This window comes from Mesorhizobium sp. P160187 (assembly GCF_057766425.1).
Genome location: NZ_JBYMDX010000002.1, coordinates 57672 through 173014 on the forward strand (window position 1 = coordinate 57672; position 115343 = coordinate 173014).

73 protein-coding genes and 36 pseudogenes (2 of these 109 cut by a window edge) are annotated in these 115343 nt (G+C 59.4%); 74 read left to right on the forward strand and 35 right to left on the reverse strand.

Annotation, left to right across the window (positions count from 1 at the left end):
* The 9 genes and pseudogenes from AC3CCE_RS01505 to AC3CCE_RS01545 form a co-directional block, all read left to right on the forward strand.
* Positions 1-161, forward strand: partial view of a ferredoxin gene (locus AC3CCE_RS01505; RefSeq protein ID WP_352461019.1) — the 3' portion only. Its footprint begins 40 nt before the window's first position; the window shows 161 of its 201 coding nt (coding positions 41-201); its start codon lies off the left edge, out of view; it ends in the stop codon at positions 159-161.
* Between the two features lie 324 nt (positions 162-485).
* Positions 486-1097, forward strand: coding sequence for a nitrogen fixation protein NifQ (locus tag AC3CCE_RS01510; RefSeq protein ID WP_023806333.1), 612 nt, complete (start codon positions 486-488; stop codon positions 1095-1097).
* Between the two features lie 1001 nt (positions 1098-2098).
* Positions 2099-2596, forward strand: a complete 498-nt coding sequence (locus tag AC3CCE_RS01515) for a hypothetical protein (RefSeq protein WP_352626880.1) — start codon at positions 2099-2101, stop codon at positions 2594-2596.
* A gap of 662 nt (positions 2597-3258) precedes the next feature.
* A pseudogene (locus AC3CCE_RS01520) lies at positions 3259-3610 on the forward strand (IS1595 family transposase); the annotation flags it as partial.
* A gap of 293 nt (positions 3611-3903) precedes the next feature.
* Positions 3904-5337: a hypothetical protein gene (locus AC3CCE_RS01525; protein ID WP_352446534.1), complete on the forward strand. Its 1434-nt coding sequence runs from the start codon at positions 3904-3906 to the stop codon at positions 5335-5337.
* On the forward strand, positions 5330-6148 hold the full coding sequence (locus tag AC3CCE_RS01530; protein ID WP_023687338.1) for a hypothetical protein: 819 nt from the start codon (positions 5330-5332) through the stop codon (positions 6146-6148). The genes AC3CCE_RS01525 and AC3CCE_RS01530 overlap by 8 nt, the downstream gene beginning before the upstream one ends.
* Positions 6148-7461 (forward strand): hypothetical protein, encoded by a 1314-nt coding sequence (locus tag AC3CCE_RS01535; protein WP_352500571.1) that lies wholly within the window; start codon positions 6148-6150, stop codon positions 7459-7461. The genes AC3CCE_RS01530 and AC3CCE_RS01535 overlap by 1 nt, the downstream gene beginning before the upstream one ends.
* Positions 7458-8498, forward strand: coding sequence for an OmpA family protein (locus tag AC3CCE_RS01540; RefSeq protein ID WP_031198812.1), 1041 nt, complete (start codon positions 7458-7460; stop codon positions 8496-8498). Before AC3CCE_RS01535 ends, AC3CCE_RS01540 begins: the two co-directional genes overlap by 4 nt.
* A 59-nt stretch (positions 8499-8557) precedes the next feature.
* Positions 8558-9883, forward strand: a complete 1326-nt coding sequence (locus AC3CCE_RS01545; protein WP_488377075.1) for a DUF4236 domain-containing protein — start codon at positions 8558-8560, stop codon at positions 9881-9883.
* On the opposite strand, the pseudogene AC3CCE_RS01550 reads toward AC3CCE_RS01545, so the two are convergent.
* Positions 9805-10635 (reverse strand): annotated as a pseudogene (locus AC3CCE_RS01550) (thermonuclease family protein); the annotation flags it as partial. The gene AC3CCE_RS01545 and the pseudogene AC3CCE_RS01550 sit on opposite strands and share 79 nt — an antisense overlap.
* Positions 10636-11111: 476 nt before the next feature.
* On the opposite strand from AC3CCE_RS01550, the gene AC3CCE_RS01555 reads away from it, so the two are divergent.
* The 3 genes from AC3CCE_RS01555 (at position 11112) to AC3CCE_RS01565 (ending at position 21498) form a co-directional block, all read left to right on the forward strand.
* The gene (locus AC3CCE_RS01555) at positions 11112-16700 is read left to right on the forward strand and encodes a DUF3320 domain-containing protein (RefSeq protein ID WP_352626876.1); all 5589 of its coding nucleotides are present in this window, start codon (positions 11112-11114) and stop codon (positions 16698-16700) included.
* A 71-nt stretch (positions 16701-16771) separates the two neighbouring features.
* A complete protein-coding gene (locus AC3CCE_RS01560; RefSeq protein ID WP_023687333.1) occupies positions 16772-18031 on the forward strand; it encodes a metallophosphoesterase family protein in 1260 nt (419 codons plus the stop codon).
* Entirely contained in the window at positions 18028-21498 is a 3471-nt protein-coding gene (locus AC3CCE_RS01565) for an ATP-binding protein (RefSeq protein WP_352626873.1), read from the forward strand. The genes AC3CCE_RS01560 and AC3CCE_RS01565 overlap by 4 nt, the downstream gene beginning before the upstream one ends.
* A 631-nt stretch (positions 21499-22129) precedes the next feature.
* On the opposite strand, the gene AC3CCE_RS01570 is transcribed toward AC3CCE_RS01565, so the two are convergent.
* From AC3CCE_RS01570 to AC3CCE_RS01585, 4 genes are all read right to left on the reverse strand, one after another.
* Entirely contained in the window at positions 22130-23347 is a 1218-nt protein-coding gene (locus AC3CCE_RS01570; protein ID WP_286456083.1) for an MFS transporter, read from the reverse strand.
* A 57-nt stretch (positions 23348-23404) separates the two neighbouring features.
* Positions 23405-24841, reverse strand: a complete 1437-nt coding sequence (rpoN, locus tag AC3CCE_RS01575; RefSeq protein WP_352626871.1) for an RNA polymerase factor sigma-54 — start codon at positions 24839-24841, stop codon at positions 23405-23407.
* A 69-nt stretch (positions 24842-24910) separates the two neighbouring features.
* Positions 24911-25444 carry a peroxiredoxin gene (locus tag AC3CCE_RS01580; RefSeq protein WP_023724551.1) on the reverse strand — a complete coding sequence of 178 codons (534 nt, stop codon included), beginning with the start codon at positions 25442-25444 and terminating at the stop codon, positions 24911-24913.
* 1201 nt (positions 25445-26645) lie between these two features.
* Positions 26646-26906 (reverse strand): hypothetical protein, encoded by a 261-nt coding sequence (locus AC3CCE_RS01585; RefSeq protein ID WP_155922504.1) that lies wholly within the window; start codon positions 26904-26906, stop codon positions 26646-26648.
* A 199-nt stretch (positions 26907-27105) separates the two neighbouring features.
* Here AC3CCE_RS01585 and AC3CCE_RS01590 point away from each other — a divergent pair, with 199 nt between their 5' ends.
* From AC3CCE_RS01590 to AC3CCE_RS01635, 10 genes and pseudogenes are all read left to right on the forward strand, one after another.
* Positions 27106-28308 carry a cytochrome P450 gene (locus AC3CCE_RS01590; RefSeq protein WP_352626868.1) on the forward strand — a complete coding sequence of 401 codons (1203 nt, stop codon included), beginning with the start codon at positions 27106-27108 and terminating at the stop codon, positions 28306-28308.
* 92 nt (positions 28309-28400) lie between these two features.
* Positions 28401-29690 (forward strand): cytochrome P450, encoded by a 1290-nt coding sequence (locus tag AC3CCE_RS01595; protein ID WP_352513575.1) that lies wholly within the window; start codon positions 28401-28403, stop codon positions 29688-29690.
* A gap of 1 nt (position 29691) precedes the next feature.
* Positions 29692-29817 (forward strand): annotated as a pseudogene (locus AC3CCE_RS01600) (ferredoxin); the annotation flags it as partial.
* 168 nt (positions 29818-29985) lie between these two features.
* Positions 29986-30828, forward strand: a complete 843-nt coding sequence (locus AC3CCE_RS01605; RefSeq protein WP_352513580.1) for an SDR family oxidoreductase — start codon at positions 29986-29988, stop codon at positions 30826-30828.
* A complete protein-coding gene (locus AC3CCE_RS01610; RefSeq protein ID WP_352626866.1) occupies positions 30828-32171 on the forward strand; it encodes a cytochrome P450 in 1344 nt (447 codons plus the stop codon). Before AC3CCE_RS01605 ends, AC3CCE_RS01610 begins: the two co-directional genes overlap by 1 nt.
* A 130-nt stretch (positions 32172-32301) precedes the next feature.
* Positions 32302-33294: a polyprenyl synthetase family protein gene (locus tag AC3CCE_RS01615; RefSeq protein WP_352513581.1), complete on the forward strand. Its 993-nt coding sequence runs from the start codon at positions 32302-32304 to the stop codon at positions 33292-33294.
* A 146-nt stretch (positions 33295-33440) separates the two neighbouring features.
* Positions 33441-34991: a prenyltransferase/squalene oxidase repeat-containing protein gene (locus AC3CCE_RS01620; protein ID WP_352626864.1), complete on the forward strand. Its 1551-nt coding sequence runs from the start codon at positions 33441-33443 to the stop codon at positions 34989-34991.
* On the forward strand, positions 34988-35890 hold the full coding sequence (locus tag AC3CCE_RS01625) for a terpene synthase family protein (protein ID WP_352513578.1): 903 nt from the start codon (positions 34988-34990) through the stop codon (positions 35888-35890). Before AC3CCE_RS01620 ends, AC3CCE_RS01625 begins: the two co-directional genes overlap by 4 nt.
* Before the next feature lie 28 nt (positions 35891-35918).
* A complete protein-coding gene (gene fni / locus AC3CCE_RS01630) occupies positions 35919-37022 on the forward strand; it encodes a type 2 isopentenyl-diphosphate Delta-isomerase (protein ID WP_488376805.1) in 1104 nt (367 codons plus the stop codon).
* A 478-nt stretch (positions 37023-37500) separates the two neighbouring features.
* Positions 37501-37950 (forward strand): annotated as a pseudogene (locus AC3CCE_RS01635) (transposase); the annotation flags it as partial.
* A gap of 13 nt (positions 37951-37963) precedes the next feature.
* On the opposite strand, the pseudogene AC3CCE_RS01640 reads toward AC3CCE_RS01635, so the two are convergent.
* Both AC3CCE_RS01640 and AC3CCE_RS01645 read right to left on the reverse strand, forming a co-directional pair.
* Positions 37964-38492, reverse strand: a pseudogene (locus tag AC3CCE_RS01640) (SOS response-associated peptidase family protein); the annotation flags it as partial.
* Positions 38493-39203 (reverse strand): toll/interleukin-1 receptor domain-containing protein, encoded by a 711-nt coding sequence (locus AC3CCE_RS01645; protein ID WP_023727169.1) that lies wholly within the window; start codon positions 39201-39203, stop codon positions 38493-38495.
* An 866-nt stretch (positions 39204-40069) separates the two neighbouring features.
* Between AC3CCE_RS01645 and AC3CCE_RS01650 the strand changes: the two are divergent.
* The 17 genes and pseudogenes from AC3CCE_RS01650 to AC3CCE_RS01730 all read left to right on the forward strand — a co-directional run.
* A pseudogene (locus AC3CCE_RS01650) lies at positions 40070-40938 on the forward strand (IS3 family transposase); the annotation flags it as partial.
* Between the two features lie 215 nt (positions 40939-41153).
* On the forward strand, positions 41154-41480 hold the full coding sequence (locus AC3CCE_RS01655) for a helix-turn-helix domain-containing protein (protein ID WP_023690557.1): 327 nt from the start codon (positions 41154-41156) through the stop codon (positions 41478-41480).
* Positions 41455-42709 (forward strand): annotated as a pseudogene (locus tag AC3CCE_RS01660) (type II toxin-antitoxin system HipA family toxin). Before AC3CCE_RS01655 ends, AC3CCE_RS01660 begins: the two are co-directional and overlap by 26 nt.
* A 474-nt stretch (positions 42710-43183) precedes the next feature.
* Positions 43184-44077, forward strand: a complete 894-nt coding sequence (gene nifH / locus AC3CCE_RS01665) for a nitrogenase iron protein (protein WP_023706403.1) — start codon at positions 43184-43186, stop codon at positions 44075-44077.
* A gap of 98 nt (positions 44078-44175) precedes the next feature.
* Positions 44176-45678, forward strand: a complete 1503-nt coding sequence (gene nifD, locus AC3CCE_RS01670) for a nitrogenase molybdenum-iron protein alpha chain (RefSeq protein WP_352513765.1) — start codon at positions 44176-44178, stop codon at positions 45676-45678.
* A 125-nt stretch (positions 45679-45803) separates the two neighbouring features.
* A complete protein-coding gene (gene nifK / locus AC3CCE_RS01675) occupies positions 45804-47345 on the forward strand; it encodes a nitrogenase molybdenum-iron protein subunit beta (RefSeq protein ID WP_352627338.1) in 1542 nt (513 codons plus the stop codon).
* A gap of 56 nt (positions 47346-47401) precedes the next feature.
* Positions 47402-48892 (forward strand): nitrogenase iron-molybdenum cofactor biosynthesis protein NifE, encoded by a 1491-nt coding sequence (gene nifE / locus AC3CCE_RS01680; RefSeq protein ID WP_352513763.1) that lies wholly within the window; start codon positions 47402-47404, stop codon positions 48890-48892.
* Between the two features lie 8 nt (positions 48893-48900).
* Positions 48901-50283: a nitrogenase iron-molybdenum cofactor biosynthesis protein NifN gene (nifN, locus tag AC3CCE_RS01685; protein WP_352627336.1), complete on the forward strand. Its 1383-nt coding sequence runs from the start codon at positions 48901-48903 to the stop codon at positions 50281-50283.
* Complete coding sequence (gene nifX, locus AC3CCE_RS01690; protein WP_352447988.1) at positions 50249-50746, forward strand: nitrogen fixation protein NifX; 498 nt, start codon at positions 50249-50251, stop codon at positions 50744-50746. The genes nifN and nifX overlap by 35 nt, the downstream gene beginning before the upstream one ends.
* A 17-nt stretch (positions 50747-50763) precedes the next feature.
* A complete protein-coding gene (locus tag AC3CCE_RS01695; protein ID WP_352627334.1) occupies positions 50764-51243 on the forward strand; it encodes a NifX-associated nitrogen fixation protein in 480 nt (159 codons plus the stop codon).
* A gap of 66 nt (positions 51244-51309) precedes the next feature.
* Positions 51310-52056 (forward strand): winged helix-turn-helix transcriptional regulator, encoded by a 747-nt coding sequence (locus AC3CCE_RS01700; protein WP_488377076.1) that lies wholly within the window; start codon positions 51310-51312, stop codon positions 52054-52056.
* 101 nt (positions 52057-52157) lie between these two features.
* On the forward strand, positions 52158-53045 hold the full coding sequence (locus tag AC3CCE_RS01705) for a universal stress protein (RefSeq protein WP_352627332.1): 888 nt from the start codon (positions 52158-52160) through the stop codon (positions 53043-53045).
* Positions 53046-54460: 1415 nt separating this feature from the next.
* Positions 54461-55813, forward strand: a complete 1353-nt coding sequence (locus tag AC3CCE_RS01710) for a TlpA disulfide reductase family protein (protein WP_352627343.1) — start codon at positions 54461-54463, stop codon at positions 55811-55813.
* 17 nt (positions 55814-55830) lie between these two features.
* A complete protein-coding gene (locus AC3CCE_RS01715) occupies positions 55831-56301 on the forward strand; it encodes a DUF269 domain-containing protein (protein WP_352447993.1) in 471 nt (156 codons plus the stop codon).
* A gap of 82 nt (positions 56302-56383) precedes the next feature.
* A complete protein-coding gene (locus tag AC3CCE_RS01720) occupies positions 56384-56527 on the forward strand; it encodes a CCE_0567 family metalloprotein (protein WP_488376803.1) in 144 nt (47 codons plus the stop codon).
* Positions 56524-56841: a ferredoxin III, nif-specific gene (fdxB, locus tag AC3CCE_RS01725; protein ID WP_352447994.1), complete on the forward strand. Its 318-nt coding sequence runs from the start codon at positions 56524-56526 to the stop codon at positions 56839-56841. The genes AC3CCE_RS01720 and fdxB overlap by 4 nt, the downstream gene beginning before the upstream one ends.
* A gap of 41 nt (positions 56842-56882) precedes the next feature.
* A complete protein-coding gene (locus tag AC3CCE_RS01730) occupies positions 56883-57194 on the forward strand; it encodes an exopolysaccharide production repressor protein (RefSeq protein ID WP_352627341.1) in 312 nt (103 codons plus the stop codon).
* 69 nt (positions 57195-57263) lie between these two features.
* On the opposite strand, the pseudogene AC3CCE_RS01735 reads toward AC3CCE_RS01730, so the two are convergent.
* From AC3CCE_RS01735 to AC3CCE_RS01770, 8 genes and pseudogenes are all read right to left on the reverse strand, one after another.
* A pseudogene (locus tag AC3CCE_RS01735) lies at positions 57264-57998 on the reverse strand (transposase).
* A 296-nt stretch (positions 57999-58294) separates the two neighbouring features.
* Complete coding sequence (locus tag AC3CCE_RS01740; protein WP_488377089.1) at positions 58295-58705, reverse strand: IS66 family transposase; 411 nt, start codon at positions 58703-58705, stop codon at positions 58295-58297.
* Positions 58706-59473: 768 nt separating this feature from the next.
* A pseudogene (locus AC3CCE_RS01745) lies at positions 59474-59755 on the reverse strand (transposase); the annotation flags it as partial.
* Positions 59756-59905: 150 nt separating this feature from the next.
* Positions 59906-60292 (reverse strand): ectoine synthase, encoded by a 387-nt coding sequence (locus tag AC3CCE_RS01750; protein WP_023707440.1) that lies wholly within the window; start codon positions 60290-60292, stop codon positions 59906-59908.
* Between the two features lie 1356 nt (positions 60293-61648).
* Positions 61649-61825, reverse strand: a pseudogene (locus tag AC3CCE_RS01755) (transposase); the annotation flags it as partial.
* Positions 61826-63023: 1198 nt separating this feature from the next.
* Positions 63024-63350 (reverse strand): hypothetical protein, encoded by a 327-nt coding sequence (locus tag AC3CCE_RS01760; protein WP_352627330.1) that lies wholly within the window; start codon positions 63348-63350, stop codon positions 63024-63026.
* Positions 63347-64449, reverse strand: a pseudogene (locus AC3CCE_RS01765) (IS5 family transposase). Before AC3CCE_RS01765 ends, AC3CCE_RS01760 begins: the two are co-directional and overlap by 4 nt.
* 75 nt (positions 64450-64524) lie before the next feature.
* A complete protein-coding gene (locus tag AC3CCE_RS01770; protein WP_352448106.1) occupies positions 64525-65418 on the reverse strand; it encodes a LysR substrate-binding domain-containing protein in 894 nt (297 codons plus the stop codon).
* A gap of 151 nt (positions 65419-65569) precedes the next feature.
* On the opposite strand from AC3CCE_RS01770, the gene AC3CCE_RS01775 reads away from it, so the two are divergent.
* Complete coding sequence (locus tag AC3CCE_RS01775; protein ID WP_023707291.1) at positions 65570-65956, forward strand: ectoine synthase; 387 nt, start codon at positions 65570-65572, stop codon at positions 65954-65956.
* A gap of 192 nt (positions 65957-66148) precedes the next feature.
* Positions 66149-67344: pseudogene (locus AC3CCE_RS01780) on the forward strand (IS256 family transposase).
* A 571-nt stretch (positions 67345-67915) separates the two neighbouring features.
* Here the strand turns inward: AC3CCE_RS01780 and AC3CCE_RS01785 are convergent.
* Positions 67916-68294: pseudogene (locus tag AC3CCE_RS01785) on the reverse strand (transposase); the annotation flags it as partial.
* A 610-nt stretch (positions 68295-68904) separates the two neighbouring features.
* Here AC3CCE_RS01785 and AC3CCE_RS01790 point away from each other — a divergent pair.
* Together AC3CCE_RS01790 and AC3CCE_RS01795 are read left to right on the forward strand one after the other, a co-directional pair.
* Positions 68905-69057 (forward strand): annotated as a pseudogene (locus AC3CCE_RS01790) (ArdC-like ssDNA-binding domain-containing protein); the annotation flags it as partial.
* Positions 69058-69294: 237 nt separating this feature from the next.
* Positions 69295-69970 (forward strand): annotated as a pseudogene (locus tag AC3CCE_RS01795) (oxygen-independent coproporphyrinogen III oxidase); the annotation flags it as partial.
* A 17-nt stretch (positions 69971-69987) separates the two neighbouring features.
* On the opposite strand, the pseudogene AC3CCE_RS01800 reads toward AC3CCE_RS01795, so the two are convergent.
* Positions 69988-70250: pseudogene (locus AC3CCE_RS01800) on the reverse strand (PIN domain-containing protein); the annotation flags it as partial.
* A gap of 625 nt (positions 70251-70875) precedes the next feature.
* Here AC3CCE_RS01800 and AC3CCE_RS01805 point away from each other — a divergent pair.
* From AC3CCE_RS01805 to AC3CCE_RS01840, 8 genes and pseudogenes are all read left to right on the forward strand, one after another.
* Positions 70876-71033: pseudogene (locus AC3CCE_RS01805) on the forward strand (isopentenyl transferase family protein); the annotation flags it as partial.
* A 359-nt stretch (positions 71034-71392) separates the two neighbouring features.
* Complete coding sequence (locus AC3CCE_RS01810; protein ID WP_352448080.1) at positions 71393-72883, forward strand: M81 family metallopeptidase; 1491 nt, start codon at positions 71393-71395, stop codon at positions 72881-72883.
* A gap of 256 nt (positions 72884-73139) precedes the next feature.
* Positions 73140-74630, forward strand: coding sequence for a M81 family metallopeptidase (locus AC3CCE_RS01815; protein WP_352627409.1), 1491 nt, complete (start codon positions 73140-73142; stop codon positions 74628-74630).
* Between the two features lie 891 nt (positions 74631-75521).
* Positions 75522-75905, forward strand: coding sequence for a hypothetical protein (locus AC3CCE_RS01820; protein ID WP_352627411.1), 384 nt, complete (start codon positions 75522-75524; stop codon positions 75903-75905).
* Between the two features lie 333 nt (positions 75906-76238).
* Positions 76239-77288 (forward strand): GHMP family kinase ATP-binding protein, encoded by a 1050-nt coding sequence (locus AC3CCE_RS01825; protein ID WP_352627413.1) that lies wholly within the window; start codon positions 76239-76241, stop codon positions 77286-77288.
* 16 nt (positions 77289-77304) lie between these two features.
* The gene (locus AC3CCE_RS01830; protein WP_352448084.1) at positions 77305-78360 is read left to right on the forward strand and encodes a cysteine synthase family protein; all 1056 of its coding nucleotides are present in this window, start codon (positions 77305-77307) and stop codon (positions 78358-78360) included.
* Positions 78360-81059: a lyase family protein gene (locus AC3CCE_RS01835; RefSeq protein WP_352627415.1), complete on the forward strand. Its 2700-nt coding sequence runs from the start codon at positions 78360-78362 to the stop codon at positions 81057-81059. The genes AC3CCE_RS01830 and AC3CCE_RS01835 overlap by 1 nt, the downstream gene beginning before the upstream one ends.
* A gap of 779 nt (positions 81060-81838) precedes the next feature.
* Positions 81839-82315, forward strand: a complete 477-nt coding sequence (locus AC3CCE_RS01840; RefSeq protein ID WP_352448086.1) for an Lrp/AsnC family transcriptional regulator — start codon at positions 81839-81841, stop codon at positions 82313-82315.
* Between the two features lie 638 nt (positions 82316-82953).
* Here the strand turns inward: AC3CCE_RS01840 and AC3CCE_RS01845 are convergent.
* Positions 82954-83244 (reverse strand): annotated as a pseudogene (locus AC3CCE_RS01845) (IS481 family transposase); the annotation flags it as partial.
* Positions 83245-83391: 147 nt separating this feature from the next.
* On the opposite strand from AC3CCE_RS01845, the pseudogene AC3CCE_RS01850 reads away from it, so the two are divergent.
* The 6 genes and pseudogenes from AC3CCE_RS01850 to AC3CCE_RS01875 form a co-directional block, all read left to right on the forward strand.
* A pseudogene (locus tag AC3CCE_RS01850) lies at positions 83392-84498 on the forward strand (aminotransferase class IV); the annotation flags it as partial.
* A gap of 13 nt (positions 84499-84511) precedes the next feature.
* Positions 84512-84967 (forward strand): annotated as a pseudogene (locus AC3CCE_RS01855) (aminotransferase class I/II-fold pyridoxal phosphate-dependent enzyme); the annotation flags it as partial.
* A gap of 1024 nt (positions 84968-85991) precedes the next feature.
* On the forward strand, positions 85992-87233 hold the full coding sequence (locus AC3CCE_RS01860) for an ATP-grasp domain-containing protein (protein ID WP_352627406.1): 1242 nt from the start codon (positions 85992-85994) through the stop codon (positions 87231-87233).
* A gap of 241 nt (positions 87234-87474) precedes the next feature.
* Complete coding sequence (locus AC3CCE_RS01865) at positions 87475-87894, forward strand: CocE/NonD family hydrolase (protein ID WP_352627404.1); 420 nt, start codon at positions 87475-87477, stop codon at positions 87892-87894.
* A 244-nt stretch (positions 87895-88138) separates the two neighbouring features.
* A pseudogene (locus AC3CCE_RS01870) lies at positions 88139-89156 on the forward strand (IS256 family transposase).
* A gap of 405 nt (positions 89157-89561) precedes the next feature.
* Complete coding sequence (locus AC3CCE_RS01875; protein ID WP_352448095.1) at positions 89562-89648, forward strand: hypothetical protein; 87 nt, start codon at positions 89562-89564, stop codon at positions 89646-89648.
* Between the two features lie 271 nt (positions 89649-89919).
* On the opposite strand, the gene AC3CCE_RS01880 is transcribed toward AC3CCE_RS01875, so the two are convergent.
* The 3 genes from AC3CCE_RS01880 to panD form a co-directional block, all read right to left on the reverse strand.
* Positions 89920-90393, reverse strand: coding sequence for a methyltransferase domain-containing protein (locus AC3CCE_RS01880; protein ID WP_352627402.1), 474 nt, complete (start codon positions 90391-90393; stop codon positions 89920-89922).
* 425 nt (positions 90394-90818) lie between these two features.
* A complete protein-coding gene (locus AC3CCE_RS01885) occupies positions 90819-91886 on the reverse strand; it encodes a D-alanine--D-alanine ligase family protein (RefSeq protein ID WP_352448090.1) in 1068 nt (355 codons plus the stop codon).
* 153 nt (positions 91887-92039) lie between these two features.
* The gene (panD, locus tag AC3CCE_RS01890) at positions 92040-92462 is read right to left on the reverse strand and encodes an aspartate 1-decarboxylase (RefSeq protein WP_352448091.1); all 423 of its coding nucleotides are present in this window, start codon (positions 92460-92462) and stop codon (positions 92040-92042) included.
* A 439-nt stretch (positions 92463-92901) separates the two neighbouring features.
* Between panD and AC3CCE_RS01895 the strand changes: the two are divergent.
* From AC3CCE_RS01895 to AC3CCE_RS01915, 5 genes and pseudogenes are all read left to right on the forward strand, one after another.
* A pseudogene (locus tag AC3CCE_RS01895) lies at positions 92902-93182 on the forward strand (transposase); the annotation flags it as partial.
* A gap of 5 nt (positions 93183-93187) precedes the next feature.
* Positions 93188-93415: pseudogene (locus tag AC3CCE_RS01900) on the forward strand (IS30 family transposase); the annotation flags it as partial.
* A pseudogene (locus AC3CCE_RS01905) lies at positions 93416-93595 on the forward strand (peptide ABC transporter ATP-binding protein); the annotation flags it as partial.
* Positions 93594-93821 (forward strand): annotated as a pseudogene (locus AC3CCE_RS01910) (oligopeptide/dipeptide ABC transporter ATP-binding protein); the annotation flags it as partial. The pseudogenes AC3CCE_RS01905 and AC3CCE_RS01910, both read left to right, overlap by 2 nt.
* 59 nt (positions 93822-93880) lie before the next feature.
* A complete protein-coding gene (locus tag AC3CCE_RS01915; protein ID WP_352448092.1) occupies positions 93881-95308 on the forward strand; it encodes a CapA family protein in 1428 nt (475 codons plus the stop codon).
* 136 nt (positions 95309-95444) lie between these two features.
* On the opposite strand, the gene AC3CCE_RS01920 is transcribed toward AC3CCE_RS01915, so the two are convergent.
* The 6 genes and pseudogenes from AC3CCE_RS01920 to AC3CCE_RS01945 all read right to left on the reverse strand — a co-directional run bounded on the left by AC3CCE_RS01920 (position 95445) and on the right by AC3CCE_RS01945 (position 99955).
* On the reverse strand, positions 95445-95975 hold the full coding sequence (locus AC3CCE_RS01920) for a hypothetical protein (protein WP_352627399.1): 531 nt from the start codon (positions 95973-95975) through the stop codon (positions 95445-95447).
* Positions 95976-96239: 264 nt separating this feature from the next.
* Positions 96240-96974, reverse strand: a complete 735-nt coding sequence (gene istB / locus AC3CCE_RS01925; protein WP_352627397.1) for an IS21-like element helper ATPase IstB — start codon at positions 96972-96974, stop codon at positions 96240-96242.
* A 203-nt stretch (positions 96975-97177) separates the two neighbouring features.
* A complete protein-coding gene (istA, locus tag AC3CCE_RS01930; protein WP_352627395.1) occupies positions 97178-98230 on the reverse strand; it encodes an IS21 family transposase in 1053 nt (350 codons plus the stop codon).
* A gap of 1 nt (position 98231) precedes the next feature.
* Positions 98232-98399, reverse strand: a pseudogene (locus AC3CCE_RS01935) (IS21 family transposase); the annotation flags it as partial.
* A 352-nt stretch (positions 98400-98751) separates the two neighbouring features.
* A pseudogene (locus tag AC3CCE_RS01940) lies at positions 98752-98931 on the reverse strand (IS5/IS1182 family transposase); the annotation flags it as partial.
* A 103-nt stretch (positions 98932-99034) separates the two neighbouring features.
* Positions 99035-99955 (reverse strand): annotated as a pseudogene (locus tag AC3CCE_RS01945) (IS481 family transposase).
* A 138-nt stretch (positions 99956-100093) separates the two neighbouring features.
* Between AC3CCE_RS01945 and AC3CCE_RS01950 the strand changes: the two are divergent.
* Positions 100094-100645, forward strand: a pseudogene (locus tag AC3CCE_RS01950) (IS110 family RNA-guided transposase); the annotation flags it as partial.
* Positions 100646-101204: 559 nt separating this feature from the next.
* Here AC3CCE_RS01950 and AC3CCE_RS01955 read toward each other — a convergent pair.
* The 3 genes and pseudogenes from AC3CCE_RS01955 to AC3CCE_RS01965 all read right to left on the reverse strand — a co-directional run.
* Positions 101205-101447 carry a hypothetical protein gene (locus AC3CCE_RS01955; protein WP_352627391.1) on the reverse strand — a complete coding sequence of 81 codons (243 nt, stop codon included), beginning with the start codon at positions 101445-101447 and terminating at the stop codon, positions 101205-101207.
* Positions 101448-101549: 102 nt separating this feature from the next.
* Positions 101550-102746 carry an IS256 family transposase gene (locus AC3CCE_RS01960; RefSeq protein ID WP_488376802.1) on the reverse strand — a complete coding sequence of 399 codons (1197 nt, stop codon included), beginning with the start codon at positions 102744-102746 and terminating at the stop codon, positions 101550-101552.
* A gap of 406 nt (positions 102747-103152) precedes the next feature.
* Positions 103153-103346 (reverse strand): annotated as a pseudogene (locus AC3CCE_RS01965) (IS110 family transposase); the annotation flags it as partial.
* Between the two features lie 48 nt (positions 103347-103394).
* Here AC3CCE_RS01965 and AC3CCE_RS01970 point away from each other — a divergent pair.
* From AC3CCE_RS01970 to AC3CCE_RS01995, 6 genes and pseudogenes are all read left to right on the forward strand, one after another.
* Positions 103395-103814, forward strand: a pseudogene (locus AC3CCE_RS01970) (transposase); the annotation flags it as partial.
* A gap of 383 nt (positions 103815-104197) precedes the next feature.
* Positions 104198-104653, forward strand: coding sequence for an Lrp/AsnC family transcriptional regulator (locus tag AC3CCE_RS01975; RefSeq protein WP_352627489.1), 456 nt, complete (start codon positions 104198-104200; stop codon positions 104651-104653).
* Between the two features lie 283 nt (positions 104654-104936).
* Positions 104937-105896 carry an aminotransferase class IV gene (locus AC3CCE_RS01980; RefSeq protein ID WP_488376801.1) on the forward strand — a complete coding sequence of 320 codons (960 nt, stop codon included), beginning with the start codon at positions 104937-104939 and terminating at the stop codon, positions 105894-105896.
* A gap of 65 nt (positions 105897-105961) precedes the next feature.
* Positions 105962-107146: a glycine C-acetyltransferase gene (locus tag AC3CCE_RS01985; RefSeq protein WP_488376800.1), complete on the forward strand. Its 1185-nt coding sequence runs from the start codon at positions 105962-105964 to the stop codon at positions 107144-107146.
* 121 nt (positions 107147-107267) lie between these two features.
* Positions 107268-107508: pseudogene (locus tag AC3CCE_RS01990) on the forward strand (IS481 family transposase); the annotation flags it as partial.
* Positions 107509-107671: 163 nt separating this feature from the next.
* On the forward strand, positions 107672-108103 hold the full coding sequence (locus AC3CCE_RS01995; protein WP_488377095.1) for a hypothetical protein: 432 nt from the start codon (positions 107672-107674) through the stop codon (positions 108101-108103).
* A 132-nt stretch (positions 108104-108235) separates the two neighbouring features.
* Here AC3CCE_RS01995 and AC3CCE_RS02000 read toward each other — a convergent pair.
* Positions 108236-108394 (reverse strand): annotated as a pseudogene (locus tag AC3CCE_RS02000) (DUF6429 family protein); the annotation flags it as partial.
* A gap of 596 nt (positions 108395-108990) precedes the next feature.
* Here AC3CCE_RS02000 and AC3CCE_RS02005 point away from each other — a divergent pair.
* The gene (locus AC3CCE_RS02005; protein WP_352627377.1) at positions 108991-110079 is read left to right on the forward strand and encodes a D-alanine--D-alanine ligase family protein; all 1089 of its coding nucleotides are present in this window, start codon (positions 108991-108993) and stop codon (positions 110077-110079) included.
* A 304-nt stretch (positions 110080-110383) separates the two neighbouring features.
* Here the strand turns inward: AC3CCE_RS02005 and AC3CCE_RS02010 are convergent, their stop codons facing one another.
* Positions 110384-110650, reverse strand: coding sequence for a hypothetical protein (locus tag AC3CCE_RS02010; protein ID WP_352627375.1), 267 nt, complete (start codon positions 110648-110650; stop codon positions 110384-110386).
* A 20-nt stretch (positions 110651-110670) separates the two neighbouring features.
* A pseudogene (locus tag AC3CCE_RS02015) lies at positions 110671-111177 on the reverse strand (transposase); the annotation flags it as partial.
* 78 nt (positions 111178-111255) lie between these two features.
* Between AC3CCE_RS02015 and AC3CCE_RS02020 the strand changes: the two are divergent.
* Positions 111256-112166 (forward strand): annotated as a pseudogene (locus AC3CCE_RS02020) (IS630 family transposase).
* A 20-nt stretch (positions 112167-112186) separates the two neighbouring features.
* Here the strand turns inward: AC3CCE_RS02020 and AC3CCE_RS02025 are convergent.
* Together AC3CCE_RS02025 and AC3CCE_RS02030 are read right to left on the reverse strand one after the other, a co-directional pair.
* Positions 112187-112779: pseudogene (locus tag AC3CCE_RS02025) on the reverse strand (transposase); the annotation flags it as partial.
* A gap of 117 nt (positions 112780-112896) precedes the next feature.
* The gene (locus AC3CCE_RS02030; RefSeq protein WP_352448103.1) at positions 112897-113178 is read right to left on the reverse strand and encodes a hypothetical protein; all 282 of its coding nucleotides are present in this window, start codon (positions 113176-113178) and stop codon (positions 112897-112899) included.
* 223 nt (positions 113179-113401) lie between these two features.
* Between AC3CCE_RS02030 and AC3CCE_RS02035 the strand changes: the two genes are divergently transcribed.
* From AC3CCE_RS02035 to AC3CCE_RS02045, 3 genes are all read left to right on the forward strand, one after another.
* The gene (locus tag AC3CCE_RS02035; protein WP_352627373.1) at positions 113402-114139 is read left to right on the forward strand and encodes a methyltransferase domain-containing protein; all 738 of its coding nucleotides are present in this window, start codon (positions 113402-113404) and stop codon (positions 114137-114139) included.
* 301 nt (positions 114140-114440) lie between these two features.
* Positions 114441-114641 carry a hypothetical protein gene (locus AC3CCE_RS02040; protein WP_352448105.1) on the forward strand — a complete coding sequence of 67 codons (201 nt, stop codon included), beginning with the start codon at positions 114441-114443 and terminating at the stop codon, positions 114639-114641.
* 218 nt (positions 114642-114859) lie between these two features.
* Positions 114860-115343 carry the 5' portion of a class I SAM-dependent methyltransferase gene (locus tag AC3CCE_RS02045; RefSeq protein ID WP_352627371.1) on the forward strand. Its footprint extends 230 nt past the window's final position, so 484 of the gene's 714 nt are visible here — the first part of the coding sequence; it begins with the start codon at positions 114860-114862; its stop codon lies off the right edge, out of view.

Here is a 115343-nt window from a genome sequence, read left to right on the forward strand (position 1 = left end):
CGCGATGCGCGGCGCAAGCGCCGGACATCTTTAAACTCGATAATGACGGTTACATCCTGCCTGGTGACATTGAAGTTGCGGAAGGGGAGGAACTGCCTGCATCACGAGGCGCGCGATCCTGTCCTGAACGTGCGCTGGAACTCACCCGCTGCGCGTTTTGAATCGGCCTCATTCAACCGTGAGTCTGGCGGCTTGAACCATGTGGCCGCACTCAGCACGCGACCTCTGTCCCGCACGGTTCACGTCCAACTCTGCAGGGGCATTTCCGGCGCCAGTGTTCCCCGTGAGGCGCAAACGGCAGGGCAGGGGTTCGCGAACAACTCTTCCAATCACACAATTTGCGTCAGAGCCGATGGACCAGACGAGAATTGCCGGACTACTCGACGCGAGGCGACCGGAGTGCCACACCGAAGAACTGCCCGACCCATGTTGCGGCAGGCCGGGTCTGTGCATGATTTGATAGGACCATAGCAGGAGAACGCACCATATTTGCCCAACATTATGCCCGGCTCAGCACCGGCCAATGGCCGCAGCTGGAGAGGAGGTTCGACCAGCATGTGCTTGCCTGTGTGCTTTCACGTGCGCTCGAGGAGATCGAGGCCGGCGAGGCGACGGCGACGGAGGCAACCGGACTTTCGCGCGCCGAGTTGCGCGATGTCCTGGTCCGCTGTTTCCCTGCTTTTCCGATCAACGCGTTTGCCTTGGAAGAGGGGAGCGAGCCCGAGCCGGATCTGGAAGAAGAACTTCTGCGCGGACTGCTGCTGGCGCATGCCCGGCCCGACGACAAGGCAGGCGCCCGCTTCGCCAAGATCATCGCCCGGCGTGCCATGCGCAATGACCACCTCTGGCAAGACCTTGGCCTCTTTAGTCGAAGCGACCTCGGCCGCCTGCTCGCCTCGCATTTTCCGACGCTGGCGGCCGGCAACACCCAAAACATGAAATGGAAAAAATACTTTTACCGAAAGCTCTGCGAGGCCGAAGGTTTTTCGCTGTGCAGCTCCCCCAGTTGCCGGGACTGTAATGATTTCGAAAGCTGCTTCGGCCCGGAGGAAGGCGAAAGCCGGCTCACACGGACCAAGGACAACGCCCAGGATTGAGAGCCGCTTGCGTCAGTCGTACAGCGTCAGAGCTCGCGCCACGCCATATGTCTGTTGTCAAATCTCGACGGAGGCCTTGGGGGATTTGAATACTGTGCGCTCGCGATGCTCGCTTCGGCGGGTCGTCGTCATGGCAGGCGCGAGTCGAATGTTTGTTAGATGCCGCCACAACCTAAGCCGGCATCATCAATCGCTACAAGCGCAAGGAGTTGAAGGACACGTTGCGCGATCTTGAGCAGGCCGGACTTGGTGACCAGCTCGTTAGGTTTTCCAATTCATGAGTGGCTAGAGCGATGGCTGTACTGGCGTTCGATCTCGTTTATTTTTCCGGCCTGACGGCAGACCAACTGCTAGGCAGCGTCATCTCACTTCTGGCGTGTTTGCTCCTTTATAACGCTCTGGCTCCGGACCGAGTTAATCGATAGGTCGGCGGCCGCTCGGCGTCACTGCTAATGCCCTGATACGATTTTAGGAAACGGGGTCTGCAGTGTTTCTTCCGCTTCGGCGCCACATAGCTTTCAACCAGGCGAAATGCTCGACGTCGACAGTTACCAGCGGCCGTAGGTTGATGGTCACCGTGTTTGGCGCTCAGGACTTCCTCCGTGCTAGTCAATGGCGAGCATCGGAAGCGATTTTGCAGGTTTTGCGCAGACGGGATTCTGGCTCTGCCCGCCGGTCGGGTTCGTCAAAAGGTGCTAATATAGCGTTGTATGTCCGATCGGCGGTAGTAGCCGCTTACTGATCGCCGGACGGTCGATCCCTGAACCTTGTTGCACCCGCACCTGGGGTGCTTAGGGAATGATATTATCTGACAAATGGAAAAATCACGTAGGAGCCAAAGTAAAATTTTATTATATCTGACTCCTGAGAATTGCCAAGTAATGATCCAAGAACGCATCTTTCGCGGGTCGTTAGCTTGTTTTTAAACTCTAGTGCGTCACTATCGGGTCCGTAGATCCCAAAAATGTCCCATCCTTTGCAGGGCAACAAGGAGGCGTACTATGGCAAGAATTTTTGAAATTCTTTTGGGCAGTCTGACTGCCGGATCTGTTCTCGCAATTCTTTGCATGCCAGCGACTGCAGCTGGAATTAATGTCGGAGGCGTCGGCTGGGTATCCGTCGGCAGCGGAGGCGCCAGCGCTAATGTGGGCGGCAACAGCGGCGCTACGGCGAGCGTATCCCTAGGCGGTTCTGGGGCAAATGCCGCAGCCTCCGTCGGCGACACTGGCGGAGCGACTGCTTCCATCGGCACTGGCAGCGCCAATGTCGGTGTCGTCACCGGGGTTGGTACCGACGTAAATGTCGGCGTTGGAACCAATCCAGCCGCCAACCCCAGCAACCCGACCGCTTCGAGCAACCCGAATCTGGCTAGCGTTGTCGGCGATATGTCGAACGCCCAGGTCACTCGGATGAAGAAGCGCTGCGTCGAAGTGCTTAGCAACGAAGACACCTATGATCGTGACCTGCGCCGGCTCTGCCTGCTGATCTCGCGCCGCTAACCAGCGACCCCTTTCCGACCTGTCGGGGCTGTCGACATGACACTCTCCAGTTCCGGCAGTGGAAGCCCGCCCGCCGAAAGGTTGGCGGGCTTTTACAGTCAGCGTTTTTCCATCCGCAGCAGCCAGGATGTTTAGGCACTTTCGCGTATGTAAACGTTGACAGTTAAGGCGCTTTCGCCTCGTAGGCAAGTTGTGTAACGCCTTGTTCTTGAACAAAAAATGTGAGAACGCCTAGTTGCTTAAGCGAAAAGCGCCTTACCGAGCGGATATCAAAAATAAACATTGTAGCGATCTTGCAACCGCCCGAGGCCGCTTTTACGCGTTCGGAGCAAGTCTAAGGCCGATAAGTCATCGTTTTGCTTATGTTTCTTCACGTCACGGCGGCGGTAGTGTAGCCGGGAATGTCCTGCAAATGGAACGTATTGCCGGGAGGCGAGTAGCGGTAGATAAATCCGAATTGGTCGGTGATCCCGTTGACGCTCGTATAAGTGATCTCGCCATAGCTGCAGGGCTAAGAGCATCGTCTGCCCCGAGCACCCGTTCAACGTCATTGATTTCTCCGGGATGGTAATGCGGAGTTGGCGGCAAGTTGCAAAGCCGGAGGCTCGCCCGAATCTCGTTTATGATGGCAGGAGTGCGTCCGAAATTCTTGATCGAGTATGGGCGAGCCTGTTTGCCGGAAATGCGGGTGCCTGGATCATTACGACATTCCGACCCGTCGCAAGTTCAAGTGCGCCGCTTGCGGGGGCGCAGTTCTCGGTTACGAGCGGCACGATCTTCGCCTTGGCGCAAGCTGTCGTTTGTCGATCTGCTCGCCGCGATCTGCCTGTTTGTTAACGGCGCGAAGGGCATGTCGGCGGTCCAGTTCTCTCGCGATCTGGACGTGCAGTACAAGACCGCCTTTGTGCTGGCTCACAAGCTGCGCGAAGCCTGTCGGCTGAAACCAAGAACGAAACCCTTGAAGGCGAGGTCGAGATTGACGGCGCTTACTTTGGTGGCGTGGTGCGCGCCGAGGGCGCGAGCTTCTGCTACTGCGCGAACGCCTCTGGAGTCGATTTTTAGCAGCTCATTGGCGTGATCTTCAGTTCCTTCGCCACAAAGCCCGGCGGAGAAGAGTATGCTGCCTGGCCTATTCATTGGCCCAAGTCCGCTTGCCACGGCAGCTATCGTTGTCATTTTTACATCAGACGATCGTCTCGTGAGCAGTGGACCGCAAAGTTGCGAAGACGCAGTTGCCCTTTGCTTCTACTGTGCATAGAAGCCATTTGTGCGGGCAGAGGTACAAAAATGGGTGCGGTGCTGTGGGAATAAAATTCGAAAAGCTTAATAAACTGCGGGAGTCTCTACTAGAGGCAAATCACGATTTCCGCGCCAGCACCCAATTGTTCAATAGCTTGGATGTCGCAAAAATTGATCGCGAAATGGATCTTGAAGGTCGTGGAACGCAGCGAGGCGAGGCTAACCAGCCCCCGAAAACGGCCAAGAATTTCGACGATATAGAGCACACAGTTATCGAGAGGGTCGAGGACGAAAAGAAGGCCGCACATCACACACTCGAAGACAGCCTACAGCTACTCTCCGGCCGATTGGCTGGCCTCGACTTTGAAGAGCAGTTTGGTCTGATCCGTCAGGCGAACGCCGCCAGTGTTTCCGATTTCAAGGCCTCGATCGCGGTGGGCCTGGACGAACTTCACGGATTGCGCAAATCGCTCAACGATGCGGAGAAAGAACACGACTGGTTCAAACAGAAGCACGGGCTTGTCCGGGCTGTGAGGGTTCAACACGGAGCGGCCCATGTTTTCCGAGTGTCCCTGCTAATCTTCCTGTTCCTCATTGAAACGGCGATGAACGGAAATTTCCTCGCAAAGGGAAATGAACAGGGATTCTTTGGCGGGCTCCTCGAAGCCGCCGCTTTCTCGTTTTTGAACATCGGCGCCGCTCTGCTGTTCGCAATATTCTGTGCACGCCTGGTGACTCACAGATCGCTTTTTGTGAAGTTGATCGGCGCGCTGTCGATAGTGGCCTATATCGGCTTGGCATTGACCATAAACCTAGCGCTTGCGCATTACCGCGAGGTTAGCGGGTCCTTTGTGGACGGAGCCGGCGTCGAGGTCGTGCGCAGCATGCTCGCCAATCCGGCTGGCCTTATGGACGTGAAATCCTGGCTTCTGTTCGGCATTGGTCTCATGTTTTCGATCTTTGCGTTTATCGACGGCTGGTTCGTTCTCGACCCATACCCGGGCTATGCGGGTGTCGAAAACAGATTGGTGGCTCGCCGGGAAGACTACATCGAGCGCAAGAGCGAGCTCATCGAGGCTCTGCAAGAGGTGCGCGATGAGCACAACGAGAAGGTGGAGGACATCGTCAAGCGGCTGGGGAGCAGACGCAGGGAGCATCGAGCGATCATCGACCATCGGTCGAGGCTGCTGACGCTCTTTGTGCAGCATCAAGACCAGCTGGAGCGAGCCTGCAACCAGCTTCTCTCAAAGTACAGGGAGGCCAATTTCCAGGCCCGCACAGAGCCAGCGCCAAAACATTTTGCCACACCCTACAAACTTGAGCGCATAAAACCCCTGATATCGTCCGACGATGAATGGAGCGAGAAGGACCTGGGCGCCTCAATTCGTGACGCGCAGGAAGAACTCAACGCTCAAGTGCGGCTCATCGGGCTGGAATGCGAGCGCGGGATCGAACAGTACCGAGATCTCGACAAGCTTCATCCGGATAGCGTGAATGGCTAGGCGGGGTCGCAGAAGAAAGAAAGGCAGTGGCGGCACAATTGTCGCAGCAGCCGGATTGGCCGTGCTGTCGGCTGTGATGCTGGCCGGTTTTGTTTGGATGTGGTCGAGATCCGGGAAGGACCAAATCGACATCAGCACGAATTGCCCACTGAACGGACCTGTGAGCCTGACAGCGGTCTTGATCGACGCCACCGACCCGATTTCGCCGATAACCATGGCGGATCTGAAGAATGAATTCCGCAAGACCATTGGGCGCGTCGAGCCTGGCGGCTATCTCAAGATATTGACGCTGGGCGCGAGGCCCGGCGACCTGACTGTGATGTTTGATGGATGCAATCCGGGCGACGGCTCGACGGTCGACAGCTGGACGAACAATCCGTCTCGGCGGCAGAAGAAATGGGAAGATGCGTTCGAGGACCCTTTGACGAACCTTCCCGACCAGATTCCCAATGGAGAATCCGCGAGCCAATCTCCGATCATGGCCGGAATTCAGAAAATCAAACTGTCGCTATTCGATAGCAGTTTGGCGAAAGAGAAGACCGCTAAGCGAATAATAGTCGCGTCAGATATGATCGAACATACGGCGCTGTACTCACAATATCGTTCGGGTCTCGATTATCAGAAGTACCTTGATAGCGCGGCTGACAGGACTTACGGGACATCGCTCGATGGCGTCGGGTTTACGATACTCTACGTCGATAGGGCGAAGAAGCCATTTGGCTCTTTCGAACATGCAGAGTTCTGGACCCGGTGGGTTCAAAGCCATCATGGTGATTTTGAGAAGCTGGTAGGGTTGGAGGGGTTAAACTAATGGCCAAGAAGCGAGGGGAGTCGTTCTTAGGACATCCGAGCCTGCCCCTTTTCGTCTTTGCGACGCTAACCCTGGGTGGCTGCGTGTTCATCGCAATAGCCAAGCTGTCGGGCGTAGACCCTATAATGGCGGCGAGCGCACCGGTGTGCCTGATGCTCATCTATCTTGCCGCGTCCGTCTTCACCGGCAAGCTACGGCTCCACGATGAGCAAACAGGCGACAATCTCTACTACATGGGTTTCCTGTTTACGTTGACGAGTCTCGGCGTATCGCTGTTTCAGTTTGGTTCCGAAGGATCCACCGACACAATCGTGAGGAACTTTGGTATCGCGGTGACGTCGACGATCACGGGCATTGCTTTGCGGATCTTTTACAATCAGATGCGCCGCGATCCTGCCGACATCGAACGGACGGTCAGGCACGAACTCGCGGATATGACGCGGCGTGTAAGAGCCGAGATGGAAAGTGTAACCAGGGAATTCGCTGACTTTCGCCGCGTAAGCAATCAGATGTTGGAGGAGGGTTTTGCCGAAATCGCCGTTCAAGCGGAGCGGAACGGAGAGCACATAAGATCGGCCCTGGATAAAATCGCGATGGAATCGATCAGACCAGTTCAAGAGGCCTCGGGAAAGCTCAGCAATGCTTTGAGCCACAATTTTGGGCAGATCGAAAGTCAGTTCTCGTCGATCGCACAGCGCGTCGAGGCGGCAGCCGATCTGCTCGACAAAGCCAACAGCTCAATGTCCTCTTCAGTTGGCAGACTGGGTGAACAGGCCGAAAGCGTAGCCACCAAGTTGGAGAAGGTTGTCGTCCCTGATGAGGTCCTTAAGAACGATCTGGCGCCGATGGTGAAACTTCTTGGCAGCGCGGTCGCTCAGTATGCTGTCAAAACAGAGACGGCTTCGCAGGAACAGCAAGCCCGCATGGCGGGCATCGTTGATGCTGTGGCTAAAGTGGCCGCAGGTGTGGAAAAGGCTGTGGCAGCCGCAGAGCAAACAGCGGAGAGCGTCCAAGCGCAACAACGCTTGACCCAGGCGCTTGCCGCAGTGGTGCAAAAGCAAAGCAAGGACACCGGAGACCTTGTCGCAACCTTGGCAGGAAGAACCCTTCACGCGCCGAGGCCTGTTCCCCCTCTCAACGCTCCTATCGCGATTGAACAGCCACTGGCAAATCTGGCCGCAAATGACACCGTCGAGAGCGCACCAATTCGGGTCGAGCGTGAGCCCCAACCAGACGCTTTCCAAACTCTGGGAAGCGAGCCTCCCGCCGAACGAACGGAACCGCCTAAGCGAACCAGTTGGTGGGGCAGGTGAGTGACGCTGGCGGGACTTCGGTCGCCTTCGAGCGCAAGGGTTTTGGCCGCGGTTTGATACTGGGCCTGACCATGGCCGAGACGATGCTGCTTTTGGTGTTCTGCCTGTTGCTAGCAGCCGGTGCTATCATCACGAAAAAGCAGAAAGAGACCGATGAGGCACTGCGAGCCACTCAATCAAACAAGGAAAACGTGCAGAGGCTCGAAGCCGAGAACAAGCGGCTTCTGGCTCAGATAAAAGCGGTGTTTCAGCCCACGAGGGGAGGAACCGTTCCCGACGAACAATGGCGCGAGCTGGTCCTGGCCAAGGATGCTGTTAAGTCGGTCAAGGAAGCAGGTATTTCTCTGGAGGAGGTCGTGCGAAATGCCCCTGTCGCGAAAGTCCTTGCGGACAACGACATAAGCGTTGATCAGACCAAGGCCATGATAGATGCGGCGAAGGTCTTGAGAGAATTTGGTTACGCCGGCACCGACAAAGGGCTGCAGGATCTGGCTGATGTGCTCAAGGAGGCTGCAGAGCCGACGCAAGCAGCAAAACCTCACGATTGGCCGCCGATCATCAGTCTCAGCGAACTGGATGGCTATAATTTCGATACCGGAAGCGCAGAGCTTTCGAATGCCTTCAAAACAAAGTTGCGCGATCTTGCGAAGACCATCGCCGGGACTGCGACCTCGTACGGTGTCGACGTGATTGAGGTAATTGGACACACGGACGAACAGGCAATGGCGGGCGAATCCTCCAACATGGACAAGGGGCTCCAACCGGTCCTGTCAGGGAAAGTGGAAATCGGCTCACTCCATCCCGCCGACAATGCCGGTCTTGGGCTGGCCCGCGCGATTTCAGTTACAAGTGTGCTCAGTGACATGCCCGCATTAAAGGGGTTTACGATTTTGCCGATGTCTGGTGGTCAGCTCATCCTGCCCGGCGATCATCTCACCGACGGAGCGCAGATTGGCGATGTACGGGCTCGAAGGCGCATCGAGATTAGGGTGAGGCAGCGATCAAAATTGGCGCCGGTTGGTGGCGCCAAGCCATGAATGGGGACGAGAGACTGGCGCCTTAGCCGGTACGGCAGTTGAGTTGGGGGGATTGGGCTATGGGGTTTTACGTTCGAAAATCGATCAGTGCGGGACCATTCCGCTTTAACTTTTCGTCCGGTGGGGTTGGCGCTTCCGTTGGCGTGAAGGGCCTCCGCATCGGCACTGGGCCAAGAGGTCACTACATCCACGCCGGCGTGGGTGGGCTCTACTATCGTGGCACTTTAGGCAAGGCCAGCGCGAAGAAGGTAGTCCAGCTCTCTCAGACCCCATCTGCGCCGCAACCCCGTCCACAATCCTCGCGCCCGGAATACGTCTCTGATGGCGTCGTGATGAGAGAAATCGAGTCCCGCGATGTGGTGGAAATGCGTGACGAGACATTCGCCAATGTGCTCGATGAAATCAATGCCAGGCAATCGCAGACGCGGCTGTCCGTAGCACTCGCGGTTTTGTTCGGGATCGCAGGTTTCCTTGCGGGGACCAAGCTCGGAGGTGCCGCACCGGTGCTGGGCATCGGTGCCTTTGTGCCGGGTATGCTCATTGGCAAATGGTTTGACAGTTACCGCCGGGTGAGCGTGCTCTATTACGATCTGGAAAAAGACGCGGAGGCCGCCTACGGGCGACTTGTCGGCGCGTTCGAAACTCTCACCGGCTGCGCAGGGAGATGGCATGTCGCTGCCGACGGCAAGATAGAGGATCTGACTGCTTGGAAGCGAAATGCCGGGGCCAGCATGCTGGTCGACAAAAAGCCCACGACACTTACAAGCTCCTTGCCGAAGGTTGTACGCAGCAACGTTACTCCTCCTTCAATCAATGTGGGTCGGCAGGTGCTCTTCTTCATGCCTGACCTAGTGCTGGTGAAGGACGGAAACCGATACGGCGCAGTCGGATATGCCGATCTGCAGACCCAATTCGCCCCGAGTAATTTTATCGAGACCGGCAAAGTTCCATCTGATGCGGAGATCGTGAGCTACACCTGGGCTCACCCAAACAAAAACGGCGGGCCTGACAAGCGCTTCAAAGACAATCGGCAGATCCCTGTATGCCGCTACGAAGCGTTGCGGTTTTCTAGCCCGTCCGGACTTAACGAGCTGGTGGAATTTTCCAAGACAAACGTCAGCCAGCCCTTTTTTGCCAGGCTCTATCGGCACTCGCGCAATTGCATCGAAGCTCCGACCGCCAATTCACAACGCGAAATGCGCACACTAGGGAGTGATGGTTGGGGATGGGCTCAAAGCGTGAGCCCAGGTCAGCAAACGCCTTCGCACGGAATCCCGTCGCTATCTCGATCCAACTTGCTCCCCCATGTGCAGTTGGCGAGATACCAACGTGCTTCTTCGCAAGAAGAAATCTGCGTGCACAACCGGCGAGGTTGGCATGAGTAGCTCTGTGCTACTTGGCGACGGCTGACAAGCCCAAAGGGGCTTTTGGTTGGGCTCGCAGATTCGGCATGTTGTTCGCGCCAATCCCAAGGGTTGTCAAACGTCCCAATCCAGATTCCAACCTTTGCGGTTTCAGCATTAGTTTGCTGTTGCGCATAGGCGCCGTGGCTATAGCGGGGCCAGTCCAAGGCTTGGCCATGTTCGACCATCCAGGACGCGACGCTGACACCGTCCGCGCGCCGACAATCGCCGACGAAGCGACGGTACCGATCCCATGAAACAAATGTGCATTGGACAGGCTGCGAAGCCGCAAGGAAATTCGCCAATGCTTCGGCCGCCCGGCGCCCGCAGGGGTATTGATGTGCGCTAGCGTCATTGCAGTATTGGCGGCTTTCGGGTGCATCGATGCCGTTGAAGCGGACGCGCTGCCCGTGGATCTCTATCGTGTCTCCATCAATCACCGATGCTATGCCTACAATCGGCGCCCGTCTCGACCCGGCCGAGTTTGCTATATCGAGACCACGTAACTGGTCACCCGAGCCTGTAAAATAGTGGGTCGCGTAAGCAGCCAAGGCCACCACGATCACCACGATCAGAGGCAAGCGCACATCTGGAGAGAAACGTCTGCGGACGATTGGTTCCGCGCCGCGCCTTGGTCGCGCGCGGCGACGATAAGAATAGCGATTGTTATTCAATTTCCGATCCTTTGCGAAACGCAAGCTGCATGATTTGTAACGTGCCTCTGCACCATTCATAGGCGCTTTTTTCGCTGGCGCTGGTTTGCCTTGTAGTTCGGCGCTTTGAACACCATGGTGCCTTCGCAGATCAGCCCGAAGTCACGACTTTGTAGTTACCTGTTCCGTAAACACGACCATCTTTCCGCGCTGGAGCCTACAAGTTTTCTCGGAATGAAATTAGGAGGCCGATTCAAAAAGAAGTCGGCTTGTGCGCCAGTTGGTCGTGGCCGGCGAGGCGGATGCCAGAGCTGCCAACACCTCGTCCACACGTATGATGGCATTTTGTCCGAAAGGGAACCTCGAGATCAAGGTGGGGATGCGAAGTGTCCGGAACATTAAACAAACATCCGCAATTTTTCCACCAAGCCGCAGTGCTCACAATACTAAACGATTGAAGTGTTGGTGGTTGCCATTCGAGGTTGAAAAACCAGCATTTTATGTTGCGGACAGCCCTTGTCTAGGCTCTATGTGTCCAGCCTATCAGGGGGGTGTGAGTGTCGGAAGTTGAAAAATCGGTCTTCCAAAGCGATCTGCCTTTAAAGGAAAAGCTCGAGCGAGCCAGGATGGAATTGCTCGACCTTTCTGCTCGCAACCGACTTTTGAATGTGCCACGGTTTTCAAAGAGCGCGAAGACGATCGATATTGTCGACGAGAGGTCGTCTGAGATCTATCGATTGCTGGTGAGCGAAGGAAAGGCTTTTACCTTCCTGGCCGGCAAGCCGGATCGGCCGAAGGCAGGCCAGGTTGAAAGCAGCCCTCCAGACGAGGAAATCGACTATTCCCCCGTTGCTCTTGCTCAGCCTGAGGACGAAGGATTCGACGATAGAGGGGTATCTGCGCGACATTCTGACACCAAGCTTCAGACGAGGATGACCCCAACGGGGCTGCAGCGCCGGCTCCTTGATCTCTACCACGATGCCCGCACACTTGAGGAAGAGCAGGGCGTCAATATCCTCTTTCTGGCCCTTGGCATGCTGAAGTGGATTGACCCGAGCAACAAAGAAAACATCCGTCAGGCTCCTCTCATTTTGGTCCCGGTACGGCTGGAGCGAGGGGCCGCTGGAGAAAAGTTTCGGCTGCGAGCTCGTACGGAAGATCTTACCGCAAACCTCTCCTTGGAACTCTATCTCGACCGCATTCACAAGCTCGCCCTGCCGCGTTTTGAAGTAGGAGACGACTTCGACGTCTCGGCCTATCTCGATGCCGTTGCCGAAGCAGTGTCGACCAAAGAGGGTTGGCAGGTGCTTGCCGATGATATGGTGCTCGGCTTCTTCTCGTTCGCTAAGTTCTTGATGTACCGTGACCTGGATCCGGATCTCTGGCCGGATGGCGCAAAGATTATCGAACAACCGAAGATCCGCTCGCTTCTTTCAGATGGTTTCGAAACACGCGAACCGCTGATGTCGGACGACATTGCGATTGATCCGCATATCGCGCCTGCCGAAATGTTGCATATCGTCGACAGTGACAGTTCTCAGACGCTGGCGATCCATGATGCAAGAAAGGGTCGCGACCTCGTTATCCAAGGTCCTCCCGGGACAGGAAAATCGCAGACGATCGCAAACATTATCGGGTCGGCCGTTGCCGATGGAAAGACCGTGCTGTTCGTTGCGGAAAAAATGGCCGCACTTGAGGTCGTGAAGCGACGGCTTGACACTGCGGGGGTGGGGGACGCCTGCCTTGAGCTCCATAGCAACAAGGCAAACAAGCGCATGATGCTGGAGGAGTTGCGGCGCACCTGGCAACTCGGATCGCCTCGCGGACAGCTTGCTTCTTCCCTTACTGAACGCCTGCTGGAGGCTAGGGACAAACTCAATGCACATGCTACAAGGATGCATGTTCCATTTGGAACGTCCGAACTCACTCCATACCAGGTTCTTGGCCAGCTAACCCGACTAAGGCAGAACGGGCAAAAGCCAGTTGACATTGAACTTGAGGATGCCACCGCTTGGACGAATGACGGTGTCTCGCAACGTCGCAAACTTCTCGATGACGTGTCTCAGCGGATCAACGAGATCGGCTTGCCGATCCACCACCCATGGCGGGGAGTTGGCCTGGATGTCGTTCTACCAACGACCATTGAGAGGCTCGTCCCACGCATTGCGTCGTCGCTGGATCAAGCAAAGGCTCTGCACGCCAAACTGGCCGATATTGCTGAGCGGATCGAGGCGAAGCCTCCGCAAATCCTCAGCGACAGCGGCGAGGTAGAAGATCGCGCTGAGCTTCTCGCGTCCGCACCTGGACTTCCTGCCGAGGCGCTAGTCTCGCCGGTTTGGGATGAGCGTCCAAAGGACATTGCATCGCTTCTCTGGACAGGAACAGATTTCAACCGCAAATCCGAGGAACTGTCGGAGCAGTTGGTGGCGACGGCTATCGATACGCCAATTGAAGGTCTCGAGACAGAGCTTGCTAAGCTTCCTTCAGACTTTCCGAAAGATGGTTTCGTTCGTGCGCGCCAGCTAACCGTGTTGCTCCCACGCTTAAGAGAAGAAGCTGAGCGGCTAAATCAAGAACTGGGGTCTACCGTTTTACCGGACACGCTTGGAGGACTCCTCAGGTTAGTGATGACCGGCGAGAGAGTTGCGGCAGCCCCCGATGCGAGCCCTGAGGCATTCGCAGCCACAGTTTGGGACTCCGGGCTGGAACAGGCTGGTGACCTTGCCGACAGCGTAGCAACGCTAGAGACTGCTAGAGCCGAGCTTCAGGGCAAAGTTGTTGATGCCGCGTGGAGTACCAACGTGGCCGCGGCGCGGCAAGCGCTCGCCGAGCACACGGGAATATTGAAAGCATTGAATGGTGACTACCGTCGTGCCACTGCACTTGTGCGGACTATTTTGGTGGCCCCTAGCGCGCCTGCGGCGGAGATAGTGGGTCTCCTCGACATTCTAATGAAGGGCCAAGCGGCCGCAGCAAAAGTGCGCGAAGGCGACGCCTTTGGCGGTTCCGCCTTCGGAGCCGATTGGCGCGGTGAGAGATCGTCTTCGGCACCACTCCAGGCCTTAGTGGAGTGGATGCGCACGCTGAGGGGACTTGGCTCGGAACCGCGAATTATAGCCGGGCGGATGGCGGAGCGCTCTGAAGCGGGCGCGCGTGCGGTGCGAGTTCGTAAGGTGATCGACATCGGTCAGCCGATTATCGAGGGGTTTTGGAACGATTTAGGCCACCTTGCGTCATCCATGCAAGGTGACGTGGCTTCCCCCGAGCGGGTCTCGCTGCAACTGATGGAAGCGAAGGCAAGCACTGTAGCTCAAGCCGATGACGCGTCACGACAGGTGCTGACTGACGTTCCAGATCTGATCAGTGAGCGGGTGGAGATACTGCGCCGACTAGGCAGACTACAAGCGCTTGATCAAGAGATCGAGGACGGGGAAAGCCTTGGCAAGTTCGCATTCGGCTCGTCGTGGCTCGGTCGAGGATCCGATTGGGCCGCGCTCGCGCAAGCCGAACTTTGGCTGAGAGAAAATGGCTCAATCCGGCATTTGGCTGCGCGGTTGCCTGAAAGAAAAGACATCGCAAACTTGGCGCGTTCAGCGCGTGAAGCGGCCCAAGCGGCAGCGCGGGAATTGAAGGCGCTTGCAGGGGATTTGAAAGCCGATGCTCCCTCCTTGTTTGGAGTAGACGATTTTCCAGACGTCGCGATAGTCGAGGTTGTTTCTCGACTGGAGGGGTGGCTCGATCATCAGGAACAGCTCTCGAAATGGGTTGCCTATGGAGAGCGATCCGAAACAGCCCGAAAGGCTGGACTGGGACAGTTGATAGACGGCCTGGCCGACGGCCAGATTACAACAGGATCGGCGCGATCAGTCTTCGATATGGCCTACTACGAACGGATGTTTCTAGCGATGGCGACCGATGAGCCGGAGCTGGCAAGGTTCGACGGGGAACTGCATTCCAGGGCTGTACGTGACTTCGCCGATCTGGACCGACAGAGGATCAAGGCCGGTGCCATCGAAGTTGTGACGGCTCATCACCGAAAAATTCCTTCAAGAGACGGCGGAGCTGGACCAGTCGGACTGCTTCGTTCTGAGATGGCGCGCAGACGGGGCCACATGCCTATCCGGCAGTTGATGCAGAAGGCAGGGCCTGCCATCCAGGCACTCAAGCCAGTGTTCATGATGAGCCCGCTTTCGGTGGCCCAATTCCTGTCGCCCGGCAGGATGTCCTTCGATCTTCTTGTGATGGACGAGGCGTCTCAGATACAGCCTGTGGACGCGCTTGGCTCGATCGCCAGGGCCAATCAGGTGGTCGTTGTTGGCGACGAACGCCAACTGCCACCCACGACATTCTTCGCGAAGGTGACAGGCTCGCAGTCTGAAGATGACGAGGGTGAGGGCGCGCAGGTCGCCGACATAGAAAGCATCCTCGGCCTGTTCACGGCCCGCGGCTTGCCGCAGCGTATGCTCCGCTGGCACTACCGTAGCCGTCACCAATCTCTGATCGCCGTATCGAACAGCCAGTTCTACGAGAACCGGCTTTTCATCGTGCCAAGCCCCTATACCCAAGAGGCAGGCATGGGGTTGCGGTTTCAGCATGTGCCAGAGGGGGTCTTCGATTCCGGTGGCACAGGAACCAATCCGGTAGAGGCGAGAGCAGTAGCCGAAGCGATCATCCGTCATGCGAAGGTGAACCCGCGAGAGACTCTAGGCGTTGCAACATTTTCGGTTAGCCAACGCCGCGCGATCCAGGATGAACTCGAAGGGCTGCGGCGACTAAATCCCGATACGGAGGAGTTCTTTCACGCGCACCCCAGCGAGCCATTCTTCGTCAAGAGCCTTGAAAATGTTCAAGGCGATGAGCGCGACGTGATCATGATCTCAGTGGGGTATGCCAAGAATGCGCAGGGGTACATGGCCATGCGTTTCGGCCCTCTTGGTGCGGAAGGCGGCGAGCGTCGGCTCAACGTCCTCATAAGCCGCGCCAAGCGCAGCTGCGAAGTATTCGCGTCCATCACAGACGAGGACATCGACCTGGAGCGTGGCAAAGGGAAAGGCATCTTCGCCTTCAAGCTCTTCTTGCACTACGCGAGAACAGGGCGAATTTCGCTTGCCCAGGCCACGGTTCGCGAAATGGATTCAATCTTTGAAGAGCAGGTAGCCAACGCGCTGATCGGAAAGGGTTACCAGGTTCATGCTCAGGTTGGCATTGCAGGCTTCTTCATCGATCTCGCGGTTGCTGATCCGGAGAGGCCAGGCCGCTATATTCTTGGCATCGAATGTGATGGCGCAGAATATCATTCATCGCGCTCGGCCCGAGATCGAGACCGGCTACGGCAGTCTGTTCTGGAAGACCATGGTTGGATAATCCATCGCATCTGGAACGCTGACTGGTTTCAGAGGCCACGCGAGCAGCTGGAGCGAACCATATTAGCGATTGAGGCTGCGAGAAAAGAGCTCGATGAGCGGGCCGAATTGGGGGTCCAGAGAAATCGTGCTGTAGCCGTGCAGGTTGTTACGGTCGACAGAGGCAACGTGACGGAAATCGGTCTCGAAAGCACAAAGGGATCCGAGATACCCAATCGAGCCTACGAAGAGGCCGAACTAAACCGACCGGGATCGTTCGAACTCCACGAGACGCCCAGCGGAATCATGGCCGGACTGGTCGAGCAGGTGGTGGCTATAGAAACACCAATCCATGTCGACGAAATAGTTTCGCGTATTCGGGGCGCGTGGGGTCTGCAGCGGGCCGGTGGCAGGATTCAGGATGCAATCGAGCGAGGGGTAGGCCTAGCGCAGAGAGGTGGTGCAGTAGCCCGTCGAGGCAGCTTCTGCTTCAAGCCAGGTGCTCCTGTTCGTCTCAGGGATCGCAGCGGCGTCGTGTCCGCTGGATTGCGCAAGCCCGAAATGATTGCGCAGGACGAAGTCGCCCAAGGCGCCATGGAAGTCGTGAAATCCAACCTCGGTGCGACGGAGGAAGAAATCGCAATAACCGTTGCGAGAATGCTGGGCTTCAAAGCCACAAGTGCACAATTGCGGCAGTTGATTTCAGCTGGGGTCGCCGATTTGATTGCCAAGGGCTTGCTGCGGCCCCAAGACGGTTTGTTGGTGGCCGGCGAGTCCGCGAGCGAGGCATTAGCTGAAGTGTGACCGGGCATTGTAGAGCCCTCGTTGCAATCTCTGTTGAAGCTCGGAACACCTCTTTTGCTGGCGGAGGCCGAATGGCATTTCGATTCGTACACACGGCCGATATTCATCTCGACTCGCCGCTGCGTTCGCTCGCGATGCGTAATCCCGATCTTGCCGGGCTCGTGGGCGACGCCAGCCGCCAGGCATTCGTTTCGATAGTGGATCTCTGCCTAGAGGAACGCGTGGATGCGTTGGTAATAGCCGGCGACCTATACGATGGTGATCAAACCTCGATGAAGACGGCGCGGTTCCTGGCAGCGCAGATGACACGCCTGCACCAGGCCGGCATCAGGGTTTTCAAGATCCGCGGCAATCATGACGCCCTGTCGCGGATTTCCAAACAGCTGGTGTTTCCTGACACCGTGACCATTTTTGGCGGTCGTGCTCAGTCGGTATTGCAGACAGCCGGCGGTGTGGACGTCGTTTTCCATGGTTTGAGCTTTGCGAACCCTAAGGCGCCGGACAGCCTGCTGCCCAAATATCCGGCTGCTCGCGAAGGAGCCGTCAATATTGGCATCATGCATACCAGTCTGGCCGGATCGCCCGGTCACGACGTTTACGCGCCCTGCAGCATCGCTGACCTGCACGCCCACGGTTTCGACTATTGGGGGCTTGGCCACATTCATCTTCGCCAAGTCCATTCCGGCGCAAGCACGGTGGTGATGCCGGGAATACCGCAGGGGAGGGATATCAACGAGGCCGGCGAGAAATCAGTCACCCTTGTGACGGTGCGAGACGACCGTTCGGTGGAGATCGAGGAAAGGCTGACCTGCGTTGCGCAGTTCGAAAGGGTCAGCGTCGACCTTACGGGAGCAGTGGAGTGGTCCGAGGCCGTCGCGCGTGTTCGAAACGCACTCGAAGAGATGCGGGCCGCCGTCCGGTCGCGTCATGCTGTGGCCCGCGTTGGCCTAACAGGAACATCACCATTGTTATGGGCGCTGATCCGCGACAGAGATCTCCTTCTTGCCGAAGCCGAACAGGCTGCGGAACAGCTAGGCCATACGTGGGTGGAGAAGCTCGAGCTTGACCTCGCGCCACCTCGGGCGGAGACGGCCGAGGATATTGCTGATCCGATTTTCGAACTCGAGCAATCCATGCGCGCCGATGCCACCTCGGATGCCTTCCGCGCCGAGGCGAGGGCGTTCGTCCAAAGGATGGTCGCCGACCTTCCGGCCGACGGACGGGATTTTGCTGGGAAGGACGAAGCCGGGCTGGAACGGTTCCTCGATCAGGTGCTTTCCAAGGGCGCAGACTTGGTGACTTCCCGCCTTAAGTCCGGTGGAGCGTCATGAGGCTGCAGCGCCTTGACCTCATTCGCTATGGAAAGTTCACCGATGGTACGATCGACTTCGGACCCAAACCGGAATCCGGACCTGATCTGCATATCGTGTTTGGCCTGAATGAGGCCGGCAAATCGACAGCGCTTTCCGCCTATCTAGATTTGCTGTTCGGCATCGAGGAACGGAGCCGCTACAACTTCCTGCATGAGTACAGCGCCATGCGCATCGGTGGGGTTCTGGAACTGGCCGGCTCCGAGCACACGTTCACGCGTACGAAACAGCGTACTAATTCGCTATTGAACGCGACGGGCCAATCGATGAGCGAGGTGGCGATCACGGCGCATCTCGCCGGACTGTCGCGTGACGCTTACACGACTATGTTTTCACTCGATGACGAGACGCTGGAAGCCGGCGGAAAATCGATCCTGGAATCGCGGGGCGACCTCGGCAAGCTCCTCTTCACGGCCAGCGCCGGTCTTGGGAACGCAAGCGATACGTTGAACGCCCTCGAGGCCGAAGCAGACGCGCTGTATCGGAAGCAGGCGCATGGCACCGAACTGGCGCTGCTGAAGAAGCGCCTTGTTGACGTGAAGTCGCGCAGGGATGCGATCGACACACTTGCATCGACCTATGAGGGACTGGAGGCCGAACGTCTCGATGCATCGCAGCAGTACGGCCGAACCATCAGCGATCGGGCCGTGCTGGTGGCCAGGCTGGATACCATTGCTCGTTACGTACGTGCTGCGCCGATGCTGGCGGATATGCGCCGCAAGATTGCCCGGCTGGATCAGCTGCCGGACATCACCTCCCCAGCCCGGACATGGACGGGAAGTGTCACCGAACTAATCGATGACGATGCCAGCCTCAGAACGCGACTGTCCGCAAACATCGATGAGGTCGAGCGGCTGTCGGCAAAAGTCACTGCGGTCGACGAGGACGAACGGATCCTGTCGATTTCCGAACGCATTCGCAGCCTGGCGGAGGGCAAGGTGCGCCATACCGCGGCTGGCTTTGACTTGCCCACTCGCAGGATGGGGCTGCAAATCCTCAACAACACCGTGGCAAGCTGCCTTGCCGCCTTGGGCCGGTCTTCCGAGCCGGATCCTGCCGCACTGCTTCTGCCTACCGTCACAGTTGGCGTCGTTCGCGCTATGGTCGAGCAGAGGTCCGGTATTGCTACGGGCGCGCGCGCCGCCCGCGACGAGGCGGCGGCAGCACTCGATGCGTTGCAGGTGGCAAGGCAGCGGGTCGGCGAGGAAAGGGCGGTGCCCGAACCCGCCAGGGCAAGGCTGGGCTCGGCTTTGTCGAAAGCGCGAGCAAGCGGACACAAGGCAGAGATCAAGACGGCTCGCGAGGCGGGAGATGCGGGAACAATCCGATGGAAGGCATCGCTGGCTCGCTTGCGCCCATGGAACGGAGATGCCCTCGCTCTCGTCAACGTTGCGGTTCCGAGCGCCGGGCAGATTGCCGCCTGGAAGACAGTAGCGTCAGTACTGGCAAGGAACACCGCGGTACTTGCCGAACGCCTCGCCGAATACGAGGGCCACCATGCAATGCTCGCCGCACGATTGGATGCCCTTCGAGCCTCGGTCGACGTTGTCGACGATGAAGCGGCTGCCGCCATCCGCCGTCTCCGCGATGATGCGTGGGCAACGCACCGCGCAGGGTTGACTGGTGACACCGCTGACGATTTCGCCGTGGCACTGACGCGCGATGACGTTGCCAGCGCAGGCCGGCTGGCCGGCGCGGCGGATCTGGCCGAGATCCGGGCAATGACGCGTGCCCTGGCCGAGGCCACGGCCAACCTGTCACGAAACGGCATCCAAAGCCAACAGCTCGTCAAGGATGCGGATACCCAATTGTTGGAAATCCGTGTGGCCGCCAGCGACCTCCTCGGAGAAGCCCTGGAACCTTCGTCTGAGCGCCTGATCGAAAGGATCGAGGATCAGATCGAGGCGCGCAGCGATGCGCTCGCTGCCTGGGAGCAGATCGAACTTGCTCGCTTGAAAGCCGAGCGAGCCGCTGACGCCGGCCAGCAGATACACTTGGAAATGAGAGCGGCGCTGGAAAGTGTCGGCATAGTATCAGAGCCCGGCGACACCCTCGAAGCAATCATGGCCATCGCGGAGCTGTTTCTGGACCGGCAGCGCAAGGTGGACGCCGAGTATGCCGAGGCGCTCAGGATGGTGAGTTCCAAAGAAGAGGATCTAGCTGCCCGACGGGTTGCGGTAGGGGTGGCGGAGCGTCGCGAGGAGGAATGGCTGGCCGGCATTACCGAAGCGCTCAAGGGAACGTGGCTCGAAAGCGGTCTGTCCGCGTCAGGCGTTGGCGCTGTGCTCGATCAATTGGCCGAACTGTCAAGAAGCCTGCAGGAGCGGGAGGATCTGCAGCTGCGTATCGACAAGATGGAGGCCGACAGGGCCAATTTTCTGGTCGAGGTCATCGCCGTTGCGGTCGAAGCCGACGAGCCGACGAAGGATGGCGAGCCGGAGCAGTTGGCCACCCGCCTTGCCGAGCGCCTGGAGCGTGCCGAGCGGACACGTGAAACGAAGGCAAGCCTCGGCAACGAGCTGAAGCGCCTCAAGGAGGCGCGCGAAATCCTCGACACCGAGATTTCGGCACACGAACGCCGCAAGAATGAAGTGCTGGGCGTCTTTGGCGTCGCCACTCTGTCCGAGGTAGTCGAACGCGACGAGCTGCTGCGTGAGCGCGACGGCTTGCGCACTACCGTCGCCGAACTTGAGGAACGGGTAGTGGCGGAACTCGCAGTCGATGGATTCGACCAGGCACGCTCGATCCTGGAAGCGATCGATTTCGACAGCCTCGCGGTCGAGAAGGCTGAGGGCGAGCAGCGGCTTCGCCAGTTCGTTGAAATCATCCAGCAACAGCTGATCCGACAGACCCGCGCGGCAGACAAGTTGGACGCCATCGGCGGTGACAGCGCGGTTGCCCGCCTGGATGCCGAACGGCGCACAACCCTGTTGGAAATCGAGGAGAAGGCCGTTCGCTACATTGAGCTGAAACTTGGTATCATGTCGGCTGGAAATGCTTTGCGGATCTACCGTGAGAACCACCGTTCGGGGATGATGGCGCGTGCATCAGACGCATTCAAGCTAATGACCCGTGGGCAGTATTCAGGCCTTACAACCCAGCCCGTCAAAGGCGAGGAGGTTCTCATCGCGGTGCAGCGCGACGGGCAATCCAAGCTCGCTGAAGCGCTTTCGAAGGGCGCGCGCTTTCAGCTCTACCTAGCACTGAGGCTCGCCGGTTATTACGAGTTCGCCCAATTCCGGCCCTCGGTTCCCTTCATCGCCGACGACATCATGGAAACCTTTGACCATATTCGCTCGGAGGAAGTTTTTAGATTGTTTGGGGAGATGGCGAACACAGGTCAGGTCATCTATCTCACGCACCACAAGCACCTATGTGAAATCGCCAAGGCTGTTGTGCCACAATCTACCATTCACCAGCTGGATTAGGCTCGATTAGAATTCGCGTCAAAACGGTTCAACTAACCAACTCGGCTGACATAGGAACCTTCGATCGAATCCATCATGACGTCCCATAGAGGCTGAGAAATGCCTATTTTGTTCTGCAATGTTGCGTGGATGAACGACTACTCCGGGCGGAGCGCGGATGACCCGCCTCTCGGTGGCGGGGCATTTCGAGTAAGCAGGGTTATTGCGCCGAAGAATGCAACTTTGTTGCAGCCAATGACGGGTACGTTTACAGCGCTTCGAGACGATTAAGGGCGAATTGGATCGGCAGGTGCGCCCACAATACGGGTTCAGTTCAAGGGGCGTAACCCGCCCAGCACTACAAGGATAAGATCAGGTCGTTCAGGGCTAGGACGCTCGCCGAAATGCATTCGTGCTGCCCCGGACGGATAGGCACCGTGTCAAAGGGTGAGTGGCCAGGCAAGCTGATGGTATGCGAACGATACGACAGATCGATCCGCCAGAGCATTCGTCAAGAGAGTAGAGGCATTATCGAAGGCGAGCCAGTCGCTCCCGTCGGGGCATCGCCCGCAAGCGGAGGATCGCGCCGCGCCGTGCATGCGATTGGACCTCTCGTCCCGCTGCGCTGCTGAGATCTCTCCTGTCAGGCGATCTAGGTTCCGCGCTTCGGGCCGAGCAGGAAAACTATGAGGGCAGCGACGAACGTGGCAACAGCGCTGTAGGCAATGGCGCTGGCGATCCCCGCATTCTCCACCAATAGCCCGCCGAAAATCGCGCCGGCTGCGATTGCCACTTGGAATGCTACGACCATCAGCACACCGGCGCTTTCGGCCTGCTCGGGAACGGCCCGCCGCACCATCCACGTCTGTAATCCTACCGGCACCGCGCCGAAGGCAAAGCCCCACGCGCCAACCGCAATCCCCGAGGCGAAGGCCGATGCTCCCGCCGTCAGTAGCGAAACAGCCGCTATCCCTATGAGCAGCGGTGCAAGGGCCGCGACTGCCTTGAGACTGTACTCGGCCAGAACCCCGCCGGCCAAATTGCCGAAGAATCCGCCGATGCCAAAAGCAAGCAACACAAGCGAGATCGTCTCGACGTCAAGCGCGGGAATCTTTTCGAGGAAGGCGCGGATATAGGTGATTCCGGCGAAGTGGCCGGAAGCGACCAGCAGGATGACAAAAAGCGCAACCTTGACCATCGGAATCTTTGCCACATCCAGCAGGCTGCGGACGCTAGTCACTCCAATCGGAGGCAGTCTCGGAATGGTTATGAGCTGCACGAGCAGTGTAGCGACACCGCCGGCTGCGGCGAGCATGAAGGCGCTTCGCCATCCCCAGATATCGCTGACATAAGCGCCGATTGGAGCTGCGCAGACGGTAGCTACGGAAACGCCGGTGAGGATGATCGACATAGCGCGAGGCAGGAGGTGGCTTGGAACGAGCCGCATCGCCAGTGCTGCCGACATCGACCAGAAGCCTCCGAGCGCTATGCCGAGCACGACGCGTGCAGTCAGGAGAACCGCCAGCGACCACGCGCCGGCCGCCAGAACGTCCGACAGGATCAGCAGCAGCGTCATGGTCCACATGACGGTCCTGCGGTCCAGGCGCTTTGTGATGATGGCCACCGTCGGCGCCGAGATCGCCCCGACGATAGCTGTCGCCGTCATCGCCTGTCCAGCCGCTCCCTCGCTGATAGCGAGATCATGCGCGAGGGGCGTGAGCAGGCTGACAGGCAGAAACTCTGCCGTGACCAGCCCGAAGGTGCCCAAGGAAAGCGAAATGATGGCACCCCATGCCGGACCAGACGGTGGGACAGGCTTTTCTGGGTCGTGCAGAACAGCGTTCATGACGCCTGCTGCGGATCGGGTCATGAACGAAGTCTCCACTTTGATGCAATGCAACGTGATGTAGGCTGCCTTGACCCAAATCTAAAAACACAAGCGCATTTCCCGGCGGCGTTGCACTGAGGAGGGGATGTTCATTGCTTCGCGATACTTTGTGACGGTGCGGCGCGCAACATCAATGCCGGTTTCCTTCAGCCGGACAGCGATGTCCTCGTCGGAAAGCACGTCGCCGGGAGATTCTGCGGCAATGATCGCTTTGATCCGATGCCGGACAGCTTCGGCGGAGTGCGCATCGCCGCCTTGGCAGGACGCGATCGCGACGGTGAAAAAATACTTCAGTTCAAAAACTCCGCGCGGGGTAAGCATGTACTTGTTCGAGGTCACCCGGCTTACCGTCGACTCGTGCACGCCGATCGCGTCAGCGACGGTTCTAAGATTGAGAGGCCGCAGGTGGGCGACGCCATGTTCCAAAAAGGCATCCTGCTGACGCACGATTTCAGCCGCAACCTTAACAATCGTCTTGGCGCGCTGATCGAGGCTGCGGATTAGCCAGTTCGCGTTTCGCAAGCATTCGTCGAGAAATGCTTGATCTTTCGAATTTTGGGCAGTCTGACGCGTGACTTCGGCATAGTAGGTTTGGTTGATCAGCAGCTTCGGCAGCGTGGCGGGATCAAGTTCGATCTGCCACCCGCCTTGCGGCGAGGGCGTGACCCAGACGTCGGGTATGATTGATTCAGACGCACCGGATTCGAATCTGTTCCCAGGCTTTGGATCGAGCGCACGAACCTCATGCATCATGTCGAGAAGGTCTTCTTCATCGACGCCGCAATGCTGCTTCAGCGCCTCAAAATCGCGTCGCGCAAGCATTTCAAGATGGGCAACCAAAGCTGCCATTGCTGGGTCGAGCCGGTTTCGCTGGCGCAACTGAATCTCGAGGCATTCTCTGAGACTTCGCGCAAAAACTCCCGGTGGATCAAATTGCTGCAAGGTTCCGAGAACCCGTTCCACAACAGCCTCATGGACATTTAGGCTCTCGGCCAGCTCCAAAAGGCTTGCCCGAAGATAGCCAGTGTCTTCCAGATCGGCGGCAAGCTGGCCAGCGATCAGCCGCTCCTGTGGTGTGAACGCAGTGAGGGCGATCTGACGAGCGACATGGTCGTGCAATGTTTCGGCGAGGGTGGCAAACTCGTCGAGGGAAGGGCCATTGCCCGGCGGGTTGTTGGTCGTGTTGCGAAGTGATTTCCATTGCCCGAGCCGTTCAGGCGACCCTGCCCCGGTCGGACCTTCAACGGCGTTTGCCCCAAAGCCGACAGGCTGATCCGCTCCCGAAATCGAAGCATCGTCAAAAGGCCCGCCATCGTTTGACGCAGATTCCAAGAGCGGGTTCTTCTCGATTTCCCCCTCCACGAACTGATGCAGTTCGGTATGCGCCAGTTGCAGCAAGCGAATCGACTCAATGAGTTGAGGCGATGCGACGATGGATTGCTTCTGGCGCTGAAACAGGCTTGCTGAAGATTGCATGGTGAGTGCGATAATCCTGTCGAGGAGCCTCTTGGGGCCTGCAATGGCGCCAGTGAGACGTTTTCTAGGTCATGCGGCGGCTTTCAGCGTTTCGAGAACGTTTTGCGGGGATGAAACGCCATACGGGTCGGCCTCGCAGTTGTCGGAGAAACCTTCCTCCTCGAACCAGTGCTCCACCACGCCATTGTTGATCAGGGCGGCGTAGCGCCATGAGCGCATCCCGAATCCGAGATTGTCCTTGGCAACCAGCATGCCCATCTTGCGTGTGAACTCGCCTGAGCCATCGGGGATGAGCTGGACCTGCTTCAGGCCCAAGGACTTTCCCCACGCATTCATGACGAAGGCATCGTTGACCGAGAGGCAGTAAATCGCGTCAATTCCCTGCTTCGCAAACTGATCATAGAGCTCTTCGAACTTGGGCAATTGGTAGGTCGAGCAGGTCGGGGTGAAGGCGCCAGGCAGCGAGAACAGGATGACCCGCTTGCCGGCAAAGTAGTCGTCAGATGTTTTTTCTTGCCAGCGATATGGATTTGGCCCCTGGACTGACTTATCGTGAACACGCGTGAGAAAGGTGACGAAGGGAACTTTCTTTCGAACTGTCATCAAGTTGCTCCTGAAGAAGACTGCGCTGAATTCTGGCAGAGGCTGGCGCAATACCGGGCAAAGGCTCGTATCCCCGGCACGGAATGAGGGCCTCGCGGCTCGCAACCTCCTTTTTTCCCTCCCGACGTATGGGAACGTCTTGGCGGTTGGTCTTGGCCACCCGAACGCAATCGATCTGAGCGAGCTGGACACCGTCGAGCCGGTTGCTTTCCACGGCTATGGCGCCGGAAGCGGGATCGGTCACTAGCGATAGTGCGTTTGGAAAAGGGATAGCGGCCGGAAGGAGCCAATATCGCAAAGCATGTGGGGGCCTGAAATGTCACTTCACGCAACAGACCCGCTTCACTGGATTCCGCGTCACTGGACTGGTTCAGCATGTTGTCGATATGTGGCAGTGACCCGCCGGCTTTGGCTTGGGTGACGACCCTTTGACAAGGCTTTTCGGCACTCAGATGCTGAACAGAACCGGCAAACCGCATTTGCGTGCGCTGCCCGTGTTGGCGTGCCGGCATCGGACCAGCCATGCGCAAAGCGGCCATCCAGAACGGACTTCCGGAGGAGACGATGCCCCGATGTTCAGCTGCAAGGGGCACCGTCTCCTCAGGCCACGGTCTGGAGCTTCGCGTGTCGGGCATGGTGCAAGTCGCTTTCATCGTGATTTGATGGTGCTCTAACCAGGAACAGCAAGCGGCGTGCCATTTGGAATAGAGGGGCTGTTGGACCGCCCCTCCTTCTCGGAGGCCGTGTCTTAGAAGATCGGGCGCGCGCTATAACCGCCTCGTCACACAGGCAACAACGATGCTGTATGGTGCGGATATTCGGCGCTTCAGCCCCGGCTGGGCAAAGACGAACCGGAAGCCGAGCCGATGCATTACCTGAGCCTGGAGGGCACTCCAGTCATTGCGTAACGTGTGGCGCTAGCGTTCATTGGTGCGCCGGCACGGCTATCGCGAACATGCGCCTGTCGCAGCGACCATGAGCGGGCGCTCTTGGGCAAGCGCCTTGGCCCCGTGAGGATCGAATTCCCCAATCGTGTCTGTTCGCCGCCTCTTATGTTCGAAACTGGACCAGAATGTCGCAAGCCCGACCTAAAGGTCGCCGAGGCGTTCTGTCCGACACTTTTCCGTCGCCTTTGTTGGCCCGCGACACCGGCCTATTTCGCCTAGCTCTTCTCTGGCCTCAGGCTAAGCCCCTAAAAGCATCACAGATTTTTTTCTTCGGTTGGCCAAATTGGCACGAGTTTTGAAGCCGCTTCGTTGCGGGCCGGGAGCCGCCGACCGACTTTCATTTCGTGGATGGCACGAATGGAACGAAGAAAGAAAAGCAAAATGTCAAATCCGCGTCGGATAGCGTCTATGGGCATGGGGTCCTCGGCGAAACCGCCCTTACCCAACAGCTCGCCGCTCTTGTCGACCCTTGCGCAGGAAATCTTGGCCGGCGGCGAGTCAAAGGCCCACCACACCGACTTTATCCTGACCTCGAAGGTACAGGATAACGTTCTGCATCTCGCCGCGCGTTTGCCTAGGCAGTTAAGCGTTAGCCGATCCTGATAATCGGTCTGCCTTCCGACGACGTCGTCTACATGCCGTCTTAGGTCTTCTCTACCGCAGCGCCCGCCGGTCACCTTCCGCCCTTCCATCGCTATAGAGTGAAGTGCCAGCATGTCCGAACAACCTTTGCCGACGCTGCCGATGTGGCGCGTCGATCACATTGAGCCCTCGCCTGAGATGTTGGCGCTACGGGCCAACGGTCCGATCCACCGCGTGCGCTTCCCGTCCGGGCACGAAGGCTGGTGGGTGACAGGCTATGACGAGGCCCGGGCGGTGTTGTCCGACGCGGCGTTCCGGCCCGCGGGAATGCCGCCGGCGGCATTCACCCCGGATTCGGTGATTCTCGGTTCGCCAGGATGGCTGGTCTCGCACGAGGGGGGCGAGCATACGCGGTTACGCACGATCGTGGGGTCGGCCTTCAGCAACGGCAGGGTGAAGCTGCTCGCGCAGCAGGTCGAGGCGATCGCCGCGCAGTTGTTCGAGACGCTGGCGGCCCAGCCCCAGCCCGCCGATCTGCGGCGCCACCTCTCCTTTCCGCTTCCCGCCATGGTCATTGGCGCGCTGATGGGCGTGCTCTACGAGGATCACGCCTTTTTCGCCGGGCTGTCCGACGAGGTGATGACGCACCAGCATGAAAGCGGCCCGCGAAGCGCGTCGCGCTTGGCCTGGGAAGAACTCCGCGCCTACATTCGCGGCAAGATGCGGGACAAGCGCCAGGATCCGGGCGACAACGTGCTGACGGATCTGCTCGCGGCGGTCGACCAGGGCAAGGCGACCGAGGAAGAGGCGATCGGCCTGGCGGCGGGCATGCTGGTGGCGGGGCACGAGAGCACCGTGGCGCAGATCGAATTCGGCCTGCTGGCCATGTTCCGCCATCCGCAACAGCGCGAACGCCTGGTCGGCGATCCATCCCTGGTGGACAAGGCGGTAGAGGAAATCCTGCGCATGTACCCGCCGGGCGCCGGCTGGGACGGCATCATGCGCTATCCGAGGACCGACGTGACCATCGCGGGCGTGCATGTTCCCGCGGAGAGCAAGGTGCTGGTCGGCCTGCCGGCGACGTCATTCGATCCGCGCCATTTCGACGACCCGGAAATCTTCGATGTCGGACGTGACGAAAACCCGCACCTGGCGTTCTCCTACGGGCCGCACAGCTGCATCGGCTTGGCGCTGGCCAGGCTGGAACTCAAAGCGGTGTTCGGTTCGATCTTCCAGCGCTTTCCCGCGCTGCGCCTGGCGGTGGCGCCCGAAGAACTGGAGTTGCGCAAGGAGATCATCACTGGCGGGTTCGTGGAGTTCCCGGTGCTCTGGTGATGCGCGGACGCCACGAGGAATCGCGATGTCCTCGAATTGGCCCGCGCGACTGCCGCGCGCCGATCAGATCAGCCAACCAACAGGTGACCAAGATGGACGTGCAAGAAACCACGGCAGCATGCCGGGACGCCTTCGCCGAACTGGCGTCGCCAGCGTGCATTCAGGACCCGTACCCATTCATGCGATGGTTGCGCGAGCACGATCCGGTACATCGCGCGGCGTCGGGCCTCTTTCTGTTGAGCCGCCACGCCGACATCTACTGGGCGCTCAAGGCCACGGGCGATGCTTTTCGGGGGCCGGCACCAGGCGAACTGGCGCGCTATTTCCCGCGTGCGGCGACCAGCCTGTCGCTAAGTCTGCTGGCGTCCACTTTGGCGATGAAGGAACCTCCAACGCATACGCGTCTGCGCCGGCTGATCTCGCGCGATTTCACCATCGGCCAGATCGACAAGCTGAGGCCGACCATCGCTCGCATTGTCGCAGCGCGCCTGGACGGCATGGCGCCCGCACTGGAGCGCGGGGAGGCAGTGGACCTGCATCAGGAATTCGCGCTGGCCTTGCCCATGCTGGTTTTCGGAGAACTGTTCGGCATGCCCCCGGACGACATTCTCGCGCTCGTCACCGGCATCAGCGCCATTCTGGAAGGCCTGAGCCCGCACGCCAGCGATCCGCAGCTCGCCGCGGGGGACGAGGCCAGCGCCAGGGTGCAGGCCTACTTCGGCGACCTCATACAGCGCAAGCGCACCGATTCCCGCCACGACATCGTGTCAATGCTGGTCGGCGCACACGACGACGACGCCGAGACGCTGTCGGATGCGGAATTGATCAGCATGCTCTGGGGCATGCTGCTGGGCGGCTTCGCCACCACTGCTGCGGCCATCGGCCATGCTGTCCTGGCGATGCTGGCGTATCCCGAACAGCGGCACTGGCTGAAGGGAGATGCCGTGGGGGTGAAGGCATTCGTCGAAGAAGCCCTACGCTACGACGCGCCCGCCATGTTCAGCTCCATTCCGCGTATCGCCCAGCGCGACATCGAAATGGGCGGCGTGGTGATCCCGAAGAACGCGGACGTGCGCGTGCTGATCGCGGCCGGCAATCGCGACCCGGACGCCTTCGCCGATCCCGATCGCTTCGATCCCGTGCGGTTCTGCGGCACCAGTCCTGGCATGTCGATCGACGGGAAGATCATGCTGACCTTCGGCCACGGCATCCACTTCTGCCTTGGTGCGCAACTGGCCCGGGTGCAGTTGGCCGAAAGCCTGCCGCGGATCCAGGCGCGCTTCCCCACGCTGGCATTGGCCGAGCAGCCGACCCGGGAGCCCTCCGCGTTCCTTAGGACGTTCCGCGCGCTGCCGGTGCGGCTGCATGGGCAGGAGGGATGAGATGCGCGTCGTGGTCGATCAGGATCTGTGCGGAACTACCGGGCAGTGCGTGCTGACGCTGCCGGGCACCTTTCGCCAGCGCGAACCGGACGGCGTGGCCGAAGTGTGCGTGGCGACGGTCCCGCCGGCGCTGCACGCCGCCGTGCGGCTTGTGGCCAACCAGTGCCCGGTCGCCGCCATTCGGGTGATCGAAAGCGACGCCGGCCATGACGAGAGCGCCAGTGCCGACCCTGCGCCTTCTCCGGCGCAGGCCGAGCGGCATGCTGCGAAAGACCAATGCAATTCAGGAGACACGATGGCAAGGTTTAAAGGCAAGGTGGCCGTGGTGACCGGCGCCGGCGCCGGCATGGGCAAGGCATGCGCTCTCGCCATCGCGCGCGGGGGCGGCAGAGTGGTGGTGGCCGACATTGATGGCTCGGCGGCCATCGCCTGCACCGCGCAGATCGCGGCCGAAGCAGGCCACGCGCTGCCCATAGCCATGGATATCGCCGATGAGCAGGCGGTGGCAGCGCTGTTCGAGACGGCGGAGCGGCACTTCGGGGGGGTCGACCTGCTGGTGAACAATGCGAGCGCCATGCATCTGACCCCGCGCGACCGCGCGATCCTCGACCTGGACCTGGCAGTCTGGGACCAGACCATGGCGACCAATCTGCGCGGCACGCTGCTCTGCTGCCGGCAGGCTATCCCACGGATGATCGCCCGCGGCGGTGGCGCGATCGTCAACATGTCGTCGTGCCAGGGCCTAAGCGGTGACACGGCGCAGACGTCCTACGCCGCGTCGAAGGCGGCGATGAACATGCTCTCGGCTTCGCTCGCCACCCAGTACGGTCATGCGCAGATCCGCTGCAACGCGGTTGCGCCGGGTCTTATCATGACCGAGCGTCTCCTCGCCAAGCTGGACGAGTGCATGCAACGCCATCTGCGCCGGCACCAGCTCCTGCAGCGCGTCGGCCGCCCCGAGGACGTGGCCGCGCTCGTGGCGTTCCTGCTCTCCGACGATGCTGCGTTCATCACCGGCCAGGTCGTGTGCATCGATGGCGGCATGCTGGCGCATGTGCCGACATACGCCGACGGTGGCAACAGCTGCGCCGCGCGCCCTGCCCGCGACACCGAATCGGCGACGGCGGCGCGCTGCTGATGGACATACTGCTCAACCCACTCAACCGTCGGCACCGGCTGCGATGCGACATCCCGGTCATGCCCGGCGCTTTCCCCCTAGTCGGGCATCTTCCCGCCATTGTCTGCGACCTGCCGCGCCTGCTGCAGCGCGCAGAACGGACGCTGGGCAGCCACTTCTGGCTGGATTTCGGCCCCGCCGGGCATCTGATGACCTGCCTGGATCCGGATGCATTCGCACTGCTCAAGCACAAGGACGTGTCCTCGGCGCTGATCGAAGAGATCGCGCCCGAATTGCTTGGCGGAACGCTGGTTGCCCTGGACGGCGGCGCGCACCGGCAGGCGCGCGATGCCATCAAGGCAGCCTTCTTGCCCAAGGGGCTGACCCAGGCCGGGATCGGCGACCTGTTCGCGCCCGTCATCCAGGCGCGGGTGCAGGCGTGGCGCGCCCGCGGCCAGGTACCCATCCTGCGCGAAACCGGCGACCTGATGCTGAAGCTCATCTTCAGCCTCATGGGAATCCCCGCGCAGGACCTGCCGGGATGGCATCGCAAGTACCGGCAATTGCTGCAGTTGATCGTCGCGCCACCGGTCGACCTGCCCGGACTGCCTTTGCGGCGCGGCCGCGCCGCCCGCGACTGGATCGACGTGCAGTTGCGCCGGTTCGTCCGCGACGCGCGCGCGCATGCCGCGCGCACCGGGTTGATCAAAGACATGGTGAGCGCCTTCGACCGCAGCGACGGTCCGCTCTCCGATGACGTCCTGGTCGCGAATATTCGCTTGCTGCTGCTTGCCGGTCACGACACCACTGCCTCGACAATGGCCTGGATTGTAATCGAGCTGGCGCGGCAGCCTGTGCTGTGGGACGCCCTGGTTGAGGAGGCGCAACGCGTGGGCGCGGTGCCGACCCGGCACGCGGACCTGGCGCAGTGTCCGGTCGCCGAGGCGCTGTTCCGCGAGACACTGCGCCTGCATCCGGCGACCACGCTCCTGCCGCGTCGCGCGCTGCAGGAATTGCAACTCGGCCAACGGCGCATTCCCGCGGGCACCCATCTGTGCATCCCGCTGCTGCATTTCTCGACCTCGGCGCTGCTGCACGAGGCGCCTGATCAGTTCCGCATGGCGCGGTGGCTGCTACGCACGGAGCCGATCCGGCCCGTGGACATGCTGCAGTTCGGTACCGGCCCACACGTCTGCATCGGCTACCACCTGGTATGGCTGGAAATGGTGCAGTTCTGCATCGCCTTGGCGCTGACCATGCACAAGGCCGGGGTGCGGCCGCAGTTGCTGAGCGACGTCGAAAAAGGCCGGCGCTATTACCCGACCGCACATCCGTCCATGGCAATCCGCATAGGCTTCTCATGAGCTGGCATCGCATGCCCCGTCTGGCAAGGCAGCGGCGCCGGCGGGGCGCGGCATTGCTGCACTCAGCGCACGCACTCGTGTGACGACTTGCGCTCGCCGTGGCCGTCTCAGCTACAAGGACATGAACAACATGCAAACCGGTTCCACAATACACGACGACCGAACTGGCGTTTCCGCATTCGGCGGGTTGGGCGCGCAGGCGCGCGGCGCATCTGGCGGGCTGCTCCCGGAGATCTGGATGCAGGACGGCGCAAAGCGGGTCGAACAGGCGCTGGCGCGTCTGCTCTGCGCCGAAGACGACGGTAAGACAGAGCTGATGGCAGCCATGCGCTACGCCACCTTGCATGGCGGGAAGCGCACCAGAGCCTTGCTCTGTCTGGCTGCCGGCGCACTGGCGGGCACGCCGGCGCACATGCTCGACGACGTCGGTGCCGCCATCGAGATGATGCACGCCTGTACCCTGGTCCACGACGACCTGCCCGCGATGGACGACGACGTGCTTCGCCGCGGCCTTCCGACCGTGCACGTAAAGTTCGGCGAAGCCACTGCGATCCTGGTCGGCGATGCGCTGCAGGCCCACGCCTTCCTGACGCTGGCGAGCCTGGATGCGCCTGGCGACAATCGTATTGCGCTCGTGCGCGAACTGGCTCAGGCGGTGTCCGCCGAGGGTGCCGCAGGCGGGCAGGCCATGGATCTGTCGCTGGTCGGAAAGCACGCTGGGCTGGACAGGATCCTGGCGATGCACCGGATGAAAACCGGAGCGCTAGTGCGCGCGTCGGTTCGCATGGGCGCGCTATACTCCATCACGGAGGATGCCGCGCACGCTGCGCTGTACTGTGCGCTCGATCGCTACACCGCCTGTTTTGGCCTGGCGTTGCAGGTGGCCGACGACATTCTCGACGCGACGGCGAATACCGCGACTCTTGGCAAGACCCCCGGCAAGGACGCGGCCGCGCAGAAGCCGACCTGCGCGTCGATCATGGGGCTGCAGGCAGCGCGCCAGTTCGCCCTGTATTTGTTGCACGACGCCGGGGAGGCCATCGCCCCTCTGGGGCCGCGTGCGGAAGGGTTGGCGCAGATGCTGCAGCGGGCCAACGTCTATCTGTCCGCGCCATACGCATGAGCGCGCATATCCGTAAGGACTCGTCGCTGTGCTGCTGCGATCCGCCGACGGGCGCTGCATGCCGCACTGTGTCCGTGTCGGCGGCGACGTGCGCGGCGTCTGCCCGTTTCTGTTCTCATTAGCCCTCTGCAGAAGGAACATCCCGCGTGAACGCGCTGTCCGAACAGATCCTTTCCGAATTGCGCCACCTGCTGAGCGAGATGAGCGACGGCGGCAGCGTCGGTCCGTCCGTATACGACACGGCGCGAGCTCTGCAGTTCGACGGCAACGTCACCGGTCGGCACGACGCATACGCGTGGCTCATCGCGCAGCAACAGGCCGATGGCGGATGGGGAAGTGCGGACTTCCCGCTGTTTCGCCATGCGCCAACGTGGGCGGCGTTGCTGGCATTGCAGCGTGCCGATGCTCTTCCCAGGGCTGCCGACGCAGTCCAGGCTGCAACCCGGTTCATCGAGCGCCAGCCCGATCCCTACGCGCATGCGGTGCCGGAGGACGCGCCCATCGGCGCGGAGCTGATCCTGCCGCAGTTGTGCGACGAGGCCGCATCCTTGCTGGGCGGCTTGTCGTTTTCGCGCCACCCGGCGCTGTTGCCGTTGCGGCAAGCACGCCTGGTCAAGCTGGGGGCTGTGGCGACGTTGCCGAGCGGCCATCCGTTGCTGCACTCCTGGGAAGCCTGGGGGACGTCGCCGGCCACCGCATGCCCGGACGACGACGGCAGCATCGGCATCAGTCCGGCGGCCACCGCCGCCTGGCGTGCGCACGCCGTGACACAGAGAAGAACGCCGCACGTCGGGCGCACGGGCGGGTATCTGCTGGCGGCATCGCGGGCGACGCGCACCGGCATCGAAGGTGTCGTTCCCAACGTCTGGCCAATCAATGTGTTCGAGCCATGCTGGTCGCTGTACACCCTGCATCTGGGCGGTCTGTTCGCGCATCCCGCGCTCGCCGAGGCGGTGCAAGTGATCATCCCGCAGCTCGACGCCCGCCTCGGCGTGCGCGGTCTAGGCCCTGCCTTGCACTTCGCGGCCGATGCGGACGACACCGCCGTTGCGTTGTGCGTCCTTCGCCTTGCAGGCCGCGACCCGGCGGCCGACGCGTTGCGCCAGTTCGAAACCGGCGAGCTCTTCGTCACCTTCCCCGGCGAGCGCAATGCCTCGGTGTCGACCAACATCCATGCCCTGCATGCGTTGCGAATGTTGGGAAAACCCGCCGCCGGCACCAGCGCCTACGTCGAGGCCAATCGCAACCCGCACGGTATATGGGACAACGAAAAATGGCACGTTTCCTGGCTGTATCCCACCGCGCATGCGGTCGCTGCGCTGGCGCAAGGCAAGCCGCAGTGGCGCGACGAGCGCGCGCTGGCAGCGCTGCTGCAGACGCAGCGCGACGACGGCGGCTGGGGCGCCGGTCGCGCGTCCACATTCGAGGAAACCGCCTATGCGCTGTTCGCGTTGCACGTGATAGACGGGACCGAAGAGCCGGCAGGGCGACGGCGCATCGCGCAGGCGGTGGCGCGCGCGCTGAAGTGGATGCTCGCCCGCCACGCAGCCCATGCATTACCCCAGACGCCGCTGTGGATCGGAAAGGAACTGTATTGCCCCACCCGGGTGGTGCGCGTGGCCGAACTAGCCGGGTTGTGGCTGGCGCTTCGTTGGGGGCGGCGCGTCTCGGCCGAGGGAGCAGGAGGGGGGCCATGATCCCGGCCGATCGCGCGCTGCAGCATGTGCTAGAGTGGGGGCGTTCCCTGACCGGGTTCGCCGACGAGCATGCCGTGGAAGCAGTCCGGGGCGGCCAGTACATCCTGCAGCGCATCCAGCCGAGCCTGCGCGACACCAGCGCCCGCACCGGCCGCGATCCGCTGGACGAAACGCTGATCGTGGCGTTCTATCGCGAACTGGCGCTGCTGTTCTGGCTGGACGATTGCAACGACCTTGACCTGATCGCGCCGGAGCAGCTCGCCGCGGTGGAGCAGGCGCTGGGGCAGGGCCTGGCGTGCGCGCTACCAGGATTCGAGGGCTGTGCTGTGCTGCGCGCTTCGCTCGCCGCGCTCGCCTACGATCGTCGCGACTATGCCCAGCTTCTCGAGGATACCCGGTGCTACTGCGCGGCGCTGCGCGCCGGACACGCGCAGGCGGTAGGGGCAGAGCGCTGGTCCTACGCCGAGTACTTGCAGAACGGCGTGGATTCGATCGCCTACACGAACGTGTTCTGTTGCCTGTCGTTGCTGTGGGGGCTGGACATGGCGACCTTGCGCGCGCATCCGGCGTTTCGCCAGGTCCTGCGGCTCATCTCCGCGATAGGGCGCTTGCAGAACGATCTGCATGGACGCGAAAAGGATAGGTCGGCCGGCGAGGGAGACAACGCGGCGATACTGCTGCTGCAGCGCTATCCGGCCATGCCTGTCGTGGAGTTCCTCACCGACGAGCTGGCCGGCCACACACGCATGCTGCACCGGGTGATGGCGCAAGAACGCTTTCCCCCGCCGTGGGGACCGTTGATCGAAGCCATGGCGGCCATCCGCGCGCAGTACTACCAGACCTCAAACAGCCGGTACCGCAGCGACGCTGCGGGCGGACGCCAGCGTGCGCCGGCCTGAACGCGCGGAAAACGGCGGCGTGCGCGCGCTGCCGTCGGTCCGATCCGACTCAACGCCGTCGCCCGATGACGCGGATGGAGCGAGCATCAGCGACACCAAGTTGAGCCGGCGCAAGGACGACCATCTGGACATAGTGCTGGATCGGCCAACGGCACGGGCCAAGGCCGCTGGCTGGGCGTACATTCGTTTCGAACACTGCGCATTGCCCGAGTTGGACCTGACGCAGATCGACCTCAGCGCCTCGCTGCTGGGCAAGACCATGCGCGCGCCTCTGCTGATCAGCTCCATGACCGGCGGCATGCCACGCGCCGAGGCCATTAACCGCCATCTGAGCGAGGCAGCGCAAGCCTTGGGGATCGCCATGTGCGTCGGTTCGCAGCGCGTGAGCCTGCAATCCCGCAACTCCCAGGGGCTGACGCGCGCGCTGCGCCGCCTGGCCCCGGACGTTCCCTTGCTGGCCAATGTCGGCGCCGCGCAACTGCGCGAGGCCGACGGCCTGGACCTCGCGCGCCGGGCGGTGGATGCACTAGAGGCCGATGGACTCATTGTCCATCTCAATCCGCTGCAGGAAGCGGTACAGCCGGAGGGCGACCGCGACTGGCGCGGCGTCCTGGCCCAGATCGCTCGCGCCGCACGTAGCGTCGGCGTGCCGATCGTGGCCAAGGAAGTGGGGTCGGGCCTCTCTGCCTCGGTGGCTTGTGCGCTCGTTCAGGCGGGCGTGGCGGTGATCGATGTCGCCGGCGCCGGCGGCACCAGTTGGGCCGCAGTGGAGGGCGAGCGGGCCCCCGATGCCGCCGACCGTACAGTTGCGATGGCGTTCGCCGATTGGGGGATCCCGACCCCGGCCAGCGTGCAGGCGGTACGTCGGGCGCTGCCAGCGGTGAAGCTGATCGCGTCGGGCGGGGTCAGCGACGGCGTCGACGTGGCCAAGGCTATCCGCCTCGGCGCGGACATCGCCGGGCAGGCAGCCGGCGTGCTGCGCGCGGCTACGGTATCCACCGAGGCCGTTGTCGCGCATTTCGAGATCGTCATCCGCCAGTTGGCCGTCGCCTGCTTCTGCACCGGCTCGGCTGATCTGGCGGCGTTGCGCCAGGCCCGCTTATTGCCCTCGGCCCATCTGCCCGCCGGTTGATGCCGGCGTAGCCCGCAGGTGGCGGCGGGCGCATAGCCTTACTGAGTGAGAAAGTCTCGGAAGCGGGGACGCGCTGGTCACGGGGTTGTTCGGGTGCTGCTTCGTGATCGGGGAGGCACCCCGCCATGCCCCGAACGGACAGCCGAGAGTAAAGCGGTATTCGACGGCTATGTCGATGCTTGATCAGGGTGGTCACGCCGATCGAGCCGAGCCCCTGAAAGGGCCGGAACACCAGGTGCGGCGGGAGACCGGCAGGAGCAGATGGTGCAAATCCATTGCAATGAAGGAGTATTCCTGCAAGCAACGGAGAAGGTAAGTCAGCCTCAATCCCTTGTGTTTGCTTGGTGTTATGCAAATTAGGCACCGATCCACATTGCCCCGGTAGTGTGCTGAGAGTTCTGCAAATTCGCTGAGAGGGGGCGGTCATGGCAGGCTGGTGATTGTTCACGTCACCTGATTCCCGCGAAGGAACGCCACCATGACCAAGACTGAAGTTAAGACCGCCAGCGCTGCCGTCAAAGACATTTTGCTTTCGAACCCGGATGGATTGCACGAAGTGCTCCGTGCGGTGATGCAGGAGGTGCTTGAGGCCGAGATGGACGAGGCGCTGGGTGCCTCGAAGAGCGAGCGCACGCCCGAACGGCTTGGCTATCGCTCGGGCTATTACGGCCGCACCCTTGTGACGCGGGTCGGCAAGCTCGAGCTGCGGGTTCCGCAGGATCGGGCCGGGCGCTTCTCCACCGAGCTGTTCGAGCGCTACCAGCGTTCCGAGCGGGCCTTGGTGGCGACACTGGCGGAGATGTATGTCCAGGGCGTGTCGACCCGCAAGGTGAAGGCGATCACGGAAGAACTGTGCGGCCATGCCTTCTCGGCCTCGTCGATCTCGGCCATCAACAAGCGGCTGGACGAGAGCCTCGCTGCCTTTGCCAGGCTAGAGGCGCATGGATCGGCTTGATCGGGGCGTTGGGCGCGGTCGTCATGAAGCCGTAAAGCTCGAAATCGCCGGCGCCGTCCTTGACCTTGCGCACCCCATGCCATGGCGTCCAGAGGCCAGCGAAGAAGAAAAGCGGCCGGTCCTCATTGAGCGCGAACCAATCCGCTGAATACCTGTCTCAGGGTCCTTATGCCGGGTGTTGGGCTGGGCTCCGAGAAACTCGTCACAGGCACCACACAGCGATGCTCAACCCCAACATACTGCTGCCAATGGCCGTATTGTGGGTTGCGGATATTGGTCGTGCCGTAGTCGGCCTTGCCCTTGACCCGTTCGAGCGGTGTCGGCATTCCCCAAAGCAGGTTGGCGACTTCACGTTGCCCGTCTGCCGCATTGCGGACCACCGGACCGGGCTGGTTGGGGGCTGGTTGGGGTAGATGTCGATGGACGGTTCAGGGTTGCCTGAGATGGTCGCGCAGAGCCCTGGTGCACTGGCGTATGGCTTCTTGCGACGTGGTGATGTTGTGCAGATTGCACATCTAGGAAGGAGCAACCCCGTTCTTTTTGGCAAGCATGGAAAGGGCTTTTTCCTTGATATCTGCCGCGACCAAAGTCAGAGCTTCGTCGCGATCCTTGAAACTTGCGATCGATGTACCCTTGAGGGTCGCCTGAAAAGACCCGAAGAGCTCTTCCTGCCACAGGCAATTTCTCGCGATCACTGGAATAACAACCGTCGTGTTGTTGGCCTCTCTCTCCATCGCGTGAGTTAGCTCAATCTGGTTGCAATAACGCGAGTTGATAAAGTCAACGCTTATCAGGAGGATGATAATGTCGGCGCTCTCTAGATTGCCCTTGATGGCGTCCGCCCATTTGTCGCCAGTCTCGATTTCGCCATCGTGCCAAGCCTCGACAAGACCAAGTCGGCTCAGCGGCGTAAGGTGCTTTAGAAGGTCAACCTTGATAGCCGCATCTGCATGCGAGTAGGAGATAAACGCCTTGAGAGGCTTGGGACTGGGGCTAGCCGCATTTTGGGGGAGGGACATAGTCCCACCGGGACCTCCTCTTATCAGTCCATTCTTCCTCAGGCGGTCCTTAGTTGTCGTGTAACGTTCTTCTATCCAACCCAGTTTATTGAAAAGGGCTGCGTTCTTAACGCTCACTTTTCCGCCCCCCGACAATTCTCTAACGGCGTCCATAAACCGGTCTTCTAGAGTTCCAACGCGCTTCCGCGATTTTGCCTTGCTTGCCATTTTATGGAGCCCCCCGAATCTAGGTCGACACTTCCAGCGAAAGTCTTTTGCAGTCAAGTCGACGCTGGAAATTAAGCCGGGAAATCCTCTAATTGGGGAGCCGGCTTGTTGCCAGCAATAAACTCGAACGGTGCGTTGCGTCTTTGTGTTAGCTTGTCGGGTCGGAGGTCTAGCCAGCCTGAGTTAGAGCCTTCTCAAGCGCCGGTCTGGACACCTCAAGCTGCGCCTTGTCGCCACCCCATAGTCGTCCCCGACGCTGCGAGCCGTCCAAGGGTTGTCAGCTTTGGTGATGCTGACACGGGGCCTAGCCTACGCGCTTACCGTCATCTCAGCCCCTGTCGGTTATGTCCGCGGCCAGGGCATCGATATTCCGTCGAATTGCTCTCCCAGGTCGCACCGCTCCTTGGCTCATATCGCATTCACGGAAGACTATCTCTGGAACGAGATTAACCGACCCGGGAACGCTCCAGGCCGATCCGAGCTAACCGGTCAATCCAAACAACTTCGAATTACCTTAGCGGGTATTATTATAAAAATGCCCACGGTGCCCCGGTTACAGGCAGCCCGCGAACGCGGGCGAAAGGGTGGACGCCGTCCGAAACAAACCCAATCAGCGCTCCGAAATCACTCGACTCAGCTAAATGAAGGCTGTGCGGCATCTGAAGCAGCCCGTCTCTTTCATAGGACCACCGTCGAGCGCATCGGCGCCGAGGTCAAATAGCCGTTGGCTGAATGTTCTTTCAGTTGGCCGTCTGGCAGCGACGCATGCACTAGGCCTATTACGAAGAAAAGCCGGTGGACGGTGGCCACAGCAGCTGTATGAACCGTGCTCGCCGGCGTGCCTTCGGACGTGGCAACCGCATCGGGTCGAGCCGATCTGGAAGGTGCTGCCGATCGCCCCGTCGAGCTACCACGACCATGTCGCCAAGCGCATCGATCCTTCCCGGCTGTCGGCTCGGGCGAAGCGGGATGAGGCCCTGGCCTTGAAGGATGAGGTCCGACGCGTGTTCGAGGCCAACTTCCGCGTCTACGGCGTTCGCAAGGTCTGGCGGGAGTTACAGCGTGAGGGCTCGACGTCGCCCGCTGCACGGTTGCCCCACTGATGAGGGCCATGGGTCTTGAGGGCATCCGCGGCAAGCCGATCCGCACCACAGTGAGCGACAAGGCCGCACCTTGCCCTCTCGATCACGTTAATCGCCAGTTCCATGCCCCGGCGCCGACCATGCTGTGGGTCTCCGACTTGACCTGCGTCGCGACCTGGACGGGCTCCGTCTATGTCGCCTTTGTCATCGACACCTATGCGCGAAGGATCGTCGGCTGGCGGGTTAGCCGGACGGCGCATGCCAGCTTCGTTCTGGACGCTCTGGAACAGGCTCTCCATGATCGGCGGCCCGTGCAGGGGGGCAGGCTGATCCATCACAGCGATAGAGGCCGCCCAATACGACTCTATCAGATACACCGAGCGCCTGGCGGAGGCCGGCGTTGAGCCTTCGGTAGGCAGCGTCGGCGACAGCTACGACAATGCTCTCGCCGAAACGATCAACGGCCTTTACAAGGCCGAGGTGATCCATCGACGCGGACCATGGCGCAACTTCGAAGCCGTCGAGTTCGGTAGCTCGATTGGGTCGATTGGTTCAACAATCGCCGGCTGCTGGAGGCCATCGGCAACATTCCGCCGGCCGAAGCCGAGGAACGCTACTACGCCATTCTGTATGACCCAGCCATGGCCGCGTGACTCAACGAAACGGCCTCCGGAAAACCCGGTGCGGTTCAGTTTTCGGAGGAACGACGTTGCCGCGCGGCGCTAAAGAGAGAGGAAGATTGATCTCTTTCCATACCATTTTCTTCACATATGATACGTAAACAGATCATCAAAGCATTGAAACTACTCGCTGGATGAGATACCTTTGCGTACCGTCGCGCATTGGAATAGATCGTATAGGTTGCGTTATGGACTCTCAATCGGAAATTCTACGGGAAATCGGTGGGTTTTTCAGGCAGGCGAGGTTGGCCGCTGCGATGACGCAGGAGCAGGTCGCCGATTTGGCGGGTATATCCCGTCCCCGATATCGCGACATCGAAAAGGGAGCCGCAGCCGCGCGTGCGACGACGCTCATGAATATCGCTCGCGCGCTCGGTCTGGAAATGATGCTGGTTCCGCAAGCCATGGTGCCGGCTGTCCAGGCTCTATTGCGTCCGCATGATGATGACGATCGACCCGCCTTTGTTTCTCAACCTGACGATGACGATCATGGCTCCAGTCTTTCGCGCACCTAAGACGATCCCGTCACTGGACGTGCTCTTGAATGCAGTGAAGATCGGCACAATCGTCAGGACGCCGGGCGATTTCAATGCGTTCAACTTCGATGACGCCTACCGCGCGACGGGCGGCTTTCCGGTTCTCAGCCTGTCGTTCCGGGCAGCGACGGGAGGATTGCGGAAAGATCCAAAGCCTCTGGCAAGCGCCTTGCCCGCTCTTCGCGAACCTCCTGCCGGAGGAAAAATTGCGGGAGGCGATGGAAAGGCATCACGAAGGCAATGTGCGGCCAGGCAATGATTTCGATCTTTTAGCGGCACTGGGCGCCGATCTGCCGGGAGCCGTACGGGCGTTGCCCAGTGACGGCGCGATAACGGTTTCGAAGGATGGCTCAAAGGATCACCCCAAGGCACGGTTCTCGCTTGCCGGCGTGCAGATGAAGCTGTCGGTCATGAAGAACATTGGAAAAGGCGGCGGCCTTACCTTGCCGATGGACGACGAGCAGGGCCGGTACATTGCCAAGTTCCCTTCGACGGCGTTTCCGGGCGTTTCCGAGAACGAATTCGCCAACCTGGCGCTGGCAGCAGCAATCGGCATGGAGGTTCCTGAATGCGAACTGGTCGAGAAGTCCGATTTTGAGGGCGTTCCCGAAGAATTCAATACGCTGTCGGAGGGCAAGGTCCTTCTCGTCAAACGCTTCGATCGCGGCGCCGGTGGCGAGAGGATACACATCGAGGATTTCGCTCAGGTCTTCGGTGTCTACCCCTCGCGCAAATATGAGGGGGCCGCTTATCACGACATAGCCTTGGCTCTTGGCGTGGCCGTCTCGCCTACGGCGGCTCTCGATTTCGTCCGTCGCCTGGCACTGAGCGTCATCACCGGCAATGGCGACATGCACCTGAAGAATTGGTCTTTGATGTATCCCGGAAACGGCGACAAGCCGGCGCTTGCACCAATCTACGACGTCCTGTCCACTGTGCCATATATTCCCGCCGACGCCATGGCGCTGTCGCTTGGAGGAGAGCGCTCGTTCAAGGCGCTAGCAGCACCGCGATGGAAAGCATTTGCGAACCGCGCAAGGCTTCCGGAGCCGGCAGTCCTAAAGGCAGTGGTCGAGACGGTCAAACTCGTCAACGAGTACTGGTGGCATCTGCCTGAGCGCGACGTTGTCGCAGCGAAAGTGCTCGAGCGGATGGACGAACATGTGAAGGCGATGACGCCGATACTGAACTCCTGCGCCGATAAGTGAGCCGAGTCCCCTCGGGTTGCTGATATAGCGGAACTTTCGATCCGCGGCCCTATGGATGGCTGGATCGAAGGCATGCCAGCGTGGCGCAAGATTCCGCGGAGTGTCCACGATGACACGCGTGAGCAAGCACGTCAGCTCGCCGGAACAGACAGCATCCCGCAATTCACCCAACAGGATCGAGCTGCTGTTCGTCCACTTCAACATGACGACGCGGTTCAAACGAATTCGGTGACTGAGGATCGCGATCCGACGCTTTGTGTCGCCATTGTCGGGTCCGCTACACGGTCTGTTGCGACGATCCTTTCTTTGGCCCTCAGGCTAAACCCCTGAAAAGCAACCATCAAATTATTCTTCGGTTCGATCAGCCAAATTGGCACGAGTCTTGAGATCCTTAGGTGCGAGGCGGCTACAGCTGCCCGACCGGCATTCATGTCGCGGCAGCCGCGATGAATGGAACGAAGGAAGGAAAGCTACATGTCAGGTTTGCGTCAGATCGCCTTTTACGGCAAGGGCGGCATCGGCAAGTCCACCACCTCCCAAAATACGCTCGCCGCCCTTGTCGACCTCGGGCAGAGAATCCTCATCGTCGGCTGCGACCCCAAAGCCGACTCCACCCGCCTGATCCTGAACGCGAAGGCGCAGGATACGGTGCTGCACCTCGCGGCAGAGGAAGGTTCGGTGGAAGACCTGGAACTCGCGGACGTGCTCAAGGTCGGGTACAAAGGCATCAAATGCGTGGAGTCGGGCGGGCCCGAGCCGGGTGTCGGCTGCGCCGGCCGCGGCGTGATCACCTCAATCAACTTCCTCGAGGAGAACGGCGCCTACGACGACGTCGACTATGTCTCCTACGACGTGCTCGGGGATGTGGTGTGTGGCGGTTTCGCGATGCCGATCCGCGAGAACAAGGCCCAGGAAATCTATATCGTCATGTCCGGCGAGATGATGGCGCTCTATGCCGCCAACAACATCGCCAAGGGTATCCTGAAATACGCCCATTCGGGCGGCGTGCGGCTCGGCGGCCTGATCTGCAACGAGCGCCAAACCGACCGCGAACTCGACCTCGCCGAGGCGCTTGCTTCCAGGCTCAATTCCAAACTTATCCACTTCGTGCCGCGCGACAACATCGTCCAGCACGCCGAGCTCAGGAAGATGTCTGTGATCCAGTATGCGCCGGACTCCAAGCAGGCCGGCGAATACAGGGCGCTGGCCGAGAAGATCCATGGGAATTCGGGCCAGGGCACCATCCCGACACCGATCACCATGGAGGAGCTCGAGGACATGCTGCTCGACTTCGGCATCATGAAGACGGACGAGCAGATGCTTGCCGAGCTTCAGGTCAAGGAAGCGGCTAAGGCGGCCGCACAGTAGCGACCACTGCCGACATGAAGCGCCGCCTGACCTGGTGCGTCTTTCAAAGAACGGCGCCTCGTCGGTGAGGCGTCACCCTGAACCTTGAAAGGGGTCCCATGAGCCTGGAATACGAGAATGACGGTGGCCTCCATGCGAGGCTAATCGAGGAAGTGCTGTCGCAATATCCTGACAAGTCGGCGAAGCGCCGCAAAAAGCACCTCAGCGTCGCAAAAAGCGGCGACGAGGCTGGCGAGGAAAGCGAGGTCCTTTCCGAATGCGAGGTCAAATCGAACATCAAGTCCATCCCCGGCGTGATGACGATTCGCGGCTGCGCCTATGCCGGCTCGAAAGGCGTGGTGTGGGGTCCAGTCAAGGATATGGTCCATATCTCGCACGGCCCGGTAGGCTGCGGGCAATATTCCTGGTCTCAGCGCCGCAACTACTACATCGGCACGACCGGCATTGACACGTTCGTCACCATGCAGTTCACCTCCGATTTCCAGGAGAAGGACATTGTTTTCGGCGGCGACAAGAAGCTCGAACGGATCATCGACGAGATCGAGGAACTGTTTCCGCTGAACAAGGGCATGACTGTGCAATCCGAATGCCCGATTGGCCTGATTGGCGACGACACCGAAGCTGTGTCCCGCAACAAGGCCAAGGAGCACGAAAAGACAATCGTGCCGGTGCGCTGCGAGGGCTTCCGCGGCGTCTCGCAATCTCTCGGCCACCACATCGCCAACGACGCGATCCGAGACTGGGTGTTCGAGAAGAAGGAAGTGGAGTTCGAGGCCGGCCCGTACGATGTCAATGTGGTCGGCGACTACAATATCGGCGGCGACGCTTGGGCTTCGCGCATCCTGCTTGAGGAGATGGGCCTGCGCGTGGTCGGCAACTGGTCGGGCGACGCTACGCTGGCCGAAATAGAGCGGGCGCCAAAGGCCAAGCTAAATCTCATCCATTGCTACAGGTCGATGAACTACATCTGCCGGCACATGGAGGAAAAATATGGCATCGCCTGGATGGAGTACAATTTCTTCGGCCCCTCCCAGACCGAAGCCTCTCTGCGCAAGATAGCCAAGCATTTTGGGCCGGAAATCGAGGCCAAGGCCGAGGTGGTCATCGCCAAATACCGGCCCTTGGTCGATGCCATAATCGCCAAGTACCGGCCGCGCCTCGAAGGCAGGACGGTGATGCTCTATGTCGGCGGGCTGCGCCCCCGTCACGTCGTCACGGCATATGAGGACCTGGGCATGGTGATCGTCGGCACTGGCTACGAATTTGGCCATAACGACGACTATCAGCGCACCGGCCACTACGTGAAGAAGGGCACCCTGATCTATGACGACGTGACTGGTTACGAGCTGGAGAAGTTCATCGAAGGGATCCGTCCTGATCTCGTTGGCTCCGGCATCAAAGAGAAGTACCCGGTCCAGAAGATGGGCATACCGTTCCGTCAAATGCATTCCTGGGATTATTCCGGCCCGTATCACGGCTACGACGGCTTCGCCATCTTCGCCCGAGACATGGACCTGGCCATCAACAACCCGGTCTGGAACCTCTACGACGCTCCCTGGAAGAAAAAAGCCGAGCCGTCGGCGGCGATCGCAGCCGAATGAAACCCTGGCCTCCCGGAAGCCGGGAGGCAGTGAACGCCTGTGGCCGCTTGTCCGCGGGAGACCTGAAACGTTTCGACGTCCCTGTGCCGCCCTATGGCGGGCCAGATGGAAAGAGGTAACCACCCATGCCGCAGTCGGCTGAAAAAGTTCTCGACCACGCGCCCCTGTTCCGCGAGCCGGAATACAGGCAGATGCTCGCCGAGAAGAGGCTGAATTTCGAATGTCCTCACCCGGACCAGATCGTTACCGACCAAGGCGAATTCACCAAGACGTGGGAATACCGCGAAAAGAACCTTGCTCGCGAAGCGCTTGTCGTGAACCCCGCCAAGGCCTGCCAGCCGCTCGGCGCGGTGTTCGCGGCCGCAGGCTTCGAGCGAACCATGTCCTTCGTCCACGGCAGCCAGGGCTGCGTGGCCTATTACCGCTCGCACCTGTCGCGCCATTTCAAGGAGCCTGCTTCGGCGGTTTCCTCTTCGATGACCGAGGACGCGGCAGTGTTCGGCGGCCTGAAGAACATGGTCGACGGGCTGGCCAACACGTACCAACTCTATGACCCGAAGATGATCGCCGTCTCGACCACTTGTATGGCGGAGGTCATTGGCGACGACCTGCACAGCTTCATCGAGAACGCCAAGGACGAAGGCTCGGTCCCGCGCGACTTCGACGTGCCCTTTGCCCACACGCCGGCCTTTGTCGGCAGCCATGTCGATGGCTATGACGTTGCGGTAAAGGGCATTTTGGAGCATTTCTGGAAAGGCGAGGAGCGAACGGAAGCCGAGGGAACCATCAACATCATTCCGGGTTTCGACGGCTTTTGCGTGGGCAACAACCGGGAACTCAAGCGCCTGCTCGATCTGATGGGCGTTTCTTATTCCTTCATCCAAGACGCCTCTGACCAGTTCGACACGCCGTCCGACGGCGAATACCGGATGTATGACGGCGGCACGAAGATCGAAGACGTGAGGAAGGCACTCAACGCCGAGGCGACACTTTCGCTACAGCATTACAACACCCGAAAAACACTGGAGTATTGCGAGGGGGTGGGGCAGGCTACGGCCTCGTTCCATTACCCGCTCGGTGTCAAGGCGACCGACGACTTCCTCGTGGAGGTCTCCGCGATTTCCGGCAAGCAAATCCCGGAGGCAATCCGCCTGGAGCGCGGCCGACTTGTTGACGCCATGGCGGACAGCCAATCCTGGCTGCACGGTAAGAAATACGCCATTTACGGCGATCCGGACTTTGTCTACGCCATGGCCCGCTTCATCATGGAGACGGGCGGCGAGCCGACCCATTGCCTTGCCACCAACGGCACCTCGGCATGGGAAGCGGAGTTGAAGGAACTGCTTGCATCATCGCCCTTCGGCAAGGATGCTCAAGTCTGGGCGGGCAAGGACCTCTGGGCGATGCGCTCGCTGCTCTTCACCGAGCCGGTGGACCTGCTGATCGGCAACTCCTATGGCAAGTATCTGGAGCGCGACACCGGCACGCCGCTGATCCGGCTGACGTTTCCGATCTTCGATCGCCACCATCACCATCGGTTTGCGCTGATGGGCTACCAAGGCGGGTTGCGCGTGCTGACGACGATCCTCGACAAGATCTTCGACAAGCTCGATCGCGAGACAAGCGAGACGGGCGTGACGGACTATTCGTATGACCTCACCCGCTAAGCTTGACCGTCGGCTTTGGCCGGTCGTCTTCCCGAGGGACTTTGGAGACCGACGCAATGCCCTTGCTCAGAGCCAAAATCCAGGATGTCTTCAACGAGCCTGGCTGCGAAAAGAACCGCGGCAAGGACGCCAAGGCGCGCAAGGAGGGCTGTTCGAAGCCACTGACCCCCGGGGCGGCGGCCGGCGGCTGTGCCTTCGATGGCGCCAAGATCGTGCTGCAGCCGATCACCGACGTTGCGCATTTGATCCATGCGCCGCTCGCCTGCGAGGGCAATTCCTGGGACAACCGCGGTGCGGCTTCGTCCGGGCCAGCCCTGTGGCGCACAAGCTTCACGACCGACCTCACCGAACTCGATGTTGTGATGGGGCAGGGCGAGCGGAAGCTTTTCAAAGCGATCCTCGAGATCAAGGAAGCGTATGGGCCGCCGGCTATCTTCGTTTATCCGACCTGCGTGACGGCGCTGATCGGCGACGACATCGAGGCCGTCTGCAAGCGCGCGGCGGAAAAGTACGGCTTGGCCGTTGTACCGGTCAATGCGCCGGGCTTCGTCGGCTCCAAGAATCTCGGCAACAAGCTTGCCGGCGAGGCGTTGCTCGAGCATGTCATCGGCACGCTCGAGCCCGACGATGCCGGCCCTTACGACATCAACATTCTTGGCGAATTCAACCTCTCGGGCGAATTCTGGCTGGTGAAGCCGCTGCTGGATCGGCTCGGGATCCGGGTGCGCGCCTGCATTCCGGGTGACTCCCGTTACGTCGACATTGCCTGCGCGCACCGCGCCCGGGCGGCTATGGTGGTGTGCTCGACCGCGCTCATCAATCTCGCCCGCAAAATGGACGAGCGCTGGGACATCCCGTTTTTCGAGGGCTCCTTCTACGGCATCAGCGCCACCTCTGAAGCGCTCCGACAAATATCTCAGCTGCTCGTGGAGAAGGGTGCCGATCCGGAGATCCTCGGCCGCACGGAGGTATTGATTGCAGAGGAAGAGGCGATCGCTTGGAAGAAGCTAGCCGCCTACCGGCTGAGGCTCGAAGGCAAGCGCGTGCTGCTCAATACCGGCGGCGTGAAGTCCTGGTCGGTCGTCCATGCGCTGATGGAGATCGGGATCGAGATCGTCGGCACCTCTGTCAAGAAGTCGACCGTCGAAGACAAGGAGCGCATCAAACAGATCCTCAAGGACGACAACCACATATTCGAGCAGATGGCGCCGCGCGAGCTTTTCGCCATGCTCTCAGGACGCAAGGCCGATATCCTGCTGTCGGGCGGGCGCACGCAGTTCATCGCGCTGAAGGCCAAGACACCCTGGCTGGATATTAACCAGGAGCGCCAACACCCTTACGCCGGCTATGACGGCATGGTGGAACTCGTACGCCAGATCGACATCGCCATTCACAACCCGATCTGGGGGCAGGTACGGGAGCCGGCACCATGGGATTGCCAGCCTGCGGTGAGTGAGGAACGGCCGCGCACGAAAAGCGAGACCGTGACCTTGCATGCTGTCCAGGAATTCTCCGGCACGACGGCCGCTGATTTCGGCGAGTGTTGAGGAAGCCAATGGGCCGCATCCTTCCCCAGACCAAAGCGGCGGCGGTCAATCCGCTGAAGTCATCGCAGCCATTGGGTGCCGCCTTGGCCTTTCTTGGCGTCGACGGCGCGATGCCGTTGTTCCACGGCAGCCAGGGGTGCACCAGCTTCGCGCTCGTGCTCTTCGTGCGACATTTCAAGGAAGCCATTCCCTTGCAGACAACCGCGATGGACGAGGTGGCGACGATCCTCGGGGGGGCAGACCATCTGGAAGAGGCGATCCTCAACCTCAAGGCCCGCACAAAGCCAACGCTGATCGGGGTTTGCACGACCGCGCTGGTGGAAACCCGGGGGGAAGACTGCGCAGGGGATGTCGCCAATATCAGGCTGAAGAGCATGGAAGAACTCGCGGGTACGGAGGTGGTACTAGCCAACACACCGGATTTCGACGGCGCGATCGAAGAGGGCTGGGCCAAGGCTGTCACCGCTATGATCGAAAGGATTACGCGGCCCGGCGAGCAGGCGCAGCAGTCGAAGAAAATCGTGATCCTGCCTGGCTGGAACCTCACTGTGGCTGACATCGAGCATTTGCGTGAGATGGTTGAGAGCTTTGGACTGAAGCCGGTGATTTTGCCGGACGTCTCCGGCTCGCTCGACGGTACGGTGCCCGACCGTTGGGTCACGACCACCTATGGCGGCACCAGCGTCGAGGATATCCGCGAGCTAGGCACGGCCGAGCGATGCATTGTCATCGGTGAGCATATGCGCCGCCCGGCCGAGGTGCTGCAGAGGTTGACCGGGGTTTCTTACGTGCTGTTCCGATCGTTGACTGGATTGAGGGACGCCGACCGGTTCGTCTCGCTGCTGTCCGCAGTTTCGGGCGAGGCGGCGCCGGCTGGGGTGCGCCGTCGGCGGTCGCAGTTGCAGGACGCTTTGCTCGACGGACATTTCCACTTTGGAGGCAAGAAAATTGCGATCGCTGCTGAACCAGACCAACTCTACCAACTCGCGAGCTTCTTCATCGGCATGGGCTCCGAGATCGCGGCGGCGGTCACAACGGCCGCTATGTCGAAAATTCTGGAGGAAGTGCCGGCGCAGTCGGTTCAAATCGGCGATCTCGGCGATTTGGAAGCGCTTGGCGCCGGCGCTGATCTTCTCGTTACTCATTCCCACGGCCGCCAGGCGGCGCAGCGCCTCGGCATTCCGCTCATGCGGGTCGGCTTCCCGATCTTCGACCGGCTCGGGGCCCAGCACAAGCTCACAATCCTCTACCAGGGGACCCGCGACCTGATCTTCGAGGTTGCCAACATTTTCGAAGCCAACGGGCGAGCGCCGACGCCTGAGGCGCTTGATCCACTCCGTAAGCGAGAAATGCCAGATGAGCTCCGTCCGTCGCCTCTCGCTCGTCACTGACGAGGTTCACGTACCGACGCCGGAACGCCAAGCGGGCGCATTGCGCGTGGCGATCGCCACGCAGGACATGAAGAACCTCAACGCCCATTTCGGGTCGGCCAGGCGCTTTGCTGTCTACGACGTGGTGCGCGAGGAGTGGAATCTCGTGGAAGCCGTGGCCTTCGATGACGTTTCCGACGAGAGCGGGAAGCACCGAACTGAGGGCGACGACCGCATCACCCCGAAGGTGGAGGCGCTGAAGGGCTGTCATCTCCTGTTTTGTCTGGCGATCGGCGGACCTTCGGCAGCCAAACTTGTTTCTGCAAAGGTCCATCCGGTCAGAGTGCCGCAGCCCGAGCCCATTCAAGAGGTGCTGTTGCGCACGCAGATGATGCTCAGGACGTGTCCTCCCCCTTGGCTGCGCAAGGTGCTGGCGCAGGCAGGGGTCGCCGAACAGAAACCGTCCTTCGAGGATGAGGACTGAAATGAGGAGTGGGCGAAATGTCTGACGCCGAGGTTAGCCCTGCCGCCACCGAGGACGAGGCGGCCCTTGCCACTCCGTTCGTCAAATGCCTCGTGCGGCTGATCCGTGCCAATGATTCCCACGGGTCGTGGGAAGGCAAATCGGACGCCGAGCTGCTGGGCGACTTCATCATCACAAGGGAACAGCGCCGTGCAATTCCAATCATCGGCGATCCCGATCCGGACGTGCTGTGGAGGCTCGATAAGTTCTACACCGCCGTCGGGCTTGCGATTGAGGAGCGCACGGGCCTGATGGCATCGCCGATGATGGAGATGAGCCATGAGGGCTTCGGGCGCGTGCTCTTCACGGCCGGGCGGTTGGTCGTTCTGTCAAAGACCCTGCGCGACGTCCACCGGTTCGGTTTCGAGACGTTCTGGAAGCTCGCCGCGGCCGGCACCAAACTGGCCGGCGATGCCACCGCAGCCATTGAGGCTTATCCCGAGGTGGCGCGGGCGTGATGGAACCGATTTTCGATCGCGGGGATCATGTCAGGTCTTGAGGACATGCGATGGCCAGCCCTCTCAATGGAGGCGGTCGAGGCCGATGTGGTTCTTGGGGTAGGGCTGATGAAGCCAGTGGTACTGATCTGTTCGCAAGATGCGGAGTTGTATCTGTTCCTCAGCCACATTCTGGGGGTGGACGGCTTCGCGAGTGAGCCGGCAGGCGGCCTGAAGGAAGCACTTGCGATGGCCGATCAACGGGAGCTCCAGGCGGTAGTCCTGGACTGCGGGCCAGCAAGCGCGACAGGCTCCACAATCTGCGCCCGGTTCAAGGGGGAGCCCCGGACCGGCCGCCTGCCCGTCATTGCGTTGATCGCGCCCGGGGCCGAGAACCAGCACCTCGATCTCTTGAAGGCAGGTATTGACGAGAGCTTTGTGCGGCCCTTCGCGCCGGCCAAGCTGCTTGACTGTCTACGCACGAAGCTGGCGCCGCCACAGCCGGGTTCAAACGGGATAAAAAACGGCAGCTGGCTCTGTTGCGGCAGCCTTGAGATGAAGCTCGATGCTCACCGGGTTCGAGGTAATGGCCACGACATCCATCTCGGACCTCTCGAATTCAACCTGCTGCGGCAATTTCTTGAGGCTCCCGGCAAGGTCTTCAGCCGAGACGAGCTGATCGACGCGGCCTGGCCGGACAATATCCATATCGGTGAACGCACTGTCGACGTACATATCAGCCGGATCAGAAAGGCGCTGAAGGCGGCTTCGCCAAGTAGCGTCATTCGTACTGTCAGGTCTGCCGGCTACTCGCTCGAGAAGCCGGACGACTGAATAGCGAACGGATGGTGTGCCACTCTCCATCTTAGTTGGAAGGCAAATCTTGCGGCTTCGAAACGAGCTATGAGCGCGACTAACTCAGGGGAAGCATTCAAATGGCCTTCAAAAGCCTACTCAGTGTAGCGGGAGCTGACCACTCCGATCGGGACGTCACAACAGCTGCGAGCTTGTGCGCCGAAGTCGGCGCACATTTGTCCGTCCTGATTATGTCGCCTCCGCCTCTCGTTATGTCGCCTCCGCCGCTGGGTGATGGCCTCCCCGAATGGCCCAGACAACGCGCACACGCCATTGCCGCACTGGAAAAACGGTACAGGCAAATCGAGAGGTTTTCACAGGACGCGGCCAGTCTGGAAAAAACATCTAGGGAAATTCACAAACTGCTGAGAGCCACGTGGCGGTGCTATGATGTCGATGTTGTCAACTGCGATCAGGCTAGCGTCGGTGACGCAGTGCGAGCGCGGGCGCTCTGCAACGACCTGACAATCGTCGGCCCTGCACTTCTCAACGACGTTAACGTCGGTCCCCTTGTTATCAACGGCAGCCTGTTCGACACCGGAAAGCCGGTTCTTGTCGTGCCAGAGGGCGCTGAGGCGACTCTGTCTCCACGGCGCGTTCTGGTCGGCTGGGATTCGCGAGTCGAGGCGTCCCGTTCGGTTCGGGAAGCGCTGGACCTGCTATCCGGTGCTGAGGAAGTTCGCGTCGCACTCGTCGATCCGGAGGCGACCTGCACCGGAAACGGCGCCGAGCCGGGGGCCGACATCGCTGCCTATCTCACTCGGCACGGTGCTCGGGTGTCGGTCGACCGGCTGGCGAGCCGTGGCAAACCGGTGGCCACGGTGCTAGCGCAGCACGCAATCGACACGTCTGCCGACCTGATCGTCATGGGCGCTTATGGCAGCCGCCGGCTGCGCGAGCGGCTCTTCGGAAGCGTGACGAGATGGATAGTTGGCAAGCCGTCTTTGCCGCTGTTTTTGGCCCGCTGACCGGTTCTGAAGTAGCACCGATGCTGTTCCAAGCTCTACTCCGCTGATCACCTACCCTGATACCAAGTCGGAGAAAGGTCGCGGCAAAGGCGCAAGTTTCGCGAAGCTCATGAGCAACTTGCAAGCGCCGTCGCGAAGAACATTCCCCGAACGCCCCTAACGCGCTCGGTGTCTGCTCGCCGAGACAACCCGTAACGCGCAGACAAACGGCCGGGCAGAAGCCCAGGCGTCCTCAATGCGCTCAAAACACCGATACTCGAGCCGGCGTCAGGTCGAGAAAGAGAGTCGTTTCAGCGCCGCAGGCCGCGTTCGGACCGTAGCCTCATCGTATTGGCGTTATCACGATTTCCTTCACCACTGGCCGGGAACGGAACACGGCAACCACCGTGCAGCGGCCAAGGCCCGACCTTCGAGTCCGACGGTCGCGCTCTTGCCGGCTCTCGGCGCGAACGGTGGCATCAATCACGTGTCATCGCCTGGGATGGTAGCCGGTTAGCGGCGAGGGCGGCCGCATCTTCGACGTTTTCAGTCTGCCCGGCCCACCGCGTGGCGACCGAGCGGCCCTGAGGCCGGTCAATTCCGACAACGCTCACATTCGCACCAGGCGGTCCCTGTAGGTCCTGTGCACAGGGACACAGAACAACAAAAGTAGGATCCGGGAGAGTTCACCGGCCCGGCACAGGCCGGCACACATCCCGGCCCTCTTCGCACGATCATCATCGTCAATCTGATGCCGGTATTCGCGACCCGCAGCCGGACATGACCGGCTTCGTCGTGAAACTCCGGCGTTGCGAGAGGAATTCAAGCGCAAAGCGGAAGAGGTAGGGCAGAACCGATGCTCGGATGGAGCGGCCCCTGCAATCGCAAATGGCGAGATCGCTACCGGCTCCGGACCGGAACGGCAAGACGCTCAAGCCGGTGGCGTGAAGCGGAGGATCATGACGAGCCTGACGACGCCCATCGGCCTCGTCCCTCGGCCCGAATGCATATTGAGTCGTCCGCGGCTCTTCTGCCGACGCGAAGCGCGTAATGCTTGTCCAAAACCTGACAGCGGCAGACAACATGTCGCGTCCAATACAAGCGGCGATCTTGGGCGCCACAGAAGTTTTTTTAAAGTATAATCAAGCGTTTACCGCGCGCTGAGCGCGTTGGCACGGCCTTTGCGAATTGAGATTCAGCAACACTGAGTGAAGGCTGACTGCACGCAGATGCGCAAGACGAACAATGCTCTCCCTTCGTTGAACCCTCGTGCCCCGTCTCAAAGGGTAACAAGCTTGCGGACAAGGTCACGCAACCTCTGGCAACAGCTTTGGAGGGCAAGATGATGTTGCGGATGGGGTCACCGGCTCCTTCGATCAAAGTGGAGGACGGGGTGTGGCGAGCCCCTTGCGGACTTCCAGCCCGGCAAAGTCTATATCGTCGAATTTTGGGCAACTTGGTGCGAACTATCTGCGGCGGAGATGCTCGAGCTGATGCAGCTACAGGAGAAATACAAGGACAGCGGACTTGAGGTCGTCGGGATCGCGGCTGATGAAGACGCTCCAACGGCCGTCGAGGCCCGGACCAAGTTGGACGCGTGGTTGGCCGAAAAGTGTCCGGATCTGAATCATCGGATTGCGTTCGACTACACAGGCGAAATGAAGAAGCTTTGGAGGGAACCCAGCTTTTGCGTCGGGATTCCGGCCTCGTTCGTAGTCGACCGAGACGGCCGCATCGCCTTTATCGGTCATCCGAGCCAACTCGGTGAGGTTTTGCCGAAAGTGTTCAACGGCAGCTGGCCTACCAGCAACAAAGCGAAAGCCGCCGATCAGCAGCGGATCGCCACAAGCGACCCCCTGGCGCGCGGACAAGCGCTGAAGAAGCCGATCGATGACAGGTTCTGGGCGGCGGTGAAGCTGGAAGATTGGAAGACGGCGCTCTGGGCGATCGAAGAGGGCATCGCTTTGATGCCGGACGACCTCAATTTCCGCCTGGCCCATGCACATCTGTTGCTTCACAAAATACAAGACATGTGGACCGGCTTGCCCGTGATGCGCCAGTTGGTTCGCGACGCAATCGACAAAAATTCCGAGGATTGGATGGTTTCGGCGCTAGACCAACTTTTCCATCCGGCCAATGACCATTCGCGCGTTCCTTCTGCTGAGCGCTTCGCGATGGGCAAGGAGCTGTCCGAACACATCCTGGCGCTGAATCCCCCGCAAGGCGACAGTCCTAAGTTCCGGTCCTATCCCGCGGTCGCCCGGTATTATCACGAGAACGGCAACAATGATCGCGCGATCGAGTTGGTCGAACTGGCACTGACGTCGCTGGAGCAGCATCTGCCGGATTTGCTGCAGGCCCTCGCCAGGTACAGGGGGCGAAGGCTTGCGGCGCTCTCTTGCGGCTCCCGCAAAACAATTTCCCGAAGGTGCCAAAGCGCGGTCGGCCGAGGAGGAAAGATAAAAAAGGGTAATTGGTCGAAATGGCTTACTGGCCAATTGGTCCATTTCCCTGGCGTGACCGCAGGAAGGAGGTCCATGCAGCACCTGGTCGATTGTTTGCAGCAGGATCGAGGCTCGAATCTTCATGAGCTGCGGCCGCATTGCGGCGGAAGCGATGTTCGACGCGAGTTCGCGTGGAAGATCTCGCAGTCGAGGAGGTGTTCAAAGTCGGCCACGAGGACATCAATTGCGTGGAATGGGCCGCCCCGAGCCGGGCGTCGGCTGCGCAAGCGTGCCCGAAGTAGGCGTCCCAGAAAACAGACATCGTGCTTCGAGGCAGAGGACTGAAATGGGGAGAAAGCGAAATGTCTGATGCCGCGGTCAGCCCGGCTATCAACGAGGACGAGGCGGCCCTAGCCACCCCGTTCGTCAAATGCCTGGTGCGGCTGATCCGTGCTCAGGAGTCCTACTGCTTATGGGAAGGCGAATCGGACGCCACGCTGCTGGTCGACTTCGTCGTCACCAGAAAAAAGCGCCAAGCGATCCCTGGTATGGGCTACCCCGATCCGGACGTGCTGTGGAGGCTCGATTTGTTTTACACCGCCGTCGGGCTTGCGATTGCGGAGCGTTTCCGCCCGGTGACATCGCCTATCGTGGGAGATGAAAACCATAAGGACTTCGGGCCCGTGCTTTCACGGTCGGGCAGTTCGTCTTTCTGTCTAGACGTCCATCGGTTCGGCTTCGAGACGTTCCGGCAACTCGGGGAGACCGGTACGAAACTGGTCGACGATGCGACCTCAGCTCCTGAAGCCTATCGCGACGTGGCACGGGCGTGAAGACACCGATTCGAGGAAGGATTTATGTCAAAGCTAGACGAGACGGGGAAGAAAGTCCGAAGGCCTCAGCTGCGCGCGGCAGTTGCCAAGATGCAATTGCGACCTTGCAGAGGATCTCCCGGGAAAATGGACTGAGATAGAGGAAGTTGCTGAGGAAAACTCGGCGGTTTTTGCCGAGTTTGATGGTGCCAAGAGAGCGCTCGCTGCGATGAAGAAGTTACGATGACGAACACATTTATCACTCGCGACGGCTCCGGATGGGTGCCGGAATATCTCACCGCTATAGACGGCACGACCTGCATCGGCTGCGGCCGCTGTTTCAAAGTCTGCTCTCGCGAGGTCATGCATCTTTACGGCGTCGATGACGCGGGTGAAATCCTCGGCGCCTGCGACGGCGAAGACGATGATTTCGATGGCGAGCTGAATCGCATGATCATGGTCGTCGATCATGCCGGCCGCTGCATTGGCTGCGGGGCCTGCGCCCGCGTCTGCCCGAAGAACTGCCAGACCCATGTTGCGGCCGATCAGGGCGCAGCGTGATCTGAGGAGACAAAACCAGGAGAACGGCGTTGCCCTTTAGAATGTTTTGTCGAGTCCTGGGGGTGGTGCTGTGCAGCACCGCACTGACTGTCTACTTCGCATCTCATTCGATCGGCACAGTAGTCATCACGACCCTGGCTTGTTCCCTGCTCCTTCAGCTGGCGTATTTCGCAAGCGTGCTCTTTCTGATCTGGCGGTCTGGCTGGGATAGCCGAGTTGGCCAAAGGGCTGAGCATTTCGGCAGTTGCAAGGAAGTTGGATCCGAGCCGCCAGACCGTGATGAGGTGACGAATGAATCCGCAGATTTGCTCCAGCGCGATCAAATGCTAGCCATATCGCTGCTGCTGCCTTGAGGTCCCATGACAAGGTCGGTGCTCAAGCTGGCACCACTTTGACCACATCATAAATATTGAGCAGTTATTTCAAGGACTAGTTGTTTGAGAAGGGATTGGCGACCGCAATCCGGTGACGGCCGCCTTGAGGCCTTCGTGAGCATCGGAGACGACGAGCTTGACGCCGCGCAGGCCGCGACGTGTCAGCTTGCGCAGGAACTCTGTCCAGATCGGCTCGGCCTCCGAGGTGCCAATCTCCATGCCCAGTACCTCGCGCCGGCCATCCGCGTTGACACCGACGGCGATGATAACGGCGACCGAGACGATCCGCCCAACCGCGGCGGACCTTCAGGTAAGTGGCGTCGATCCACAGGTATGGCCGATCGCCCTCGATCGGCCGATCCCTTCACCTTCCCGTCGATCTCCTCGCACAGCCGCGAGACTTGGCTCTTGGATACCCATGGCCTTGACCAGGTCGTCAACCGACCGGGTCGAGATGCCTTGCACATAAGCTTCCTGGATGACGGCGGTTAGCGCCTTCTCGGCCATGCGGCGCGGTTCGAGGAAACCTGGGAAGTAGCTTCCCTTCCTGAGCTTCGGGATGCGCAGCTCGACCGTGCCGGCCCGCGTCTCCCAGTCCCGGTCGCGGTAGCCATTGCGCTGGGCGAGCAGCAGCGGGTTCTTCTCGCCATAGCTGGCGCCGGTGGCCGCGCCCACCTCCATTTCCATCAGTCGCTCGGCGGCAAAGCCGATCATCTCCCGCAGCAGATCGGCATCCGGGGTCTTCTCCATGAGCGTGGGCAGGTTCATCATGTCGCCGGTCATCGGTGGTCCTTCCGAAATGGTTGGCGTCAACAACCAAACCCTACCGGAAAGCGCCGATGACCACCCACACGCCGCTCGCTCGCTACAGCGCTACTAGCGGCGCGCTCGTGAGCGGCTTCGCTACCCGCCGAGCTACACCACCTGATGGGACACGACCTACGCCTCTCGCTCGCTTGTATGGGATGATCTTTGTCAACGTGATTTTTCAGTCGTTCCGTCTCCTTGTTTAGCCGTGGCGACCACTTGTTCCTGCTTCGGCTCCGAGGGGTCCATTGGGGCGCCGCGCGCAGTGACCATCAAGGGTGGTCCTTTGGGCCATCGCCAAGCGACTTGCCCTTGATGGTCACGAGCACGGCGGCAGCGTTACATTGAGCCGGCAGGTGCGGCCCTGTTTGAAGAGGCCTATAACTTGCAAACCGAGGGGAACTCGCGATCAGGCGCCGTAAAAGCGCCGCAAGCTTGTATGCGGTTGATCCTCGCGGACCAAAACCATGATGCAGCCATACGCATGGGCGGCGAAGCTCCGGGCGGTGAGCCCATTCTACAGCGCCGCGGCTCAGGGCATTAATGACGGGACGGCTTCTCTCTTGCCGGAACGCGTGGCGTTCGTCGGCGGAGCAACTGCGGATATCGCTCTCAACGTGGTAGAGTTGGACGATGCGGGCGAGCGCCTCCGTCGCGATCGGCTGTTGCACAAGATAAGTCACATTATGCAAGGCGAAGTTTAGGAGTTTTGCCGGTCAGCAGCTGGGTTCTGGCGAAAAAGCGGCGAAGTTTGTCATAAAATCAGAGCGACTGGAGGAACGAAAGCAGGTCTGGCCTCGGCTTCCAGGTTTGGCCGCGACGGGCTCGAGATCGGCTCGTGGTCGCGATGCTGGCGTGGCCGGGATAGTCGCGGATTACGGTCACGTCAGTGCCCGACTGCAGCAGCGCGGCGGCACAACCGTGACCAAAAACGCGCGGCGCAACACGATCACGTACCAGGGTCGGCCGATCCTGTCCTCTTGAGGCGTGCGGCTTCTCCGAGCCGCAGGCCGGTGCAATAACACAATAAGTCTCCGCAGCATTGAGGCCCATAAGAAGGTCCCTGATGCACCGAGGCGGCAGCAAGGATTCGGCGGATCTCTTCCTGGCTGAGATATAGGGGAAGTAGCTCGATTCCTTCAGCGCCCAGTTATGCTCAGGCACATAGCTGGTCGTTCGGATCGCGTCGCCGACGGAACAGGCAGAGCTGCAGAATGACGCCGAACTTGTTGGCAAGCGTAACAGCCCTGCGGACGCGCCGCCGCCCACACCAGCGCTGGATAGCCTCCGCCAGAGGGATGGGGTCTTCTCGCCCCAATGCTGCCGTACAAAGCGGAGGAAACGGTCGATATCGAAGGCGCCACGCTTATAAGGATGGCACATGGTGCCCGCTCGCTCAGTATTATCACGAGAGCCTCGATGCCGGAGCGGGGCCGTCCATCCCATCAGGTCATCAGCTGCGGATCGAAACTCGACTGGCGGTCTCGTGGAACATCGATCTCCAGCTTGCCTGTCTCGGTCGTCACCGTCTTGCGGCCGTAGCCGTTACGCGTATTACCAGTGTCTTCGCCTCTTGCCAAATGGTGGTCCATTTCCGCGTTCAACGCGCTCGGTCAGAGCCTTCCTGAGCGAATCCAGCATGCCGCCCTGTTCGAAGGCGGCAGTGGCTGCCCCTCCTGCCAGGAGCTGGTCGAGAAGATCACTCCGTTCCCAGGTTCTTTGCGTCTGGTCATAGTGGGAATGCCTCTTTACCCACTATTGTCGTCCGCACACTCAATCCCTGACAGTCCCAATTTCTCCTCTCCACACATGCAGCTATCCAGCTCGTTGCGCCCTAACCTAGGGCCAGGTCACACAGCACCCGCGGATTTTTCGTCAATACGTCAGTAGGCCGAGCCGGACACGTCATCGAGGTTATGGCGCTCGGTGCCCTTGAGAGGCGGGTTAAAGATACTGACAAGAACGAGGTCCTTGTTCCGACCTCCTCGCAAATAATGCTTGTCATGCTTGTCGAGCACGTAAATGTCACCCTTGCGAATGGGGAAGACATTTCCGTCCATGTCCTCGACCTCACCCTCTCCGGCGATGCAATAGCAGGCCTCCAGGTGGTTGCGGTATTGAAGGAATGAGACGGTATTTGCGCGTACCACTGTGTGACATACGGAAAAGCCCATGCCGTCTCTTTCCGTCAGCAGACGATGGCTGGTACCACTACCCCATTCAACGAAGTGGTCATTAGCTTCAACATCTTGAAGGCTTCGCACAAACATGGTGTTCTCCATTCAAGAACGAGTTGACATTAGCAGCGATGCGAGTCGGATCGCTCGCGGCAGGTGGGCGCCGCGTCAGAAGTAGTGGCCGCGTTCTGCACATTTCCAACAAGTCGTCGATCGGGTGGGCTGACGCCATCCCGTCCGACACCTCGCTGGCGCGGGCGGGCTGCCGCACCTGAAAACCTCGCTTCTCATGCCGTTTGCTCGGCCCTACGCATCTCGATATGAGACCGCGCCGGCATCAAAGGCCTGAACACCTGCTGGATCGGACTACCCCAGCTAAGATCTAATAACGCGCTCGGCTGATCCGTTTCGATGTTTGACAAGCTTGCAAAGCGGTCGCCCACCGTCTTCTGCACGCCAGGTTCTGCCAAGAACCGACGTGCTGCCAATTGCGCTTCGGATCGCCGAGAGGCGCTTTTTCCAGATCGAGATCATCTGCCGTGGGTCAACAATCGTCACCACTGAATCCTCCAACTGAGAATGCCCTCGAGCTAGCCTGGGTGCCCGCTCTGTCTACTACCAGACAGATAGTTGAAGAGCGCAACTTCAAAGACGATTGTGTTGAACCGGCAGACCGATCTCCGCGGCGGACTTTTTTCCGTCCGCCGCATTCGCTGCCACAAAAAGCGGGTATTGGAACGCCGCCCTCCGCGAGGAGCTGACGTTGAGTGAGTTTGCAGCATCGTTCGATGGATGAGTGGGCGGTCCAGGTAGATCGAAGTACTGGCAGAGCTTGCCAGCTGTCGCAACGGCCGACTCGTCGGCACCCAAAAAAGCCAGCATTGCCAGCAATGCCGTAGGACCCACGTAGTCGGGAACAATCGTGGATCAGCGCATCGGGACTGTCTGCATCGACAGGGATTGCCTCAATCCCTTCCGTCGCAAGATAGTGGTTCTGAGCTGTATCCCCTGACAGCGTAATTGGATGAAGGACAAGACGTCGGGCCGCTTGGACGAATAGCGGATCAATATGCTCCTGACCTTCAACCATGATGAGCGCTCTTGTTGCCATTGGCGGAGACCCTTTCGTTGCGTGCTGCGCGGCGGTCTGAGCGTAAATCGGCATCGGATTTTCAGCCCTTCCCGGCCTCGGACTTTGTGGTAAACGTATCATTGTCGGCGATCTGCGTTAGCAAAGATTCTGTAAATTTAATTGAAGGATCTGTTGCAACGGTCGCTCAGTTGACGACGGCCCGAGAGCATGGCCCACACGATCCTCGCATTCTTGTTGGCGAGGGCGACAAGCCGCGACATTGGAATGCCGCCTATGCCGCAACTTACAAGCCAACGGCTTCGAGGATCCTGCCTGCAGCTGGTTTGCCGAGCGCATCGCGAATGTGCGTAGATAGCGATCGCCGCGCTCGCCGATACCGAACAGGCGAGCTCGCCCTCCACTGGATCGCTGTTTCGGCACGAGACTGAGCCATGCGGCAAACTGGCGGCCGTTCTTGAAGCAAGTTCGATCAATACGGCAGCGATCAAGGCTGTCGCGGTCACAGGGCCGATACCGTCGATCTTTCCAAGCCGCTGAGTTCGCCGTGCGAAAGAGCTCCCGAACCCCCGATCATAGGATGCAATGCGTTGGTCCAATTCGGCCAACTCCGTTGCACTTCTCGGATCAGCACCCCGCACCAATTCATGTCGTCATTGCCCCCCGCAATTTCAGCAAGGGTCCGGCGCAGCCGTGGGATGTCGCGGGCGATTACCACTCCATGCTCGGCTAGAGGCCTATTCGAACGATCTGCATGACATCCTCCTTCGTTGCAGTTGGCGTTCAAGATTTCACCTCGCCTGGAGGGCGGTCCATACCATTGGCTCCCTTGGCAAGGGGTATTTTAGACATTTCATCTTTGAGGAACAGTGCGGTGATATGTCCGGCGCCTTGAGCGCGCAATAAACCGCTGGCCTTGATAAAGTCGGCGATGTGAGCGGCTAATCAATCTGACGTGGTCGAAAGCTGGCCTACCTCGCTCTGCCGGGCATTCAATTACTGAGTGTCTCCGGCCATTAGCCGTTCTCGGAGCATTCAGCTGTTCTCACTTGGTGGCGACCGCTTCTGGCCGGGGGGTATGCGCGCTTTAGGTTTGGCATTTCCGGGCGTCAGTGACAAGCTTGTTATGGCGATGCGGACCTTGGAGAGAACGCTGAGGTGCCCTGTTTGTGGGCGAAGGTAGGGATTTCGAGACCGCATCTCGCACGGCATGTTTTCTGCCACATAGGACTCTAGCCGGTCCGCCATTATCACAGGATTAGGGTCGACCATGCCAGGCGCCTGATCCCGGGCACGAGAATGCCTCGCATAGCGAGCGCTGGCAACGGTCACACGGCCGAGGCGCTCTCCGGCGCCACTCCCCTACCTTCGCCTCTTGGGCTTCGCCGCAGGCGGTGCCTATCTTGCCAAAAGGGACGCTCGCCTTCGAAGAGATGGGGCGTGCCAACCTCTGCCGCTTCTTCGCCGAGAATCTGCTGCTGAGGCGGCAGCACTCTGCGCGAACGTTGTGAACGGTGCGGGAGCGTCGTGACGGCGGTGACCGAAATAAGATAGTTACGTATATCAATTAGCTAAAAAGGGTAAAGCGTAAATGCTGGTGGAAAAGTAAAGAGGCTTCTGTTATATAATTTATTCACCATGCAATAATGTTGAAGTGGGGGTCAAGATGAAAAGCCATGGCGCGGAGACCAAGGTGAGATGGCGCCTCCCGCTCCGGATCAGTCTGCGTGCGCTCTAGCAGGCTGTTGAAGAAGTCCATTTGCGGGCGATGAAGTCTGCTTCGTCGCCGCGTTGGAAGCAGATTTGTCCGTTGATAGAGCCGTCTGGCTGGATTTCAGCCCAGCCAGTGCCTTGGGCCTCGTCCATTTCGTCATTGCCTTGCCAGGAGAAGGCGACGTTGTTGCCGTGGCCCGCGCCGAAGATCTGCCCCGTAACGCAGCCGAAGGCGAATTCGCCGGAGCCATCGGCCGCGAATTCAATGTAGGCTGGCTCCATCATGTCGAGATAGTCCTCGACATAGTCGGGCATCTCAACGATCCGCCAGCGGGCCACGATGCTCATGCCGGGGCCGCCAGCAGCTTGGGCAGGCGGATCAGATTGTAGGCCGCCAGGTTCAAGGTGAAGGCAGCATTCACACGGGCGCATCCTCGCAGCTTAACCTTGGCCATGCCGGCCGAGGCCTTGATCCAACCGAACACCTCTTCGATCCGCTTGCGGCAGCGCTGGCTGACATCATAGCCCGGATGGCGTTTCGTGCGGTCATCGATCGCCGTCACGCGAGGCTTGCCGGTTTTGCTCAGATGGCCGTCGATGGCGATGTGCGGTGTGACCTTGCGCTCACGCAGATCCTTGACGAACTGGCGGATATCATAGGCTTTGTCGGCGCCCAGCGTGATGCGCCGCCGCGACGGTCTGCGGTCCAACATGGCGAGCGCGGCATCACGCTCACCCGTGCCTGTCGCCTGGGTAATGCCGCCATCGACCGCCAGCCCATGACGGTTCTCCATTAGCGCATGCCCCAAGTAGCACAGCCTCGCTGACCATCGCCCTTCTTGTAGAGCCGCGCTTCGGGGTCGCTCGTGCTTTGGTGTGTGTCGTTAGAGCGCTTCTCCTTATGGAAGCCCCGTTCGGCGTTGCGGCCAGCACCGTCCGGGCCGTTGTCGCCGCCATCCTTGCGGCGGAAACTCTTGATCGAAGCCCAAGCCTCGATCAGCGTGCCGTCCACCGAGAAGTGATCCGACGACAAAAGCCGCTTCACCCTTGGCTGCGCTAGCACCGCGCGCAGAAACTTTGCCGCGATCTCACCTTCCAACAGCCGATCCCGGTTCTTGGTGAAGCTCGAATGATCCCAGGCCGGCTCGTCAACACCAAGCCCTACGAACCAGCGGAACAGAAGATCGAACTCCATCCGCTCCATTAATTGACGCTCCGAGCGAATGCCGTAGAAGGCCTGCAACAGCATCGCACGCAGCAACCGTTCCGGCGCGATCGACGGGCGGCCGAGCCCAGGCGGATAAAGCACCGCAAAATCGCCGTGCATCTCCACAAGAGCCGTGTTGACGATCTCTCGGATCGTCCGAAGCGGATGATCTCGCCGCACCCGCGCCTCAAGGTCGACATACGAAAACAGCGAACCTGTCCGCTCGTCCAATCCGCGCATCCGCAAATCCCCATTCTTCCGGGGAGCAGTGAATCACGCCACTAACGCCTGCGCTAGCACTTCTTCAACAGCCTGCTAGGCGTTCGGCCCATCGTCCTCGCTTGCACAGATCCGCCGGAACCAATGGGTGAACGCGTCCACGGCAGGGCCGGCATCATCGGCCCGTAAAAGGTAGTACCCTTGGTCTTCAAGCGTCGCGATCTCTGATAGAACCACGAGATCGCCGTTCGCTATCTCCCGTCGGAACACCTGGATCGGACAAAGTGCGACGCCATGGCCGGCCATGATGGCGCCCGTCAGAAGATTGAAATCCTGATAAATCGGCCCGCGCAGCGGCTTGACACGCTTCATGCCCGCCTTCTCAAACCATTGCGCCCAGCCATTCAAGCTTTCATCATGGAGCAGGTCCGCGCCTTCCAAGGCATGGCTGTGGAGAATCTCGGGCTTGTGTTTCACGTAATGGGCGCTCGCCACGGGCTTGTTCATGCGTGAGAAAAGCCTGGCGAACCGGCAGGCCTCGCTGTCCGCGCGACTAAGCGTGATCAGGACATCGTGCTTGTGGACATCGAAGGTTTCCTGCGCATGGGCGTATTCAACGCGCATGTCTATGTCCGGATGCTTGCTGAGGAAGTCGTGGACAGCCGGCACGAGCCAACGTGTGGCGATCGATGCGATACAGCCGACCGACAGCGGGCTGCCGCCGGGCCTACGCTTTAGGCGCCCGGTCGAGATCGAGATCATGCGCAGCGCAGTCGATACGGCTTCGTAGAACTCCTGCCCGGCAGAAGTGAGGGCGATTCCGCGTCCGACGCGCTTGAACAGTCGTTGACCGAGCCATTCCTCCAACTGTTTGACCTGCTGGCTCACCGCCGAATGCGTAACGTGTATCTCGCGGCTTGCATTCGTGAGGCTGGCTAGGCGAGCTGCGGCCTCAAATGCTTTCAGCGCGTTCAACGGAGGCAGTTCCATCTGTAAGCACTCCTTTCAGTTTCTGTTAGAAATGAGCGTTTGTGCGAAAAGTCGCAACCGCGCATTTTTACTTCGGAGCGCGGCGCCTACCTGCTGCCCCGATCTGAACGGCAGTGGCGTCTCTATCATAGTTCTTCTTATAGGTGAAAACATGTTCGTTCGATCGATCAACGAAATCCAGGGGACTACAAGGGACGTCGATTGGGGAAATGGCAAAAGCTACCGCCTGCTAATCGAATCTGACGGAATGGGTTTTGGAGTCTGCCACACTGTCGTGAAAGCGGGCACGGAAGCCCTGCTGCAGTACAACAATCACCTGGAGGCGTGCTACTGCATCGCCGGCGAGGGCGAGGTGGAAGATATGAGCGGCACTATCCACCCCATCAAGGCCGGCGACATTTACGTGCTAGACCAACACGACAAGCATTACCTGCGCGGCGGGAGGGACGCGGACCTCATCCTGGTCAGTGTGTTCAATCCACCTCTCAAGGGTACAGAGCGGCATGACCTGAACAATGGTGAGGGTTCGTCGTACTGATCTCGCGATGCTCCGGCCGAAAGACCGGGGGCTCACGACCTGCCCGGCAAGTCATCGCTTGGTACGGCAAAAAAACGTGAGCGAACTCTCCCCGAGGTAGTGTGCTGAGAGTTCTGCAAATTCGCTGAGAGAGGGCGGTCATGGCAGGCTGGTGATGTTCAACGTCACCGATTCCCTGGAAGGAACGCCACCATGACCAAGACAGAAGGTAAATCGACCAGCGCTGCCGTCAAAGACATTCTGCTTTCGAACCCGGAGGGGCTGCACGAAGTGATCCGTGCGGTAATGCAGGAGGTTCTCGAGGCCGAGATGGACGAGGCGCTGGGTGCTTCGAAGGGCGAACGCACGCCTGAGCGCCTTGGGTATCGCTCGGGTTACTACGGCCGCACCCTTGTCACCCGGGTGGGCAAGCTTGAGCTGCGGGTTCCACAGGACCGGGCGGGTCACTTCTCCACCGAGCTGTTCGAGCGCTACCAGCGTTCGGAGCGGGCCTTGGTTGCGACGCTTGCGGAGATGTATGTGCAGGGCGTGTCGACCCGCAAGGCAAGGCGATCACGGAAGAGCTGTGCGGTCATGCGTTCTCGGCTTCGTCGATCTCGGCCATCAACAAGCGCTTGGACGAGAGCCTGAAGGCGTTTGCCGAACGACCGCTTCAGGAGCCATTCCCCTGCCTCATTCTCGATGCCCGCTACGAGAAAGTGCGCGAAGCCGGCATCGTGATGAGCCAGGCGGTGCTGATCGCGGTCGGCATCGACTGGGACGGGCGCCGGCAGATCCTGGCCGTGGAGATGGCCAATCGCGAGAGCCGCTCGGCCTGGAAGGACTTCCTCGTCGGCTTGAAACGACGCGGTCTCAGGGGCGTCGAACTGGCCGTGTCCGACGACCATGCCGGCCTGGTCGCGGCGATCGGCGAGGTGATCCCGGAAGCAGCATGGCAGCGCTGCTACGTCCACTTCCTCAGGAACGCGCTCGATCACCTGCCCAGGAAGCACGGCGACGATTGTCTGCAGGAACTGCGCTGGCTCTACGACCGGCGCGATCTCGCCGAGGCCAAGGCCGATCTCGCCGCGTGGCTGTCCAAATGGTCCGCCCGCTACCCGCGGCTGACCACCTGGGCGGAAGAAGCCATAGAACAGACGCTGACTTTCTTCCGGCTGCCGCGTCAGCATCACAAGCACCTCAAGTCCACCAACATGCTTGAACGGCTCAACGAGGAAATCCGCCGGCGCACCTATGTCGTGCGCATCTTCCCGAACGCCGAAAGCTGCCTGCGCCTGGTCAGGGCGCTGGCCGTCGAAACCAACGAAAACTGGATGGAGGCCAACCGCTATATCAACATGGATGATCTGCGCGAGCACAAGAAGCTCGCTCTACGCCAAGCCGCATGACCAGTTTCATGATCGCCCATTTTGCAGAACTTGACGCACACAACCCTCCCCAAGCTCGAAAGTACCTCGCGCTTGATGTGGAGGGGGATCATCCGGGAAGTGGCGACCTATACTCCCGTTTATCCCGGGCGTGTGCGCGGGTGATCCAAAACTTGTTCGGCATTGCCGGCGCATGGCAAAGACCTTTTCTGCGAAGGCGATTTGTCAATCCGGTTCTCCATCCAGCGCCTTTCAAACGTCTTCATGCTGGCTCTCGCCCTGACGGGCGCTGGTGCGACGCGCTACGGAAGCGGACGGCAAGGAGCCGCCGAGAGTGCCATCGATAGCCACGGACAGTCGAGCTTGCCCTCTCGGCGAGCCGACTTTGTGCACGCCACGCACGTGGTCTGACGCACCCGACAATTTTGTTACCTGTTGGCCGGCGAGGCAGCACGAAATGTAGCCTGCGACTCGGACCAGCGTGGCCTCTTCACCGAAGCGGCCAACGATCTGAAGGCCGATCGGCAGCCCGTCGGCGCTTTGTGCTAAAGGCAATGATACGGAAGGCTGTCGATCATCATCGTTCGCTGCCGGGGTTGCGGGCCTTCGAGACGCCTTGCTCGTGCTGGACCGATCCGCTCTGCCAAGGCGTCGGCGCGAGCCCGGCATAGGCTGCGACCTGCCGGCGATTATCGAGCTGCCGGAAGAGGGCCCCTCCGCGTAGAGGATGGCGGCACACCCGGGGCCGATACCCTTGAGATCGAGCAATGTCGCTGCTGGAGTTTCGGCGTTGCCAGCAGAGCGTCGCGCTCGGCCTCCACCTCTTTGACCTGGGCTACCACCAGTTCGAGTCGGTCGAGCTCGCGACGGATTTGCCCCTTCAGATGTTCTGGCAGTGCGCGGCCGTCGCCGGTCCTCAATTCCTCAAGCCGATGTCGCCGGTTACGTCGCAGCGGCTCGTAACCGGTGACGGCGCGCCGGTATACCGTTCGGGACTCAGCAGCTCTGTTCGTCGATCGCGCCGCAAACATTTCTCATGAAAAACGCTATGGTAGGCGAAGCAATCAGACAGGGGAATAACAACCCTATAAGAGATCACTTATTCAAGGCCGTGACTATAGACTGCCCGATCGACAATAGAATGTCGCGACTGGGTCCTTTATGATATTCGTGTAGCGACCCCTAGATACGGCCGATCTACTCAACCCTCATTCTGAATAAATCTGGAAGCGGGGACGAAAACGCGGTTGATGAGACTCGGCCATAAGGTTTTCCAGGCATTCACGCTGCTGACAGGAACGCCCGCGCGCCTTGGTGCGCACCCGGTGCTCGTGAACCGAGCCCGCTTTTCGCCCCGAGCCACCGGGAAAGGCCAACAGACAAACCGCGCCGCCCGCAAGGGCGGCGGCCGGCTAGACCCGCCGCGGCAGCCCGTAGCCCTTCGCGTGCCGCTCAGGGTCCTCCTCTTCGTTCCGGTCCTTCGGATGCGGTCCGCCTACCACGGCGGGCCTTTCCGGTCGCGACTCGCCGCCCACTTCGCTTCCGGGGGAAAGCCGCGGCCGCAAGCGTACCACCAGCGGAGAGGCTGGCGCAGGCAAGGGCTGGCGCCCGGGCGCCAGCCTCTATCAGGAGATCACCGACCGCATGATTGCCGAGCTGGAGCGCGATACCGTGCCATGGATCAAGCCATGGGGCAGCGCAAAAGCAGGCCTTGGCCTGCCGAGGAATGCAGCCAAGGCGCCAGTCGCCGCTCCTCAGTAAAAGAACAGCAGCTGCCGCAGCGTGGCTAACAAGGCATCTCGTCGGCGTCGAGGAGGTTCCGTGCTTGCCTAACACAGCGCATAGCTCAAACATTACGTCCGGGAGAATGATGCCGGGCAAAGGCCCTATCCTTGGCATTCCATCAACAATACCCAATAGCCCTCCTGATCCGAAGCGCTTCTAAGCACCTCCATTTCAGCCGTTAGTCGAGAAACGGTGCAGTCCAGCGTCGAGACCGCGAGGGCGGCGGTCGCAATGCGCCGACCGGCTTGCGGTGTTCGGCTATGCGCACATTCCCGTCGCTATAGTGAATCAGCGCCTCATCAAGGAGGCAGTTCTTCCGGGCAGCGCTGCCCGCACCAAACAGGATGCGGCCGTGGCCGCCACGCTGATTGCGCCGGCTACCGAGAGATCGGGCTCGGCCATTTCGCCTTGCCGGACGACGAGCTCGCGCTGGCACAGAGGTCGCCTGCGGCGTAACTCGCTGGGCTACTCGGCCGACACCTGCAGAACCCCGATCGGTTTCGGCGCGTCGGCTATCGGCCGTGTCGGCGAGGGGTACGTCCAGAACGGGGTTAAACGTGATTCCTACATCCAGCACATCGCAGCTGGCATCTGGCGAAGTCAAAGGGCTATCGCCTCACCGACGACGACCGTGTGCGAGCCGCAATTATCGAGCGATTAATGTGCGATCTCGAGGCCGATGTGCCGGCAATCTGTGCCGCCCACGGATTTGATCCGATCCGTCTGCTCGATTCAGCCGAAGGCATGGCGATGCTGGCGGAGGACGGGATAGTGGACTTCGAAAACGTTTTGTCCGCGTACGGCGGGAGCACGCTTTGTGATTGGCCCTGTCGCTGCCGCATTCGATGCTTTTTTCGATCGGGATGGCCGTAAGCATAGCCCACAGGTGAGGGCAACCAGTTCGTCCACGGGCAGGCCTCTCGGCTCGAAGCGCTGCGGCACGTCCGGGCAAGCCATTCGGCCAGTGCGTCAAGTTTCCGACCTTGGTCCATGAGGGCAGCGCCGCGCCGGATTTCGGCGATTGACACTGCGCTGATAAATGAGCGGTCTTCATCGAGCCACTCCATCCATTCCAGCACGCGAACGTCAGGGCTCGGCCTCGTCACCTCGGAGAGGACATTGGTTTCGAGCAAGTGCCTCACAATGGCAGATCACCCGGGCATCGCGTAGCCGCTCGATGTCGAGTTCGGCGATGTGCAGCGAATGCCCAAAACAGCAGCCCACGCTCCCCTTCCGGAAGATCGGAGAGCGGACGCCACGCAACATGCCGCCCTAGCGGCTTTGGTTTAGTGCTGTGCCAACGAGGCTTCCAATCCGACCGGCAGGGGAGGAGGCTTTGGCGGCTCGGCCGGCACGTCCCATCGCCTCGAGACGAGATCGACGATGTCGGACAGATGCTCGGTGGCCTCAAAAATCGGTGAGCTCGGGATACCGTCCTCACGTTTGCTGAACAGCCGTCTTCCTGGCCACGTCCGAGATAATAAGACGCCTTGTGCCGACTGCTGCCGCCTCGATGAATCCACGAGTATCGTTTGCGGATCGGCATGAGATGTGCAAAGTGGACCGCCCTCAACGTCAACAGAGGCGTTGTGACTGGACCGAACGATGAGAACGAGCTGCTTGCGCGCTCTTTCGGACTTCAAAAGGTTAACAAGTTCGAATGACGTCCTTTCAGGCCATAATCGCCGCTCGCCCAATGTTCGCGACAAGTCCGGTGAAAGCCTACCGAGTGTCTCCGGCGGCAGGTAGTTCCGATAAACTAATACCATGCTAATCCATTTGAGACGGACCGACCTGCAGCGGCAAAACAGACGCGGCAATCCAAATTGCCAGAGAGACTGGATGGCCGGTCATTGGATCGTGTACAATGCTGTTCTAAAATCGCTACCGGCAGCGGGCGTCCCTCGGATTCCGAACTGCGATCTAAGGCGGGGGGCCGGTGCAAGCTACGAGCGGCTGAAAATTTGGAGTCGCTCTCATCCGTCGTGGCCACTTGCGGGCTCAACGACGTCAACGCCATCGCCTACCTTGCCGAAAAGCTTGACGACGTAAGGCCTGCATTTTTGCAAAGTGCCTTTCCGTCGGTATAGGCTTGGTATGAGTGTCTCATTTCAAACCGCACCGGTTTGCGCAATCAGCACTTCAACGAACAACACGTTTCGGCGCAAACTTTCCTCTCTTGGGTAGTATCAATCATCCGTTGTTGTCGAAAAGAAAAACTTACGCCAAGAGTTTCCCCTCCCCCGGACCCTTGTCTCGGTCGCCATTCATCGAAGAGGTTCTCATGGGCTACCGCATCCTGACTGGCTACATCAACCAGGAGACAAACACCTTCAACAAAATACCGACCACGCTCGAACACTTTCGGGCCTCGGGATTGCTGCGGGGCGACGAGATTCCGCCGGCGTGGCGCGGTACGCACACTTCACTGGGCGCTACATTCGAGGCGGCAGAGAAATTCGGCTGGACGCTGTCTCATCCGCTCGTCGCCTATGCGAACCCAGGGGGCATAGTGACGAAGGAAACATTTGAGCAGCTTTGCGACTGGTTCCTTACCGGGGCCAAAGGCTGCGATGGAGCGCTCTTCGAGTTGCATGGGGCTATGGTTGCCGAGGATTGCGAAGACCCGGAAGGCGAGATCCTTGCGCGACTGCGTACTGTGCTCGGGCCGGACGCGCCGATCGTCGCTACGCTCGACCTGCACGCCAACGTCACGGCAAAGATGGCGGCAAACGCCTCAGCGCTGATTGCCGTGCGGACGTATCCTCACATTGACTACTATGAACGCGCCTGGCAGGGCGCAGAACTGCTCGACCGTGCTCTGCGCGGTGAGATTCGTCCCCGTACGGTCATCGCCAAGCGCCCGATGGTGTATGGTCTCGATGGCGGGCGTACTCAGGTAGGCCCGATGCGCGAGCTGATCAACCGCAGCGAGGCCTTGGAGGCCTCCGGAAAGGCACTGGTAGTCAGCGTCTGTGCTGGATTCGAGCTGAGCGACATTTACGATGTCGGGCCTAGCGTCACCGTTACTGCTGATGGCGACACCGCCGCGGCGCAGCGCATTGCAGAGGAATTTATGGATTACGCATGGGAGACACGTGAGTTTGTCTCCTCCCCTTGGACATCAGCCACCGCTGTCCAAGCAGTGGAGCAAGCAAAAGCCGGCGAATTGCATGCCAAAAAGCCCTTGGTGCTCGCTGATAGCAGCGACAATCCGGGCGGCGGTGCATACGGAGACGCTACGGATCTGCTGCGCGTTATGATCGCAGCAGATCTGCGCAACGCGGCCTTCCATGCGATCTTCGATCCGGCGGCGGTTCAGGCTGGCATCGCCATCGGTGTGGGGAACAGGGGTCGGATCGCTCTTGGTGGCAAGCATGCCCCTGAGATGGGCGGTGGACCGCTCGAAGTCGAAGCGCAGGTGGTATCAATAACTAGCGGACATTTCCGCTGCTATGGTCCTTCGTTTCTTGGCGGGGGCGTGTGGAACAGTTTCGGGCCCAGCCTGATGCTCCGCGTGGGCGGCATCGAAGTCGCGGTAATCTCGCGAAACAGCCAAGGAGTCGATCTTGCGCAACTTACCTCTCTTGGCGTGGACCCGCTTCACTGCGCGACCATCGCGCTCAAGTCGTCTCATCATTTCCGCGCGGCCTTCGAACCGATCGCGCGCGAAGTGCTCATGGTAGACGGGGGTGGGATGTTGGGTTCGGAACTCCTGTCAAGGTTGCGCCATGTCCGCCGTCCGATCTGGCCACTTGACGACATCAAACTCTAGGATATTGGCGAATTAAACTGTCCAGGCCAGAGCAGAGTTTGTCAGAAACGAACGAAAGAAAATTGGGATGGTCGAGATCTTGCCTCCGCCCGGACTATTCCCCAGCTACCGCTCCGAATCGGGATTTTCGCGCTCCTGCAAAGGATCTCGATAGTTTTACGGGCCGCTAGGCCTGGCCGGATGGTTCATAAATCCTGCTCTTTAGCAGCAGGTTGGCAGGAGAGGCTGACCGAACGCGGAACTATTCGGAGACCGTATGATGCGCATTGTCATTGCTCGTCTTAATCATGAAACTAATACATTCTCACCCGTGCGAACCTCACTGGCTTCCTTTGATCCCAAATGGGGCGAGGAAGCTCGCGCCTTCGGCAGCGGGTCGAATACGGCGCTAGGCGCCTTTCACCATTACGCTCTTCAAAAGGGAGCGGACATCGTCACGCCGCTCGCGGCCACCGCCAATCCCAGCGGAATTGTAGAGGACGAGGCTTTTGAGCAAATGGCCGCCGCCGTTGTTGCCGCTGTCGAACGTGGATGCGACGCGATTCTTCTCGATCTGCACGGGGCCATGGTGACGCGCAGCTTCGATGACGGCGAGGGAGAACTGCTGGCACGCGTCAGAAGGGCTGCCTCTGACGTTCCTCTCGGGGTGGCGCTCGATCTGCATGGTAACATCACGCAGCGCATGGTGGACAATTGCGACTGCATGGTCGGTTTCAAGACATATCCCCATATTGACATGTACGCGACCGGCGAACACGTGGCGCGAATCATAGATGCAATGCTTAAGGATGGTTTGCGTCCTAGGCAGGCCTGGAGCCATCCACCAATGCTGGCGGCGACGCTGAAGATGAATACTAACGAAGATTGCGCGATGACCGATCTGGTCAATCGAGCTCGCGCGGCCGAGGAGCGAGATGATGTGTACGCCGTTACCGTGTTTGGCGGCTTTGAGCTTGCCGATCTCGCCGAAACCGGCGTTTCCGTGGTGGCGGTGGCAAGGGACAAGGCAACCGCGCGCGCGGTTGCCGATGAAATCGCTAAGGAAGCTTGGAGGAGGCGCGAGGAATTCCTCTATTTGGAATTGCCGCTGGAACATTCCCTTTCCTCTGGGCGGGAGGCGGCTGGCGGGCCAGTGACGGGGCCGGTCCTGCTCCTTGATCATGGCGACAATTGCATGTCTGGCGGCACCTGCGACAACATAGATGTCCTGGCGGCCGCGCTTGCCTCAGATTTGGATGGAATCGTTGCTGGTCCCATCTGTGACCCGCAAGTCGTCGCCGAATTGATCGAGGCCGGCGTCGGTGCGACAGCAACGATCAATCTGGGAAATAAGGTAAAAGCGGACGCATTTGCGGCACCGCGCACTCCCGTACGATTGCGGGGCAAGGTTGTTGCTGTGAGCGATGGCAACTATGTCGTGTCCGGACCGATTTATTCCGGTCAGCTTTGCCATATGGGGAGGGCCGTCAAGTTTCAAACTGACGCGGCGATCGTGCTCATCACTGAACGTCCCCACGAGCCTTGGGATCTTGGCGTCTTTCAGTGTGCGGCAATAGATCCGCTAAAGGCACGCTACCTCATTCTCAAGTCGAGAATGTATTGCCGGCCTGTCTTTGAAAGACACTGCAAAGGAGTCATAGAGTGCGCAAGCGGCGGCGTGACCAGTTCCAATCACAATCTGTTTTCTTTTCGGAAACTCGCCCGGCCGATCTATCCGCTCGACGGCGAAATTCACTGGGAGCCGTAGGACAGTTTGCTTCTTCATGGAACCGCTCGGAAAGGTCATGAAGATCAAGCGCATAAAACTGTTGGGCTCTCCCGGGAGAAGATGGCACCCCGCTGCCGAACGAACGGGCGCTCATGCAGCATTATGGCTGCGCTAAAGGGCACGATACGCGAAAGCATTGAAATGCCCGGAAGTGGAGGGTTAGCTCGCTATGCTGCTTGCGCCCAACAGCGTACCCGAGATCCACCCTTGTCGCTCGACGTCGCGTGCAGCAACTGCGGGACCAAGCGCTTGATCTCGCCCAGCTCACCTCCTGTTGACCCATTTCATTGCGCGACCATCGCGCTGAAGTCCTCTCATCATTTCCGCGCGGGAGAGTGATTGGGATATTCATGGTGCCGGGCGCGACCCTTTGAGCGCAGCCCTTGGCCCTTCAGTCAGCGACGGCGCGTCATCTTCGTAGTGGTTCCGATCTCGTCGATGAACACCCGCCGATGCCAAGCCGCATCGGTTCAGGTAGAAGGTGGACGCGCAACCGGCACTTCAACAGCGGCTAGACCAATGACTTCAGCGAAATCCCCCAAAAGCTATACTGTGGTCCTATGCTCGAACTAGACAAGGTCGCGCGCCTGAAGTGGTGGCCAGGGTCCAGACGTTCACGATCAAGCTCTACTGCCAGAACAAAGGTAATTGATTTGCAAAAAGTTTTCGAATCGAGCAGCGACATATTCGAAACGGAACATCTTCAGCATGGAACTTGTTCACTCGATGGGCTATATAGAGAGACCGAAGAACCGAGAGTTCGGCAAAGGTTGCAGATTGTTTCTGTCTGGTCGGTTCTGTCAGGCATCAAGGGGCAATTAATGAGCCAGGGCCTCCGCGACTTTAAACCGGCCACGAGGCTGGCTTGAGGTGCTGGGCACGGCCGACTCGCGAAATCTGCCACCCTGCCTCAAGCGCGAGATAGAGCGCGAGTGCCGCCGCTTGTGGCAGCTGATCGAGATGTTTGCGGAGGTCGATATCGAACAGCGCCAAGCCGCCGAGAACACGGCCCCGGACGTTCAGCTGAGCCAACTGCTTGGCATCGGCCTGACGATCGCAAGCGTGCTGACGAATGAGGTCTTCTTCAGCGATTTCCAGAATCGGCGTGAGGTCGCCGCCAATCTCGGGCTTGCATCCAGTCCCTGGAGGCAGTGGCGCAGTCAGCCGCGATCAAGGCATCCAGAGATCGAGCAACCCGCGTGCGCGGCGAACCGCCGTCGAGCTTGCTTGGCTGTGGTTGCGCCACCAGCCTGATAGGGGTCTCGCGCGCTGGTTCCAAGAGCGCGTGGGCGCCGGCCGCATCGCCCGCCGGAGAGCGCCACGACGCCAAAATCGTCCCTTGAACGTCGCACCCACCGCCGCCCTGCGCCCCAGTCATAAAACAGTGTAACAGATCCTACAAGTAACTTCACAGAATTTTCGCAACAGCTAATCCTGACGAATGGTATGTTCACCCACACTCGGGGCTTAGGCAATCGGCATCCGGTTACTAGTAAGTATCTCGAATGAAACATGAGTCGTGCTCTGATGGGCCAATCTCGTATCCTTGCAGCAACTCACATATCCAACGCACCTAAGGAAAGTGACATGCCGACCCAGTATTCCGCCAGTTCCATCGAACCTGCAGAAGGCAGGGCGAGCAGCACAACTAGAGAACTTACAGAAGCGGCCGTCGATGAAGTTTGGAGGCCGCAGATGTATCACCAGACGTTCGATGGTGCAGATGCAACTGAGATTGTTGGCGAGGACGGGCAGCAGCTAAGGATTTGTTGCAGCGACGCTCTTTGTTGCGGCACATTCGGTGAGTTGCTGCAAGGCCAGTTGCCAATCGGCTCCCTTCCCCGTGACTCCCACTTTTTGGTCACGATGCCCATCGCGCTCTTTGCACGAGCCCACTTCATGCCTGTCGCAGGGACACAATCCGTAACCGTTTGCCCATCACATAAAGTCAAAGCAAAACAACTGGCTGAGAATCTCGTGATTGCGCTCGGCGCCTCGGGAGGAATCCTCCTTTTGCAATCCGAGCTCCCCGAAGGCAAAGGGCTGGCGAGTTCGTCTGCGGATCTTGTCGCAACTGCACGATCTATCGCCTGCTGCTTCAAACGTAGGGTCCGGACGTCGTTGATCGAGAAGCTAATGGCGGAGATCGAGCCATCCGACGGGGTGATGTACCCAGGAGTGGTCGCATATCAGCAGCGAGCATGTAACCTTCTCTCGTTCATTGGCCAAATGCCGCCGCTTGCAATCGTCGGTATCGATGAAGGAGGGACGGTCGATACCGTCGACTATGATCAACGGCGAGGTGAAACCTCCGCCACTCACAGAGCAGAGTATCACGAACTACTCCACCGCGCTCGCATAGCAATTCCACGCGGTGACACCGCCACCATAGGCAAAATAGCCACTGCCAGCGCCCGTTTGCATCAGGAGCGAGCTCCAAAGAAGCATCTGAACTCAATGCTGAAAGCATCCGAGGCCACTGACGCTCTCGGGGTCATCGTCGCGCACAGCGGCACAATGATTGGGATCCTGCTTGATCGAATGGCGGCTGACTTTCCACTGAAGCTTCGGTCCGTGCTCGCCCATGTATCGCCGTTCGACAACTCGGCAAATATATATCTGACAATGACTGGCTGACGGTGAGATAAGCAATATGGACGCTGTTCGCAAACGCCCGCCATTCTCCAGCTATTCTGATGCCTATGCTCTCCCCAGCATTATTAGGTGTGATGCAAACCTATATCTTGCGCAATTCGCGTTCATGAAGCTTCTCCCTGCGATGCACATCATTGAACAAGCGCTGGCGCGAGGGACTTTGACGCATGGCATGAAAGTTCTCGAGACCTCGAGCGGAACTTTTGCACTGGGTTTGGCCGTAGTTTGCCGAGAAGGTGGATTTCAACTCGAAATCTTTACAGACCCAGTAATGGACAAAGGCCTGGAAAACAGGTTGAACTCCTTGGGAGCTGAGGTCTGCATCATTACTGAAAAGGCGAGGGAGGGTGGTTATCAAAGAAGCCGCCTAGATGCATTACACGGTAGGATGAGACAGTTGGGCCACTCCTGTTTCTGGCCGCGGCAATACGAAACACCGGACAACCCCGCAGCCTATAAGCTCTTCGCCGATCAAATATCGGCGATGTTGGACGCCGACGTAACGTTGGTCGGTTCCGTGGGGTCAGGCGGCTCTACCTGCGGAACAATAGAGCGCCTCCGCCAAAAAGCCCCTGGCGCGCGCCTGATTGGAGTGGACACCTTCAATAGCGTCATTTTTGGCCAGCAGGATGGCGAACGGCAATTGCGGGGGCTGGGGAACAGTCTTGTCCCCAAGAATGTGAAGCATGAGCTTTACGACGAGGTGCATCTCATCTCGGCTTCGCTCGCATTTGCTGCAACGCGAAGCCTCCACGAGCGGCACGCCATTTTCGCCGGTCCGACCTCCGGTGCGAGCTACATCGTGGGGCGCTGGCGCGCTCGGGAGCATCCAGAAGAGACCGTAGTTGTCATATGTCCTGATGAAGGCCACCGCTACGTCGAAGCTGTCTACGACCATAAGTGGCTCGTGCAGAACGAATCTCTAAATGCAGGTGTGCTCCTGGACGCGCCGGCAACCGAAAATCATCCCTCGACCGCCCTCCCTCCGTGGAACCGATATCATTGGGATCGGAAAAGCCGGGAAGCTGTCTTAAGCCTTGTGGAGCAAGTGTGATGAATCGAGGCAGCTTCCTTTTCGTGGAAAGCAACACGACGGGCACTGGCGAATTATTGATGAAGCGGGCCCGTCTCCTGGGCTTTGAGACCTACCTCGTTACCCGCAATCCTGCGCGCTATCCGTTTCTTAAGGACTCTGTCGCGCAAGTGATCGAAGCTGAAACGCGTAGTCCGGACGAACTCATCGGTGTCGCCGCCAAACTAAGAAGTCTGGGAGGAATATACTCGTCGTCGGATTATTTTGTGGAAGCAGCCTCAACTGCCGCGATGGCGATGGGGCTACCAGCAGCGAATCCGGAGCCTATAGCCACATGCCGGAATAAATGGAAGCAAGCGGCCGAGTTACAACGACAATCAATCGCGATACCTGAAACACGGCTGGCCACTTCCATCAGAGACGTCGAGAATATTCTTGCCCAGGCCACTCTACCGGTGGTCGTCAAGCCAGTGTCCGGAAGTGGTAGCAGCGGCGTTAGGTTGTGCGATAGTGCCACAGCCGCCATCAAGGCGTTTGAGAACGCAAGGGGCGCACTGCTCGACCAAGTAGATCTGCCCAGTCCCGACATCCTCATCCAGCAATATATCGAGGGTAAGGAATACTCTGCAGAGATGATTGCGTACGATGGGACGCTGCATTGTCTTGGAATTCTTGCCAAGCATAAAGGGCCGGCTCCCTGCTTCGTTGAGGTGGGGCACGACTTCCCGGCCCAGCTTTCGGAGCCGTCCCTCAAGGAACTGGCTTCTTTTGCTGCGCGAGCGGTGTCGGCGCTAGGCCTGAATTTCGGACCGGCTCATGTGGAGTTCGTGATAACGGAGGCGGGCCCCGTCATCATCGAGGTCAACCCCAGGCTGGCTGGAGGGATGATTCCAGTCATGCTCTCCCACGCCCTGAGCACGTCAATCCTTGACATGGTGATTAGACTTTACGCGGGAGAAGGGTTCACGCTTCCACACGCGAGCGCAAGGGCGGGAGCCATCCGTTTCCAACTCGTTCATAAATCCGGCAAGCTCAAACGTCTGGGCTTTTCTCGCAATCCAGAGCCAACAGTGCCTGAAGCAGGTCTTCTGAAATCTGAGGGAGTGGAGGTGAAAATAAATGGCGACTTCAGGGACCGAGTAGCCTACGCCGTAGGAGTTGCTGATGAACTGAATGTCGCCGTCGCGGCAGCGCAACGGATGATCGACTCCATTGTAATCGATATCGAGGCGGCTGCTGACGAAACGGCCAACACGCAGGTCGCTGGATCAAGCGAGGGCGGGTGGAACCTACATCCCGAAGCGATGAAGTTGCTCGCTCCGCCTATCGAAATCTCGCGTGACGGTCGCCTCCTGCGGCACCAGGCGGTCATAGACGAAGCTCATCTGGTGATGCTTGCGGACCAGGGCTTGGTCAGCGAGGCAGGCGCGGCCGATCTCCTCAAGCACATCGTCGACCTCCAAGATGAGGGCTTCCAGTCTTTGGAGGGCCGCGATGCTCCGCGTGGCCTCTATCTGGCCTATGAGGCCGAACTTGCGGCCAGAGCTGGCCCGGAACAGGCCGGCTGGCTGCATCTGGCGAGATCTCGCAACGACTTGAACGCGACTATATCTCTTCTGGTTCTTCGGGAGGTCGTATGTTCAATCTCGCGAGAAACAGGGATTTTGCAGGACACTCTCCTGCAGCGAGCGGAAGAGGCATCGAGACTTGTGGCTCCGCTGTACAGTCAATACCAGATCGCACTCCCGGGATCGCCAGGGCACTACCTGCTTGGGGTCTTCTTCGCTCTGGGGCGCGAGCGTCAGCGCCTCCATTGCCTGCTGGAAGAGATTAGGAACTGCCCTATGGGAGCTGGTGCCGGCGGAGGCACCAGCATCCCTATAGATCCCTTGAAGACAGCAAGTCTTCTGGGATTCGAACTGCCGTCGTTCAACTCACTTGATTCGGTCGCGAGCCGTGACCATCACCTACACGGGCTTTCACTCTTCGCTGGCGTTTCAATTCTGCTCAGCCGTGTGGCCCAGGACCTGCAGGTTTGGACGACGCGCGAGTTCGCGCTCATCGACGTCCCTCCCAATCTTGCTGGGGGCTCTTCCATGCTGCCGCAAAAGAAGAACCCGTTTCTGCTTGAACACATCAAGGGGTCAGCAAGCACCGTGATTGGCGCATACGTTTCTGTGGCAACGGCAACCTGCAAATCGCCTTTCAGCAACTCGATCGAAGCGAGCAACTACGGCTGCTCTCCACTAGGGCTTGCGGAAGATGCCCTGAAGAGGGCCATTACCCTCACATCGCTCATTGTAAAGTTCATGTCTTTCAACGTGCAGTCGATGCGGGAAAATCTGGAAGACGGTTCAGCGATGACGGCCGTTGCCGCAGAACGGATGGCGTTGCGAGGCATCCCTTTCAGGAAGGCCCACACACAAATTGGCGAGATCGCTCAGCTCCTGTCTCAGGATAGCTGCGTCGCGCAGCGCCGAAGTGAGCTTGCCAGCCAACTCGCTGATGTGTTGCCGGCGAGTCTTGAAGAATGCAGGGACGCTCTGCAGTTCGGAGGAGGACCCGGAAAACGATCAATGGACGACCAGCTTTCCTTAGCAAAAACGGTTTTTCGGGACATGCAACTGAAATGCGCCGAGATATCGGAACCCTGGGTGCACGCTGAGGTGCACTGCAAAGGGAGGGTGAAAGGACTGATCGATAAACACCGATCCACTTGAAGGAGTGGAGTATGTGGTATGTGGCCAAAGTCAGGCGGGTTTCCAAGCGCCGGACAGGGGTTGCGGCCCAGAGCGTAACCCGACCTGATTGCATCGGGATTGAACGACGCCGCTGACTGGCGTCAGGAGAGCGGTCGCGATGATCCAGGCCTGGCCGCGGCACGTAGATTGGCCAAGGCCAGCCTTTGAGTTTAAGCGGTCAGCCCATGGCGTCAGGCTTGAAGCTCCAGGGCATGAGCGCTTCGGTCTCGGATACTGGCCTGCCTTGAGTGATGCGGGTCAAGGCCTGTGAGATCTCAATCCGCGTATGCATCAGTCGGGCCTCGGCGCCGCACATCATGGCCGGATCAGCAAGATCGGACGTAGCCATGCTCGCGATGCTCGTGGAAGCCGGCTGAGGAGTCGCCAAGGCGTTGGGTCCGTTACAGTGTTCTTCGTCCCTATCCGGCCCAGGCGCGGCCTTCGAGTTTCTCAAACTGCTCGTAATTGCGGCGATGAACTCGCCGATCGACTTGTCGTCGTGTGTAGAGACCGCTTGCCATAGTATGCGGGGCGCCAACTTCCCATCGGCTGGACATCTTCTGCGACGCTGATACCACGGGGCCGACAATGACGGACGGACATGCTCCGCCTCTTGCCTGTCGACCTGAATGCGATTGTTTGTGTTCCTTTGAATGCTCCAATTCGAGCGCCTCCTTGCCGACCAGACGTTCCAAGGCGACTTACTATTATGGCTCAGCATTTGCATTGAGAGCTATGTATAGGAGGAGCATGCCTACATGATGAAGGCTGGCAAAACGCGGCTGGACGATTTCGACATAAAACTCCTGCAAGTGGTGCAGTTCGACAACCTTATGCAGCCGCGCCAAATTTCCGACCGTGCTTGCCTCCCGGCAGCGGCGGGCGCAAGACGTCCTAAACGGCGTCGTTCCGCCGAGATAATCAGAAAGGACGTTTCTATCTTGAGCGAGAGAGTGGTTGGGTGCCCTCAGACGGTCATCGTCGAGGTGACGGCTAAAAACGGAAAACTGGATCTGCTCGACGGGTTGAAAAGACGGTTCCTGAACTGCCATCAGGTGCAGCAATGCTACCACGTTACTGGCGAGGCAGACTTCATCCTTATCATTAATACCAGAGACATGGACGAGTATGCGTCTCTTACGCGCCAGTTATTTTTCAAGAAAGGAAACGTGAAGAGCTTCCGAACTTGCGTCATAATGGAAAAGGTCAAGTCCGCTGGCCCAATCGCGCTGTAGCGATCGCTGTTTGGCGCCTCGACTTCAGCTTCGCTGCTTCACGCTCAGGGCACTGGGTCAGTTGGAGAGTGTGAAAGGGTATTGCGTGAACGATCTGACCGCCGCGATGATCAGGCAACCGCCGGCAAAGGAAGCCACAATAGTCACAAATTCAGACGTGACCTACCTCGCGTGCAAGAACATTTTGCAAGCCAAACCGTTTGTCGTAGAAAGTAGCACCAGTGTCAAAAGCCAGAGGTTAGATAAAATCCCTAGCCCTTACATTATCGTCTTCAACAGTGGGCATCAGGCGCCTGACAGATGGACGGCTTGTCGAACTCCATTGAGAGACAATTCCAATTGCCATTTTTCCATATCTGCTGCCTTGGTATTCTAGCCCAACGCGAAGCTGTGCAAGTAATCATGCTTGGTGCGCTCATTCAGGTAAGGACGCTTTTTCACGTAGGACCAAGAAGCAAACTGTCTAATGGCTGGCAACGGTCTAATGGGTGCTCCAGGTCGGGGGCGCCCGTTCCCTTCAAGCTGGGAGAACACCAATTCCAAAGTCGACAAACTGTTCTTCCTCGGGCTCAAGCTCAAGTGGGCGACGTGGGCTCGATCAAAATGAGATAAAGTTTTCAGCGCCGCATGCATGCTAGCTACATAGCTGTGGAGCTCAACAGGTTGTCCAGGGTTAGAGCGAGGCGACTGATAGCTGTTTTGGACCGCAGGCTCCCGTGGGGCGGTGGCAATTGTGCGATGCAGCCAGACCGGCAGCTCTGCGGCGCGGTGATCTGAAGTCGGATGGGCGATGGCATAGGCCTATTCGCGCAGCGCCGTCTGGATGACGCGTTCGGCCTTGCCATTGGTGTTGGGCGTGTAAGCCTGACATGCTTGAGACCGTGATCGCGGCAGGTCTTTGCGAAGGCCTTCGATCTGTAGCAGGAGCCATAGCATCTAAGGAATGAAGGAGTGGCGGCAGCCGAGACAGCGGTGCGCCCAGCTTTTCGCCGCAGGCGCGCCGGTCGAGGCCGCCATGGCCAGTCAAAGTTTCTCTAGAATGTGAATGTTCACAACCCATTCCGGAGAGGCCAACCATGGCCACTTCAGATTCTACACCCGCCGCCGCTGTGCTGGTAGCGATCGACATTGCCAAGGTGCGCAATGAAGTTCTGATCGAAGCATCAGCCCACAAGCGCCGGCGTCGCCTTTTGGTCCTCAACACCCGTGCTGAGCACGACCATCTGATCGAAGTGCTGCAGGCGTACGGCCGCCCTGTGGTCTGCGCCTTTGAGGCGACCGGGAACTATCACCGGCCGATAGCATGGCGCCTGGCTGAAGCGGGTTTTGAGGTGCGGCTGGTGTCGTCGCTGGCGCTGGCGCGAACACGAGAAGCGTTGCAGCAACGGCACCGGGATCCACGGCATTATCCTCATGGCGTAGCCTTCATGGATGGTCAGTACCTGCCGATGTCCGAAGCCAAGGTGTCTGTCCTGGACTGGGGCTTTCTGCATTCCGATGCCACTTACGATACCGTTCATGTGTGGGAGGGGAGGTTCTTCAGGCTGGACTTGCACCTAGACCGGTTCTTCCGAGGGATGCAAAAGCTCCGCATGAAGCTTTCCTTCAACCGCACCGAGATCGAAATGATTCTGTCCAATTGCGTGGCGCTATCCGGGCACAGGTCGGCCTACGTCGAAATGATCTGCACGCGAGGTGGCTCGCCCACCTTTAGCCGTGACCCACGCGAGGCGGAGAATAGGTTCATGGCATTTGCGGTGCCTTTCGGCTCGGTCGCCAACAAGGAGCAGCTTGAGCGCGGCCTGCGTGTCGCCATCAGCAACACCGTCCGGATCCCGCCCAAGTCGATCGATCCGACGATCAAGAACTATCACTGGCTCGATCTGGTGAAGGGCCTGTTCGATGCGTATGACTACGGTGCCGAAACTGCATTGATCGTCGACATCAACGACAACATTGCCGAAGGGCCTGGATTCAACGTTTTCACCGTTAAAAACGGTCGCTTGAAGACACCGGCTTATGGCGTCCTTCCCGGCATTACCCGACAGACCGTATTTGATCTATGCGAGGAATTGGGCCTCTCCGTCATCGCCGGCGACATTGATCGTGACGAGCTGAAGGGTGCCGATGAGGTTTTTATCACGTCCACAGCGGGCGGGATCATGCCAGTGTCCAAAATTGACGACACTATTGTAGGGCGGCGCGTCTGGCGGCTACACCTCAGGCAAAAGCCAGGTGGTCGACTGGCTAAGCCAGCGCTCGCGGCCCTATCTCTTCTCCAACACGCTGATGCCGGCGATCGCCGGCGCCTCGATCAAGGTGTTCGAGCTGATCCGAAATGGCGATGCGCTACGCGAGCGCCTCTATGCCAATGCGGCGCGCTTCCGGTCCGAGATGGGCAAGCTCGGCTTCACGTTGGCCGGCGCCGATCACCCGATCATCCCGGTGATGCTGGGCGATGCCAGCCTGGCGCAGGAAATGGCGGCGCGCATGCTGAAGCGCGGCATCTATGTCATCGGCTTTTCCTTCCCGGTGGTGCCGAAAGGCCAGGCGCGCATCCGCACGCAGATGTCGGCGGCGCATTCCACCGCCGACATTGACCGGGCGGTTGAAGCTTTTGCGGAGGTAGCAAAGGAACTTTCGACCAAATGACCTGCGGTCTCTGACTCCCTCGCCGCCAAACAGGCCTTCTGGCGAAAGTCTAGAACCCCATCAGCGTATCTGCGCTAGCTGCTTCGGCGCCCGAACTGTGAGCAGTCGGGCCTTTCAGTGACCACGACTGACTCCTCGTCTAGCACGATTTTACCGGGCTCGTACTCCAAGGTAGGCTCAATGCAGAGCACCATGCCCGGCTGCAAACCGTATTGTCCTCCAGTCGGGGTGGCAGGCTAAAATGAATAGCAGGAGGCCTCGCGCAGAACTGCGGGATGAATGGGCTCATTGCTGGCACCAAGAAATTTGAGAAAAAGTTTTGCCCACCCTGCGTCGCATGATGGTGGCGCGGGGAGACCCTCTACATAGCCAGTCAGCAGCGAAAAGAAAAAGAAACTACTGGATCTTCAATTGCCAAGAAGAGGATCCTGGATGCAGGCAAACCCATCACGGAACAGCAAGCGAGGTTATACATGAGATTAAATACACCGCCGGGAAACGGCGGCAGCGATGTCTGGCTTAGCGTCCGTACCGGCTCTCGGTTTGCACCCCATGACAGGCTTTCAATTGCCGCACCATGCCCTTCAAGGGTTCAGCACGCCGGTATCAGTCCCCGTTCGGGATACTCGGCAGCCCGTCGATCGCGCCGCAAACCTTGCTCATGAAAAAACGCTAGTCTAGCACCGGTGGGTGTCTGCGTGAACCGGAATTACAAGTAACCAACCTTTCCGCCATCGGGTCAAGATCATGCAGGCCAGAGACTGGACTGGATAATAGGGCATCACTATGCAGGATCATTGACAAAAACAGGCGTCACTTGATATTCGCCGACAGGCTCTGTACCACACGGTCAATGTAAAAACTTCGTAACAATTCCCTCGACTATCTTTCACAAAATCTTTGCGCCTGCCGATCGCGAATTAATTGTACCTTTACCACAGAGTCTGAGGTCAGGCCCGATAAACAGCTGATGCCGATTGACGCTCAGACCGCCACAGCACGGAAACACCGGAGTCAGCAGCCAATGGCAAGAAGAGCACTCATCCTCGTTGAAGGTCATAGCCGCCTCGGTCTGCAATACGTACAAGCCGCCCGGCGTCTTGGTCTTCATCCAATTACCCTGTCTGCTGATCCAGCTCAGTACGACTATCTTGCGACGGAAAGCATTGAGGCCATCCGCATCAATACAAACAATCTCGATGCGCTGATCCACGAATGTTCCCGACTATGCGCGACCTATGACCTTGCTGGCATCATTGGCTTTTCGCGCGCCGACGAGTCGGCCTGTGTGACGGCTGGCAAGCTCTGCCGGTACTTCGAGCTACCGGGACCGAACCCTACATCGATGGAACGATGCTGCGACAAGTTTACTCAACGTCAACTCCTTGAGGGCGCGGGCGTTCCAGTACCTGCTTATCGCTTGGCAGCGAATGCGACTGCGGCTGAAAGCTCTGCTGCGGAGATCGGCCTCCCAGTGATTCTAAAGCCAGCGGTAGGCAGCGGTAGCAGCGGCGTCCGATTGTGCCGCAACCTGGATGAGCTGGCCGAACACACAAGGTATCTGTTAGGCGGCAAGCATGTATGGCAGTCTTCCCCGAGGATACTGGTCGAAGAGTTCGCACAAGGTCCTTTCTACGTTGCTGATATAATGGGAAATGACGTCCTTGCGATTGGTACCGCCGAGTTCGGCTCCCCACCCGATTTCGTCTTTCGTGAATTCACCTTTCCGGCCCCGCTGAATGATAACGAATATAAACGTGTCACCGACGTCTCGCTGAGCTGTTTGCGAGCTCTCGGCCTTGGCTGGGGACCAACGAACATTGAATTCCGGTGGACCAAGCGAGGCCCGGTCGTTATTGAAGTCAATCCACGTGTTCCTGGCACGCCCGATCCTGAGTTGGTTCAACTGGCTTACGGTGTTGATCTCATTTCCGAGCACATCAAGCTTGCCATCGGCAAGAAATGTGATTTGCGCAGAAAGCATTCCCACACTGCAGTCGCGCGTATGCTAGTTCCTGATCAAGATGGCACCCTAGATTGGATCGATGGCGACGGTCGAGCGGCTGCTGTACCTGGCGTCGCCGAGGTCAAGTTGTATGTCGAACACAACACGTCGATCCTCAGAAAAGGCGATTATCGGGATTTGATCGGCCATGTCATCGCCGCCTCGCCAAGCCCTGTTCAGACCAAGGCGATAATTCAGCGCGCCGTCGACTCGATCGATTGGGTGATCACTCCATTTCCGACGCTTGGAGAACAGGAATAGCCTGCTGCATTTATTCTCCTTCTCAGCACCAGCGCGTGTGAGTATGGCAGTATTGCTTGCTCGGGCGTCGAGCCGATCCTCATCACAGGAGAACGAGCCGTGGCAGGTTATGGGAAACGTTTGTTGGAATCAATGTTGCAAAGCTGGAGCACGCTATTGCGCTTACGGAAGCAACGCAGGACGATGCTGTCGAAGCCATCAAATGATTACGCGGCAGGCTTGGTGCAGTGGCAATGTGAGAATGATCCGCAAATCGTGGGGCGGGTTCAGCGCCTTGCAACTCGCAGCTCGCCGGCCAAAAGGCCTGAAGGCGATTGTCACGGTCTGCTCGACAGACCATCGCTACGCTTATGATGCGCACTACATGGGCGGATGCCTTCTCAACGGGACATTGGATTGGGGTACGAGGTGTTTTGCGAGCATGGCACTGCCACCTGATCCCGAAATGGTCGGTAAGGCGCACTGGCGTTCAACGGGGATGACGCGATTGGAGAATGTCCGGTCGATATTGATTGACTGGGTCACTCATCAGCGCGAGGATGAGGCTTGGAAGCATGGCTCGGTCTGCGAAGCGATCGGTTGCGCGGTTCTCGTGGTCGGTGGATGGGCAGACAGCTATTCCAACTTCGTTTTCCGGCTTAAACGCCATTTAGAGGCCTGATCGGACCTTGGGGGCATGAAATACCCTCACACGGGCGTCCGGGGTCCTGCTATCGGATTTCTGCAGGAATGCCTGCGATGGTGGATCATTGGCTGAAGGGCGAGGACACCGGCAATATGCAGGAGCAGTGTTGCGTAGCTGAATGCTCGGTACTGTGCTGAGAGTTCTGCAATTCGTTGAGAGGGGCGGTCATGGCAGGATGGTGATTGTTCACGTCATCTGATTCCCGCGAAGGAACGCCACCATGACCAAGACTGAAGTTAAGACCGCCAGCGCTGCCGTCAAAGACATTTTGCTTTCGAACCCGGATGGATTGCACGAAGTGCTCCGTGCGGTGATGCAGGAGGTGCTTGAGGCCGAGATGGACGAGGCGCTGGGTGCCTCGAAGAGCGAGCGCACGCCCGAACGGCTTGGCTATCGCTCGGGCTATTACGGCGCTGTGCGGCCATGCGTTCTCGGCTTCGTCGATCTCGGCCATCAACAAGCGCTTGGACGAGAGCCTGAAGGCGTTTGCCGAACGACCGCTTCAGGAGCCATTCCCCTACCTCATTCTCGATGCCCGCTACGAGAAAGTGCGCGAAGCCGGCATCGTGATGAGCCAGGCGGTGCTGATCGCGGTCGGCATCGACTGGGACGGGCGCCGGCAGATCCTGGCCGTGGAGATGGCCAATCGCGAGAGCCGCTCGGCCTGGAAGGACTTCCTCGTCGGCCTCAAGGCGCGCGGCCTCAAGGGCGTCGAACTGGCCGTGTCCGACGACCATGCCGGCCTGGTCGCGGCGATCGGCGAGGTGATCCCGGAAGCAGCATGGCAGCGCTGCTACGTGCACTTCCTCAGGAACGCGCTCGATCACCTGCCCAGGAAGCACGGCGACGACTGCCTGCAGGAACTGCGCTGGCTCTACGACCGGCGCGATCTCGCCGAGGCCAAGGCCGATCTCGCCGCATGGCTGTCCAAATGGTCCGCCCGCTACCCGCGGCTGACCACCTGGGCGGAAGAAGCCATAGAACAGACGCTGACTTTCTTCCGGCTGCCGCGTCAGCATCACAAGCACCTCAAGTCCACCAACATGCTTGAACGGCTCAACGAGGAAATCCGCCGGCGCACCTATGTCGTGCGCATCTTCCCGAACGCCGAAAGCTGCCTGCGCCTGGTCAGGGCGCTGGCCGTCGAAACCAACGAAAACTGGATGGAGGCCAACCGCTATATCAACATGGATGATCTGCGCGAGCACAAGAAGCTCGCTCTACGCCAAGCCGCATGACCAGTTTCATGATCGCCCATTTTGCAGAACTTGACGCACACAACCGAATGCTCGACTCGGTGGAGCCTGCTGCCCATTACGATGAGCGGCCTGGGCATTGGGTCGCGGACCCGAGTTGGCCGTGCCCTCACGCCACGGTTTTACCCACATGGGCCTAGCCTGACTATCTCAGAAACCGCTGCTGAAGCCAGTCTTGAAGTCATCTCACCCGTGACAGTCGGATCGCAAGCGGCGATTTCTGCCCTTATGGGCTCGGAGGACTTGGCCCCGAGAAGCCCCTGGATCAGCGATGGGACGATGGCGGTTCGTCGATTTTTGACAGCGAGCTCTTGATTGAGGCCACTCCCAATCCTGGGCTCGCCCATCATCGAGATCACCTGCGACAAGCCTACGGCAATTCTCGCGGTGCGTCTTTCCGATGTTAGACCATCAGGTGAAGTCACGCGGGTCAGCTACGGGCATCGGTCGGATGGACTTCGAGGCCTAATTTAAGTAAAGAGGATGGGGCCGGGCAGATTTCCGTTTTCCTCAAGACCCATAGACGCGGGGGCGGCGAAAACGGTAAGGCAGATCGTGCGGTTTTAGAAGCCGATGTTCGGATTGCTGGCGAGCATAGGCTTTCGTTCCAGCCATGCGCTTCGCCTCAATCTCATCCACGGCGGGATTACAGGCCGTTATCGGCGGTAAACCGAGATATGGCGTGTGGAGTGCGCAGTGAACGCCCCTCTCGCCCAATCTCCCCAACGCTCCGATAACTTCAGACCTACGCATTCTGCCATGGTATCGAGTTCTTGGTGATAGACATAGCGAACTCGATGCGGCAGACGTGTGACCGACGTACCGGAAAACCAGAGGAGGGTCGAGACCAAGTTTGTTTTAGAGGATGGTGGACCTCCGCCATCAGGATCGTAACCTCATGATCTGATCGCAGTGTACTGGTTTTCTGGCCGTTGACGAAACCATCCAGGTCCGGCACAGCGAATTCAATCACTAAAACGCCGCCGTCCTCTAGAGCTTCCGCGGCAGATTGGAGGCAAGCTAGCTGTGCTTCGCGGGTGACGAGCATTGTAAATACGTTATAAAGGCAATACACCAAAGCGTAGCGTTGCTCTGTTTTGAAATTGGCAATGTCCCCCGTCCAAGTCCTGACTCGATCAGTGCGCTTGGCGAGAAGTTTCAGCATGCTGTCGGAATTGTCGATACCATCGACTCTGACACCTCGCTCGATCAAAGGCACGGCTACGCGTCCGTCACCGATACCAAGTTCTAAGGCACTTTTTCCGCCGGCGTATCGCTCAAGAAAGGCGGCAGTCTCATCTGCTTCAGCAATCCGACCTTGTACTCTGGTGTATTATTGATCGAAGCCAAGTTTTCATCGTAGAGGCCGTATTCATCTCCGTAGTGTTGATTCTAACTCTCTGATTTTTTTCTCAGAACCATTGAATGGAGCCGTCGGGTCCGCTACATCGAACTAAGCCATCGATCAGCCTGAGAGAGGTTTCGCAAGGTGCGTCGCTATCGAGCTTGGCGCTCGCGCTCCTAGCCACGAGGAACGTTGCAGTTAAAACAGCAAAAGCTATGCCACCTAAGGCAGTTTTTATATCAATGATTTGGCCAGTTAGTGTCGAATTCTTTGTTTTTGCAACGACAAGGCTGCAGTCCCTAGCAGATTCGGCTGGTCTCGATCTTGCGAATTTCCTCTCTGTGTCTTTGATACGCCTCGTTGGAGGCAGCTAACCTAATGACGTGGGGCAGGTCAAAGCCGGCTTTTGCGAGCATCTTAATGAACATGCTGCTTGCTGAGAGCCCTGGGACCACGTTGACTTCGAAGAAGTGAACACGTTGCTGCTCATCAACGATGAAATCAAGGCGCCCGAATGTGTGAAGCCTAAAGTCCCGAGCAATCTTGCTCGAGATCGAGGCGATACGAGTGCGAAGCATGTCCTCTACGTTCTGGAAACCAACAGAGACACCTTGCTTCTTCTGATCGTACCCGAGAAAGCCCGAGGGATTGTTGATTCGCGCAATCGGAAGCGGCATAATCTCATGGTGGTCAATTAAGATGCCGCAGGTGTATTCCGTTCCAATAATTCGCTGCTGGACCAAAAACGAGGCGTCATACGGAGCGATCCGTTTGGAATAGGAGCGGAGGCCGTCCTCTGAGAGTTCGTCGGTGCACTCGGTGAGGAAGGATTCTCCGAGCGTGTTCGGTTTGAGTACACACGGGCCAGCAAGATGGCGCAGGGCTTCTGTGATGCCGACTTCGAGATTGCCTGGCGAGACGTGGACCGTCGGGATGGGAGTTAACTCGGGGCAAAGTCGATTGGCAACTACGCCCTGCAGATACTTGTCTGCCGAGAGCATGGCCGCAGTCTTGTCGCCGAAGCTACCCGGAATGTCGTGGAATTGGGCAATAGCCTGAATTTGGCCATCCTCGCCGTCCTGGCCCTGAAGAAGTGAAAAGACGAAAAGGCCTTCACTCTTGAGTAGGTGAGCAAGAGAAGTGAGTGGATGCTTTTCAGCGCGAGTTGCGAACTCCTCGTGCCTGGGAAGGCGATCCCAGTCAAGTGCGAGCCTGAGCAGATCCCCGGATCGGGAAATGTAGTAGATGGACACCGGTGAAATATTCGCATCGGATGCATTGTTGAGGACGTCGGCAAGGTGGTTGTACATCGCAATGGACCCGCCGTGCTCTACCGAGCGGCCGCCATACAAGAGCGCCAATTGCATCTTTAAATACCTTTCAGAATGAACTGCGGGTCAGCTTATGGCGGGTTTGGAACACAAAGAGCATCTGGATTAAGCGGGATGAGTAGGTTGGTGTCGTTCGCCGTCCAGTCCGGCCCGTGCGCTATCGGCGAATTGACAACTGGGATCGCTACGTCACCGCGAGGGAGAGCCCTCGCGAATCTCGAACTGCACCGTTCCATCATCCCTTATGCAAGCATCGTAGAACATCCGGTCCCGGACAGAATTGTCCCGATCGAACGTCATCACTCGCGGCTTAATCTCTGTGATCTGATGTTCCTCAATATAAGTAGAGGCGCAAATTATCATCTCATCTCCGACCTGACATGTACGAGCAGCGGCTCCGTTCAGCACGCAGCAACGAGAACCCCTCTCGCCGTAAATGACGTATGTGCTGATTCGAGCGCCTGAAGACCTATTCCAGATTTCAACGAATTCCAGCGGAAGAATACCCACCTCATCGCAATGATCAGGGTCCAGAGTGATTGATCCGTGGTAGTTCAGATCCGAGCCGGTGACAGTGAGGCCATGAAGCTTGGCCGCAACGAATTTTCTCATCTACAGGTTGCCTTTTCTTATCGTGGATCGCTAAGCCGCAGAACGAGGGCAGTGGCCTTAACGCAGTGACAGGGCTTGGGCCACGTGCCGCAGCAAGTCGAGGAACAGACTTTCAGAAGGGAGCGGCGACGTGGTTGTGAGCAGCATCATGCGATTTCTCCTCAGTTTGTGACGCATTTGCGGACAACCTCGCATGTGTCGTGCCAAACAAGAAAACCATTTAAACCATCTGAGATATTGAATCTGTGACGTTGCTTACCCGGCATTGTCGGACATTGGACAGCGCCGAACACGGTTGAAGGCATGAATCAGATTTTCCCGCGGGAGAAGTTCTGCCGAGCGAATCAACACCGTTGAGCTTGCAGGTTCATGCCGACCCGCCGAACTATGGCGAGTGGCCTGCTGCCGGATTCGTGTTTGACGAAACTGGCGAGTTGGAATGCAGAGAAGGAAGTTCAGCCGAGAGTCCAAGCTTAAGGCGACGAGATTGGTGAAGGATCGAGGCGTTGCGCTTGCGCCGGCCGGCCCGCGATCTTGATCTCCATGAGAACGTGCTGCGCAAATGGATCGGCGAGACGAGCGTTGATCCGCAGCATGCCTTTTCCGGTCATGGAAAGATGAAGCCGGAGCAGCTTGAGATAGACCGACTGCGCAAGGAAGTCGCAAAGCTGAAGTCGGAGCCCGACACCCTAAAAAGGCCGCAGCTTACTTCGCGAGGGAATTGCGGCCACGGCGAAGCTCCGCGCACGAAGAACGGGCCTGCGCTGGCGCGACACGGAGCTGAGGCAATGCGCGACGCAATCACGCGCCCCATCAACGCCTTGCCCGAAGAACTGCGCCTTTCGCTGACTTGGCATCTGGGAGCTGAAATGGCTCAGCATGATTGTCTCAAGATTGATGCGGGTATCCTCGTCTACTTCTGCGATCCGCAAGCCCATGGGCAGCGCGGCACCGAGACGCTCGGCGTCGTGGGCGAGTCAGGCTGCGGGAAGAGCGTCACCGCTCTCTCCGTCCTTCGCCTGCTGCCGAAGCTGAGCGCCAGGACCGTCGGCGGCGAGGTTCGCTTCCACGGGCGCGACCTGCTTGAGCTGTCCGATCGGGAGATGCGAAAGGTCCGCGGCGACCAGATCGCCGGTCGAGGGCGAAGTGCCAAGCCCCATCAATCCGCCGAGCGGATGCGCGTTTCATCCGCGCTGTCCGCCCGCGGTCGAGCGTTGCTGCATCGACGTGCCGCCTTTGGTGCCGATGGCCGACGGACGGATCGTAGCCTGTCATGTGCGCGCTCCAGCTACAGATATCCCGAGACTGAAGCGAGCGATTGTCCGCCTACTAGCGTGGCTCGGTTCTGATCCGGCATAGCATACCGGAAGGCACAAATATTGCGACAGGTGCAACATCCACGCGAAGCAGGAGATGATATGGATACTCACGAACATGGCCACCCTGCCATCCTGCGGGATGGTGGTTTTGATGCGGTGGGTTCAACCGAAACGAACGTTGAAGACGGTTTCACCGTGGCTGCAACCGGCGACCTTCTTTACGCGCGGCCCGTAACAAATGGCTATTATCCGGGCTTTGCCGAGGTTCTCAGGCTCTTCGACGGAGCTGACGTGACATTCGGCAACTTGGAAACCAACATCTTGGACGTTCATTCTAAGGGCTGCCCGCAGGCCGAGTACGGTGGTGCGTATTTGATCGGTGCTCGGGAATTAGGACCTGACTTAAAGGCCATGGGCTTCAACATGGTCAGTCGGGCGAACAACCATACACTTGACTGGGGCGTCGAAGGTATGCGCGAGACGACCAGGGCGCTTGATGAGAACGGGATCGTTCATGCAGGTGCGGGCGAGAATCTCGCGCAGGCCCGCTCCGCTCGCTTTTTGGAGACCCCTCGCGGCCGGGTAGCGTTGGTGTCCTTTGCCACGACGTTCGAGCCTATGGCACGTGCATGCGACCCGGCCGGCGAGGCGCCAGGCCGACCAGGACTCAATCCCCTTCGCTTGGCAAAAAGCATCGTGGTTCCACAAGAGATACTTGAGAACTTGAGGCAGGTGCGCGAGATGCTTCCTTGGTATGCACCTCCCCCGAAAGATCCATCCCGTGTAGCAATTGGCGAGATAGTCTTCGAAGTAGGTGAGAGACCAGGATACAGCTTTAAACCCAATCCGCGCGACGTTGACGGTATTCTGCACAACCTGCGTTGCGGTAAGCAGCTGTCTGATTTCTGTATCGCCACGAATCACGGGCACGAGCCGGAGGAATTCACCAACCAACCGCCGGATTATGAACAAGCGTTTGCGCGGATGACCATCGATGCCGGAGCAGATGCATATATAAATCACGGACCGCATCATGTTAGGGGCATCGAAATCTACAAAGATCGGCCCATCTTTTACGGCTTGGGGAATTTCTTCAACCAAGACCTGAGAACGCCGGTCGGAGCTGACATGTTCGACGCACACGGCAAGGATCCGCGGGTCGATACCGATGCGGAGGTAACAGCTCATGAAATGGCAATAGGCTATCCTTATCCAGAAGGATTTGTACCGCTCTCCGCCTCAGTTTATTATGAGAGCATCATCATCGTGGGTTGGTTCGAGGAAAACCGCCTTGCTGGATTGAGGCTCCATCCTATCGAACTTCGCCGCTCGGAGAGGTTGGCAAATCGGGGAGTGCCGCGCCTGGCACCCGCGCCGCAAGCAAAGGCCATTCTGGAGCGTCTACAGAAGCTGTCGAAGCCATTTGGCACCCAAGTCGAGATTGAAAACGAAGTTGGAGTAATCCGAGTGCGGCCCAGCTCGGCGAGTCCGGTATGTAGCGAGACCAGCACTGCCCCTCGCATCTAATGCGAGGTGAGAACGACGGGATCGGAGTTGCCGTACAATGAGACAGAGTGCCACCAAGGCCGGGCATCCCAATTGGCCGCCTTTCGCTGCCGCCTTGGATGCTGAATCCCCTTTCCTTGATGTCGCGTACCGGCGTTTAGGCGGTGAAATGCAAAGGTGAGTATTCGGGCGGCAACAGAGCGCGCTCCCGGCGTCCGCCGGTAGTGTCCATAAGACGTCGAGGTTTTGTTATTTGTTCTGGATCAACTGCGACCGCTCGAGCTTGGCCGGTCCCGGATACCTGAGGTTCCAAACGAAGCGGTGGAGCCCTGCCTTTCGTGCCTGGCTTTGTATGGAACGGTGCGTCCTTGTCGTCGCTCGAGAACGCAACGATGGGCTTGTCTGCGGCGTCCCGGAAGGTGAGCATGATCGGGCCCTCCGCATCATCGGGCAGCCAGTAGTAGATGATCGCCCCATTCGGCGGATTCTCGCCGCAGTCGAGATAGCGGCGACCGGTCCGTCCGCCCTCCAGCTCCACGATCTTCGTGCGGCGCCGATGCCCCAACCGAGGCCGTAGTTGATCCCTCTTCGCGTAGCCCGCCTCTACGCAGTGGTTGAGCTTGGCCCGAACCGTCGGGCGTGGGCTCACCAGCTTCACATCCTCCTGACCTATCGCCAATTCGCGCAATGGCGTCACGTCGTCGAGAATTCAGAAAGATCGGCCATGGGTGCCGGCGAGGAGGTCGTTTCCCTTGATCTTGAGATCGTAGACCGGGACCACGGGCAAGCCACCGGCCATGCGTGTCAATGATCACGGAATCGGGACCCCATATTTTCGCGCAAAAGGGACCCCGGTTTTGGGGCGGTGAAGGGCACGCCGGTAAGCGCCCGATCAGGCGGAGCTGGTCGGGGTTGCACAGCCTGATCGGGCGCGGCTGATTGGCTTTCGGCTTTAGCTTTGAGATCGGCTCTTGAAGCGCCAGGATTCGTTGCCGGTCTCGGCGATCTCGCAGTGATGGGTGAGGCGGTCGAGCAGCGCGGTTGTCATCTTGGCGTCGCCGAAGACGCTCGACCATTCCCCGAAGGCGAGATTGGTGGTGATGATGACACTGGTGCGTTCGTAAAGCTTCGAGACCAGATGGAAGAGCAATTGCCCGCCGGCCAGAGCGAAGGGCAGATAGCCGAGCTCATCGAGTACGACGAAGTCGAGCCGGGTCAGGTGATCGGCAATGCGGCCCTGGCGGCCGGAGCGGGTTTCGGTCTCGAGCCTGTTGACGAGGTCGACGACATTGAAGAAGCGCCCGCGTGCGCCGTTGCGGATGAGAGAACGGGCAATGGCGATCGCCAGATGCGACTTGCCGGTGCCTGTCCCGCCGACCAGGACGACATTGCGCTGATCGGCGACGAAAGCGCCGGCGGCGAGGTCGCGGATCAGGCTCTCGTTGACCGGCGTGCCGGCAAAATCGAAGTCCTCGATATCCTTGGCCAGCGGAAGCTTGGCGACGGTGAGCTGGTACTTGATGGAGCGGGCCAGCTTCTCCGATATCTCGGCCCGCAACAGATCGCCGACGATCTTCGGCGGTTCGTGCTGCCGCTTGATGGCGACGCCCATGATCTCGTCATAGGCCGCGCGCATCCCGAAGAGTTTCAGCGCCCCCATCAGTTCCAGTACTTCGGTGCGTTCCATGGCTGTTCGTCCTCCTGAGGCTGTCATAGCGGGCGCAGTCGGCGATAGGCTCGTGAGCCAGCTTCAGCGCCTGGGGAATGGAAAGGATCGTGCCCGGCGCCGGATCGCGGCTGCGGGCCAGGATGTTGAGGATCACCGCGACGACGAGACGCCGTGCTCGATGGCTTCCTGGCAGGCGGCCTCGACCGCGCTCAATCCGTCGGTCAGCACGCAGGTGAGGATCGCCACCATCTGCCGTCCCCGTCATCAACCGCCTTGAGCTTGCGGCGCACCTTCTCCATGGCCGACGGCAGCACCCAGCCAAGGAACGGCGCGCCGTTGCGCAATCCGCCCGGCTTGCGGGCCAGCACCGGCACGTAATGCCAGGGATCGTAGATGACCTCGTTGCGGCCGAAGCAGCGGGCATGCTCGCCCACGACCACGCCGTCCTGGCGGATAATGATCCGGTCGGCATAAGCATGGATCTCGACCGGCCGGCCGACGGCACTCGACAGCACCGAATATTTGTTGTTGTCGAAGCGCACCGTGCAGGTCTTCGACACCGCGGGAATGCAATGGAAGCCGTCGAAGCGACCGGCATAGGGAATGAAGCTGGCGCGCTCTTCTTCGAACACCTCCCAGACCGTGCGCTCGCCCTGTTCAGGATGCCGATGCGCCTTGGCATAGGCAACGCATTTGTCGGCCAGCCAGCCGTTGAGATCCTCCAGCGTCTTGAAGCGCAGCCTCGGTGTGAAGAAGCGCTCGCGCACCAGCCCGACCTGGTTCTCGACTTGCCCCTTCTCCCAGCCGGCCGCCGGTGTGCAGGCCTCCGGCTCGACAAGATAGTGCCCGCACATCTGCGCAAAGCGGCGGTTGTAGCGGCGATCCCTGCCGATGAAGATCGTGTCCACGGCCGTCTTCATGTTGTCGTAGATGCCGCGCGTGCAGGCGCCGCGGAAGAAGCTGAACGCCCGGTCATGGGCGTCGAACACCATCTCCTGCCTTTTTCGCGCGGATAGGCCCGCACGAAGAACATACGGCTGTGGCAAAGCCGCATGTGCGCCACCTTCACCGTGACCGTCACGGCCGTCGAGCAGAACGATCTCGTGGCTCCAGTCGAACTGGTAGGCCTCGCCCGGCGCAAAGCTCAACGGAATGTAGGCTTCGGCCGCGGCGCTGCCCCGATCCGCCTCCCAGCTCTGAGCATGCCGCCACACCGAACTGTAGCTACCGTCATAGCCGAGCCGCGAAGCTCCTCGAAGATGCGGATCAGCCATCCGGATAAGGCTGATGCTCGCGCTCGTATCGGAACTCTGTCTCCTCGGAACGCAAAACCTTGCGCACCACCTTCCGGGAGATCTTCAGCTCCCGGAAGATCGCCTTGATCGACTTCCCCTGCACCAGCGACAGCCGGCGTATCTTTGCAATCGTCTCCACAACCAACATCAAAACACAAGTGCCTCCGATCAAACCGGAGGCATCTTGATGACCCCTTCGTTAAGGGGTCCCGTTGGACGAAAATCACCCCTCAAACAGGGTCCTCATTCCATGAAAAATCACAGCCATGCGTGACCAGTGCGCGCCGTTATCGAGTGAAGAAGACGCCGGTCTCCCTGCCGGCGAAGAGAAGGCCTGGCCGCATCGGTCTAGCATCGATGCCAATTACCGATTTCTGCCGCCCCCCATAGCGTCCGGCCCGGCAGCGGGCTTCGGCTCCTGGCAGGCGTCTAATTGAACTCGTAGTGATAATACCCGGGTTAACCCGCCCAATGGACGTGATGAGCGCGCCCTCAGGGGGGGCCTGCAGCAGCATCGCTGGCACCAGCTTCCCGGCCGGGATCGAAGGCCGCCCCACCGGGGAATTCAGGTCACCAAGTCTGGCCTCCAGCGTTACCAGCGCCTCGTTCACGTTCGCCCTGGTGCGCCGCAACGGAGGATCGCGCGGCAGCCGCGCCTTGAGACCGACATAACTGAACATCTTGCCACACCGTTCCTCCCGCCGCGCATGCCTCGTTATCCGAATCTCTCCGGAGAGAAAGTGAATCACGCTCACAGCCTCGCTGCGAGCTGCTTTTCAACGCCTACTCGATGTTTAGTCCCGGCATCGCTGGAGCGGGTTGAGCGAAAATCGTTCCGGCTGGGAAAGCCACGCCTTGCAGATGAGCTCATAGGGTGTGAGGCCTTTGAGGGTCTTGAGCCGGCGGCCGAAATCGTAGGTGGTGATGAAGTCGGCGAGATGCCGACGGAGCTGGTCGTGGCTCTCGTAGTAGAAGCGCTTGACCGTCGCATCCTTGATTGTTCGGTTTCATCCTCTCGACCTGGCCATTGGTCCACGGACGCCTTGCCTTGGTCGTGCGGTGCTCGATGTCGTTCGTGACGCAGGCGTATTCGAAGGCATGTGTCCGGAAGAGTTCGCCGTTTGCGATGGCTTCCCTGATCAGCGGCACGGCCGAGCCGCTAGCGCCGGGCGTCGTGAACTGGACGCCGTCGTCGGTGAGTACGGTGTGGATTTTGTAAGGAACCGCCTCCATCAGACGTAGCAGGAACTCCCTCGAGACGGCGGTCGTCGCCTTCTCATGCAGTTCGACGAAAGCGAACTTCCAGGTTCGGTCGATCGCCACGAACATGTGCAGCTTACCCTGTTCGGTGCGAACCTCTGCGATGCCGATATGGAGGTAGCCGATCGGGTAGCTCTTGAATTTCCCCTTCGCCGGTTTGTCGCCCTCGACATCCGGGAGCCGGCCGATGCCATGGCGTTGCAGGCAGCGATGCAATGAAGACCGCGTCAGGTGCGGGATGGTCGCCTGAAGCGCATAGAGGCAGTCGTCGAGCGGCAGCAGCGTGTAGCGGCGGAAAGCCACAATGACCGCCTCCTCCTCAATCGAGAGCACCGTCGATCTCGGTTCCTTCGGACCAGTCGGTAGATCGACGACCGAAGCTCGCCTCTTCCACTTTGCGACCGTCTTCTGGTTGATCCCGTAGCGCTTGGCCAGCTTCCTCAGGCTCTCTTGATGGGGTGGACGGCGCCCGCAACGGCATCATCCTCGTCAGTGGCGTGCCAAGATGGCTGCTGTCGAGCACTCATCTGAAGGAGCACCGTCCATGGAAAAGACTAACACCGATCTCAAACTTTAGCCACGATCGGCCTCGATCTGGCCAAGCACGTCTTCCAGATCCACGCAGTCGACGCTGCCGGCCGGGTCGTCACGAACCGAGCGCTTAGGTGCAAAGATGTGCTGGCATTCTTCGAACGTCTGCCGTCATGCCTGATCGGAATGGAAGCATGCGGCTCGGCCCATCATTGGGCTCGCGAACTGGCAAAGTTCGGCCATGACGTGCGGCTGATGCCGCCAGCGTATGTGAAGGCCTATATGCGTCGTCAGAAGAACGACGCCGCTGATGCAGCTGCCATCTGCGAGGCGATGACGCGGCCCTCCATGCGCTTTGTACCGGTTCGATCGGTCGAGAACCAGGCTGCGCTCATGCACCATAAGGTGCGCGAACCTTTGGTGGCACAGCGTACGAAACTGCTCAATGCGCTGCGCAGCCATCTGGCCGAGATCGGGATCATCGCTGCACAGGGACCGAACAATGCCCGTGCTCTGGCGGTTCTCATCATGGAAGGCAACGACATGATCCCGGCGATCGTACGCTCGGCGCTGTTGCCTGCTGTGCGCCGGTTGAATGAACTCCCGAAACACCCGACAACCCCGCAGCGTATAAGCCCTTTGCCGGTCAGATATCTGGGATGCGGAACGACTGTCATAGGATGGCTGCGTCGCGGAGCGCCGAAGCGAGCTGGCCAGCCACCTGGCTGATGTGTTGCCGGCGAGTCTTGAAGAGCCCAGGGATGCTCTGCAGTTCGGAGGAGGACCCGGAAAAAGATCCACCTCTAGTTAGATCTCTGTAGCAAAAGCGCTGTTTCGGGACATGCAGCTCAAATGCGAGGACATACGGGAGCGCTAGGCGCGCGCTGAGATGCATCGCAAATATAAATATGGGTCCACTTGAAGGAGTGGAGTATAGGGACAAATTCTGACGGGTTTCTGGGGGCCCGACAGGGGTTGCGGACCAGAGCGCGACCTGATTGTATCGGGATTGAACGACGCCGCGCCGCACATCATGGCCTGATCAGCAAGATCGGACGCAGCCGCGCCCGCGCGATGCTGGTGGAAGCGCTTGGGCAACCGCCGAGGCATCGGGCCCGTTACAGCGTGCGTTCTTCGTCCCTATTCGGGCCAAGCACCGCCATTAGCGTACGCCTTCTGCTAGCGGTTGGGCAATGTCGCTCCCGAAGGGTTGCGCGATTTTCCCCGCGGTCGTCTCCAGTTGGGTCTCGGCGAAATCGTGCAGGGTAGGGGCCAACGCGAGGACTGTTCCTGCCAGTTCGACTTCGTCGGCAATCGCATGTCTGGACGCCCCGACGAGTGCAAGAAGAATCTTTGGTGCAAGCTGCTGCGCGTGTTCGGTGCTGCCGAGTGTTCGGGCTCTCATCGCGGCCTTCTCATGGCCGCGCGCCCGTATGGGAGTTCGAGGATCAGGTTCACATCAGGTTGTGTGCGTCAAGTTCTGCAAAATGGGCAGCCATGATGCTGGTCATGCGGCTTGGCGCAGAGCGAGCTTCTTGTGCTCGCGCAGGTCGTCCATGTTGATGTATCGGTTGGCCTCCATCCAGTTTTCATTGGTCTCGACGGCCAAGGCCCTGACCAGGCGCAGGCAGCTTTCGGTATTGGGGAAGATGCGCACGACATAGGTGCGCCGGCGGATTTCCTCGTTGAGCCGCTCCAGCATGTTGGTGGATTTGAGATGCTTGTGGTGCTGTCTCGGCAGCCTGAAGAAGGTCAGGGTTTGTTCGATGGCATCCTCGGCCCAGCCTGTCATGCGCGGATAGCGTGCCGACCATTTGGCAAGCCATGCGGCAAGATCAGCCCTGGCCTCTGCGAGATCGCGCCGGTCGTAGAGCCAGCGCAATTCCTGCAGGCAGTCGTCGCCGTGCTTCCTCGGCAGATGATCGAGCGCGTTCCTGAGGAAGTGCACGTAGCAGCGTTGCCAGGCGGCTTCGGGGATCACCTCGCCGATCGCTGCCACCAGGCCGGCGTGATCGTCGGACACAACCAACTCGACGCCCTTGAGGCCGCGCGCCTTGAGGCCGACGAGGAAGTCCCTCCAGGCCGAGCGGCTCTCGCGATTGGCCATCTCCACGGCCAGGATCTGGCGCCTTCCGTCCCAGTCGATACCGACCGCGATCAGCACCGCCTGGCTCATGACAACACCGGCTTCACGCACCTTCTCGTAGCGCGCATCGAGGATGAGGTAAGGAAACGGCTCTTGAAGGGGGCGCCTGGCAAAGGCAGCGAGGCTCTCGTCCAGCCGCTTGTTGATGGCCGAGATCGACGAGGCCGAGAAGGCATGGCCGCACAGTTCTTCCGTGATCGCCTTCACCTTGCGGGTCGACACGCCCTGCACATACATCTCCGCCAGTGTCGCCACCAAGGCCCGCTCGGAACGCTGGTAGCGCTCGAACAGCTCGGTGGAGAAGCGCCCGGCCCGGTCCTGCGGAACCCGCAGCTCGAGCTTGCCGACCCGCGTCACAAGGGTGCGGCCGTAATAGCCCGAGCGATAGCCAAGCCGTTCGGGCGTGCGCTCGCTCTTCGAGGCACCCAGCGCCTCGTCCATCTCGGCCTCAAGCACCTCCTGCATCACCGCACGGAGCACTTCGTGCAATCCATCCGGGTTCGAAAGCAAAATGTCTTTGACGGCAGCGCTGGCGGTCTTAACTTCAGTCTTGGTCATGGTGGCGTTCCTTCGCGGGAATCAGGTGACGTGAACAATCACCAGCCTGCCATGACCGCCCCCTCTCAGCGAATTTGCAGAACTCTCAGCACACTACCTCACATCACTGGAACGCGCGCTCAAAGCGCTCCCCATGCGCCTGGTTCTCCTGATCCCGCCTCTCCGACTTTGCGCCATACCTGTCCTTCGACCTTCTCACGCCCTCCCGACAGCCTCGACCGCTTCCCGCACTCAGGCGGCGACGGTCGAAGCTCGGTAGACCCCCCTTCGTCATCAGAGCCCATGCGATGCGCGCGGTCTTGTTGGCCAGCGCCACAAACACTAGCATCCATGGCTTGCGCGCCAGCATTCTATGAAGCCACGAGCCGGATTGCACGCCTTTGCGTTTGGCCCAGCGAAACACGGCGATCTCGCGACCCCAGTAGTGCGCGACGGGGCAGGCCTCCATAGCCACAAGGCATGGCGGCTGCGCGGCGAAACAGGCCGGCACCTGCTCGCGCCGCACCTTCCTACGGAACACGACGTGCCGGCGGCATCTGCGCCATGGGCCTGGAAGATGTTCTTGGCCAAATCCAGGCCAATGGTGGTAACTTGTGACATGGACGCCATCCTCCGGTGGTTCTCAACGTTAACACCATGGCACATTGATGCCGTCAGGAGCGTCCACCCCATCACTGGAAGACCACGACCTTCACCGGCGCGCTCAGGCTGACCGGAATGACCGGGCCCTTCGTCTACGACGGCGCCATCAACGGGGTCGTGTTCCCCGCCTATGTCAAGCAGGTGCTAGCGCCAACCCTGGCGCCAGGCGACGTCGTCGCCATGGACAATTTGCCGGCGCACAAGTCCGGGGGCATGCGCGAGGCGATCGAAGCCGCCGGTGCAAGGCTGATGTTCCTCCCGCCCTACAGTCCCGACTTCAACCCCATCGAAAACGCGTTCGCAAAGCTCAAGGCGCTCCTGCCGGCGAGGGCCGAGCGGACAATCGCGGCCCTATGGGACACCGTCGGCGCGCTCGCCGACCTTTTTAGGCTAACAGAATGCGCAAAGGCTATGAACCGGATTTAGCCGGACGTGCTGAAGCTTGTCCGCAACGAACCGGGCAGTCAAATGCACAGCAAAGTCGAGATCGGGATGCAGATGAAGATGCCGACGCCAGGCTGTAACGTCGGCTAGATGATAAACCTTCTCGACTGAGTGCAGGCTGAGTCCATTCATCGATGTCTGGTAGCCGTCGTAGGGCCATGCGGCTGACTTCATGGGCAGAATTTGCCGAGAGCGTTTGGAAGAGTTCGGGCAAAACCCGCATTTGTGTGAAATGAAACAGTCTCGTTTCCGTGGCGATTGCGATAATAGCGCCTGTTGAATGGGTTAGCGTTTCATCGAGCGGATATTCTTGCAATGAACGTTCCAGATTGCTAATACGACGATGGTTTCGCATAGGTGCAGGTATGATAGATGATCTCGACCGGCGGATACTTGGCGCCCTTCAAAAGAACAACAGGCTGTCATTCTCCGAACTCGCGGATCTCGTTGGTTCGTCCGCCGCTTCATGCATGCGCCGTGTCAATAAGTTACGTACCGAGGGCGTTGTCACCGCTGATATCTCCCTGGTCGACCCGAAGGCGCTCGGGAAGTCGCTGGCCGTGGTCGTAGCGGTGGAGCTCGATCGCGAGCGTTTAGATCTTGTCGATGACTTCAAGCGAGCGATGAGGGCGGCAAAAGAAGTCACTCAATGCTATATGATCACGGGCGATGCCGACTTCGTTCTTATTGTAGCAGTGGAGGACGTCGAGGCCTTTGACGTCTTTGTAAAGACCAAACTCTACACAAATCCGAACGTACGTAAGTTCAAGAGCATGATTGTGTTGGACCGAGTGAAGTTTGAGCCCCGGGTGCTTGTGTAGCCGTTTTTTTGGCTGAACGTTTCCGCCACTCCCCTCGCGTTTTTGAAGCGCGCATTGCGGCCGGAGCGCCACTTTGATCGCAATCAGCGCACCGAACTCTGCCATTTAGTTGGATCGCCGGGTGACCGGCTGACCGCCACCAAATGGCCTGTACCCTCGTTCAGGCGGCAATACATCGCGCTAATGACATCTTTCACGCGCGGCGTGCTGGCAGTCTGAGGTGCGCCACATTCGAACTGCCGGGACGTGGAGCGCCTGGATTGCGAGATTTGGAGACTCAGAGATGACACTTGCTGCAACCGAACATGCAACGGCTCTCCCAGCAATAGAGCAACGGCACCGGGATCCACGGCATTATCCTCATGGCGTAGCCTTCATGGATGGTCAGTACCTGCCGATGTCCGAAGCCAAGGTGTCTGTCCTGGACTGGGGCTTTCTGCATTCCGATGCCACTTACGATACCGTTCATGTGTGGGAGGGGAGGTTCTTCAGGCTGGACTTGCACCTAGACCGGTTCTTCCGAGGGATGCAAAAGCTCCGCATGAAGCTTTCCTTCAACCGCACCGAGATCGAAATGATTCTGTCCAATTGCGTGGCGCTATCCGGGCACAGGTCGGCCTACGTCGAAATGATCTGCACGCGAGGTGGCTCGCCCACCTTTAGCCGTGACCCACGCGAGGCGGAGAATAGGTTCATGGCATTTGCGGTGCCTTTCGGCTCGGTCGCCAACAAGGAGCAGCTTGAGCGCGGCCTGCGTGTCGCCATCAGCAACACCGTCCGGATCCCGCCCAAGTCGATCGATCCGACGATCAAGAACTATCACTGGCTCGATCTGGTGAAGGGCCTGTTCGATGCGTATGACTACGGTGCCGAAACTGCATTGATCGTCGACATCAACGACAACATTGCCGAAGGGCCTGGATTCAACGTTTTCACCGTTAAAAACGGTCGCTTGAAGACACCGGCTTATGGCGTCCTTCCCGGCATTACCCGACAGACCGTATTTGATCTATGCGAGGAATTGGGCCTCTCCGTCATCGCCGGCGACATTGATCGTGACGAGCTGAAGGGTGCCGATGAGGTTTTTATCACGTCCACAGCGGGCGGGATCATGCCAGTGTCCAAAATTGACGACACTATTGTAGGTGACGGCAAGGTTGGTGCTCTGACCCGCCAGCTGACGAACTTCTATTGGGACAAGCATGCCGATCCGGCATGGTCGACGGTGGTAAAGTACGCATAGTACCGCAATATATGGTCGAGAGGTGCTCCCAAGCGTGTGGAGTCTGTGCTGCCGTGAGTTTGCCAATGACCGACGCCTTCATTTCTCATCTCTCGAACCAACTCGCCGGCCTGAAATCCGCCGGGCTCTACAAATCCGAGCGGGTGATCACCTCGACGCAGTCGGCTGAGATCGAGGTCGGCGGCGACAAGGTGCTGAACTTCTGCGCCAACAACTATCTCGGCCTCGCCGACAGCGCCGAACTGCGTAACGCAGCCAAAGGCGCGCTGGACCGCTACGGTTACGGCATGGCTTCGGTGCGTTTCATCTGCGGCACGCAGGAAGAGCACAAGCAGCTTGAATCAACGATTTCATCTTTCCTCGGCATGGATGATACCATCCTTTACGGCTCCTGCTTCGACGCCAATGGCGGCCTGTTCGAAACACTGCTCGGCGAGGAGGATGCGATCATTTCCGATGCGCTGAACCATGCCTCGATTATCGACGGTGTGCGGCTGTCGAAGGCCAAGCGTTTCCGCTACGCCAACAACGACATGGCCGATCTCGAAGCCCGGCTGAAGGAGGCGAAAGACTGCCGCTTCCGGCTGATCGCCACCGACGGCGTGTTCTCCATGGACGGCATCATCGCCAATCTGAAAGGCGTCTGCGACCTCGCCGACAAATACGACGCCATGGTGATGGTCGACGACAGCCATGCCGTCGGCTTCGTCGGCAAAAACGGCCGCGGCTCGGCCGAGCATTGCGGCGTCGAGGGCAGGGTGGACGTCATCACCGGCACGCTCGGCAAGGCGCTGGGCGGCGCGTCGGGCGGCTACACCTCGGGCAAAAGCCAGGTGGTCGACTGGCTGCGCCAGCGCTCGCGGCCCTATCTCTTCTCCAACACGCTGATGCCGGCGATCGCCGGCGCCTCGATCAAGGTGTTCGAGCTGATCCGAAATGGCGATGCGCTACGCGAGCGCCTCTATGCCAATGCGGCGCGCTTCCGGTCCGAGATGGGCAAGCTCGGCTTCACGTTGGCCGGCGCCGATCACCCGATCATCCCGGTGATGCTGGGCGATGCCAGCCTGGCGCAGGAAATGGCGGCGCGCATGCTGAAGCGCGGCATCTATGTCATCGGCTTTTCCTTCCCGGTGGTGCCGAAAGGCCAGGCGCGCATCCGCACGCAGATGTCGGCGGCGCATTCCACCGCCGACATTGACCGGGCGGTTGAAGCTTTTGCGGAGGTAGCAAGGGAACTTTCGATCATATGACCTGCGGACTCTAACTACCGCACCGCCAAACGGGCCTTCTGACGAAAGCCTAGAACCCACATCAGCGTATCTGCGCCAGATGTTTGATCTCGGGCTTTGATGGTTCATCATCGTCGTCCAAATCAAAGCATGCGCTAAAGGCCAGCTTCTGCATGGGAGCGCCACGACGACAGAGGCGGTCCGTCGAGCAATACAAGATAGTCAAGCGAGCATGAGAACGCTTTCGAAGCGCTACGGCATCAACCCTAAGACGGCCGCGAAATGGAAGAAGCGGAGTTCGACCCGCCGATCTGCCCACCGGCGCCAGGGAGCCGAGTTCGACCGTTCTGTCTGTCGAGGAAGAGGCCGCTTTTGGTAAGCATCCGGTAGGCCGGCGGAGACCGGCGGAGGCCCTACCGGATGCTTACGGTTTGCAGCCGATGGGAGGCTTTCAATTGCCGCACGGCGCCATTCAAGGGTTCGGCGCGCCGGTATACCGTTCGGGACTCAGCAGCCCGTTGGTCGATCGCGCCGGAAACATTGCTCATGAAACCGCTAGCAAGGGCAGGCGGATCAATCGGACGGGCAAATAACAAAGCTCTAAGAGATCACTTCTTCAAGATCGCAGGCTATAGACTGAGTCACAACTGCGTCCTTTTGATATTCAGATATGCCGGCGAGAAGGTCATTATTCTCGATTCGACGGACTGGCACGAAGCAGACAATGCCTCTCAGCTAGCGGCGGCGCTACAGAAGATTGGGGTCAACGCTGAGCTCGCGCCGGTATATTGGGGTGCACTCTCCGCGTCCCGGGCAAACAAAGAGCTTGCACGCAAGAGGCAAGGGATCTGGTGGGACTTCGTCGGCGATGTGAGGTTGGGAAAATACATTCGCCGATCGCTCGCGGAAGACCCTCACGGGCCTCATCGGCGTGCCCGCATGGCGGGCCGGATAGAATATGATTCCGTCGCGCCATGACCGATGCGGCCGATCAGCTTCCCGACGACCTTGCCAGCGCGCACGCGATGATCCTGGCCGAGCGTGCCGCCCCAGTGAGGCGCTAGCACTCGCAGCCCGTGCGCAGGCCGTGAACTCGCACTTGGATGCGCTGATCGCGCGGCTCCGGCTGTTTGCAGGATTCGCGATCAGCCCCTTCTGGTACAAGCGATCAAGCGCATCCAATCCAGACCCTTCCAAGCGCGCGTCATGCAGGGTTAGCCAAAGCAAGCCCAGAGCAGCATCATCGATCTTGTCGGTGTCGATCTCCATGAACGCAGTTTAGCACGGAAACGGTGTCTGCCGCGGCCCAGACCGGGCCAGACCAGATGGACACACGTACCATTCCGCGGTGGGCCATGTCGATGGGAAGAATTCCGGCACCGGACAACCAGGCGATGCCGATCGCACCCATCCTCTGCCAATGGGCGAGAGGTAACTCTCGCGTGCTTGCGGTCGCTGACCCGTCTGTCCGAAATGCGACAATGTCAGCTCCGAGCCAGGAGTGTGTCGGAAGCAATCGTGCCATTTCCCAATGTTCTCGTTGGCACAACAAATGCAGTGCTCTTAGCAGAGCGTCTGCACCAGCGAGTGATGAGGATCATGCCGCGTGACGCAAGCGGCGTAGTCTATGGGCTGCCGGATAGTAGGAGAGAACATCATGGCAAGAATGCAGGTTGTTGCGGACATTTTGCCCGGGTAGCAAATGTTCGTCGGGTGTTTGGAAGGGAGATGACGCCGACCCTTTCAAGGCACTTATTCTTAAGCAGAACACTAACCCAACGTGGGAGCATGATCGAGCTCATCTGCCTGCGTTGACGTAATCGCTCGTGCAGGAGCGATCCCACCAGCAGCAAGGAGACGCTAAAATGGGCCTACAAGTTTCCTTCATATTTGGCGGCATCTCGACCGAGTACGATTCGTCGGTCTCATCCTTAAGAAATATCATTTCTTCATACTTAGAACTTCCAGTTAACAGAAGACCGTTTGGCGTAAAAAATATTTATCACCTTAATAGGGAAAACGGCCTTATCAGGACGATACCGTTAACTGGTGTTTCTGAGGCGCAAAATATCGACGCATATATAGAAAGTAACGTGGCCGCGCTCGGCGGTCCACTCCTAAGCACTATTGGTTCGGTTGACCCGTGCAAAGAGTATCTGGTGAATTTGCTGCATGGTCAGTTCGGCGAAGACGGAGGGATTCAGTGGCTTGCGGCGCTTTTAGGATTGAAGGGTACATTCGGCGACCCACACGTTGCATCGCTGACGATGAATAAGCATGCAATGTCCCTATTTGTCTCCTCTCAGCTTCCCCCTGACATCGTGAGAATTCCAAAGACAAGGTTAATAAAGCCCAAAACTGTAGAACACGAAATTCCGATTGCGAACTCAATGCAAGGTCCTGTCGTGGTGAAGCCGAATTCACTCGGCTCATCAATACTTACAGAGGTTTTTGATGATCCGGTCGCGCGTCAGGACGACATGTTGGAGATTATTAGCGAAATACTTAGATACGACAGAGCTGCGTTGCTGCAGGAGTACATTCCTGGTTACGAGTATTCTTGTGGATGTATAGTGAATGCGTCCGGCATAATGCTACTGCCAGTCGTCGAAATTCAGACACAAAGGCGCTTCTTTGGCAGCAAAGAAAAAAATTGCAGCGACCTTTATGGTCTGAGGGTTGTGGACGACAGTGACCCGATCTCAGTTAAGGTAAAGGATATTACCAATAAGATCGCGGGTGCTGTTGACCTATATAATATAGCGCGATTTGACTTTAGAGTTAACGATGAGTCCGAGGTGTACTTTCTCGAGTGTAATTATCTTCCGGGTTTGGGAACGGGAGGAATTTTCCCGACTATGCTACAAAGTGCCGGGATGACGGTGATAGATATGATCGCTTATATATTGAATAGCCCGAATTTATTCGGTGCAAAAGATCATATTCGGGTTTAAAGCGGGGCCCTCGTTCTATGAAAATACAGATAAGGCCTCGAACATGCCTCGGATCCGCCAGCGAGCTGGAAAATCCGATCACCTATTTTTAGGAACCGCTCGGTATCCCACCGGCCTGCCGCTTCTGGCTCGCGGCGGCCGGCGCCACATCTCTACCGAAGCCACATTACGCATCGAACACATTTGGTGCGGGAAATCCGCCCGCCCGGATCTGTGAGGGCGAAGCCGAATGGCTGAGCTATTCGACCACGACCCGTCACGTCAGGAGGCCAGGCGGCTCATGCATGCTAGAATGGCTGAGCACTCAACCGTCACTCGGCCTCGATCTCGATCGAGCCGTCGTCGAGCAGTTCGGGGTGGCAGTCGCCCGTGACTTCGTCCATCTGGTCACATCCGGCCCATGTGAAGTGAACATCGAAGGGCTGTAGCTGAGATTTAGGCCGGCCTGCAGGGCGCCAAAGGCGATCTTGCCATTGTTGTCGCCGCCGATGGTGATCATGGTGAGGCCGCCGAGGTTAAGATAGCTGCGATCCCACAGATCGGCTTCGACGATGCACCCGCGGCTGATCAACTGGCAGCCTGCGGGCGCAGTTATGTCGGCACCACCGTGAGCTTTGGCAGTCGCACCAGATTGTAGGCAGCGGCTGCGAAGGTGAAGGCCCATCCGACACGGACGCAGCAGCGGAACCTGGTCTTGTGCTGGCCCGCCACGACCTTGATCCAACCGAATGCCTCTTCGATGCGCTTCCTGATGCGCTGGCTGACAACATAGCCCCTATGCCGGGTGGTGCGCCCGCCGATGGCGGAACTGCGGCCGCTCATGTTCTGCGCCACGTGCGGCGTCACCCTCATCGAGCGCAGCTCATTGACGAAGTCTTCCGCGTCGTTGCCTCGCGCCGACCGGCCACAGGCGATCACGCTCGGCGCCGACAACACGATCATGTGCGGTGCGGCTACCCCGTTCGGCATGCCCGTCATCCAGTCTCAGGCAGGCGTCGACCAGACAGCCATGGCGGTTCTCCATCAAGCCATGACCCATGAAGCAAACTTGGTTTAACTTGCCTTCGCCCTTCCGACAAACCGGGCATCCGGGTCGCTAGAGCACGTCCGGGGATCGATGAATCGATTGTGATGTGACGCGAATCGGTTTGACTGATCGAACGCCCACTTTGGACGATGGCGAGAGCACTTGGTGAGGATCTGCGGTCACGTGTCGTGAAGGCGGGTGAAGGAGCATCGGCCCGCCAGGCGGCGGCTCGGTTGGGTGTAGGGATATCGAGCGCGATCCGCTGGATAGGCAGAGGCCGGAGGGCGAGACGACGCCGCGACCGGAGGGACGACGGCGCGGCTCGCGTCTCGACGCCGATGCCGACTTCATCGTCGGGATGATCTAAGAGCGCAAGGACATCACGCTGAACGAGGTGGAGCAGCTCTTGGCCGAGCGGTCCATGCTCATCGGCCTCTGCGGGGACACGGCTGGACGTTTAAAAAAGTCCGCACACGCACTGGAGCAAATCGTCCCGACATCCTGAAGCGCCGGCGTGCCTGGTTCGACGGCCAGCTCGACCTCGATCCGGCAAAGCTCGTCTTCATCGATGAGGCCGGGCTGTCGACCAGATGGCTAGCCTGCGCGGAAGAGCGCCGCGCGGCGAACGCTGCCGGGCAGGCGTGCCACACGCCACTGGAAGACCACGACCCTCACCGGCTTGCTCGGGCTCACCGGAATGATCGCGCCCTTCGTCTACGACGGCGCCATCAACGGGGTCGTGTTCCTCGCCTATGTCAAGCGGGTGCTGGCGCCAACCCTGGCGCCAGGCGACGTCGTCGTCATGGACAATTTGCCGGTGCACAAGTCCGGGGGCGTGCGCGAGGCGATCGAAGCCGCCGGTGCAAGGCTGATGTTCCTCCCGCCCTACAGTCCCGACTTCAACCCCATCGAAAACGCTTCGCATAGCTCAAGGCGCTCCTGCGGGCGAGGGCCGAGCGGACAATCCCGGTCCTATGGGACATCGTCGGCGCGCTCGTCGACCTTTACGCCCACAGGATGCGCAAACTACTTCAAGGCCGCAGGCTATGAACCGGATTAAACCGGACGTGCTCTAGTTTAGGCATGTGTGTCGTTCGAGCGCTGTTGGCCATGGAAGTCCGCTTCCGCGTTTCGCCCGCCGCCTTCAGCCGGCGGCTCGCCCGAGCCGTCCTTCGGTTTAACGCTCTTCATCGACGCCCCGCCTCGATCAGTGTGCCATCGACCGAGAAGTTGTCCGTAGACAGAAGCTTTTTTACCTTGGGCTGTCCCCAGCACCGCGACTAAGACCTTAGCCACGATGTCACCTTCCAGCAACCGGTCGCGGTTCTTTGAGAACACCGAAGCGTCATCGACGCCGATACCGACAAACCAGCGGAACAAAACGTCGTATTCCAGCCGCTCCATCAAAAGCCGCTCCGGTCGGATCGATTAGAACGCCTGCAGCAGCATTGCTCGCAGCAGCTTTTCCGGCGGGATCGAAGGCCGCCCGCTCGGCGAATACAGCGCCGCCAACTCCCGTCCAGCGCCGACAGCGCGTCGTTCGATCGCACTAATGGCTCTCGCAACGGATGATCTCGTCGCACCCGCGCCTCAAGGTCCACGTAGCTGAACAGCTCGCCAGTTCGATCGTCGTCGCCTTGGCACCCTTCACCTCCGAATCCCTTCGGAGCCAATGAATCACGCTCATCGCTCGGCGGCGGGTGGCTTTTTCAACAGACTGCTATGTCAGGATGAGCCTGTCGGTTTGCGTAGCGGCGGGTTGCATTCGCTTACTATGATCATTCCCGCTGCTACGACACTACTGTCGGCTTGCCCCGCCCGGCCGCCCGGACAGCTCCGACCGTCAGCGACGCAGCCGCATCAGCAACACCACGAGCGGCAAGAGACATCGCCGGCGCGCCGGAATCCTCTTTGCGCTCGTGGTGCCTTTCGCACTCAATTCTGTCCATCATTGTCATAACCTGACGAAACTGTGTCGCAGCAAATACACGTAGGTCGGACAGTAAATCCAAAAACATTGAACTGAAACATGCTTTTTTTTGGCATAGCACTTGCAAGTTGACCTGCGACATCTATCGCACCAGCGGAGGTCCTGCATCGGCTCGTTTAGTGCTAATTCGGCGTACATGCCCCCACTGAGCTTGTCGAGTGATCATCGATGACGCACAGTCAGCAGAGATAGGATCCGGCTCTAGAGTGGCGTGCATTCCATGAATGCATGCCGCGGCAGCCAAGACCATGACGAATTGTTAACTCGCTAATAGTCGAAATACTAGCAAGATAGGAGATCCGACAATGTCTGGTGAGGTAATGTGGGGCGAAGAATGGGCTCCGGTCTACAAGAAATATACCGGTATACGGGGGAGGACCGCTGAAGTGGACGAGACTGTTACTTTCCTTCATCGATACGCGGGCGAAAGCAATGCTCTTGAACTTGGCATTGGTGACGGACGTGTAGCAGTTCCGTTGAGTAAGCTTGGCGTTAAGGTTGACGGGATCGATAACTCGGATAGCATGTTGAAACTTCTCTCTGAGAGCACCGATTTGGTCAACGCTTGGAAAGGAAATATTTCTGAGTTTCAGGTAGAGAAACGCTACGGATTGGTGTTCTGCATATATAACACTTTTACACTTGTTGACACGCGCGAAGGTCAACTATGTTGTCTCCGATCTGCCGCAGATGCGTTATCCAGTGAAGGGGTCCTGATGATCGAAATCGTTGTGCCGGAGCTGGATGGTATAGTCAATGGCCAGAAAGTCAGTACACTCCTCTTGGATGACGAGAACACAATCCTCATCGCGGATGTCCATGATCCAATGAAGCAAAACTTGACCTCAACACTTCTCTGGTTTTCTGGTACGTCCGTCAAACGTTTGCCACATCGCGTGCGTTACGTCTATCATCAGGAATTGGACACTATGGCCGAATGCGTAGGGCTCAAGCTATCCGAGCGCTGGGAAGATTGGGCAGGAGGCGCGTTCACCGAAAAGTCCAAACGTCATGTCTCGGTTTACCGAAGAAACGGCCTATAATTCGCCTCGAACCGAGGCAGGTCATGGGGGGGCCGGCCCCGACCGCGAAGAGAAGCCAGTGACTCGCAAAACGTCGATGGCTTTGCGATCTCTCTATTTACGCGAACTCAAGTTGAGTGGCGGATCAGGTGAACGATGGTCAGTGACAGGCCACCTTCACCGCGCCGTGGGCTCAGATAGCCAGATCTGCGCATAATTCCAGCAAGGTGGCCCACTACCATGTTTTTCGTCGAACAGGATAGCAGTCTCCAGCGACGTAGACGTCAAGTAAAACTGCCATCGCTTACGAAAGAGAATTCTAATGACTGCTGTACAGGCTGAAGGCAAGCGTCGTTTCGCGCCGCATGCAGCGAATAAAGAATTCGTGATAGAAATCGCACCGAAACGCAAGTACGTATTTCCGCTCGACGTGCCGCTGAGCGACATCCAGCTGCCGTTTTTCAAGTCCCCGGTCGGAGAACCCGCTTGGGCCGAGGCGTCTTGGGCCCGACACGGGCCCTGAGCGATGCCCTGATCTGTGACGTGTCACCTGGAGTATGGACGCGTCGGCGCAGCTCTGACCTGGCTGCCCGCGTCCCCAGCGAGCGAGACACTATTGGGCGGCTGCGCGGAATGCTGCCTGGCGAGACAAATCACCCAATTCTTGCCTTCCTGGAGAGGCAATCTATGCAGTATCCTAAGCAGTGGACTGATGCCCTAGAACTCATTTGGGGCGAAGGCATGCTTTCGCCGGGCGGACTGATAAGGGTCTCCCAGATGCTGGAGGGCATCGACATTTCTGGCGACCGCGTGCTGGACATCGGTTCCGGCCTAGGCGGCATTGACGTGCTGTTGGCGACCAACCACGCCGCGGCCTCGGTCATCGGCATCGATGTCGAGCCGCAACTGATCACATCAGCTCGCGACCTGGCAGCGAAGAAGGGGCTCGCCGGACGCGTCATCTTCCAACTGGTCACACCGGGAAAGCTCCCGTTTGCGGATGCCAGCTTCGACCTGGTCTTCTCCAAAGACTCGATGGTGCACATGGCTGACAAACCAGCAATCTATGCAGAGATCCTGCGCGTGTTGAAGCCCGGCGGCTGGTTCATTGGCGCGGATTGGCTCTGGTCCGAGGGCGCCGCCGAGAGCCGCGTCGTGCACGCATGGCTCTCGAGATCGCAACCGGGCTTCGCCTTCACGACGCCTGCGACCGCCCTCCAGGCGC

Bases quoted from the DNA above. Each gene is read 5' to 3' on its own strand.
- AC3CCE_RS01515 (WP_352626880.1), top strand. From the start codon at position 2,099: ATGGCAAGAATTTTTGAAATTCTTTTGGGCAGTCTGACTGCCGGATCT.
- AC3CCE_RS01530 (WP_023687338.1), top strand. From the start codon at position 5,330: ATGGCTAGGCGGGGTCGCAGAAGAAAGAAAGGCAGTGGCGGCACAATT.
- AC3CCE_RS01535 (WP_352500571.1), top strand. From the start codon at position 6,148: ATGGCCAAGAAGCGAGGGGAGTCGTTCTTAGGACATCCGAGCCTGCCC.
- AC3CCE_RS01545 (WP_488377075.1), top strand. From the start codon at position 8,558: ATGGGGTTTTACGTTCGAAAATCGATCAGTGCGGGACCATTCCGCTTT.
- AC3CCE_RS01560 (WP_023687333.1), top strand. From the start codon at position 16,772: ATGGCATTTCGATTCGTACACACGGCCGATATTCATCTCGACTCGCCG.
- AC3CCE_RS01565 (WP_352626873.1), top strand. From the start codon at position 18,028: ATGAGGCTGCAGCGCCTTGACCTCATTCGCTATGGAAAGTTCACCGAT.
- AC3CCE_RS01570 (WP_286456083.1), bottom strand. From the start codon at position 23,347: ATGACCCGATCCGCAGCAGGCGTCATGAACGCTGTTCTGCACGACCCA.
- rpoN (WP_352626871.1), bottom strand. From the start codon at position 24,841: ATGCAATCTTCAGCAAGCCTGTTTCAGCGCCAGAAGCAATCCATCGTC.
- AC3CCE_RS01580 (WP_023724551.1), bottom strand. From the start codon at position 25,444: ATGACAGTTCGAAAGAAAGTTCCCTTCGTCACCTTTCTCACGCGTGTT.
- AC3CCE_RS01590 (WP_352626868.1), top strand. From the start codon at position 27,106: ATGTCCGAACAACCTTTGCCGACGCTGCCGATGTGGCGCGTCGATCAC.
- AC3CCE_RS01595 (WP_352513575.1), top strand. From the start codon at position 28,401: ATGGACGTGCAAGAAACCACGGCAGCATGCCGGGACGCCTTCGCCGAA.
- AC3CCE_RS01605 (WP_352513580.1), top strand. From the start codon at position 29,986: ATGGCAAGGTTTAAAGGCAAGGTGGCCGTGGTGACCGGCGCCGGCGCC.
- AC3CCE_RS01610 (WP_352626866.1), top strand. From the start codon at position 30,828: ATGGACATACTGCTCAACCCACTCAACCGTCGGCACCGGCTGCGATGC.
- AC3CCE_RS01615 (WP_352513581.1), top strand. From the start codon at position 32,302: ATGCAAACCGGTTCCACAATACACGACGACCGAACTGGCGTTTCCGCA.
- AC3CCE_RS01625 (WP_352513578.1), top strand. From the start codon at position 34,988: ATGATCCCGGCCGATCGCGCGCTGCAGCATGTGCTAGAGTGGGGGCGT.
- AC3CCE_RS01645 (WP_023727169.1), bottom strand. From the start codon at position 39,203: ATGGCAAGCAAGGCAAAATCGCGGAAGCGCGTTGGAACTCTAGAAGAC.
- AC3CCE_RS01655 (WP_023690557.1), top strand. From the start codon at position 41,154: ATGGACTCTCAATCGGAAATTCTACGGGAAATCGGTGGGTTTTTCAGG.
- nifH (WP_023706403.1), top strand. From the start codon at position 43,184: ATGTCAGGTTTGCGTCAGATCGCCTTTTACGGCAAGGGCGGCATCGGC.
- nifD (WP_352513765.1), top strand. From the start codon at position 44,176: ATGAGCCTGGAATACGAGAATGACGGTGGCCTCCATGCGAGGCTAATC.
- nifK (WP_352627338.1), top strand. From the start codon at position 45,804: ATGCCGCAGTCGGCTGAAAAAGTTCTCGACCACGCGCCCCTGTTCCGC.
- nifE (WP_352513763.1), top strand. From the start codon at position 47,402: ATGCCCTTGCTCAGAGCCAAAATCCAGGATGTCTTCAACGAGCCTGGC.
- nifN (WP_352627336.1), top strand. From the start codon at position 48,901: ATGGGCCGCATCCTTCCCCAGACCAAAGCGGCGGCGGTCAATCCGCTG.
- nifX (WP_352447988.1), top strand. From the start codon at position 50,249: ATGAGCTCCGTCCGTCGCCTCTCGCTCGTCACTGACGAGGTTCACGTA.
- AC3CCE_RS01695 (WP_352627334.1), top strand. From the start codon at position 50,764: ATGTCTGACGCCGAGGTTAGCCCTGCCGCCACCGAGGACGAGGCGGCC.
- AC3CCE_RS01700 (WP_488377076.1), top strand. From the start codon at position 51,310: ATGGAGGCGGTCGAGGCCGATGTGGTTCTTGGGGTAGGGCTGATGAAG.
- AC3CCE_RS01705 (WP_352627332.1), top strand. From the start codon at position 52,158: ATGGCCTTCAAAAGCCTACTCAGTGTAGCGGGAGCTGACCACTCCGAT.
- AC3CCE_RS01715 (WP_352447993.1), top strand. From the start codon at position 55,831: ATGTCTGATGCCGCGGTCAGCCCGGCTATCAACGAGGACGAGGCGGCC.
- fdxB (WP_352447994.1), top strand. From the start codon at position 56,524: ATGACGAACACATTTATCACTCGCGACGGCTCCGGATGGGTGCCGGAA.
- AC3CCE_RS01730 (WP_352627341.1), top strand. From the start codon at position 56,883: ATGTTTTGTCGAGTCCTGGGGGTGGTGCTGTGCAGCACCGCACTGACT.
- AC3CCE_RS01750 (WP_023707440.1), bottom strand. From the start codon at position 60,292: ATGTTTGTGCGAAGCCTTCAAGATGTTGAAGCTAATGACCACTTCGTT.
- AC3CCE_RS01760 (WP_352627330.1), bottom strand. From the start codon at position 63,350: ATGAGCATCGTGGCCCGCTGGCGGATCGTTGAGATGCCCGACTATGTC.
- AC3CCE_RS01770 (WP_352448106.1), bottom strand. From the start codon at position 65,418: ATGGAACTGCCTCCGTTGAACGCGCTGAAAGCATTTGAGGCCGCAGCT.
- AC3CCE_RS01775 (WP_023707291.1), top strand. From the start codon at position 65,570: ATGTTCGTTCGATCGATCAACGAAATCCAGGGGACTACAAGGGACGTC.
- AC3CCE_RS01810 (WP_352448080.1), top strand. From the start codon at position 71,393: ATGGGCTACCGCATCCTGACTGGCTACATCAACCAGGAGACAAACACC.
- AC3CCE_RS01815 (WP_352627409.1), top strand. From the start codon at position 73,140: ATGATGCGCATTGTCATTGCTCGTCTTAATCATGAAACTAATACATTC.
- AC3CCE_RS01825 (WP_352627413.1), top strand. From the start codon at position 76,239: ATGCCGACCCAGTATTCCGCCAGTTCCATCGAACCTGCAGAAGGCAGG.
- AC3CCE_RS01830 (WP_352448084.1), top strand. From the start codon at position 77,305: ATGGACGCTGTTCGCAAACGCCCGCCATTCTCCAGCTATTCTGATGCC.
- AC3CCE_RS01835 (WP_352627415.1), top strand. From the start codon at position 78,360: ATGAATCGAGGCAGCTTCCTTTTCGTGGAAAGCAACACGACGGGCACT.
- AC3CCE_RS01840 (WP_352448086.1), top strand. From the start codon at position 81,839: ATGATGAAGGCTGGCAAAACGCGGCTGGACGATTTCGACATAAAACTC.
- AC3CCE_RS01860 (WP_352627406.1), top strand. From the start codon at position 85,992: ATGGCAAGAAGAGCACTCATCCTCGTTGAAGGTCATAGCCGCCTCGGT.
- AC3CCE_RS01865 (WP_352627404.1), top strand. From the start codon at position 87,475: ATGATCCGCAAATCGTGGGGCGGGTTCAGCGCCTTGCAACTCGCAGCT.
- AC3CCE_RS01885 (WP_352448090.1), bottom strand. From the start codon at position 91,886: ATGCAATTGGCGCTCTTGTATGGCGGCCGCTCGGTAGAGCACGGCGGG.
- panD (WP_352448091.1), bottom strand. From the start codon at position 92,462: ATGAGAAAATTCGTTGCGGCCAAGCTTCATGGCCTCACTGTCACCGGC.
- AC3CCE_RS01915 (WP_352448092.1), top strand. From the start codon at position 93,881: ATGGATACTCACGAACATGGCCACCCTGCCATCCTGCGGGATGGTGGT.
- istB (WP_352627397.1), bottom strand. From the start codon at position 96,974: ATGGAACGCACCGAAGTACTGGAACTGATGGGGGCGCTGAAACTCTTC.
- istA (WP_352627395.1), bottom strand. From the start codon at position 98,230: ATGGCTGATCCGCATCTTCGAGGAGCTTCGCGGCTCGGCTATGACGGT.
- AC3CCE_RS01955 (WP_352627391.1), bottom strand. From the start codon at position 101,447: ATGAGAGCCCGAACACTCGGCAGCACCGAACACGCGCAGCAGCTTGCA.
- AC3CCE_RS01960 (WP_488376802.1), bottom strand. From the start codon at position 102,746: ATGACCAAGACTGAAGTTAAGACCGCCAGCGCTGCCGTCAAAGACATT.
- AC3CCE_RS01975 (WP_352627489.1), top strand. From the start codon at position 104,198: ATGATAGATGATCTCGACCGGCGGATACTTGGCGCCCTTCAAAAGAAC.
- AC3CCE_RS01980 (WP_488376801.1), top strand. From the start codon at position 104,937: ATGACACTTGCTGCAACCGAACATGCAACGGCTCTCCCAGCAATAGAG.
- AC3CCE_RS01985 (WP_488376800.1), top strand. From the start codon at position 105,962: ATGACCGACGCCTTCATTTCTCATCTCTCGAACCAACTCGCCGGCCTG.
- AC3CCE_RS01995 (WP_488377095.1), top strand. From the start codon at position 107,672: ATGAAACCGCTAGCAAGGGCAGGCGGATCAATCGGACGGGCAAATAAC.
- AC3CCE_RS02005 (WP_352627377.1), top strand. From the start codon at position 108,991: ATGGGCCTACAAGTTTCCTTCATATTTGGCGGCATCTCGACCGAGTAC.
- AC3CCE_RS02030 (WP_352448103.1), bottom strand. From the start codon at position 113,178: ATGTCGCAGGTCAACTTGCAAGTGCTATGCCAAAAAAAAGCATGTTTC.
- AC3CCE_RS02035 (WP_352627373.1), top strand. From the start codon at position 113,402: ATGTCTGGTGAGGTAATGTGGGGCGAAGAATGGGCTCCGGTCTACAAG.
- AC3CCE_RS02040 (WP_352448105.1), top strand. From the start codon at position 114,441: ATGACTGCTGTACAGGCTGAAGGCAAGCGTCGTTTCGCGCCGCATGCA.